Here is a 115,343-nt window from a genome sequence, read left to right as displayed (position 1 = left end):
CGAACAAGACGAATGGGCCGGAATCTCGCAAGTCCGCGCGGAAAGGGCGACGATCCAGGGAATTTTCTCCGAGGAAATGATTCCGGTTCAGACCAAAGGAAAGAAGTCGATTCTTCTCCAAAAAGACGAACAGATTCGGGGAGCGGAATGTGTGGACCAACTCAAAAACCTTCCCACCGCATTCTTAAAGGACGGAAGTATTACGGCGGGAAACGCCTCGGGTATCAACGACGGAGCCGCATCCGTTCTTCTTTCTTCCGATACTTGGGCGAAAAACGCGAAGTTAAAACCTTTGGCGCATATTCTTGGTTATGCGAACGTAGGTTGTGATCCGAAGATGATGGGACTCGGTCCGGTTTTCGCGGTTCCAAAAGCGCTCTCCAACGCGGGAATCAAAATCGAAGACGTGGACCTTTTCGAAATCAACGAAGCCTACGCTTCTCAAACGTTAGCCGTTATCCGAGAACTCAAACTGGATCCGGATAAAACCAACGTAAACGGAGGGGCGATCGCGATCGGACATCCGCTCGGAGCGAGCGGCGCGAGAGTTACCTTGGCTCTTGCTTACGAACTGAAAAGAAGAAACAAAAGAATCGGAGTGGCTTCGCTTTGTATCGGAGGAGGACAGGGCATCGCAATCGTTTTAGAAAATTCCGAGTTTAGAAATTAGAACTCCGATTTCGATTCAAACGTTCTCCGAAAACGATTGATAATTGAACGATATTTGTTCGACGTTCTTCCGGAAAGCCTCCGCCAAGGTCTCCGGAAGAATTTTTTGAATCGTATCCCTTGCCTCGATCAAAAAAGGAAACAAACCTTCCTGATTGGTGATCTTAAATCGAAAAGAATCCCTTTTGAATTCTTCATAAGGAATTTCCGAGATTCCGTTTCTTACCTTATAAGAAAACTCCGGATCGCAGACCAACTCGACTTCGATCGGGTCGTGAACCTGAAAGAGCGCGGGATGAAGCACCCAATCCTGGGAGATTTCTTTTTTGAGTCCTTGCGGTTGATAGAGAGAATTTTCGGCGATCGATTCTAATTTTGTCATCTTTGGAATGATAAATCTTCTTCTTTCTTTTTTCTTTCGATCGTAAGCTAAAAGATAATAATCTTCCGAATTCTTTCGAATCAATCGGATCGGATCGACTTCCACTCGATACGTTTCTTCGGGAAACGTTTTGTAATATAAGAATTGGATGGGAGATCTCGTCTTTAAAGATTCAAGAAGTTTTTTTAAGATCTCTTCCGAAGCGCTGGTTTCGTTTTGGCTGAGAGATTTTTGGGTTTTTAAGTCCATCTCCAACTCCGGATAAACGTCCAACTTTCCTTCGAAAAGTTTTTGAGAAAGGGAATAGAGTTCGAGCGAAGGTGATTCCTGATAGGATTTGAGAATCGTTTCCGCGAGGACCTGCAATTCTTCCTTTTCCAATTTTAATTCCCGATTGGAAACGTTTCGATCCAAGACGTAACCTTCCTGAGTGGAACGGACAAAAAAACCGAGTTCCCCCAATTCTTCCACGTCTCTGGAAAGTTTTTTCCGATCGGAATCGGGATTCTCCAAATTTTGGTAATGATCGGGAAGGAGAGAACGGATTTTTGTAAAACTCATAGGAGAATGATGATTGAGAAGATTGAATAAGAGAGCGGAAAGCCTGGATTCCGTCCTTCCGGCTTCCTTGACGGGGATTGGAAAGTCCTCTTCCTCGTCGTTCCAGTTTTCATTTTGAGACATAGCTGAAACTTTCCGAGAATCCGGATTCTAAGCAACCCGAAAACCACTTGAATCCCTTCGCTTTCTTTGCAAAATCTCCTCATTCTTAGTTTTTGAAAAAGGAAGCAAAATGAATACTATCTTTAATTACGTCATTCCTCACACAGTCGGAGTAATTCTCATCGCGATCGGATGGTATGTGAGTATCTTAAACGTCGGCTTGACTCGTTTTACCGAGAACGTTCTGATTTCGAAATGGACGGTCGGCGGTTTGGTTATGATTTTAGTCGGGGCCTACCTTCCTGAAATTTGGATCGGAACCAGAAATCTTTTTAAGAAAGACTAAAAACAATAAAGAAGCCGGGAGCAATTCCGGACTCGCTTTCACATTTTGTAATACCGAATTCACGTTTGTTTGGTTTTAAGAAGAATCAGAAGATCCTAATGTGATTTGAATCAACAAATCCATTCCTTTTTGTTTAAACCCAAATCGATACAAGTTTGTGAATTTCAGTTCAGATAAATGCCAATTCCTTGAACAGCCAAGGGGCGAGCGAACCTAAACGTTTATACGGGAAGCCTGGTCCCCGAACAAAGGCCGGACTTTTCTGTAAGTTTTGTTTTATAGGAGTTCCTACATTTTCCCGAACAAAGGCCGGTCTTTTCCGGAAGTTTCGTTCGATAGGAGTTCCTACTTTTTCCGAACAAAGGCCGGATCGTAAGAATTCCTCAAGAAATCCCAAGCTCGAAACTGACGACGGCACTTCACCCGGATCGCAGGAGTTCCTACATTTTTTTCCACAGCAAATCATTCATGAAAAAGAAAAAGTTCCGGCGGTTTCCCCAAATTTACGAGAAAATCTCCCCACCCACGATCTTTCCGAGGGAGTTCCCACAAAAATCCCCCGGGCGGGAAAGATTTTTCTTGTACTTTTTCCCGCATCTACGAATCTCCGTTTGCAGACCGCCAAAAAGGAATTTACGAGATTCTTCTTTTGCATAGAATGCGACATAATAAAATTATATGAGCTTGAGTTGGATATGAGTAGCACCGAAACTGAAATTCTGGAAAAAAATCCCAAGAAAAAGACGGAGATTGAATTTCACAAACCCACTCTTTCTAGAGAGGATCTAAAAACGGTCTTAGAATGCCTCGTGGAAGACCATCTCACAACAGGAAATGTAACGACTCGATTCGAAAAGGTCTTCGCTTCCACTTTTCGTTTCAAACAAGTTGTTTCCAGTAGCAATCTTACTTCCGCCTATCATCTGGCTCTTCTTGCCCTTGACGTCCAAGCCGGAGACAAGGTAGTCATCTCGACTTTCGCTCCCGTTTCCGCACTCGATGCCATTTTTCTTCTCAAAGCGATTCCTCTCGTTGTCGATTTAGATAAGAATTCTTTCCATATGAACGCGGAAGGTTTGAAAACGGCGCTGGAAGATTCTTCCGTAAAGGTGATCATCCTGGATCACGCTTTTGGTGCGGTCGCCGACGCAAAAAAATATGACTTCAAAGGAATCCCTGTCATTGAAGATATTTCCGAAGTTTTAGGAGCTCAGAGCGAAACCTTTACTCCCGGAAAACAAGGAAGCCTCGCGGTCTGCGGTCTTTCCGTCGACCAGATGATTACTACCGGAAACGGAGCGATGATCATCACCGACCAAGAACCTCTCGCAAAAAAAATGCGAGCGATGAAGGCGGGAAAAGAACCTTATCAGAGAAAAGAAGGACAGCCTAAATTAGATTATAACCTAATCGACTATCAAGCCGCTTTAGGAATCGAACAACTTTCCAAAATCGGAATCATCTTAGAAAGAAAAAGAAAGATCGCCCAAGTTTATCTCCAATCGATCTCCGGAACATCCGTCACAACTTGGTACGGGGATCCGAATCTGGATTCCTTCAATCGTTTCATCATCATCGCACCCGGCGCTTACGAACAAGTGGAACGCTATTTCCGTTCTCTTCAAATCGGAACTCAAAGAGCTTCCGAGGAACCGATCCATCATATCTTGGAACTTTCCAATTCGGATTTTCCAAACGGAGAAAGACTTTTCCAAAGAGGACATTGTATTCCGATTTATCCGAATCTTACAAAAGACAATATCCAAAGAATTTCTCAAGCGATTCGAAGAATTTATTAACTCAAAAGTTTCCTTGAAAAACCAAAGATAGGAGTTCCTACTTTCTAAAAAGTAGGAACTCCTATCTTTCCAAAGTCATCGGCAATACTTTTCTCCATAATCTCCTAAAACATTCTTCTTGAATTGTTTTTAATTTCAAACTATTCAGACTTATTTTTGACCAAGATTCTAAATTTTCTCCACGGAAAATTGATAGTGATTTCTTTTTTAAGAAGGAGGTCCGTATCTGGTAGATACACTGAGGTAATCCATGAACATCGCCCAGCTTTCGATCAAACGACCTATTTTTATTTCGAGCATCGTTCTTCTCATGCTTCTCACCGGCTGGGTTGCATTGGGAAGAATGGGAGTCGATCTTTTCCCCGATGTAAACATTCCTGTAGTTTCCGTGACTACCATCTATCCGGGAGCCGGCCCTGAGGAAATCGAGGAACTCGTCTCCAAACCGATGGAAGAAGAACTTTCTTCCATTTCCGGTCTTAAAAAAATCTCCTCCCGAAACCAAGAAGGGGTCTCCGTTGTTTTTGGAGAATTCACTCTGGATACGGATATCAAATACGCAGAACAACAATTCCGCGATAAGGTCGGTCTCGTAAAACCGAAACTTCCCACAGGAATCAGAGAACCGAAAGTGGTTCGTTTCGACCCCGCAGATCAACCCATCATTCGTCTTGCTGTCTTTGCGGAATTGGATCAAGCAAAACTCTACGACTTAGCAAAAGAAACCATCAAAGCCAGACTCGAACAAGTACAAGGTGTGGGATCGGTAAAACTTGTCGGTGGAACCAGAAGAGAAATTCAGATCGAACTCGATCGAAACAAACTCAGTTCTTATCAGATGCCGATGGTGGTCATCGCAAATCGATTGAAAAACGCGGGCTTAAACGTTCCCGTTGGAAAGTTTGAAACCGGTTCTAAAGAAACTTCCTACCGAACCTTGGGAAGATACGAATCTCTTTCTCAAATCGAAAACACGATCGTTTCCTTTGGCGGTGAAGTCGGAAACGCGGTTTTAATCAAACAATTGGGAACCGTTCGAGACGGAACCGAAGACGAAGAAACGATCGGTTATCTCTGGGCTTCCAAAAACGACGTAGAAGAAGAAAAGACTTCCTTTTTTGCAAAAATTGGAAACCTCTTCAAAGGAAAAAAAGCAGTCGGAGAAGTTCCCAAAGAAATCAAACCCGCGCTTTTTATCGACGTCTACAAACAATCCGGCGGTAACACCGTTGCAGTCGCAGACGAAGTCCTCAAAAGAATCGGGAAACTCAACGAGGGAATCAAGGATATGGAAGGAAAGCCGAAAATTCGGCTGATCCGCGACGGTTCCAAGTGGATTCGATACAACGTAGAGGACGTAACCGAAGCGATCGTAATCGGGATTCTTCTCGCGGTGATCACGGTTTACTTTTTCTTAGGAAACTTCCGCTCCACGGTGATCACTGGACTCGCACTTCCAAACTCGATGCTCGGTGCATTCGTTCTTATGTGGGTTATGGGTTTTACGATCAACGTTATGACACTCTTGGCCTTATCCCTGGCGGTGGGATTACTCGTCGACGACGCAATCGTAGTTCGTGAAAATATTTTTCGAAAACTCGAAGAAGGAATGGGGGTTTTAGAAGCCTCCGAAAAAGGAACCACCGAAGTAACGTTAGCCGTTATCGGAACCTCCCTCACTGTGATCGCGGTATTTTTACCCGTTGGATTTCTTTCCGGAATCGTGGGACAATTTTTCAAACAGTTCGGATTGACCGTCGTGTTTGCAATGCTTATCTCCCTCTTCGACGGTCTCGCAGTAGCGCCGATGCTTTCGGCTTATTTCGCGGGAAAAATCGACCACAACGCAAAGAAAAACAGAGCCGTAGTAGCCTTCGACAAGTTTCAAACCTGGTTGGAAAAACAATACGGAAGAGTGATGAGAGTCGCCCTGAAAAGACCGGGTCTTGTACTTTTAGGGACTCTTGGAATTTTTATTCTTTCCATTTTTTCTCTGAAGTTCGTAAAAAGTACATTCTTACCCGCAAACGACCAGGGAGAATTTTTAGTAACCTTAGATCTTCCTCCTGGAACCAGTCTTCAAGGAACCAAACAGGTCGCCGACCAGGTTTTGGACGTACTCAAAAAAATTCCTGAAATGGATATGATCGCCGTTACGATCGGAAAACCGGACGGAGGAGAACCGAATGCGGCGACTCTTGCCATCGCATTAGTAAATTCTAAACAACGAAAACGTACTACGACCCAAGTCAAAGACGATATTCGGGAAATTCTCAAAAAGTTCATGTTTGCGAGACCCGCGGTTTCCGATTATAGCGCGGTCGGAGGCGGAATTCAATATCCGTTCCAGCTCGTGATCAAGGGTGAGAATCTGGCGGAGATGGAAGTATATTCCAAAAAGGTAGTAGAACGATTGAAGTCCATCTCGGATCTCGCCGACTTGGATACGGATTACAGAGCGGGTAAACCGGAATACCAGATCCATTTGGATAACATGAGAATGCAGTTGGTCGGAGTTCTTCCCGGCGTCGCGGGATCCGAACTTCGTTATCAGATCGCCGGAGACGAGGTCAGCAAATACTACGACAAAGGGATCGAGTATGAAGTAAGAATGCGACTGCGTCCGGATCAGAGAAACTTGAGAATGGCCTACGGACAAACCAAGGTTCCGAACATTGCCAACAAACTGATTCCTCTTTCTGCGATCAGCACCGGAAAAGAAACCGCGGGCCCGTCTCGAATCAATCGTATCGACCGCGCGAGGACGATCGTAGTCAACGCGAACTTGGCTCCGGGAGGAGCGGTTCAGGACGCAACTCGGATGGCGGATGAAATTCTTAAAAAAGAACTCCCTCCTCCACCGGGCGTACGATACAACTTCCAAGGACAATCCGAAGACTTTAAGGAATTGTTGGCGAATATCGTTTTGGCGTTCGGATTGGCGCTGGTATTTATCTATCTCGTACTCGCGTCCTTGTATGAATCGTTTATCACACCGGTTACGATTCTATTCGCGATTCCTCCCGCGATTTCGGGGGCATTCTTCGCACTTGCTCTTACAAACGAGATGCTCAACCTTTTCTCGATGATCGGGTTGATTCTTCTCATGGGTCTCGTTGCGAAGAACTCGATTCTTCTTGTGGATTACGCAATGCAGGCGATGAGGGACGAAGGATTGTCGAGAAACGAAGCGATCTACCAAGCGGGACTGGTTCGACTCAGGCCGATCTTGATGACTTCTCTCGCGATGATTATGGGAACCGTTCCCATCGCATTGGGATTTGGAGAAGCCGCAAAATCTAGGACAGCGATGGGGATCGCGATCATCGGAGGCCTCATTCTTTCCACCGTGGTCACTCTCGTCGTCGTTCCTTCGATTTTCGGATTTATCGATCGTTTTAGAGAATGGATCGAATCCAAGTTCCGTCCGGACTACGACATGAACGCTTCTTTGGTCCATCCGTCTTCCCATCCTTCGAGCGGTCAGATGGCCTACGAAAAAGAATTAATGCTCGCACAGGAAGAGGAATCTTTTTCTAAAAAGGCAATCCCTAAAAAACCGAAAAAATAACATTCAAAAAATAGAATGGAGAATCCGATTAAAAACGGATTCTCCATCGTAATTCCCAACGACTTAGGCTGTTTCCGGGAAGACCGGCCTGTGGCAACATGGGAACGTTATTTTTCTCCGGAGAATCCGGAACGATCGGTGTTATTGGGTTTTGAGAAGAATCCGGAGTCACATTGATCTCGATGGATTCCTTCTTTTCTTCCGGAACCTTTGCGAAAAAATTCCAAGGTCTTCCGAACAACCAAGCGTCTATCAGATTGAAAGTATAGATTGTCAAAAAAAGCACAAGCGCTCCGGAAGCCTGAATCCCGGCTTGATACCTTCGGTTCCTGATTTCATTTGCATACAAAAAAGCGGACGAGATCAAACCTGCATCTCCGCTCGCGCCGGTCAAAAGAGAAAGCTGATTTGTGTCGTTCAAATCCCGGGTTTCTTTTTTATACTTTGAATCCGCTTGAAACCAGTAGAGAAAAGTAAGTCCTGCGGAGATCGAGAAAAAATATCCTCTTTCAAAATCGCCTCTGTAAAATTGTCCCCAGCCGGGCAGAATCGCACTTCTCCAAAGGGAAGATTTCGCAAGTCCTTGATTTTTTTGAACCTCCTCTTTCTTTAAGGATTCTTGGGATTCTTTTTCCGAAAGCGACTTTTTGAGAGAATCCATTTCGCTTATCATTCTTTCTTTTTCCCGCATTTGATTTCGAACGTAAATTTCTTCGTCTTCGTTAAACGAAATCCGAGAAATCTTTTTCTTTTCGATTTCCCAGGTTTCCCTCTCGTTGGAAACGCTGACCTTTTCCATATCCTGATTGAGCACTTTTACGAAAATGACCCGCCCGTCTTTTAAGTAGATAATATCCGCAAAAAGGGATACATTCAAAAATAAGAATGTTATAAAAATCCAAATAATTTTATTTTTCCACATCATAGTTTAAACGTTTCTAAAACGTTCTCCAGCGGAAGGAAATCAAAATTGATTTAAATTTCCGATCCGGTTGCATACAAAATCGAAGTAAAAAACGAATTCGGTCAATTTGATTTTAGGGATTCGTAATGATTTTAAGAGACAATCCGCTCTTTAAAAGTCTCAATGAGGATAGGATGAAGTTTTTAAAAAAAGGAATTTCCCCGCCCATTTTGAGGAAAAGCCTTCCTGGATTGAATTTTTCGAATCAACGTTTCACCTGCAAAACGCTCTATAATCGGCTTACCGGTAAAAACGACGTTTGACTAAACTGATAGACAATCAGATAAAACCTCATATAGAAATCGGAATCCGCAGAATCGGGAAAAGGTCTTGTTTGCCCAAAAGGGATTTGGATAGATTCGGAAAAAACGTTTTGCATCGATGAAATGCAAAGTTGGATTCCGTTTTCCTCATGCAAAACATCCTCGGATCCGATTCTAAAAACAAAGTGTCAAGTATGACAAAGACGATGAGATATATGTTATTTCTCGAAATCGTTTTTCGTGTTAGAATATAAATCGTAGATACGACTAAAACTTCTTCGTCCAATGAAAGAGGAATTTCAAGGGTAAGGGATTTAAAATTTGAATCCAAAAAATTCGACTATCGTAGGGAACATATTTTCTCCCGAATCATCGGAGATATTGGATCATCTTCCGATATTGATCTGTAAATTTCTTCCCGATACAACTTTGACTTACATCAACCAAAGCTGTTGCGATACTTTTGGGAAAACCAAACAGCAACTCTATGCGATTCAGTGGATCCATTTTCTTTCGGAACCCGCGAAAAATAAAATTTATGAAATTCTAAAGAACATAAAAAATACGTTAACTCCGGAATCTCATTCTTATAAAATCCGAAACGTTGCGGGAATCTTTTTGAACGTAGAATGGAAAGTTTATCCGGTGATCGACACACAAAATCAGTTTCAGGGATACCTGGCAACCGGGAGCGATAAAACCAAAGAAGTAAAGGCTGAATCCAACGTAAAAGAAAAAGAAGATCTTTTAAAAAAAGTATTGGGAACGATCGACGATCTGATCTGGTCCGCGGACGCAAAAAATAACATCCCGCTCTTTGTAAGCGAAGGCGCTCGAAAAATCTACGGAGTGGAGCCGGAAGAATTCGCAAACGATCACGAGCTCTGGGCCCGAATGGCCCATCCGGAAGATCAGCATATCATCCAGCACAAACTTCAAGAATTAAATTCCGGAAAACCGTTTGTAGAGGTGGAATATAGAGTCGTTAAGCGGAACGGCGAGATAATTCATCTCTGCGATCGATCTTGGGTCGTTTCGGACGACGAGGGAAAACCCGATCGGTATGAAGGAATCGCAAGAGACATCACTCGTGAAAAACAACTTCAAGCGGAGATGGAAAAAATTCGTTCCACAATCCATTCTATCATCGGGAATACGAACGATCCGATCTGGTCCGTTGATAAAAACCACCGTCTAACATACTTTAATGAAGCGATGAGAAAACGTTATGAAAAATTTTCAGGCATCGAAATTCAAAAGGGAATGACTTTAGAAGAAATCACTCCTAACGCCGGACTCAGCTCATTATTCGAAAAATTAATCGAAAGAGCCTTTAAAAACGAAAGGTTCGTCCACGACCACGAAATGGACGGAAGGATCCTTGAATTATCTTTCAATCCGATCTTAAAGGAAGAAGAGATCAACGGTGTCGCCATATTCTGCAAGGACGTAACGGAAAGAATGGCGATGGCCGAAAAACTGGCGCGATCGGAGGCCAATCTAAGAATTTTGATAGAAAATACGCAGGACTCCATTCTATCCATAGATAAGGATTATAAAATTCTCGTGATGAATCAGTCGTTCCAAAATTCGATTCAGAACCTATACGGCATCGATTTAAAAGTGGGGGCGAATATAGTCGAACAATTCGATCCGGAGATGAGCAAATATTGGAAAGAGATCTACGACGAAACCTTTAAGGGAAATTCCATCCGCAGAGAACTGGAGGTAAAATTTGATAATAAAACTTCAGTTTATTATGAAATTCTAACATATCCTATCCTAAGCCATTTTCAATCGGCAAATCGAAAATTTCAAAAAGATGAGGGTCCGCGGACTTCGGACTCGATTTACGACGGACGTTCTTTCCAGGAAGAGATCGTATCGGGAGCCACGGTCTATATCAGGGACATTACCGAAAGAAAAATATACGAACAAAAAACGATCGATAGTATCAAAAGTAAGGATCGACTTCTTGCAGCCGTGGCCCACGATCTGAAAAATCCGATCAGCGGAATTCTAAGTTTGACCGAATTCATGAAAGACCAGACGACCGATCAGAACAATATAGAATTACTCAATATGATGCTTCGGGCGGGGAGTAAATCTCTCAATATCATTCAGGAATTATTACAGATCGCAGAGATGGAAAACGAGCATTATCGATTGAAATTGGAAAAAGCCAATCTCAATCATCTCGTAGAAGCTCTGATCAAACAAAACGTAAACGAGGCGGAAAAAAACGGAATCAAGTTGTATGCAAACTTAGGGACCGATCCTATTCACGTTCAGATAGAAATACCCAAGTTTCAGAGAGTATTGGAAAATCTAATTTCAAATTCTTTAAAGTTCACAAAGGAAGGCGGAGAAATTCTTATACGTTCTTTTGCGGAAAACAAAAAGGCCGTCTTAGAGGTGGAAGATTCCGGAATCGGAATTCCGCTCGGTTTACAACCGATTCTTTTCGAACAGTTCACAAGGGCAAAACGTCAAGGATTGAAAGGAGAAGAAACAACCGGATTAGGAATGTCGATCGTAAAGGTGATCGTTGAACTTCACAAGGGGAAAATTCGAATGGAAAGCCAGGAAGGAGTCGGAACAAAATTCATCATTGAACTTCCGCTCGATCTATAAAGCGCCAAGATCCCAATCTACAAAAAATCGATTTCAAAGCCAATAGTTCCGTTTCCAAATCAATTAAATCCCCATCTTCAAAAATAAAGTTTGATCCAAAACTATCTAGAACAAATTTTGGAAAGAGATAGGACGAGAAAAAAATTTAGACTCAATCAAAGAGGACACTTATGAAATTAGCAAAAGAAATCATCTCAGCAAAGGATTCTAAAATCGGAGTTTTGAAATTAGTAGCCGATGGTCCAATGACCTTAACTCTTCCTCTGATGCAAGAATTGGGTTCCATTCTAAAAGAATTTACTCTGGATCAAGATATCAGAGCCGGAATTATCACGGGTCCGGACGGGGATTTTTGCGTGGGTTTGGATCCGGATGCGATTCTAAATTCCAATGAAGATGAGATCGGAAAAATCATGGCCGGAGTATTCGAAATGTTCGCGTCTCTGATCAGTTTTCCAAAACCTCTGATCTCCGAAGTCGGAGGGAACGCGGTAGGCGGAGGAGCCATCATCGCTTATACTTGCGATTACAGATACATGGTGGACGGAAAAGGAAGGATCGGATTCGCGGAACCGTTAGTCGGTCTTCCACTTTCATCCTCGCTGGTCATTCGTCTAAGACAAACGATGTTGCCTTCCGCAGCGGCGGAAGCGGCGTTGGAAGGCGCGCTCTACAAACCCGCAGAAGCGGTACAAAACGGATTGTTAACCGAAGTGGGAGCTTCCTTAGAAGAACTGAGAAAAAAATCATTGAGCAAGATAAACGTTCTCAACAGAGTTCCGGCATCCGCTACACAAGAAACCAAAAGATCTCTCAATCGAGAAGCGTACGAAGCGGCGAAGGCGGCTCCGAAACAACTCGCAAATCTTTTCAAAGAACAACCGAGTATGGTAAAAAATCTAATGGAAGCGATGAAGGCCAACAAAGAAAGAAGAAGACCCGTTTTGACCCACGAAACAAACTATCAATAAATTTCAGAAAATTGTTTGGGCGGCTCCGCGCTAAAACGCGCGGACCGGGCTCTCCGCTCCGGTCCTTCGGACCCCGCTCGATCCCTGCCGCTTCGATCCATAGAGCGCAGTGGCATTGAGTGAAACGAACCCAGTGAGTGGCCTGCAATCCGTAACCTTCAGAAATTGTCTAAATCCTCGGAAAAATCTGTCGTAACAACGACAGTCGTCTGTGAAACGAAAGCCCCACCCTGAATTCGGGTGGTGGAGGCGGGTTCGCGGGAAAACTCCGGGCGATTTTCCTATATCACAGAATCATAATTTTGCAAGGAATATTCTCTCTCAGATTTTTTGTAGGAACTCCGACAAAAATCCATACTGAGATATTGTTGATTCCTAATAGCTTCCAACCTGCAGGTAAGGTTATGACCTCGCCCGATCGAGTGACCTATAGGAGAATATTATGATTTTCTTCTATAGAATTTTAGACCGGACCAGATATCCGATACGGCGCAGACCTTAACGTCCACAATCCCCAATTTTAGGCCCATATCGCGAATTACGTTTTCATTCAAGTCCGTAGGAATTTTAGAAGAACCCTTCGGCCAGGAAATCCAAATCATTCCTTTTTCGGCGAGGTGATCTACGAATTTCGAAAATTGTTTCTGAAGTTCCTTGGATTCTTTTGTAAAAAGATGCAAATAATCCTGAGAACCCTTTAGAGCATTTGCAAGTTCAACTTCGGAAAGATAACTTTCAAGATCCTTATAAACGTCTTCCGGAAGACCTTTGAAATAAACCTTCATCCCCGGTTTTAAACCGAGCTTATCTCCCAGGGGTTTACCGGAATATCCGGCCATGACTATTTCTCCGTCCTCTGAATTTCTTTTTCCATAAATTCCAAATAAGTTCGTATGGTCGCGGTGTGACCGAAAACGTATTTCGAAAAGAACCGGAAAACGGGAGAAAAGACCTTTCCATTTTCCGTAATTTTGAGTTTGGTTCCGTTTGGCACGGAACTCAATTCGAAAGTCCAAGAACCGCCGAACGGTTTATCCTCGTCCATAATCTTGGATTCGACGAGTTCGTTTTTTCTTTCTTGAACAAAGGAATACGTGAGCGTTTCGTTGTGGGAGTCGGTTTCTTTCCAAGACGAAGAGGAGATTTCCTCGATCTTTTTTAGATTCGGTCTCCAAGACGGATATTCTTTAAAATTAAGAATCAAAGAATAGATACGATCCGACGGCGCGGAAAAAAACCGTTCCAAGGAAGAGGAATGTTCTATCGGAAGGCTCGCTCCTACGCCGTAGATTCCGGCAACCAACAAAACTAAAAAAACAAGGACATATATAAAAATCGTATAAATCATAAACAGTCTCCTCTCAATGTTAAATAAATAGAATATTCAATTTTTAAAATACAAATTTCACTTTTTTTTGGACCAGGCGCGGGAAAGACTTTTATTTTTCATCTCCAATTCTGCTGCAAAAGCGAGCAAACCCAAACCCTTCACCGCGGCCTCTTGTTCTTCCCTGCTCAATCGTTTGAGTAGATTTTTGACCAAAACGGGATCTAAAACCGACTTTTTGCTTTTAATCTTTTCACCGGATTTTGTTAAACGAATCAGAGTTCCTCTTCCATCCTTTGGATTTTTTTCCTTTATAAGATATCCCAGAATTTCCAAACGGGAAACCGTAATCGACATCGTGGAAGGAGTTACCCCCATGTGAAGTGCAAGATCAAAAAGACTTACGGGCTCGTCTCCGTCCAAATGATCGAGAACGCTTGCCTGGTTTGCGGTTAAGATCTGTTTTGTTTTCGGATCCTCGACATGTCTCGTATGACAGGCAAAAAATATTCTTGGATAAAATTCAAGAATCTGACTTACAAAATCCGCCGCCATAAACCAGGATAAGCACATTTAGTTTGATTAGTCAAATCAAATAATCAAGAATTTTAACCTAAAAAACAATTCGATACTTTATAGTCCGAAAATAAGGACTCGTTCCAAAACCTGAAAAGGAACCACTTTAATTACTTGATAAGCTCGTAAAAAAAGCTGGGGTTCCCACATATTAAGTCTCTTAAACGGATTTATGAACTTTCTAACAGACTTATCGTTCTTAAACTTTTATGGGAGTTCCTACATTTTTCTGAAGTATTGGGACAAACTCTAAATTAGAAAAAATGAAAAAGGGGAGTTCGGAAAGGATCGTAAGCGATGAGGTTTGCAAAAAAAAAAAAGATAAAGAAAGGTAAGCTTTAGTTCTAACCCTGCTTTTATAGTTTTCGTTACTTGCTTCAAATCCCTGTAAAGTTCACTGATGGATATAACCCCAGCTTTCTAAGATTTTGCGAACTTCTTGTCCCATCGCGGCTTCTTCCGCAGATTCTCTGCCGCCGGAAAACCCGGTGTGATAATACACAAAAGGGATTTTAGAAGAAGAATAACGATATGGAATTCTTCCTAAAGAAACGTTATCCGGTTCCGAAGCCAGAATTCCCGCAGCCACATCGGATCGAATCCCCCACTTTCCGACGCGAAAATTCTCATTCTTCCCATCCCTCAAAATTTGAAGTCGAAAGACCGGAGATACGTCCACGGTTTTGACGGAAAGGGTCTGTTCGGAGCGATTGGATTCTTTGGAAAAAAACAAGTTTAGATTTTTGGAATCTTCGTTGATGACTTTCGCCTCTCCCGTAAAATCGAAACGATAGATTCCACCTTTTGAAAAAAAACGGATTTCACGTTCACAGTCGTTTTCGCACTTGGGAAGCCTAAGTGTAAAAACATTCTTATCGAGTTGATTTTCTTTGAGAATGTTTCGAGCTTCGCTTAACAATTTCGGATTTTTTTCAACGATGTTTGAGAGTTCGTTAGGATCCGATTTTAAATCATACAACTCTTCCGGCATTTTATGCGGAATTCCTTCTCTGGTTCTTCGAACGGTATCGTAACCGGGATATCTTCTCAGATATTTGAAATTAGGGGTTTGAATCGATTCCGAATAACGTCCTTCCGAGTAAATGACCGGTTCAAACTCGGGTCCGTCTTTTCCAAAGATCGCTTTTGAATAGTCGTTTCCCTTAAGTTTTTTATTTTCCGATTCGATTCCGTTCAAACCGAGTAACGTAGGCATTAAGGATAATAGCGAAACCTGTCCTGAAAATTCTCTCTTTCGAATTCGGTCCTGAAAACTTTTCGGAGGATGAATGATCCACGGAACTCGGATTTCTTTTTCGTAGTGGGTTTCTCCGTGAGCATAAACCGTTTCCGTAATAAAATGATGATGATAATAATGCGACTTCTCTAACAGCTCTCCGTGATCGCTCGTAACGACGATCCAGGAGTTCTCAAACAACCCTTGTTTTTTCAGCTCTTCAAAAATTCTTCCTAAAAGCGCGTCCGTATAACGAACTTCTCCCAGATATTTTTGTTGGTATTCGTCTAAATTTTTCCACAACTGAGGATCGGCTTGATCCTTCAATTCTTGAAAGTAACGAGCGGGCGGGCGATAACCCCAATGTGGAGTGTTTAGATTCAAATGTAAAAAGAAAAGATCGTCCTTATGGTCTCGAAAAAAGTTCTCGGCCCTGGAAACCAATTCTTCCGTATCCAACGTGTCCTTCCCAACTTGTTGAATTTTATGAAAACCTAGATCGACTCCGACCGAAGTATAATCCATTAGAAAAACGTTATTCATGATACTTTCGGTAAAGTATCCGTTTTCTCGAAACACGTTCGGAAGCGTGGATGGTTTTTTCGAATAGAAAATCTTTCTCTGCTGACTTGAAGTATAAAACCAGGCATTCCCAAGACCTAAGTTAGACGCCACCTCGGACGTAAAAAAGGAAAGCATGGAAGGTTTTGTCCAATTTCCGTTTGCGATCGTATTCTGAAACACGATCGAATCTTTGGATAAAGAATCCAAAACCGGAGTTGTGGGAAACTGAGATCCTCCGGAAGACAAGGCATCCTGACGAAGCGCGTCGATCACGATCAAAATTACATTTTGCCTTTTGGTTTTTTCCTTCTCCAATAAAACCGGTGATCCCAAAAACAAACCGGATCCGTTTTTCGATTTCCATTTGATTCTAAAAACCGAATGTCCGTTTAAATTTTCCGCCTCCAAAGGAAGAGAAAACTTTTTCCATTCTTCTTTTTGAATCTTAAAATCGTAAGATAGAATTTCTTTGTCTTCCGAAAGAATCCGCAATTGTCCCGGAGCAAATTCTCCAAGCCCTTGCGACAAAATCGTCGCATAAAATTGAAATAGAATCGGATTCGAACCCGAAAAGGGTTCCTTCATCGTGAGAGAACATTCTTCGCCGGAAGGAATGAATAAAGAATCCTGAGACTCGTTGATAAAAAGCGTCTCATCGACGTAAAGTGTTAGCTGGACATTTTTCCAGCGATCGTTCGGATCGAGACCGGAATATCTTCCCGGATTTTTCTTCCAATGCGCACGAAATCTTTCGATCTCTTGATTTGCATCTCCGGAACAAACAAACTCCGAGTTTTTCAGAAGTCTGGTAAGATCTCCTTTGACCAGATTCCTTTCTTTCTCGGGGATTCGACCGCAATTCCATAAAATCAAAAACAGGATCGAGCAATTCCAAAATTCTTTGCTATGGGAGAATGTTCGGGATAAGAACATGAATCCAGGAAAATCGTTTCCTTCCTCTCGACAACTGAAAAGAACCCCGTTCGAACCGTGAATTTTTAACAAATGAAATTTTTTTCTCTTTCCAAAGGATCGTTTCCGTTTATAACACGTTTCGCTATGTCATGGAGTAATTCTTACAATCTACAGGATGATACCTTCGCAGGAAGCGGAGGATCAAAGATCTTTTATCGCACCTATCAGCCCAAGGAAGGGAGAAAGGGAAACCGGGTTCTTGTGGTTCAACACGGAATCGGAGAACACAGCGGCCGTTATGAATTTTTAGTGGAAGCCCTCGCAGGAACGGGAACCGCGCTTTACTTGATCGATTCTCGAGGGCATGGACGATCCGAAGGAAAACGAGGCGCCGTGGATTCCTTTTCGGACTTTCTTTCCGACTTGGACAAACTCATCGCGATTGCTAAGGAAAAAGAAAAAGTTCCGAAGATCACTCTTTTGGGACATTCCATGGGAGCGGCGATCGTTACCCTTTACGCAGAGGAAGGAACCAATCAGGGAAATCTCAACGCATTGGTTGTCTCGGCGCTTCCGATTCGTGCAAAAATGGATATGAGTCTGAAAATTAAAAAAGGAATCGCACCTTTTATTTCCGAAATTTTGCCGAATCTGACTTTGCCTACCGGCTTAGACGTAAATGCGCTCAGTCGCGATCGCGCCGTAGTCGAAGCCTATAAAAAAGATCCATTGGTGCACGGAATGGCTTCGAGTTATCTCGGCAATATGCTTCTCAATTCGGAAACGCCGATTCTTGGAAACGCCGGAAAAATCAAAGTCCCGATTTATATCTTCCATGGAAAAGAGGACGCGATCGCCATTTATACCGGGAGCGAAGCCTTTTTTGAAGTGGTAGGTTCTTCCGATAAAACTTTGAAAATCTACGACGGTCTTTATCACGAAACTATGAACGAACGTTTAGAAGATAGAACTAAGGTTCTTTCCGATCTCAAAAACTGGCTTGAAGCTCATAATAATTGACAGACAGAACGTTTGTTCTGTTTTTTCCTAAAAAAATCATCGACCGGATTCTTCTTTTCTGGTAACATTGAATCCGGTCGAAAGCCCTTTCTAAAAACAATTCTCAGGAACTTTATATGTCAGTAAAAGGAATATCCAAAGACCTGATCGGAACCAAGCTGGATCGCTACGAATTCGACGTAGAGAAAGGAAAGATCCGCGAATTCTGTCAGGCCATCGGGGAAACCAACCCGATCTATTTTGATTTAGAAGCCGCTAAAAAAGCGGGATACGAAGATATCCCCGCTCCTCCCACTTATGCAACGGTGATCCAGTTCTGGGGTTATCCAAAGATTTGGCAAGATATGGAAAACATGGGAGTGGATACGTCTCGGGTTCTTCACCTCAAAGAAAAATATACGTATCTCAAACCCATTTTTCCCGGAAGAATTTCCTCTCAAGGAGAATGTATAAACGTTACTGTCGGTAAGATGGATACGATGACTTTCAAAACTACGATTCGAAACGCGAAAGGCGAATCGCTCGTAGAAGCGGAAATGTCTATTTTCATCAGAAAACCGGAGGCTTGATATGAGTAAGATTGATTTTGATAAAATTGAAGTCGGATTCGAACTTCCTCCCCTAAAAACGGATGTGATCACACACGCGAATCTTGTGCGTTATGCGGGAGCTTCCGGAGATTTTAATCCGATTCACAACGATCCCGACTTCGCTCGTAAGACAGGACTCGACGGAACGATCGCACACGGGATGTATGTGATGGCTCAGCTCGGAAGACTCTGCACTTCTTGGGCGGATCAAAAACAAATCCGCGAGTTCGGTGTTACGTTTAAGAATATGACCAAACCGGGACAAAAGCTTACTTGTACGGGAAAGGTAAAACGGAAGAAGGAAGAAAACGGTGAAAAACTGATTACGGTTTCTTTAGAAGCCGCGGACGATTCCGGAGAAGTAAAATGCTCCGGCGAACTGGTGGTTGTCGCTTAACCTTTTTTTGTAGAATACGATTCCACGGCTATGACGGTGATATCGTCGTAGCGTGGATTGTCTCCTCTGGTCAATTCTTCGATCTTGATGATCTCCTGAATCAGAACGCTCAGAGCGTTTTCTTTTCCTTCGTGAAGACATTTCGTAATCAATTCCATATTGTATTGTTTCGTATTTAAGGAATCCTTCATGCGATTTTCGATCAATCCGTCCGAAAAAAGAAGAAGACGAGATCCCGTCGGAAACGGAATGGTATTGGACTCAATTTCCAGGGATTCAAAAAGCCCTAAGATCGGTCCCGTTTTATGGATCAAAGAAGGAAATTCGCCCGGTCTCTGAAGAATTTGGTCCGGATGTCCCGCCGAAGCATACGTGAATTCTTCTTTTTCGATCTCGATGTCTCCGATCAGACACGGAAAGATACTTTCCAAAGAATCGAATTTTTTCAAAAATCGAAAGTTCAATTCCTTTAAGATCTGGGCCGGATTCTCCAAATTCTTGAGTTCTTCGTATTCGGTCTTTAAGGCCATCGTCATCAAGGAAGCCTGAACTCCGTGACCGACGGCGTCCGCGATCATCACTCGAATTTTCCCCGGAAGAATTTCGGAAACGTCCAAAAAGTCTCCGCCCACTTTTTCGAGCGGCATGTATTCGTAAAAAAAACGAATCCCGGAGATGGTTCGATCCAACGGCGTTAGTATCTTTCTCTGAACGTTCTGGGCGATTTCCAATTCCCGATTGATCTGTATGATGTTGTCGTTGAGGACTCTGGTTCGATCTTCGATTTTTTGTACGAGTTGTTCCTTCATCTCGAATAATTCTAAGTTGGAGGTTCTTAGGTTGAGCGCCAATTCTCTTGTTTCCGCAAATTTGCGGGATCTTTCCGACGCCAACAAAAGCGACTGAAGAAAAACGAAAAACACGAGCGCGTAGTGCGAAGTCTGAATACTTCCCGTTTTTAAAACACGAGCGTAAAACAAATCCACTAAAACCGCGATGAATAAAATTCCGGAACCGTATAAGATATAAGTGTAATTTCTCTCTTTGTCGAAATCGATTTTCAAAATCGTATAAAACAGATAAAAAATCGTAAGAAAAATAAAGTAATGAAAGATGGAAATATTCTGATTATTGAACTGCATGTCTCCGAACAACGTTACGATCGAAAACAGGATCGAAAAGATGACTCCGGCGTTGATGTATTTTCGATTTACATAAGGAGCGAAAACGGAGCTAAAAAACAAAAGAAAAAAAGGAACGCTGACTGAAACCGTTAGGTGATTGATCTTGTTGATCCAAGACCAAGGAACCTCCGGAAAAAAGAGCATTATAATTTTTGAATTGATTAAGGACGTCCTGAGACAGATCACCAAACTGTACATTCCAAAATACAAAGGTGAGACGCTACTTCTCAGATAGAGATACTGGAAGATATGATAGATCCCCATGATCAAAAGACTGCTGAACGAAAAGATATCGAAAAAAAGTGTGATCGCTCTCGAGACACTCGCTGATTCTGCCGGACCGATCGACACGGGAAGTAAAACACCGGGAATCGTGGAAGTAAAATTGGAGATAAAAATTTCGATCTGAATTTCACCTTCCTCGGCGGCGAATAAAAAATCTCTGGGTTCGATCCTAGGAATGGTGGTCTCCGCGGTCAAACCGGGAGTTCCGGCTTCTCCTATGACTTGCCCGTTGACCTTAACACGGTATGCGGAGGAAACACCTCCTAAGGAAACCGAAAGGATCTTATGCTTCCATACCTCGGGAAGAAAAACTTTGAGTCGATACGTCGCATATCCGAATTGAGGGTAGGCTTGGTGGCTTTTGCCGACGTTTGTCCAAGAACCTGGAACGCTGATATAACCGATGGAGCGATTTTCAATCTGATCATCGGGTTCTTGAAGCCAATTGAATTCCCATTCTCCATTGAGTTTGGTCATTCCAAAATCGGGGTCTTGGATTCCTCTAAGATCTATCTTACCCTGGTATGCCCTCAGTCCGTCTCCGGCCTGCCAAGGAGAGGAAATCATTACCAAAATAATTAAGGCGAACGGACCAATTAGGAAAAAAAATATTTTTGAAAATTGCATCTCGAATTTAGATCCGTTCCGAATTAAAGTTGAAATTCAATTGATGGTCGTCAATTGCATATAACAACTGACGGAATATTAAAGGTAAAAAATTTCCATGTGACTGGATCTTTTTGATTTTTTCAAAGAATCTTAGATAAAAAAAGAGGGAAATCCATTGAAAAAGGACAAAAAAAGAATCGTGGGACTGGCATTAGGAAGCGGTTCGGCTCGCGGATGGTCGCATATCGGCGTTATTCGAGTTTTAGAATCCTACGGTTGGAAACCCGATATCATCTGCGGGACCTCGATCGGTTCGATCGTAGGAGCTTTTTATGCGGCGGGTAAACTAGATCGACTGGAAGAATGGGTTCAAACCTTAGAATGGAAAGACATTCTGGGATTTATGGACATTTCTTTCGGAGGCGGTTTGATCAGCGGAAAAAAACTCTTCGATTTTTTTGAAAAAGAATTTAAGGATCTCAACTTCGAACATCTCGAAAAAAAATTCGGCGCGATCGCGACCGACATAGACAACGGCGCCGAGATCTGGCTGCGAGAAGGTTCGGTTCCGGAAGCGGTAAGGGCATCCATCTCTCTTCCCGGAATTTTTTCTCCCGTAAAATTGGGGAATCGCTGGCTCGTGGACGGGGGTCTCGTCAATCCGGTTCCCGTTTCTCTCTGTAAGGCGATGGGCGCAGAATTCGTAATCGCAATCGATCTCAACCAAGATCTTTTGGATCGAAGGGATTCTCAGGAGGAAGAGAGCGAAAAGGAAAACAATCGAAAGTCTTTCATGTCCCGTTTTTGGGGAAAGGATTTGGATGAGAATCTCCAAAAAGAAAAAGATGAAAAGCCGGGAATGATCGAAGTAATGTCGAAGAGCGTCAACGTTATGCAGATACGAATCACACGGAGCAGAATGGCCGGAGACCCGCCGGATCTAATCATCGCACCAAGACTCAGAAACATAGGTCTTATGGAATTTCACAGGGCGAAAGAATGTATCGAGGAAGGGAAAAAGTCCGCCGAATTAGTCGCGAGTTTTTTGGAAAGTCAGCTCTGATTTCGTTTTAAAATAAGAATGAATCGAAGATTCTTTGAAAAAAGACGTTTTGTTCCGCTTTCCGGATTGCGTTTACCGAACGATCTTAGAATCTTTCTGTGTAAGCGAAAGAAAAATCGATATTTATTTTTGCAAAGATTAAGAAGAAAGTCCGTTCTCATTGTATAGGGGAAGCTATTTGGAATCAACACGACCGAATATGAATCGTTGTGGGAGTTCCGACGAAGGAAGACTTTTTATTTGCAAAATAATAATTTTATGATAGAGAAAAGTCGCCCGGAGTTTTCCACCACCCACCCCTCCACCCAAGTCAGGGCGGGGCGCGCGACTTGCACGGCGATTGTCGTTGTTACGACGGATTTTTCTGATTTATGGGTGAAGGATACGGTTCCTGAGAAAAAGGTTTTAATACAGATATGAAAAAAACAATTTCGAGCTTTAGAATTCTTCTTCGTTTTACGTTTATTACAATTTCGTTATTCTTCTTCTTTGTAAGCTGCAATAAAAAGGATTCGATTTCCATTTTGGAAATTCGAGATCTTACGGAAAAAGACAATCTTGTCGTAGCGCTTCAAAAAGCGGAAGAAAGTCTCAAACAAAAGGGCGATACTGCGGAGCTTTTGTATATTCGCGGTTGGATTCGTTATCTCCAAAAAAATCAGGACGCTGCGGAGAAAGATTTCAAAAAATGCCTCATCCTCGATCCAAAATCTTTGGATTGCAAAAGAGGTCTGGGACTTGTCTACGAATCCAGCAAAGACTACAAAGAAGCCGAAAAAATCTTTCAAGAAGCGCTCGACATCGCGAAAGAAAAAGGCCCGGACAACGAAGCCATTCTTCATGAAAATTTAGGAAGCCTCTATCTTCGTCAGAATTTGAGAAAACAAAGTCTGAGCGAATTTCAGAACTCGATTTCGCTTTCCGACAAAGGAGACGCTTATTACGGCTTTAGCTTGTGTTTGATCATGGAAGGAAATTCGGAAGGAGCGATCTCCTCTCTGGAAAAAGGAGTTACCAAAGTTTTTCGAGGAAGAGCTCTCAAGTCGGAATCCCATTTTTTGTTATCTAAATTTTATTTTGAAAAGAGAAAGGATCCGGTCAAAGCAGAAGAAGAAATTAAAAAAGCGATCGAGATTTTCCCGCTTCATAAAGAATATCTGAACGCTTTACAAACTTATACAAAGGAAAGAATCAAATCCAATCTTTGATTTCGATCATGATAAAAGCAGTTTATAGACTAATCCATCAACAAATCATCATTCCCTTCCAACAATCGCACGCACCGGTCAAAGAGGTTTGTTTAGGAACTTCGATAGGACTTTTCTGGTCTCTCACTCCGCTCATCGGAATTCAAATGTATCTCGGTTTGATCACTTGGGTCATTCTACGGGTTGTCGGAATTCGTTTTTATATGCCGATCGCAATCGCAATGATTTGGATTACAAATCCCGTGACACTTCCCTTTTTCTATTATATTTTTTATGTTACCGGAGCCGTAGCCTACAATCTTCTCGGATGGAGTATGTCTGTGATCAGTTTTGATCGTATTTTGGAAGTTATCAACCATTCCAGCTCTCTGGAATTATACGAAGGACTAAAATATTGGAGTTCGTTTTTGATAAACGACATGGGAGCTCCGATGTTTTTGGGAGGGTTTTTAATCGGGATTCCCGCCTCGATCGCGGGTTATCCGATAACCAAATCCTTGTTAAACGGATTTAGGGAAAAACAGGCGGCAAAGGAAGGACTGAGTTTGGAAGAATGGGAAGAAAAATACGTCCGAAAAGAAACCGACAAAACAAAATCAATTTGGAATATTCTAAAAAACTAATCCAACTTAATTTTCATCTTTTTAGCCAATTCTTCCGCGCTTAAATTCAAGAGGTTAGGATTGGTTTCGGCCTCTTTGATCAAACGAACGATTTCGCGATTGAGGGGCGCGGGATGCCCCATCACATCGGCGAGTTTAATCACTTCTCCGTTTAGGGAATCGATCTCAGTCGGCCTTTTATGGACCAGGTCCTCCCACATGGAAGAACGCGCCTGCGGATCGATTTTCACCATTCCGGAGGCGATTCTAAAAAAAAGAAAATCGGGAAGATTCAGAATATAAGGCGCCAAAGATGGAATCATTTTCCCGGAACGAACCGGACGAATTTCCGCGAGTCTTAGAATTTCCAGAGATTCTTTCATAAGTTTGGAAAGAATTCTTCGGTAACCCGGTTTTGAAATTTCGGTTTTTAGAGTCAGTCCCGAAAGTGCGTTTAAGGAATTATTCAAGTTAAAGATCAGTTTTCCCCAGAGAACCCCTCCGATATTCTTATGAGTATTTGCTGAAAGACCGGCCCGGTTTAAAATTGAAACGATGGAACGTCCGGATCGGGAATATTCCACAACTAGATTCCCGCTGGTTCCTTGGTGAAAGTGACCGTTTCCTTTGGAAACTACGTTAAAAGGAACCATTCCCGCTAAAACTTCCACGGGAAGATTTTTTAAACTTTCTCTCAGAACCTCGGCGTTTCTAACCCCGTTTTGAAAACTGATAACGAGCGGAAGTGCGCTGGAAACCGAGTGTTTCTTCTGTCTTTTTTCAAGAATTCCTCCCAGCTCTTGGGCGAGATCTTTTGTGTCCTTCGATTTTACGGTAACAAAAAAAACATCCGCGTCGGAAACTCCCTGAAGAGAGGTCGTATAGGAAATCGAATCCGCAGAAAGAATAATTTCACCGCCGTTAAAATCCGTGATTTTGGCTCCGAAAGTTTTCAATTCATTCTGAATTCTTTCCCTACCGTAGAGAGTCACTGAATTGCCTGCGGCTAACAATTTACATCCGAGATAGGTTCCTATACTTCCGGAACCTAAAATTGCAAACGAAGGTTTCATAGGGAATGGTATAAAATCGGATCTCTGATTTTTGTTCTACAACTATTGGTAGTTAGTCGATAAAAACGGAGAAAAAGTAAAAAAAAAAGGACTCCGCGTTTGAACGCGGAATCCTATCTTGTACGTTACTGGAATTTTAGGAAACTATTGATTCGCTTTAGCGTTAGAAGCCATTGCGAGGAAATACCCTTCTACGTCATACCAAGTCTGACCGGAAAGGAGAGTATTGGAAGCCTGGAGGTGATCCACACCTGTGGTGAAAATTCCGTAAGAAGGTCCACCTTTCCAAGTTCCCCATTTTTGAGAAGTCGCTGGAACGAGACCGTCGTTAGAACCGCCTTGTCCGTTAAAAACCCCGCCCGCCCAACAAGCCGGATAAAGAATCCCCATCAAAGGATGCTGAATTAGATCCGGAACGCTGATGGTTGAGCCGTAAGAATAGTATTTAACGCCTGATTTGTCGGGAGTATAACCGTTGAAAGCCGCCATTCCGCTGGTAGTCAAAGAATTCAACGCTTTGATTGCGTCCTGTTGTCCACCGCCATACACCAACTGAACGACAACACCAAGAACCGCAGAAACAAAAGGTTTTGCCCAGCTTGGAATCACGGCGCTCACGATATCTGCGATCGGACTTCCTCTGTGCGGAGAGTTTAGCGAAGTCAGAGTGGAAACTTTTCCGGACATTCCTAAATTGGAAACCATATAACGGCTATCCAGACCACCTTGCGAGTGACCAAGAATGTGAACTTTGCTAAAGCCGTTTGCGGCCATATAAACGTTGATCTTGTCTCTTAGCTCCGCGCCTCTTGTCTCATTGGACTGAGCCGCAGTTTTGGTAGGAGCATAAACGGTCGCACCTTGATTTCTCAAATAAGTGTCCATTCCACCCCAATAATTTACGATGTTGATAACTCCGCTGGAATCCGCTCCCCAACCGAATAATCCGTGGGAAAGAACGATCGGATACGAACCGGATAATGGTTTCGAAGAAGACCCACCGCCGGATGCCATTAAAGAACCTGTTAAAAGGAAACTCATAAGGATCAATAAGCTTAATTTGCGCATTTCAATTACCTCAATTCTCTTCACTATTTGTATTTTCTCTTTTTGTAGATTTCGCTTTGGTCTTCTTCGCTTATAGTGTTTGTTACACCGAAGTAAGAAATTAAACCCTGGCAAAAGTCTGTCAAGAGCATTCGTAGAAAAAATATAACTTTTATATAATGAACATTAGTTCATCCAATTTTTAACATTTGGGTCGTTTTATAATTTCGCATTATCTGAGAAATACATTAGAATGGCAGAAATCTGGATTCTGAGCAATTCTATCCATAACGATTGATATATTATTAATCATTATACTTAACTATAGAATTTCACAAAATTAAAATGTTTGACTAAAATCCGAGAACGCGTCCGATCCACAAAGAAAAGCGCACCTAACGTACGCAATTGAGGAGAGATTTTTCAAGAATGAAAGCCTACGACTGGATTATAAAAAACGGACTATTTTTCGACGGAACAGGAACCCCTCCGGCGGTTCGTCATCTCGGAATTGCCAAAGGAAAATTGTTGGAAATCAGCCCTTCTCCCTTGGATGAAAATTCCGCCGAAAACGTTTGGGACGCTCAAGGACGCTGGGTAACTCCGGGTTTTATCGATTTTCACACTCACTATGACGCCGAAATCGAAGCGGCTCCTTCCCTTTCCGAATCCCTTCGTCACGGAGTTACGACCGTAACGCTCGGAAGTTGTTCTCTGAGTCTGGCTTTGGGATCTCCGGAGGATTTGGCGGATATGTTCTCGAGAGTGGAAGCGATTCCGAGAGAACAAGTTCTTCCTCTTTTACAAAAGAAAAAAACCTGGAACACTCTCAAAGAATATACGGATCACTTAAACCAACTGCCCCTCGGACCCAACGTGACTTCTTTTGTCGGGCATTCTTCCATTCGCGCGTATGTGATGGGCCTGGAAAGATCTTTGAGTAAAAATGTAAAACCCACACAGGAAGAAATGACTCGTATGAAATCTCTTCTTCAAGAAGGAATCGACGCGGGTTATCTCGGTCTTTCGATCAACACTCTTCGCTGGGATAAGATGGACGGAACCCGCTTTCGAAGCAGACCCCTTCCTTCTACGTTTGCGTCCTGGTCCGAGTTTAGAAGTTTTAATCGGATTCTTAGGGAGAATGGTAAAATCTTTCAAGGAGTGCCTAACGTTTCCACGAAAATCAACGTCCTCTTATTTTTCTGGGAAAGTATCGGAGTCTTTCGTAAAAAATTAAAAACTACGATCATCTCCTTAATGGATCCGAGATCCAATCGTACTCTCTATCGACTTGTAGCGGGACTCGCCCGTTTGATCAATCGTTTCTTAGGTGCGGACTTCCGCTTCCAAGCGCTTCCGGAAATTTTCGATCTTTATGCGGACGGCGTAGACGTAGTCGTTTTTGAAGAATTCGGAGCCGGCACCGCGGCGATCCACCTCGCAGATCTCGTGGAAAGAAAAAAACTCCTTCTCGATAAAGGATATCGTAAGTGGTTTCGAAAACAATGGACCAATTTTTTTCTTCCTAGAGTTTTTCACCGGGACTTCAATCAAGCGACCGTTGTGGAATGTCCGGATTCTTCTTTGATCGGTAAAACGTTTTATCAAATCTCCAAAGAAAGAAAAGAACACGTCGTTGATACGTTTCTCAATCTTTGTGCGGAATACGGAAACGATATTCGATGGTACACCGTTATCGCAAACGATAGACCCGGACCTTTGAAATTTATCATCAGTCATCCCGACGTCCTGATCGGTTTTTCGGACGCAGGCGCACATCTTCGCGGAATGGCTCATTACAACTTTCCTCTTCGTATGTTACGGCTCGTCAACGATGGAATCAAAGAAGGCAAACCGTTCTTAACTTTGGAAAAAGCGATCTGGAGACTGACCGGTGAAATCGCTGATTGGTTTGGAATCGACGCGGGCCGTCTGGAAAAAGGTTCTCGAGCCGATATCGTAATTTTAAATCCGGAAGGCCTGGACAATTCAGTCGAAGAAATTCACGAGGCTCCTCTCAAAGAGCTCGGGGGAATCGTTCGTCTGGTCCGAAGAAACGATAAAGCCGTTGATGCGGTTTTCGTAAACGGAAATCTCTGCGTTCAAAACGGGAACGTCTTGGATGAAGTGGGCAAAAAAACCGGTCTTGGAAAATTCTTAGCGGCTCGATGATTTATATCAAGATTGGTTTAAGAATATTCTGATTGTTTTTTTTCTTTTCAGAACCGTCCCTTAAGAAATGAGTTCACCCGTTCAAATTCACTTCTTAGGCGCGTCCGGAACCGTAACCGGTTCCAAATATTTAATCGATACTGGTAAAACAAAAATTCTCGTGGACTGCGGGCTTTTCCAAGGCCTCAAAGAACTCAGACTTCTGAACTGGAGCACACTTCCGGTAAACGCTTCCGAAATCGATTGGGTATTGCTTACACACGGTCATCTCGATCATACGGGATACATTCCTCGACTCGTCAAACAAGGTTTTCGCGGTAAAATTCTCGGAACTCCTCCCACTCTTGAAATCGCGGAAATCATTTTGAAAGATTCGGGCAAAATTCAGGAGGAAGAAGCCGACCGCGCCAATCGAGGCGGTTACTCCAAACATAAACCGGCTGTTCCTCTTTACGATCTAAAAGAAGCGACCGCTTCTCTTACATATCTTTATTCTTGCGAATTGGATCACTGGAAGGATTTGGGAGAAGGTGTTCGCGCAAGATTTCAATACAACGGACATATCCTCGGCGCGACATTCATCGAAATGGAAATTTTCGGAAAACTTTTTGTCTTTTCCGGCGACGTAGGAAGGCCCGAAGACGCTCTTCTTTTCCCGCCGGAGAAACCGAAAAAGGCGGATTATCTTTTTATCGAAAGTACTTACGGAAATAGAATTCATCCTAAACATCCGGAAGAGCAATTAACAAAAATATTAAACGAAACTCTCGATAGAAAAGGAACCGTGATTCTACCGAGTTTTGCGGTGGAAAGAGCGCAGAGCCTCATGTATCTTCTCTGGAAATTAAAATCGGAATCTAAAATTCCCGACGTTCCGATGATCATGGACAGTCCTATGGGAAGAAACGTTTTTGAAGTTTTTCAGACTCACACCAAATGGCATCGACTTTCTCCGATCGAATGTGCACAAGTTTGGGATTGTTTTCAAAAGACGGAATCGATGAAGGAAACTTTGGAATTTGCGGAGAATCGTTCCCCTAAGATCGTAATCGCCGGAAGCGGAATGGCGACCGGAGGTAGAGTTCTTACTTATCTTCAAAATTATTTGGAAGATCCGAATTCGACGATTCTTTTGTGCGGCTTTCAAGCCGCCGGGACAAGAGGAAGACAATTGCAAGAAGGGAACCACGAAGTAAAAATCTATGGAAAATTTTACGAAGTAAAGGCCCAGGTCCAATTGATAGAGGGTTTGTCTTCTCACGCGGATCAAAAAGAAATCATAGATTGGTTGAGCGCGTTGGAAAACAAACCCGCCGAAACGTTTATCGTTCACGGTGAAAAGGGAGCTTCGGACTCTCTACGCGTTAAACTTACGGATCTTTTCAATTGGAAATGCACCGTACCGAACTTATTCGATATTATAGAATTGGAATTATAGAATGGAAGAAAGAACCGAGACTCTTTATCTCAAAAATTTAGGAATCGATACCAACCAGGAATACGTAATTTTTTTAAGAAGGGATTGCCCCGTTTGTAAATCGGAAGGTTTTGTTGCACTCAATCGAGTGGAAGTAACAGTCGGGGATAAAACGATCATCGCCTCTCTCAACATCATAGAGAATAAAATTCTTCACAAAGGCGAAGCCGGACTTTCAAATAGCGCTTGGAAAGCGGTAAACGCAAAAGAAGGAGATCGTGTTCGGCTTTCCCACTTACAACCCGTCCAGTCCATGCACGACGTCCGATCCAAGATGTATGAAAACCGTCTGGACGAAGCCGCCTTTCACAGGATCATAGAAGACATTAAGGATGAAAAATATTCTAATATTGAAATCGCTTCTTTTATCACGGCTTGTTCGGGTGATCACCTCAATTTAGAAGAAATCAAATCTCTCACAAAAGCTATGATTCACGCAGGTTCTATTTTGAAATGGAACAGCAAAGTAATCGTCGATAAACACTGTGTAGGCGGTCTCCCCGGCAACAGAACTACTCCTATCGTAGTTTCGATCATCGCAGCCGCAGGGCTTACGATTCCTAAAACTTCTTCGAGAGCGATTACTTCTCCAGCAGGAACCGCAGATACGATGGAAGCCGTCACGACGGTAAACTTGACTCTTGAAAAGATGAAATCGGTCGTGGAACAGGAAGGCGGTTGTATTGCATGGGGCGGCTCCATCGGTTTGAGTCCGGCAGACGATATTTTGATTCGGGTTGAACGGGCCTTGGAAGTGGACAGTCTCGGTCAGATGATCGCATCGGTTCTGTCCAAAAAGGCCGCCGCCGGTTCCACACACGTCGTAATCGATATCCCGGTAGGAAAAACGGCAAAAATTCGGACCGAAGAAGATGCAGAAAAGCTAAAATACTATTTTACGGTCGTAGGTAAGTCGGTCGGATTGAAAGTCAGAGTGATTATTTCGGACGGATCTCAACCGATCGGAAGAGGAATCGGCCCATCGTTGGAAATCAGAGATTGTATATCGGTCCTTAAAAACGAACCGGACGCCCCGAGCGACCTAAAAGAAAGGGCGCTTTTAATGGCTGCGGCCATATTAGAATTTTCTGATGTGTTTAAACGTCAAAACGGAATCCAAATCGCAAAGGAAATCTTAGAATCCGGAAAAGCGTGGAACAAGTTTGAAGCGATCTGTAAAGCTCAAGGCGGAATAAAGGAGCCCACCGTCGCGGAGTTTCATCTCAACGTTCTTTCCGAAAAAGCGGGTATCGTATCCGAAATCGACAACCGAAGAATCGCTAAAATCGCGAGACTCGCAGGCGCTCCCAGTTCTCCGTCTGCGGGAGTCCACTTTCTATCTCCGATCGGAAGGAAAATCGAAAAAGGAGAACTTCTTTATACGATCCACGCGGAATCCGTCGGCGAATTGGAATACGCATCCGACTATTTGAGAACTCAAATAGACATCATAACGATTCTTTAATAAACGATATGAAACGAATTTTATTTTCTTTTCCTGAAAACGATTCTTTGACAAAATCCATTTCCTTACTTTCCGGGTTCGAGATCGGCGAAGTAGAATTTGGAAATTATCCGGATGGCGAATCCCATTGCAGAATTCTTGAAAACATTAAAGAATCCGAAATTTACCTTGTCTGCTCTTTGAATCAGCCGGATTCTAAAATTCTTTCTCTGATATTTTTTTGCGAAACGGCCAAGTCCTTGGGAGCGGTAAAGATTCATCTCATTTCGCCTTATCTTTGTTATATGAGACAGGATAAGGTATTTCAAAGCGGCGAGGGAATTACCGCAAAATATTTCGCGACCTTATTATCCCGTTACACCGATTCATTGATTACGATTGATCCGCATCTTCATAGAATCAAGGACTTGAACGAGATCTACAAAATTCCGTGCAAATCCGTGCACGCAACCTCTTTGATTGCGGATTACATTCAAAGTGAAATTAAAAAACCTATCTTGATCGGGCCCGACTCGGAAAGCAGTCAATGGGTAAAAGAAGTTGCAGAGCTTTCCAAATCACCTTTTACCGTTTTGGAAAAAATAAGAAAGGGGGACCGAGAAGTGGAAGTCAGCATACCTCGTTTGGAAAAATTCAAAGACCACACACCGGTTTTAATAGACGACATCATTTCAACCGGGAAGACCTTACTCGAAACGATCGGACATCTGAAAGAAACGGGAATGAAACCCGCGATCTGCGTATGCGTTCACGGGATTTTTGCGGACGACGCATATCAAGAATTGGTCAATTCCGGCGTCGAACTAATCGCGACTACGAACACGATCGAACATATCAGCAATCAGATCGACGTCAGTAAATTGTTAAGCGAAAACCTATTTTAACCGTTTCTGTGATCCGGAAGGGGTTTTCCCATTTGAATTCTTATTCTTTTTGCGTGGGAATTGGTCGGGTCCAATTGATCCACTTTTTCCAAAAGTTGAATCGTCGTTTCGCGTTTATGAATAAAAAGATAAGATTCCGCGAGATGAGCTACGTTGTTCAAAAATTCAGGTTCTCTCAACAGAACCCTTTCCCCAAGCTCGACTGCTTGACGATACCGATTGAACCTCTTATAAATCAAGGAAGCAAGAAACATATTTTCAACGTCTTCCGGGAAGTTCGAAATCAGCTCTTCAAAAAGAACAAGGGCTTCTTCATACTTTCCGGTTTTATAATATACTTTCGCCATTTCCTTTTTAATACCCGCCGAAATCGGTCGGCCCGAAAGTTTATTTTTTAAATTTTCAAGATGGTAAACCGCCTCTTCCCAATTTTCGTTTTCCAAATACTTTAAATAGATCTCATCCGGGAAATTTTCAGAGTTCGAATCCGCGACGTTTTGAAAACGAATCGGCGTTTTCAAATAAGAGAATTTAATGATACTCAAATCGTCCGTGAGTTCTCCAAAATTACGAAGTGATTGTACGAGAAGGCCTAAGTCCCCTCTGGATTCCTCGATTCGTTTTAGAAATTGAGATTCGTCTTCGTTGATCAAACGGGTTCCGTCCGGGTCGATTCCCAATAACAAATCGTCCCTTCCGTCGGATCCGATAAAGATAGAATCCCCTTTTTCCAGAAAGAATGTTTTTACTTTCATCTTGCTTTCCAAACCGGTGATTCCTATTTTACGAAGTTCTAATTTATCTTCGATAAACGAGGCGACTCCGTCTCTATAAAGAACTGTCCAGGGATGTTCCGCGTTTAAAAAATAAAAAATCCCGGATTCTAAATCAACCAAACCGAGAACGACCGAAACCAACATAGAACCGTCAAAAGACTCAAAGATATTTTGAAGTTCGGAAAAACAATCCTTGAGCCAGACTTCGGGAGGTTTCGATTTATAAGAGGAAACCGTTTTAGTTCTCGAAAGGAAAGAACGAAACACAACTCCTAAGACCAAAGCACCGCCCGCTCCTTGTATGGATTTTCCCATCGCGTCTCCGTTTACAAAAACGAGATATCTTCGATCTTTTAAAACCATTTCGTCCGCGATGATGATGTCTCCGCCGATCTCCTTTTTCCATTGTTTAAACTCGAATTGTTTTTTCTGACGGCTAAAACCCTCCAGAAAAATGGATTCGTTTTGAAGATGATGTCGGTTTAGCGGATCCAATAAAAGGGAAGTAAGAAAATAGTCCCCGTCCTGTTGAACCTTCAGTTCCTGAATTTGACTTAGAGTTTCCTGCAATTGCCCTGTTCGTTCTTTTACCTTTTGATCCAGATCCAGGTTTAATTCTTCCACCTCGCTATGGACCCGAAGAAAACGATTCGCGAGAATGAAGACGATACCCAACTCAAAAGTGAAAAAACCGTATTTTAGAAGTCCATAATTTTCTAAAAAGGGAAACCATTGCATAGATCCGATCAAATCGGCAATCGCGGAAATTATCAAAATCGTAAAACCCGCAAAAAGACGGACCGAATCCTGATTCCTCCGGATCAGCGCTCTAAACATGATATATAAAGAATAAAATACGAATAAGAATATCGAAAACTGCCAAACCTGAAGTAAAAAGACGCAGATAATTCTGCTCGAAAACGGAATCAAAGAAGAAAGCGCGAGCGCAAAAAATTGATAAAAACGGGAAATCGAACTGATCTTGGATTCGAAAAAGGCGTCCAGGAATAACAGAAAGAAAGTCGGTATGTTGAATACGATCATATATTCGATTTTCATTTGCAAAAACGGATCCAAGTTTAACTCGTAAACGGAATTACTTCGAAAATAAATATATGCAGAAAGCAGAATGGAAAAAAGCCCGAAGAAAAGATTATATTTCTCCTCGGGACGTTTGAAATAAAAAAGGAGATGATAAAAACCGACGAAAAGATATAAAAACAAAAGCATCAAAGTGGAACGTTCCGAAAGAATCGACGCGTTTCTAGATTGAAGGTCTAAAAGCACCGGTGTAGAATCAAAACTTGCGTATGCATCAAGCTCTTCCCCTGGATCCGCCGAAAGAACCACTCTGATTTCATTCTTTCCGATTCTAACCTTATCCTCCGGAATCGTAAGAATGACGTGTCTCTTAAACCCGTTTTTGAGAATTCTTCCGCCGGAAATCAAACCTCCCTCTCCCACCTTCACTCCGTTAAAAAAGACTTCATAAACGTTCGTAAATAATGGAAAATGTAAGGAAAGCCCGTCCGAGTTGAGCTCATCGATCTCGGTTTTAGAAATTTCGATTTTTTTGAGTAGGGTGATCGTATACGGGGAATCTTCCGGAAGAGAAAGGTTTTTAATCCTCTCTTTTGGAATCGGAAGCGAATCCAATTTTTTCCAAGTCGAATCATCGACGGAAAGATCCGTGTTTCTGCCCGCAGAGAGCATCCAATCCTTAGTGAGAACGGTAGGAAAAGAGAAAAGTTGGGAGGATACGAATAACAAAATTGATAAGAGAAATCGATATCGAAAGGATTTCCAATTTCTTTTATGGCCGTTATTCACCTTTGCTTCCACCGAAGGGTCTTAGATAAACGACAAATCAGAATTTGCAAGAATTAATAGATCAAACCTGAAAGAAATTTCGATCGTTCAAATATGGATTAACTCGATAAATAATTTACAAAAGGAAAAGAATCGTATCCATTTTGTTAGTCGATACGATCGGAATCAAATTCCGAACATCCCTCTTAACGTTTGTATTCACGGCGAAAAAACCCAATTATTCCATTACGATAGTAATGTCCACCCGACGATTTTTCTGCCTGCCTTGGATCGTGGTATTGTCGGCGATCGGTTTATTCTTCCCATAACCTTCGTAAGACATTCTTTTTTCTTCAAGACCTTGTCTGTCTCGAAGTTCCTTTAGGACGGAAAGCGCTCTTTCTCTGGAAAGTTTTCGATTGTATTCTTCTCCGCCTGAATTGTCGGTATGACCGCTGATTCGAATTTCTCGATCTCCGTATTTTTTTAAAACGGAAGCGATCTTCTCCAGTTCTTGCTTTGCTTCCTCTTTTAGTTCGGAGCTATTGTAATCAAAAAGGACTGAGTTCAATGAGATCGCGATTCCCTCTTCCGTTCTTCGTATTTCAACCGAAGGTTCCGAAGTTTTTTCGTTTTGAGGGCGAGCGTGATTGTCCTCTTCTTCGGGCCAATTTAAACTTTCGCGACCCGGCTGACGTTTCGGATTCTTAAGCGTATTTTTTCCCGGCTCGATGCCGGTGGAAAGTTCGCCGCCGAGGATCTTTCTAATCTCTTCCGCAAACTTATCCTTATCGGTATCGGTTAACTTCACGTCTTTTCGATAAACGCCGTGTATATCGAAGGACATCTCTTGCGCTAATCCGTTTTGATAAACGAAGGTATAGACAAGTTGTACTCTTTTGTATTGAGGAAGTCCCAAGTTCCGATCAAAGTAAACCATTCCCCTTGCAAATCCGTATATCTTCAGAGGGACACCTTCCTGCCCCGTTTGAGAATCGTAATAAAGAGTATAATTATATTCGATTCTATCAGCGCTGCCGGAATGTTTTTGAAACTGCCATTGATCCGGACCGTGATACTTATATTTTGCAAGAACCGTAATCATCACTCTTCCGCCCGGAAATTGAAAACTTTCAATCGCGGGTTGTGTCCATTCTTCTCCGATTGCAACGGGTTTTTCCGAAAAACTCGGGAGTGAACGAAGGTTAGGCATAGCGTATTCTTGAGGAACCCTATACTGCCCTATCTCAGTGATTTGAAATTGACTCTTATAAGTTTTATCTTTTCTAAAAGCGGGATCCACTTCCGGAAAACGGCTGTATGTATCGAAGAATGCATCAAGGAGGCAGGATTGTTTTTCACAAGAAAGCGTTTCCAAAAGAATCCGATTCTTATCTTCTCTTCTGATCTTTCTTCCCTGACTTAACAACTGTACTCTATGATACTCGTTTAATTCTACTGTTTCACCCGGAATCAACTTCCAACGAAAAAGAAACTTCTCCGGCTCTTCGGAAAAAAGAGGTATCAGAGACATCAATGTAAAAAGAAAAAGGAACGTTCGCGGCTTATGAAGGAAACGTTTGCTGATGAGTTTTGTGTTCCGGATTCTAAGTAATTCCTTCATACTTATAGTTTCGTAAGAATTCTCTAAAACATGAGAAAAGACCAAAAAACTCTCGGAAAAAATCCGGAATTCTGTCGAAAAATAAAGAGGGATACTATGGAACCAAGACTCGTTTATATCACCGTAAAGAGCGAAAAAGAAGCTCTCAAAATTGGAAAAACTTTGGTCGAGGAAAGACTGGCGGCTTGTGCGAATATCCTCCCTAAGATGAAGTCAATCTATCACTGGGAAAAAAAAATAGTCGTCTCCTCTGAAGTTGTCCTTATCTTAAAAACCAAAAGTGAACTGATGACCGAACTCACACTGAGAGTGAAGTCTTTGCATAGTTATTCTATCCCTTGTATCGTCAGTCTTCCTTTGTTGGAAGGGAATCGGGATTATTTCAACTGGATATTCGAAGAAATTCTTCCTGAATAAACTACATTCCAAAAATAGAATATGATTGAAATACACGTTAGACAAAAATTTACGGCCCTTACTTTCAACTCGGCGTTTTTCGGATTTTATGCACACGCGGGTTTTGCAAAAGGATTATCGGAAATCGGATTCCATCCTTCTAAGATCACAGGATGTAGCTCGGGAGCTTTGATCGGCTCCTTGGTCGCGGCAGGCGTTCCCTCGGAAGAGATGACAAACTTGATTCTAAACTTAAAAAAAAAGGATTTCTGGGAAGGAAATCTAATCACAAATTTCGTAAAACCCATTCGAAAAGGTCTTAAAAATTACTCGGGAATTCTTTCCGGAAAAAAGATCAAAGAATTATTAAAACCCCATTTAGGTCATAAAAAAATCGAAGATCTTCCCATTCCAATGGGAGTTTCCGTTTCAAACATCACAAAACAAATCAGGGAACTCAAAACAAAAGGAGATCTAATCGATCAAATCCTTGCATCTATGACGTTTCCCTTCCTATTCGAAATACAGAAGTTAGGCGAAGAAGAATTCATCGACGGGGGCGTCGCCGACCAGGAACCGATCAAAGAATTGATCTTAGACAAATCGATCCGCAAAATTGTAGTTCACAGCGTCCGAACCAAAAAAGGTCATTCGGAAAAGGCGATGATCCGCGCGTTCCATTCTTCGGTTCAGATCATAGAAAATGAAACGAGAGAATTGAAGGAGATGCTGGCAAAACATTATAAAAAACAAATTTTAAGAATCGAAACCGTAACCCCCTATATCGACGCGAATCAACTCAAACACGGAAAGGAAGCCTTGGAAGAAGGAAGAAAAAGCGCACACCACTGGAAGAAAAAAATTCTCGCGCCGGCTTAATTATGAGTCCTGAAATTTCCGAGGTCGCAAAAAATTATACGGACTTGCACAGAGTTCTTTCTACCCTGATCGGGTCCCGGATTTTGGATCGTAAGAATTTTGTTTTTTATTCCAATGCGGATTCGGATTGGTTCACAAGAATCGTTTTGAAAGAAAGACTCTCTCCAATTTCTTTAAAAGAAGAGATTCTATCTCTTAGAGAAGAAGGTCTCCGATCGGACGTACTCGACTTCCTGGATTCTCGCTATCATGAGAATATTCTCGGAGAACTCGGATACAGGGACTGCAACGAACAGTGGGGAATGTATTTAGCCGGAAACCCCATTCTTTCCGATAGAAAATTTTCCGGTAGCGATTTGAATATTAGAAAAATCGAAAGTAAAGAAGAATTAAGAAGCTGGCTCAAAATCGTAAACGTTTCCTTTGAATCGAACGATCGCGAAAATCTTTATCTGAAATTATTGGATCAAAATTCCTTTCGAATTTTCGGAGGTTTTATAGATCAAACCTTGGTCACAACCGGTATGACGTTCTTTAACGAAAAATCTTTCGGATTATATTCGATCACGACCGATCCAGGACGAAGAGGTTTTGGATACGCTTCCGTTTTGGTGCAATATATCTTAGAGGAAATCAGGAAAGAATTTTCCGGAATTATAATTTTGCACGCAACAGAAATGGGAAAAGGAATCTACGAGAAATTAGGGTTTCAAAAGTCGATTCTTCTCCGTCATTGGAGCTAAGGTTTTCCGTTACTGAGAAAAAAAAGAAAAGGAAAAAGATCCGAAAAAAGTCCCGTCGTAACAACGACAGTCCACCGTGAAAGTCGCGGCCCCGCCCTGAATTTTTGGGTGGAGGGGAGCGGTGGCGGGAAAACTCCGGAGACTTTCCTCTATCAGAAAACTCGACTTTTGCAAGTAAAAAGTTCCTCTACTCAAATGTAGGAACTCCTATAAAAACTAAACGTTTCTAGTTTCTCTACGATCGAATCGAATTCCCCATAAAATAAACGGCTTCTATCGAACCGGGAAAGGTAAAGTTCTCAAACGGAGACCATCCCGATTTACTTTTGATTTCCTTTTTCTGAAACGTTTTCGTTTTTTTTAAGTTCAGCACCGTAAAGTTTGCGGCGTATCCGGCCTCGATTCTTCCAAAACCTTTCCCGTATTTTTCAGGAAGATATTCGTTTACAAAGTCTCCCGGATTTTTGGAGCAAATCTTTGCGATCGTTTTCAAATCGACCCCTTCGCTGAGAATCAACCATGTTACAAAAAGTGAATATGTATCCAACTGGGAAATTCCGCTGGTTCCTTTTTGTTTTTCCTCGATACTGTGAGGCGCGTGATCGGTGGCTAAATAATCGATCCAACCTTCTTTGACTCCTTCCAGCATTCTCTCACGATCTTCCTTTCCTCGAAGGGGAGGATTCATCTGAAACCAATTTCGATTTTCAGCGGTTAACATCGATTTGTCGAAAAACAAATGAGTCGGAGTCACTTCACAAGTAATCTTCAATCCTTTCTTTTTTGCGGCTTTGATTTTTTCCAAACCGTCCCCCGTCGAATAATGACAGAGTTTTCCTCTCAGTTTGTATTTTTCGATCAGATACAGAGCAAAATCCGTAGCCATTGTCTCCGCTTCCGCAGGACGGCGATCCTCGTGCAAAATTTCATCCTGATGTTTTTCCAAAATTTCAGGATCTTCACAGTGAAAGCTGATATTCTCGCCTTCGTAATTGCGAATCGTCTCCTCGAGTGCTTGGTTGTTATGAAAAAACAATTCTCCGATACTCGGTCCCATAAAAACCTTATAAGGAACGGATTGTTTCAGAGGTTTCGTATTCGGCCCGATCCCCGCGTACAACGTTATGTGAATCGGCGACTTATCCGCCAGTTTTCTTTTTTTGAAATAACTTTCAGCGTCCACGGGAGGAATCGGATTGTTCGGCATATCCGCAACGTGAATCACTCCTCCATTGATCGCTGCCGCGCTCGCAGAAAGAAAATCTTCCTTATAAGTGTGTTTACCGCTCTCGTCTTCCCTTGCGTGAATATGTATATCCCCGAAGCCGGGAAAGATCACAGTCTCATTCGGATCAAACCAAACCTCGTCCTTTGTCTTTTCTTCGGGAACATCCAACTCCAATCCGACCAGAACCGAATGAATCAATCCGGTGGAAGAATCCCATTCCACAGTCCCATGAAAATCTTTTTCGTGTGTTACGATTCTTCCGGAAATTTTTTTGATCATGAGGAGTTCCTATTTCTCTGGATTCTTTTTTTGAAACGTTTTTATTAGGAGAAGAATTTTTTGAAGTCGAAAAAGTCGAATGGAGCGGGGATTTTTTTTCCGGAAGAGAAAATTTTACATTCTTCTTCCCTTCCGGATTCTTTCGATTATTTTTACTTTACGCAGATCACGTTATACTTCATCGTTCCAAGACTACTCGTTTCAATTCCATCTTTGAAATTTACGGAATAGTAATAACCGGAATCCCCTTCCGGACTGGACGACCAAAATACTCCGGCGTTTCTCAACTTAGAATCCGCTCTTTTGCTGAAATTCTTGAGTTGATCCTTTCCCGGTAGACGTTTTGATCTTTCGTCGCAGATTTCTTTTGCTTCAGCCCAGGTGACCGATTTTTGGAACGAATCATCCCAACCTCGTTTTCCGTAGACGGGAGTTTTTGTGTGATAGTTCTCACAAATGAAATAACTAAAGATTCCTAAAAGTACAATGCTTCCGGTTAGGATCGCACCCGCTAAGTATCGGCTTCCTTCTCTCGGAGCTCTTACTTTCGGAGGATTTTTTTCCATCGCCAATTCTTGGCTTTTACGATGGAACTCCTGGTTTCTCTGAAAATTCTTTCCTTGTTGCTGGCGTTGCTGATGAGAATGTCTTCGATTCCCTTCTCTGGACTCATTACCGCCCCGGTTGGAATCGGCGTTTTCCCGATTCTTCTCATTTCCCCCCGAACCTTTTGGATTTGAATTATGTTTCTTTCTGGGAGGCCTTCTTTTGTTTGCCATTTGGACCTGTGTTTTTGAATTTAAAAACTTATCTTTGATTCGTACCAGAGAAATGAAATGTTGTAAATTAAAATTTCAATCCTTCCCGGAACGAAGCCTTTTCCAATGAAAATTGAGTGAATCCTCCCTGCAAATTTCGAAGATGGTAATCCATGGAACGCATTCGAATCGGATTGATTGGAGCTGGAACCGTTGGATCTGGGGTTCTCGAGATTCTCAAAAAAGAAAGTGCCGCATATCGCGAGAAATACGGTTTGGATCTGATTCTCTCCTCCGTCTCGACCCGAACTCCCGATAAAATCAAAAAAGAATTACAGAACTTTCCCGATTGCAAATTAGAATCCGATTTTAAAAAAATCATCTCCGATCCGGAAATCGATATGATCTTAGAACTCGTCGGAGGGACTGACGTCGCTTATACGATCGTAAGCGAATCCTTAAAAAATGGAAAAACCGTAATCACCGCAAACAAAGCTCTCCTTTCTCAAAGAGGAGAGGAACTCTTCTCACTTGCTCACGAAAGAGGATTGGAAATCGGAATGGAAGCTTCCGTCGCAGGAGCCATTCCGGTGATTCGTTCCATCAAGACGGGGCTTGGTTCCGATTCTTTTCTATCTCTTTACGGAATCTTAAACGGAACTACGAATTTTATTCTTTCCAAAATGGAATTGGAACACCTAGACTACTCGGAAGCCCTTCATCTCGCGCAAGAACTCGGCTTTGCTGAAAAGGATCCGACCTTCGATGTGGAAGGAATCGATACCGCGCATAAAATTAGCATATTAGGAAGTTTAGCTTTCTCTCAAAAAATTCCTTTACAGAGCGTTCAAATCGAAGGTATAACAAAGATTAGCGGGTTGGACATTCAATTCGCGGGCGAACTCGGTTATAGAATCAAACTTCTCGGATTGGTTCGAAAAATTTCAGATCAGTTGGAAGCAAGGGTACAACCTGTTATGATCCCGGTCAAACATCCGTTCGCGAATATCATGAACGAGATGAATGCGATCTACTACCAGACCGCTTACGCCGGTCCGGGAATGTTCGTAGGAAAAGGAGCCGGGTCATTACCCACGGCTTCCTCCGTCGTTTCGGATATTCTCTATTATGGAGCGAGAAGAAACAAAGGTCTGACTCCGGAGAAAAATTTGTTTCCGCCGGCGAGCGTTTCGGAAGCTAACGGTTCTTTGGTCCGTTATTATCTCCGATTTACAACGGTCGATCTTCCGGGGGTTCTTTCCGAAATTTCGAAGGTTTTGGGAGATCACGGAATTTCCATCTCTTCGGTAAGACAAAACGAAGCGGAAAAAGAACCGGTCGAAGTGGTTGTGATAACACATCCGGCGACCGAAGAGAATATAAAGAAATCATTGAAGATCATAGACGGCCTATCTCTGATCCGCCATACTTCCGTTGCGATTCGATTAGAGGATAAACTCTAAAAATTCCGGGGATGTGTTGGAAAGATTTCACTTTGTCTTTGCATTTTGAGGAGAATGGGGGACATCTGGACTTATTCCTGGATCCCGGCGAAGAACTGGAACTTCATACTTTCGATTCTTCTCAGAAGAATCTGGATGATTTTCTAAAAGGCCGCGTTGTAGAATTTGAAAAAAAACGTTCTCATAGAAGGGAGTATCTGAAATACGAAGGTCCGATTCCCCAAAGAGGAAAAATCGAAGTTGTGTTGAGAGGGAAGTATCGAGTCGATGAGCTTCAAATAAGCGAGAAAGTCCGACTGAAATATAGAGAAGGGAAACTTTATCCGGAGAGATAAAATAGGAATTTTCATGGCGAGAGTAGAATTCGATTCATTGTATATAGAGACGACCAAATCCAGTCTTCCAAATAAGGAAGTCCTGCTTGTTGTATTCAACGGCAAGGTGACTAACTCCAATTCTTTTGAGATTTCCCGTAAGATACATTTTATCTTTGAGGAAGAGGTCTATAACATCATCTTAGATCTTTCCGGTTTGGAATATATCAACAGCGTGGGAGTTGCAACGATTCTTACGTTGATCAAAACCGTGGACCAACATTCCGGCAAGATCGTAATCGGCGGACTCAACCACTTTTTGGAAAACGTAATTCGTCTGATGGAACTTCCGAAAAAAGTGGAAATTTACAACTCCGTAGAAGAAGCCAAAAAAGCTTTTTCGTAGATCCTTTCTTCCAAAAGATCCAAAAGAGTTTTTAATCCCCACCCTTGATAAGCGGATACCAAAATGGTGTCCGCGTGAGAATCGATCCCTAAATCTTCTTTTAAATCCGCAATCGCTTCCAAACCGGGTCCGTGATTCAAAGAATTTTTCGTTGTTTTTTTGAACTCACTGGAATATCCCTCCTGCAAGGCGAGAGTCTTAAACTTTTCCAGATTATCGATCTTATTAAAAACCTGGATCATAGGTATATGAGAAAGATCTAATTCTTCTAAAATCTTTTCTACGGCTTCCATTTGCAGTTTGTAATCCGGATTGGAAACGTCCACGACGTGCACTAAAAGATCGGAATCTCCCAATTCTTCCAATGTGGCTTTGAAGGCATTCGATAACTCGGGAGGAAGATCGTGTATAAATCCCACCGTATCGGAGATAATGATTTCTCTTTCTTCGGGAAACCGGATTCTTCTCGTAGTAGGATCGAGAGTCGCAAACAATTTGTTTTCGGAGAGAACCTCGCTGTTCGTAAGCGCGTTGAGCAACGTGGACTTTCCCGCATTCGTATAACCCACGATGCCGACAACGGGAAGTTCGTTTTTCTTTCTCTGACGTCGATTGATCTCCCGTCTTTTTTTGAGGGACTTGAGTTCGACTTCGAGTCTTGTGATTCTCTCTTCCACTCTTCGTTTTCCGATTTCGAGTTTGGTTTCTCCGGGTCCTCTTCCTCCGATTCCTCCCGTGAGCCTCGACATATTGTCGTCGAGTTCGGTCAGTCTTCCCTTGAGATATTTCAACTGCGCGAGTTCGACTTGTAACTTACCATCCCTGCTTTTAGCGTTTCTAGCAAAGATATCGAGAATGAGTTGGGTTCGATCGATCACTTTGATATCGGCGATATCGGAAATTTTTTTCGCCTGAGAAGGAGTGAGTTCGAGATCAAAAACGAGAAGTTCCACGTGTTTCTGAATCGCTTTTAAGATGATCTCTTCGAGTTTTCCTTTTCCCAAAACGGTCGAAGGATCCAGACGATTCTTTCTCTGAACAAAGGTATCGACTACGTGAACTTCCGCCGTTCTACAAAGTTCCTTCAGTTCTTCCATCGAAAGAGAAGGATGTCTCCCGATGTTTCTTTCGGGATAAACCCCGACGAGAAAGGCGCGGTTTTCTTTTTGTGCGTCTTTGAGATTTTTTCGGGAACGGGAAAGCTGAGATTCTATCTCTAAAATTTCCTCGTGAATCCCTTCCTTGAGTTGTCCGGGATATTGTTTCGGAAGAACGGTCCAGAGTTCTTCTTCCGATTCCGGATTAAAATGCGCGGAGAAATAGGCATTCGGATTTCCGGAAGAATCCATCGTCACTGCGGTAATATAATCCAAACGTAAAAGCGCCAAGTCGGTTAAATCTTCCTGGTTGAGCGATTCTCCCTTCAAATGGGTATGAACCAGTCTAAGCCCTCTCAACCTCGCTTCGGAAGTCCGAAGCCGGTCTAAAAAAGGAATTTCGATCGAAGTATCGGATCCGACTAACACGTGTGTAACGTAGCCGGAACGATCGATAAGAATCCCGATTTGTTTGCCGATTTCTAAGGATAATTCGCAGAGAGTGCGTGAAATTTCTTGACTAATGAGTACATCTTCCCGGATTCTTTTCTCGGAAATTTTTTTCAGTCTTTGGATTTGGTTGGATTTGAGGCCGTTGAGGTTACCGCTGAGCTTGCTAATAAAGAAATTCTCCTGATAGCCAAAACTTAGCAGGTTTCCAGCCTTCCGTCAAGCATTCCGGTTCTCGGAAATCATGCTTGTCACGGAAAAAAACAGGAAAAAGCTGAAAAATCGGACGAACTTATAAATAGCATCTTAGCAAAAATTTTACCATTCAAAGGTACCCGATGTCCTTATATTCAAAACTTCAAAAGTATTTTCTCTGCGTAATCGTATTCGGTATTTTGAGTTCCGTATTAAATGCAGAATCCGGAAACCGACTTCATGAAAAATCGAAACTTCCGCAAACGGTAGACGCGCCCGATGATTCCGGAGCCGAACCGAATACGGGAGATTCTCCGGGAAATTCCGCGTCGGAAGGTTTGAACGTGGACGATCCGAGAAATCTTACGGAAGAATCGGACGGAGTTTCCTCTTACGAACGTAGAAAACGGAAAGATCTGACTCCGAAAGAGAGACAGGAAATCGACTATGACCTTTCTCTCAAAAAAGGGATTCTTATCGTATTCCGGGCAGAAACGGAAAAACGTTATAAAACTTTAGACCGTATGGCGCTCACACATCCGATTCCAAGGGTTCGGGCTGCGGCGGTTTTAGCGTTAGGAAGAATGGGACGAGGCGGAGTAAAAACCCTTCATCACGTAATCGAAAGGGACGGAGAAGCAGTCCGACAAGCCGCCTACAAAGCGTTAGCCGATATCGGTTCGCCTTCTTCTTTGGATTATTTTTTCAGAGGGATCAAGTCCAACGATCCGGATGTGCAATTCTCGTCCTGGAGAGGAATGGGAAAAACCAAGGATCCTTCCGCAAGGGACATTCTAATCCGCCAAGGAATCCGTTCCACCAGGACCGAAATCGTGAAGGCTTCCCTTTTGGGTCTTGCTGCCTTTCAAGTAAACGAAGACCTCAAGTTATTCAAAACGTATTTGGATTCGGAAGATCCCGAGTTGCAAAAGACGGCGATCGAGGCGTTGGGAATTCATAAAACAAGGGCTTCTCTGAGAATTTTGGAACAAACCCTGGAAACAAAACCGGAATACGTAAAAAACATCATAGAAGCGATCGGTCAAAACACGAGTCTCTATGGAACGTTTTCCTTTATTCGGATTTTGGAAAGTTCTCCTTCCGAAGAATTGACTCAAAGAATCCTGGCCCAACTCAATTTAAGAAAAGCGTTCTATCAATTCGGAACCGTTCAGGTGGAAGGCGGTTACGCGCAAGAGAATCCGTATCCTACTTCACGCAAACTTCGTAATCTTACGTTAGGCGAAGTTGGAAAGATCCTAAAAAAAAGCGATCGTAGATTTATCCAAAAGACCGGCGACAAATTCGTGGAGGATCATTATTACTTGCTTCTTTTAGAATCGAAGAATCCGGAAAGTTATTCTGAGACGGTTCAATCCTGGGTGTTCGGTCCTTTTCTCAAAATCAGAACCATCGTCGCTCCTCCGAAAGAGAAAAAGGGAAAAAGATACAAGAGAAAACCGGTAACGTTTACTCCGGCTTCCGATATGGAAGAAACCGACCCGGCCAATCCGTCTAACACGGAACAAACGCCGGAAAACGGCCCTCCGTTAGAGAACTGATTCGTAAGGAATTTTTTTCTTCAAAGACGTGGGAAGGAAAACTACATTTCCTTCCTTCAGAGGAACTTTCGGAACCATCCAACCGATTCCCGCAAAACTCGGGAGAATGGAACTGGAAAAAAACATCACACCCGGAAAATCGAAACCGGTTGTAGCGATGATCTTATTTCCCTGATATCCGTCCCTGTGAATTTTCCGAATCATCCAAAGACCGGAAGTCTGGGTTTCCATCGTGATATCCGTGACGATCGTATGAAATCGATTCTTATCCTGGGAATAGATCTGCCAGCCTTGAGCCGCGTCCACGGCCCTCACCGTTTCAAATCCGTTTTTTTCAAACCAAACCTTGAGGTTGTTCGCATAGCGGTCGTTATCGTCTACGATCAAAACGATCTTTTTCATGCTAATACTCCGTTATTTGCCGCAAATTGATTGTCCGAAAGTTTTCGATAGATTCCGTTTTGCTCATAGAGAGAATTGTGATCCCCCTCTTCCACGATCTTTCCGTTGTCCATCACGATGATTCTTGGAATATCCTTGATCGTGGAAAGTCTATGAGCGATCACAAACGTGGTACGATTCGCATACAAACGCCGAAGCGCGTCGCTCACAAGACGTTCCGATTCTACGTCCAACGCGGAGGTCGCCTCGTCCAGGATCATAATCTCCGGATCTCGCAAAAGCGCTCTGGCGATCACGAGTCTTTGTCTCTGACCACCGGAAAGATTGAGACCGCGTACCCCGAGAATACTATCGTATCCGTTGTCCATCTTTTTGATAAAGTCGTGCGCGTGTGCGAGTCTTGCCGCGCGGATAACGTCCTTACGAGTCGCCCCCGGTTTTCCGTAGGCGATATTGTCGGCCACCGAACCGTGAAACAAAAAGATATCCTGGGTTACGATCCCGATCTTTTTACGAAGATCTCCGAGACTGATATCGCAGACGTTAGTTCCGTCGAATTCGATCGAACCCGAAGTCGGATCAAAAAATCTTGGAAGTAAGTCCATGAGTGTAGACTTTCCGCAACCGCTCGCACCTATCAATGCGATCGTTTCTCCCTTCTTAACTTTGAGATTGATGTCTTTGAGAACCGCGGCGTTTGTTCCAGGATAAGAGAAGAATAGATTCTTAAATTCGATGCTTTTTTCCAGAGGAGGCGCAGAGATCTTACTTTCCTCGCTGTGATCTTCCGTTTCCAAATCGACGATTTCAAAAATTCTTTTTCCGGAAGCGATCGCCTGTGTGATCTTTCCGACCATCTGAGAAAGTTGAGTCAAGGGTCTTAAGAGAAAAAGTAACGTTAGGAGAAACGCCATAAATTCTCCCTGAGTAAATCTTCCGTTGTAGATCAGGCTTGCACCCGCCGCAAAAAAACCGAGAACCACGATGGAAGAAGTCAACTCCACTAAGGAAGGAGCGATCTGAAGATAAAACTGGCCTTTGAAGTTCCTACGATAGACGTTGTGGTTGATCTTCCCGAATTTTCCCTGCTCGTATTTTTCCGTGTTAAAAACGCGGATCACCTTGATTCCGGAAATCATCTCTTGGATGTTCGCGTTTAGATCCGCCATCTTTTCCTGGGAACGCATCGTGGACTTCGTAATCTTTCTCGTAAACAAAGTCACGGGAAGAATGATCACCGGCACCGTGAGACAGGCGACAACGAGCAATTCCGTATTTAAATACAATAAAACCATCAAGTGGGTGATCACGTAAAAGAAGTTGATCGTAGCGTCTCTGAAATTGCTCGAGATCACCGCGGCCACAACCTCCACGTCGTTGATGATTCTACTCATCATCATCCCGGTTTTTTCTTTGAAAAAGTATGTAAGAGGAAGAAGCTGATTCTTCTCGAACAATTCCTGCCGAATATCCCTGACGGCCTTGTATCCGGCGGTGGCGATGCAGAATACTGATAAAAGATAGGTGATCAACTTTAGAAGATAAAGCGGCATCACGATGATGCAGATCGCCCAAACGACTTCCTTAGGTTCGAGTCCTTTGGTTCTTCCGTTGATCCATTCCTTTACGTCGATCAAAAGAAGTTTGGTTCTTTCGAGCCCATCGAGGGATTCGTCTCCGAAAACCTTTTCTTTGAGAAGAATCCTTTGTTCCGGCAACGTTAGCTGCAACTGAAACCGAGTTTGTTTGTCGTTACCCAGGGAATCAAAAAGAGGAATGAATGCGGTGAGAGAGACTGCGTTGAGAATCGCGGTCAAAAGGGCAAATACGATCCCCAAAAAGAATCGGTACTTGTAGTGTACGGAGTAAGACAAAAGCCTGAAAAAAAGCTTCATAACTCCTGGACAATCGAGGAAAAATTTCTGACCAGATCCAATCCCGCGCTGGTCATGATGGATTCCGGATGAAACTGAACTCCGTAGAGATGTTTTTTTGTTTTGTGACGAACTCCCATGATCACTCCATCCGGAGTTTTGGAAGCCACTTCCAATTCCGCGGGCATACTTTCCGGCTGAATCACAAGAGAATGATAACGAGTAGCGACAAAAGGAGAAGGAATTCCTTTGTAGATATCCCTTCCGTCGTGTTCGATCAGCGAAACCTTTCCGTGCATGATCGAAGGAGCGGAGACGATCTTTCCTCCGTGAACAAGACCGATCGCCTGATGTCCGAGACAAACTCCGAAAATAGGAACCTTCCCTCCGAGTTCCCGAATCACGTCCAGACAAACCTTGGAATCTTCGGGACGACCCGGACCGGGAGAAAGAATAATTCCTTTCGGAGCAAGTTCGTTGATTTCGTTTAACGAAATTCTATCGTTGCGAAACACTTCTACGTTGTTTCCGATCTGGCAAAAATACTGATAGAGATTGTATGTGAAAGAATCGTAATTATCGATAAGGAGAAGCATTATTTCCATTCTCCTTTGAGTCCGTTTCTCGCAAACTCAACTGCCTTTAAGAGAGCGGCCATTTTGTTTTTGGTTTCTTCCAATTCCAACTCGGCAACCGAATCGAAGACGACCCCGCCGCCGGCTTGTAAGAATGCGGTATCTCCGTAAAATACGATCGTACGAATGATGATCGCGAGATCGCTTTCTCCGGAAAAAGAAATATAACCGAGCGCTCCAGAATAGATCGCTCGTCTTGTCGTTTCGAGTTCGTCTATGATTTCCATCGCGCGGATCTTCGGAGCTCCCGAAACCGTTCCCGCAGGAAGTGTGGCGCGGATCAGATCGTAGACCGTTTTTTCCTCGTCCAATTCTCCGGAACATTGGCTCACGATGTGCATAACGTGGGAATATTTTTCGATCACCTTAAAATCGCTGACACGAACGCTTCCGGGTTTGCAAACACGGCCAAGATCGTTTCGGCCGAGATCCACTAGCATGATGTGTTCGGCGATTTCTTTCGGATCGGAAAGAAGATTGTCTTCTAAGAATTTATCCTCGTTCGCATTCTTTCCCCGAGGACGAGTTCCGGCGATCGGACGAAGAAAGGTCTGATTTCCGGCATATCGAACCATGATCTCGGGAGAACTTCCCACGATCGTGATTTCTCCGAGCCGGAGATAATACATATAAGGACTAGGGTTTACGGTTCTTAAACCGCGATAGATTTGAAACGGGGAAACTTCCGGTTTGAATTGAACTTTTCTTGAAGGAACGACCTGGAAGATATCGCCCGCCTTGATGTATCCCTTAGCGCGTTCCACGTTTTTCTTATATTCCTCATCCGGAATATTCGGATGAAATTGAAGAGTCCCGGAAACGGTTTTCGGATTTTTGATTTCGTCGGGAACGATTCCGTTTCTGATTTCGTCCTCAATCGAATCGATTTTTTTAAGAACCGTTTCGTAACATTCTTTGAGATTGGAATGTTCGCCGATTCTTGCGTTGACTACGATCCTTAAAACGTGATCGATATGATCGACTACGAGAAGTTCGTCGTAGATTGCAAAATAACAATCGGGAGCGTTTTCATCATCCGGCTTCGTATCCGGAATCGATTCGTAGTAACGGACCGCGGAAAAGGATAAGAATCCGACGGCTCCGCCCGCAAAAGGAGGAAGGCGATAGTCTTGTACATAGACGTCGTCTCCGAGTAGATTCTCCAGAAGAACCAGAGGATCATAAGTGATGATTTCAGTTTCGGGATCGTTTCCGATGGCAACGTAAAAGAGTCCATTCTTCCCTTGCAGAAGACGGGAAGGAGCTTTTCCTAAAAAGGAATTTCTCCCGAGTTTTTCTCCGCCTTCGACCGATTCGAGGAGAAAAGAATTTTTCGAAGATTCACAACCCCATTTTGCAAATAGAGAAACCGGGGTCTCCATATCCAGAAAAATCTGTTTGAAGACCGGGATCAGGTTTCCCCGTTCTGCGAGTTTGGAAAACTCCTCGAATGTAAGAGAGAATTCTTTCAGAAATTCGGTCCCTCGATTCCCTTTCCATCCGCGAGGAAACGGGAAACGATCATTCTTTGAATTTGAGAAGTTCCTTCGTAAATTTGAAAGATCTTTGCGTCGCGCATTAATTTTTCGACGGGATATTCCGTATTAAAACCGTACCCGCCGAGAACCTGAACCGCGTCGGTGCAAATTCTCATACACATATCCGCGCAGAACATCTTTGCAATCGAAGCCTGGTATGTATTTCTAAATTTGTTGTCGATCATCCAAGCGGCTTGGTAACAAAGAAGACGACCCGCTTCGATATCGCGCGCCATCTCGGCAATCATAAAGGAAATTCCTTGGTTGTCCATGATCGGACGTCCAAAAGTATTGCGAGTGTTTGCGTACTGAATCGCGTGTTCCATAGCGGCGCGTGCGACTCCTACGGCTCCGATCGCAACACCAGGACGAGTGTGGTCAAACGCTCCCATCGCAATCTTGAAACCTTCGCCTTCGCGACCTACCATCTGCCAAGCGGGAACTTTCACGTCTTCGAAAGTAATTCCACGGGTATCGGAGCATTTCTGACCCATGTTGATTTCTTTTTTTCCCATGATGATTCCGGGAGATTTTGCATCTACGATAAAGCCGGTGATTCCTTTGTGTCCCGCGGCCGGATCCGTCTTGGTAAGAACAAAAAACCAATCCGCGTAACCGGCGTTGGTGATCCACATTTTAGAACCGTTGATGATGTATTCGTCTCCGACTTTTTTTGCGGAAGTACGAATCGCCGCGACGTCCGATCCGGCTCCGGGTTCTGTGACTGCATAAGCTGCGAGTTTGAATTCTTCCGTCATAGGTTGAACGAATTCTTTTTTGATCTTATCACTCGCGCCTAAGAGAACTGGTGCGAGGGCGAGGTTGTTTGCGAGAATGGCGGTCGCCATTGCGGAACATCCCCAGAATAATTCTTCTCCAATGATAACGTCGTCTAATTCCGCCATTCCGGAACCGTTGAACTGAGGTTCAATGTGGATGTTCATGAGACCGATTTCCCAGGCCTTTTTGAGGACTTCCATGGGATATTCTCCCGTATGGTCGTGATGCTCCGCGCGAGGACGCATTTCTTCTTTTGCGAATTTTCTCGCGAGATCGCGTAATTCTTTTTGTTCGCTGGAAAGGGCAAATTCCATTTAATAGCACACCTTGTCGAATTTGAACTCGTCCGATGGTTCCTGGCATCCCGCCTGAATCGCCGATAGCCGGAAAATCCGGTACAGCCTCGAAATCGGTATTGGAACCTGGAATTAAGAGCTCTGTAATGCAGGATTCGAAGAGAATCCTTTACCGTCAAGAAGGTACGAAAGACCAAAGCGACCGGAATGGCCTTCCAGACCAATCAGACCCGATTTCCGGCTAAGTCATGGATTCAAATGGAGAGGATAAAACTTCTCTTTTGGATCCGATTCTTTGTAGGAACTCTAACATTTTTCAACGGGAGAATCCATTTGTTTTTCAAGGAAGGGGAAAAAAGGAATATTAAGAATGGAAAAAAGATCCAAATCCGAATGAGAAAGTTCCACCACCTTCGGTTATTTTGTAAGACTAAAAAGCCCGGCTTCACCGGGCTTTTTATAAAAACGGATTTCTCGAATCCGACTACGCTTCGGGATTCTCCAAAACGAGCGCGATCCCTTGACCGCCGCCGATACAAAGAGAAGCCACTCCGTATTTTGCCTTTCTTCTTCTGAGTTCGTAGGCTAGAGTGATCGTAACTCTTGCGCCCGAAGCTCCGAGCGGATGTCCGATCGCAACGGCTCCGCCGTTTACATTTGTGATTTCAGGATTGAGTCCGAGTTCTTTTTGAACCGCGAGATATTGAGCCGCAAACGCTTCGTTGACTTCCACAAGACTCATGTCAGAAAGTTTTAGGCCGGCTTTTTTCAGAGCCGCTGGAATTGCAAGTGCCGGACCGATTCCCATCTTTGCAGGATCACAACCGGCGTGACCGTAACCACGAATGATCGCGAGAGGTTTTTTACCGATCTTTTGTGCGTAAGAAGCGGAAGTGATGATCGTAGCCGCGCCACCGTCGTTGAGACCGGATGCGTTTCCTGCGGTCACGGTTCCACCTTCGCGGAAAACGGCTTTCAGACTTCCGAGTTTTTCAGCGCCGGACGCACCTTTGATAAATTCATCTTTATCCAATGTGATCGGTTTTTTGCCGCCGACGGTAACCGGAAGAATTTCGTCTTTCAGTCTTCCTTCCGCAGTCGCTTTCTCGGCGCGAGTTTGCGAGATCGCAGCCCATTCGTCTTGTTCTTGTCTGGAAATTTTATATTGGTCCGCGAGATTTTCCGCAGTCTGGCCCATGATCAATCCCACATACTGATCGGTAAGACCTTGTTCGAGAGTATCTTCAAATTCCGCAGAACCGTAACGAACTCCCCAGCGAGCGTTGCGCACAACGTAAGGAGCGTTGCTCATCGATTCCACACCACCCGCGAGAACCGCGTCCGCATCTCCGAGATAAATCTTTTTAGCGGCTTGGATGATCGCCTCCATACCGGAACCGCAGAGACGATTTAAAGTCAATGCGGGAACTCCCAGAGGAAGACCGGTTTTTAGACCGATATGACGCGCGAGATAGATCGCTTCTTTTCCGGTCGGAATTACGTTTCCAAAAATGGATTCTCCGATTACGTCCGGAGAAACTCCCGTTTTTTCGAGAATTGCCTTCGAAGCCAAAACTCCCAAATCCACCGCGCTGAGGTCCTTAAGGGTTCCTCCAAAATTACCGAACGGGGTTCTGATCCCGTCCAGGATGACTGCTTCTTCCATGATTACTCCTAATAACTCTAATATTCTAATGATTGAATGTTTTTTCGAATTCCAAAAATACGTTAGTCGACTTTGTCCGCAACAGGGAAGACCAACTCGAACGGATCGGAATGAATTCCCGTTTTAAAAATCCCACCTTTGATCGCGTCCGGAAATACCGCCTCGTCGCACCAGATTTCCCGAATCGTCGCGATTCTTCCTTTTCCTTTCCCGACGAATTGAGTACTCAAATAACCTTCCGGACCCTTTTGTAAAAGTGTATAAGGAAGAATTTTTGTGGAAACCGGGAAGGAAAATCCTTTTGTTGCAATCGTCACTCGGAAGAATTCCTTTCCGTTTCGGAACGCGGAAATTTTCGTGAGAATTCCCTCGCGGATCCAAGTAAAGTCCGCTCTTTCTTTTGGAATCGCCCAATTGAGAATTCCTTCTTCCACCGATTTCTGACTCGAGACGAAGATTCTCGTAATCCTTTTATAAGATTGGTCCTTGTAGGTAAAGTTACCGGGAATATAAAGAAGTTCGTAATAAGGCCCTACATCACTCGTTTCATAGTTCACGAGCATCAAGGAACCCAGACCACCCGTATATTGTTTGGAATCTTCTCCTGAAAAAAATCCCATTTCGCGGTTATAATCTTTTTTTGCCCAAAGAGGAAAAAGAAAACCTTCTCCTTTCAAATCCCAAGGCGCTGGAAAGTGTTTTCCCTTCGAGGAGGTAATCAAAGCAGCTTTCTGAGAACTTATGGAGGATTTTTTTTTCCCATTAGAGCCGGAAGCTTTAACGGAGTTCCGACCCGGCGAGCGATCCATAGAGAGCGATCCATAGAGAGCGATCCATAGAGAGCGATCCATAGAGAGCGATCCATAGAGAGCGAGCCATAGAGAGCGAGCCGCTGAGTTTAGGGAGCGTTTCATTGAGTTTAACACGATTTAAAGAGCTCTTTCCGGACGTGGAAACCCCTTTTTTCCCGGACTTAGAAGTTGGAGTTCCTACCGATTTCTTTTGAACCGCTTTCTTTGCTACCACCGATGCCACCTAAAAAGAATAGAAAAAAGCCCCGAAATCAGGTGATTTACTCATTTTTACTCTTTTTTATCCAAATCCCCAAAAAAACCCATTTTTGGAAAGTAGGAATTCATTTCGTTTTTCTCTTTACATAATTAACAACGTTCGTTTATTCTGACCATAATGAACATTGTTCGTTGAAGAGAAAAAAACAAAGGAGCCCACAATGGTCCCCATTTTAATTTTATTTTTTGCACACTGGTTCGGTTCGGTTTTTGTCCAAACGTTCTTCTTACACAGATACGCGGCCCACGCGATGTTTACGATGAATCCTTTCTGGGAAAAAATCTTTCATCTTTTGACGATGGTTCTCCAAGGCCCTTCTTATCTAAACCCGTACGGATACGCGGTTCTGCATAGAATGCACCATTCTTACAGCGATACCGAAGAAGATCCGCATTCTCCACATCATTCTAAAAATCCCTTCGAGATGATGATCAAAACTAAACATATCTATGATGATTTCGCTTATGATCGAGTTTCTCCAAAGCCGGAATTCACACGGGACTTCATTCCTCGTTGGAAGGCGATCGATATGCTCGGACAAAACTGGTGGTTTCGGATCGGTTTCGGTTCTCTCTATGCGTTCTACTATATGGCTTTTGTTCCGGATGGACAATGGGGCTGGTATTTACTTCTCCCGATCCACTGGCTCATGGGACCGATTCACGGCGCGATCGTAAACTGGGGAGGACATAAATACGGATATAAGAATCATTTTAAAACCCGGGACGAGTCTAAGAATATGCTTCCGATCGACTTTTTGACGATGGGAGAATTGTATCAGAACAATCACCACGGGCATCCGACTTCTCCGAACTTTGCATATAAATGGTGGGAAGTCGATTTTTGCTTTCAGATCATGAAGGGGTTGCATAAAGTTGGGATCATCCATATCAAACGAGACGTTTGGACGACTCAGGGAAGGGTTCCGGTTTCCAAGGCGGCTTGATAGAGTTAGAATCTAAAATGACAATTGCAGTTCGACACAAGAGAAGATCCAGAAACAGCCTCAATCGAGAAAACATCGTCCAGGTGGCGATGGAGATTCTCTTGGAAGAAGGAATCGACGGTCTTTCGATGAGAAAGATCGCCGAAAAATTGGACTGTAGCGTCGCGAGTCCTTATTCTCATTTTAAAAGCCAAGAAGAAATCATTCAGGTTCTGATCGCAAAAGGTGAAACCGAACTTACGCAGCTTCTAAGAAACGCGCAGAGAAACGGAAAAAATTCCTTTGAAAAACTCGCGGGAATCGCTCGCGCGTATTGGGACTTTTCTTTGAACAACAAGGAACTTCACAAGGTGATGTTCAACACGGTTCACGGGCATATGCACAGAAAGGCGTTCCCGAGTTTGCCGACGAGTTATCGTGTGTTTTTAGAAACCATCCGTAACGGCTGCGTGAGTCACGAATTTAAACTTTCCAAAAAAGAATACCCCGCGCTCGCGAGAATGATGTGGGCTTGGATGTACGGCTTGATGGTGTTGGATCTTACGAATATGCTCAAAAGAAGACGCGGAGGAAAGGACGATCCTCTGGCCGAAGGTTTTCTTTACTTCCGAAAAATTCTCTTAGGCGAATGATCTAAGAATTTTTTTCGTAAAACGAATCGATTCCGAATAGAACGAATTCTTTGGGCGGATCCTGAAGTCGCTCCGTTCTACAAACCCTTGCGGAAATGCAGGACCGCGCTTTCCGCTCCAGTCAATAAATTGCAAATTTTCCAAGAGCCGGATCGTTTCTAATTCCAATTTATTGACTCCGCGTCAATCGCTTCCGCTTGAAAACAGACGTCTTCGAATATGGACTCTTTTAATTATTCAAAATGATTGAAAACGAAAAGTTGATTTTTACAAATACATATTGGAAACAGAAGGTTTCACTTTTTCTTTCCAAGGAATTTTAGACATTAGATCATCAACTTCAAAAGAAGGGGATTTCTCAAGTCTCATTAACGAACGATACAATCGTTCTAAAATTTTGCGAATATATAGATCATGAGGTTCATTCGTATTGTGTTCCCCTAAATATGTTCTTCCAAACTCAGAGAAAAAACACCCAGTACCATCCGGTCGCGTCTGATATTCTGGCTTCCAAAAAAGTAACGTTCTACGACCACCCGTACTAATACGCTGCGACTGATAAGACAATTCTATAGGCAAAAACTCTGAGAGAAATATAGAAGCTTCACAGTATTTGATATTTGGCATTCAAGCGATTTGTTCGATACGAACATTCTCAGAGGTAAGTTTAAGTTTAATTTGCTTCGTGATTTCATAAATTTGCGGTCCTTTTTTAACCGCAGGAAATACATGCGTATTTTCTGCATTTAAATGACGTTCCGCAATCAACACTAGAAGTCGAGAGTCTCGGGTTGTTTTCAATGTTTCAATAGCATTAGAATACTCTTCTTCAAGTGGGTTTAGAAATAATTCTTGGATCCGACCTTCACGATGAAGTGCAACAAAGTTAACGCTGATCGCATCTACCAAATTATCTTCAGCTGATTTTATATCATTACCATAAGCAAAAATGCCAATTTTAGGACAATATATATAGAAGTAAGCATCATCTTCAATTGTATAAAGGGTAGGAATTGTTACTTCAATTTCACTGGCAGCGATTACCACCTCACCAAACGCTATACATTTATCTAACAACTTTTTCATCTTAATATCCTATGTACAAGGTATCGGTAAGTCACGTCCCTGGCAAAGTCATTTTCAAATATGCAACCCAAATAATACGACATAATACCCATATGAATTGCTTAGTCAATCGAATTCTCATTTGAATACAATGGCATTACTAACATTCAATTTTAGTATTCAATACTAAAGGCGGTTTTCAATTCCCTAGAAAAGAAACGTTATGGATAGAAATTTCTGCGCCGAACCGCGAGAATAACGACCGACGCATTCTTTCATTTTGGTTTAAATCTCAATACTTGGCGAGGGAAGAATCCACGTCGTCGGAATAAAGAAGAATTCCACCTTCCACGTTATGCAGCTTTGCAAAACCGGATTGATTTAGAATTCCACAAGCCATAGCCGAACGTCCGCCGGAACGACAATAGACGATCACTTCCTTTCCGGATTCTTTCCAAGGAACGATTTCGGACAATCGACCGGAAAGTTCTCCTACCGGAATCAGAAGATCCGTTCCTTCGATCGTGCAAATTTCCACTTCGTTCGGATTTCTTACGTCGAGGAGATAGAAGGAATCTTTTCCTTCTTTTCTAAGATCCAATCTTTTTTTTAATTCTTTCGGTGTCATAAAAAACGTTTCCTTACTATACAAGAATCGAATCGAAAATGAATGACTTTCTTTTCAAAATCTTTTGATATTAAATCGCAAGTATCGATTAGGCCGATCCGGAAAGTTCTTCCAACTCTAATTGAAGAGATTCCCAGTCCTGCGTCAAACGTGAGATCTCATTTTTTGTTTCGTTTAAATTATCCAATTCCAACTGATAACTTCGATTTTTAAAAAAACCGGGATCGGCCAGAACTTCTTCCAAATTCTTTTTAGACTTTTCTAAAAGTTCTATTTTGGCTTCGATCTGTTCCAGATCTTTTTGGATTTTTTTGATACGATTCTTATCCGCATTCTTCTTGGAACGAGTTTGAGAAGGTTCTTCTTTTTTGAGGGAAGAAGAATTTCCATTCCGAGAATCGGAGGTGGCGGTTTCTTTCAGATTGTATTTTAGATAATCCGAGAATGTACAGTTGAAATCTCGAATCTGTCCCTTATCCACCGAGATGGTTCTGTTACAAAGATCTTTTAAAAATTCAGGATCGTGAGAAATGATCAGAAGAGAACCTTCGTAGTCCATCAGCGCACGTCTGAGGTTGTCCCGGACGACCAGATCCAAGTGGTTGGTAGGCTCGTCCAAAAAGATCGAATTGGCCGGATGTCTTACGAGAAGCGCGAGACGAAGACGACTCTGTTCTCCCCCGGAAAGAAGACCGGTTTGTTTGTAAACGCTGTCTTCCGAAAAAGAAAAATATCCGAGCAAACTTCGGGCCTGTTGTTCTGAAAGATCGGGATAAGTGCTCATCACGGTCTGAAGAAGATTTTTGGAAGAATCCAGTTCCTCGTGATGATTCTGCGAAAAATATCCGATCTTCGTTTTCGGTCCGTAATAAATTTTACCGGAAGTTAGTTTATGAATTTCTAATAGACAGCGGAGGAACGTGGACTTCCCCGCTCCGTTCGGTCCGACCACTGCAATCTTATCACCCGCCGAAATTTCAAGATTGGCGTCGCTGAATATAAAAGGAGGTTTTCCCGAATAAGAAAACGCACCGTCCTCGATTCTTGCGGTGATTCTTCCGGAAGAGATAAAATTGAATTTATAATCCGATTTGGAATTCCAAAAAGATTCTTGAGGAGCTTCGATCCGATCCCGTTTTTCGAGTTTTTTGAGCGCGGATTGAACCTGTCTCGCTTTTGTGGCTTGAGCGCGAAAACGATCGATCCATTCCATTCTTTTTTTGAGATAGGATTCTTCTTTTTCGAACTGGGTTTGAAGTTTTTCCTGAAGTTCGTTCTTGTGTTCGAAATATTCTTCTAAGGTTCCTCTAAATTCGATAACTCCGGAAGGGGAAAGTTCCGCGATCGTATCACAGGTGGAATTTAGGAATTCGGGATCGTGAGTGACTAATACAAAGGATTGTCCGGTTGAGTTGAGATAATCCGCGAGCCATTCTTTCGACTCGTTATCCAAGTGGTTGGTCGGTTCGTCTAACAAGAGTAAGTTGCCCGGATTGAGAAGAGTGATCGAAAGTCCCAGACGGTGCTGATATCCCGGAGAAAATTCTCTCACCTTCATCGCCATTTGTTCATTGGAGAATCCAAGTCCGCCCAAAACTTTACGGGCCTTTGACTCCAACTCGTGAACTCCAAAGGTGAAAGCGTATTCTTCCAGAGAACTCTGTTCGTCGAGAAGAGACACGAACTCGGAAGAATCATGAGGAATGATCTCGAACTTATGATTGATCCCTTTGAGACGTTCGGAATATTCCCTATAGTGTTTATGTTTTCCTAATGCGGTATCGATCACAGAAGCTTCCGGATCGAAATCGGGAAGCTGTTGGAACACTGAAATTTCAGTATTTTTAGATTTGGAAACGGTTCCGTCGTCCGGAACAAATTTCCCTTCTGCGATTCTAAAAAGAGTGGATTTGCCCGAACCGTTCGGACCGACAAGACAGACACGAGCTCCCGGTTTGATATGCCAAGAGAATCCCTCGAAAAGAACCGAGGATGCGTACTGGTGTTTTATGTCGATGAATTGGAGCAAGGATCGAGAGATTTAGAAAGGTAGAAAAAAGGACGCAGAGCCGGAATCCGTCGCTCTTCGACGGACCGGAAAAAGGAATAAAATTATTTCTTACCTTTCACTGCGAGTTCTTCCAGTCTTGCATTCAAGTGCAGGATGTATTTGCTAGAATTTCCGTTCATCTTCTCTTTGGAAGTTTGGATTGCAGCATTGATCTCGGCTACAGTCATCTTATTGATCTTTTTGTTTTTCTTTTCTTGTGTTTCTTCAGACATAGGTTTCCCGCCAAATAATCTTATGCCAGATTTTTCGGATTAGGGTGTTTCGACAACCGATTTTAGATTGGAATCTTCAGATTTCAAAGAAAGAAGGTCGGAACTCCGGAGGAGAAAACCTCGAATCCGAGATCGGAAAATACAGATGCTTTGAGTATTTGTGTCATAGAAAACAAGTACCGCTTCGAAAGGAAAAAGTAGGAACTCCTTTTTTTTCGGAGAAAGATCTCCTCATTTGTATGAGACATAGTATAAGGGAAATTCGACCTTGGAAGGAGACAAGAAGGAAAGAAATTCTATAGGAGTTCCTACAAAAAAAAATAAAAATCCAGGGAAGAAAGATTCAAATGGATGGAAAACGGAATTTTACTCCGAAAAAGAAAGAATGTAGGAACTCCCAAAAAATAAAAAATCGCTCTGATCGGCTTAAAACCAACGAAATCCTCATCGGTTTCAAAACATGGTCGGAACTCCGCAAGAAATTCTCACAAAAAAGGATCCATTTCAACGAATCTCGAATCCAATCGAAAACCGGCAGTTTTGATTCTTAATTTTTGATTTCCTTTCTCATTCCCCAGCTCAAAAAGGATGGAATTCGGGGATTCTATGATACAAAGTTTTTTTTCTACTCGCGATTCTTTATCTCCGCTTTTTCTCCGAATCGGTCTCGCGATTTGTATCTTTCCTCACGGAGCGCAAAAACTCTTAGGATGGTTTGGCGGAGTCGGTATGGAAGCGTCGATGGATTATTTCGTAAATACGGCGGAATTCCCGGCGGTCCTCGCTCTTTTAGCGATCGTCTCGGAATTCTTCGGTTCTATCGCATTGGTTCTTGGACTCTTTACCCGTCTTGCGGCTTTTGGAATCACCTGCACTTTAGCGGTGGCGGGCTGGACTCATCGAGACATCGGTTTTTTTATGAACTGGTTTGGGAATCAAGGAGGAGAAGGATTCGAATATCATATTCTTGCGGTTTGTATGGGAATCGCCTTGATTCTTTTCGGAGGAGGTTCCTGGTCGATCGATTCTTGGCTTTCGGATCATCTCGATTTTTAATAAGAATTTTAGAATATTTTAATATACTCGAGCCCGCGCCTAAAAAATCACAGAATGAGCCCGGTTCTTCCTTTACTTCTTTCTTATTAATTCGTTCCAAAATAAAAAAACCGGCGGAAGGCAAACCCTTCGACCGGTTTCTTGAAAGAATTCTTTTTAGAATTCGATCAGTATTTAATCTTATCTACCGCTTCTTCATCCAAGATGTAAGAGCCTTTCAGAGTTTGAACGACCAGCTTTCCTCTTTTTTGAGAAACCACAACCCCTCTCAACTCCCTTCCGTCTTTCATGATGATATGTTCGATACTCAGGTCGTAAATTTTGCTCAATTCTTCTTCAGTCTTAGCGGTTTTTAGATTTTGAACATCGGAAAGAAGTTCTCTATCCAGAGTTCCAAGATTCTTCTTCATATCCTTGTATTCAGGACGAGTGGAATTCAACTTGGAAAGGTCAATCGATTCCACTTCTCCGTCTTTGTTTACGGTAACAAGTTTGCTCGCATCCAGGATAAAAACTTTTTTAGAAGTATTTAGAGAAGTTACTTCTACAGAACCTTCCGCCACAAAAACTACCGATTCGCTTTCAGAAGCGTTTACTTCAAAGGAAGTTCCTCTGACCGCCGCGACTGCAGACGGCGTTTCTACGTAATAGTTGCTTCCTTTGCTCTCTTTCTCGACTACGTTTAACAATCTACCCGCCGCTAAATTCATACGAATCTGCGATCCGTTATTGTCTCTCAGTTCTTTTAGAATCAACTTGCTCTTTTCTTTTACACGAATTACGCTGGAATCTGTTAAACCGATATCCACGGCGCCGCCGGCTTTTGTAAGAATGATATCCGATTCGTTCAATAGGTCGCCTTGATGTAATTTGGTTTCTACTTCTCTGACTACGGAAGCCTCTCCTTTTACAAAAACGACTGCGGCTTTCAAAGGAGTTCCCTGCACGATTGTTTCGGTTTCCGCTTTTGGAGTTCGAAGGCTAAACCAAGCGCCTCCAACGGTTAGTAATAAAACTGCTGCTGCAGCGAGCCAGGCTGTCTTTGGAAATTGAAGAATTTTCGTTTCAGTCGGAACACTCATTATTTTGTCCTCCACGATAAAGCGAGGCTTCTTTCCGATCCAGTTGGGATCGAAAGCCGGGAGTTGAGATACGGATTCCTTGTCTCTAAGAAGTCGCGCGTATCCTTCAAATTCGGGAGTGTGTGTCTTATTTTCCATATTCATTCTGCCCGGGTCTGCGATTCATTTCCGTCCCGCTTCCTGTTTGTTAAACAAACTAAGAGGGGCTATTTGAGCTATTTTTTCCATTTCCGATTTTTTTTTATCACCATTGAAGAGAATTCTAATTATTTCAAACTATAAGACGGAAGGATTTCTATATACTATATATAGTTTCCAGCTTGGAAACCCCTTTTTTTCCCTTCCTGGGCGAGGGCTTTCTCGGCTCTCTCGATAAGTCTCGAGACCCCGGAAATACTCATTCCCAGGATTTTAGAAATTTCATCTAATTTTAGATCTTGTTGATATCGAAGAAGTAATGCCTCTTTGTATTCCGGAGATATCGCTTCCAAAAGAGAATCCATTGTATTTTTCACATCAGATTGATCAATTTTCTCCATAACGGAAAATTCCGGACTTGGGGATTTTGAAGCAAAATTATTGCCTGTGTCTTCACCGACCAGGGATACATTTCTCTGATAGTAAGATTTTGCATGATTGATGATCAGGTTTCTCGCAATCCGGAAAAGGATCATCCTACAGGAAGTCGGATCAGGAATGTCTTTATTCTCATAATATCGAAAAAAGTTTAAGAACGAATCGTGCAAAATATCTTGCGCAGAATTTTCGTCATAAAACGATTTTTTTATATAATGAAATAAATCATCTTTGTTGTGGTTGTAGAGCTTTTCTAACTCGGATGTATGTGCCACAGTTATATAAGATCCCCGATTACTACTTGTTTTTTCAAGCAAAAAGATAATTTCTTGTAGAAAAGATGATGACTAAAATTTGATGAATAACAACCGGAATTATAACTCTATGTCTCGAACATTTAAAAAGATACTAATCTTTGCTGTATTTCTCGTATTTACAATTTCTTTACCAATTTCAGCGAGTACGGTCATACTTAAAAATGGAAAAACGATTCAGGGAAAGATTGTAAATCAAACTCGGACCGAAGTTCAGATAGAGGTAAATGGAAAAATACAAACAATTTCCAAAGCCGAAATTTCAGAAATCAATTTAAAAGATCCGAAAAAAGACGATATAAAAAAAGTCACAACCACAAAACAACCTGAGACAAAAACAGAAGTAACTCCTACCGCATCAACGTGGAAGGACAACAAATGGACAATTACAGCGAGATCGGCGGCGCTTCCTGGTTGGGGACAATGGAGAACCGGTCAGAAAAAATGGGCTGTCATCAGCTTTGCGCTGTTTGCTGGGGCTGCAATTTACGCTAATAATTGCAGACAAAACGCCGTATCCGAAGAAGCAAATTATAAATCGAATTCCGTCGCGATTACGGTGGCCGCATTCTTAGATCCAACCTTAAATCCGGTTACTTCCGATGAAACCGTTCGAGCCACTGCACTCGTAACTCGAGTGCTGATCACCGCAACTGCAACAAATCCTTACTTCAGCTCTTACAGCCAGGCAACCACACAATTCAATCAAGCACAATGGCTTTTAGGAGCGGTCTACGGTTTACAGCTGATTCACACATTCTTATTTGCAAAAGACTACGAAAAGATGCAGGCCTTATTATCCGATCCAAATCCGGAAGGATGGAAGTTTAGCGCGTCCGTAGTAAAAAGTCCGATCACAGGAGCGACCGAGATAACTCCTACGGCGGCTTACACAGTCAAATTCTAATTCTCTTTATTGCCGGACGCAGAAGAATGCGGAAGGTGTGGAACAAGTTAGACTTCCTCCCGAGATTGCGGTTCCTGTAGTAGAATTCAAATCTCCGTAAGAAGAGTTTCCGGAAAAATAAGTCCAAGAACCGAATGTCGCGAGACAGGAAGTTCCGGATGAAGTCCAATCCGAAGAAAGTCCCGTCCAAATTTTTCCAGTCGTTCCGGCGATCGAATTCGTAAAAGACTGAGTAATAAAGTTAAACGCCGGAACACTCGTGTGTGTAGTAAAAATCAAAGTTGTCGCATCGACTCTATAATATCTCGTCTTTGCCTTTAAGACCCAGTTCGTCGTGCTCGTACATCCCGGAGTACTCGACATATTACAATTGGAAACCAAAGTCGCCTGTCTTTGATAGACGACGGAAGCGACGGTCGTACTTCCTGAAATCATGGCCTTGTATTCCGCGGAACTTCCGGGAAGCGAAGCCGGTTTTTCCGCCGCACAATGTGAGTCCGCATTCTGAAATCCGTTAAAATCTCCCGTGTATGAGGAACTGGTCACGAAAGTACATTTATCCGCTTCAATCACCGAAAACGTAAATCGATACACTTGATTATCGCTCGCGCGAGTCGCCTTCAATGTCATAGTATCTTCTAAACAATTATTATCGATCGGAAGTAAACTGACGGAAACGCTCGAATTCGAGCCGGAAAATGAAAACGAAGAAGGCGTCGCTGTGGGCGAAGCGGTGGTATCCGCCCAAACAAATTGATAACTTGTGGAATCGCTCGGCGGATTTGTCAAAGCAAACGTGACCGAAGTGGGAACTCCTTCGTTTAACGAAGTCGGAAGCAAAGTAGAATTGAAAGGAGTTACGTTTGTATTTAGGATCGTAGGCAAAAGATTGATAACCAACCCGCTTCCCTTACTTGCATCAAAACTGATTCTTTCCGCTTGAGTACAGTGAAATAAAAGAATACACAAGCATACGGTCTGAAACAAAGACTTCATATCGCCAACCTCCGCATGTTCCCCTTTCAGAAAGATAGGGTTCACTTTATCATAAGGAGATTGGGTTGGAAAGATTTATAAATCGCCACAACGAAGAGAACTGAATTTTATTCTCATTCGAGAAAGCCCGGTTCCGGATTCTTCGAATGCGATTATTGCCGGACGCAGATCAAACGGGCCAAGTTGGAACAATCATAGTAGTAACTGGAAATCGCCGAAGCGCTTGTAGCCCCTCTCAGACCGTCATAACCAAAGCCGGTAGTTCCGTTCGTATAAGAAGCACAATCGTAAGTTCCGCCGACCGGATCAAAACTACTCCCCAATCCCGTCCAAAAATTCAACATAGAGGGATCGGAAGAATGATCGATGCTTGACTCGAGAGGAAAAGAAAAAACTCCGCTTCCCGACCCGATTCCATTGCTGACACCGGTTCCGATCAGCGCTCCTTCGGGAGCCGAAGCGCTGTAGGAAAAATAACGAACTCCGATTTTCAAAGGCCAATCGTTTGCGGCGGTGGAAGGAGCCTGTGTTGGATTTCTTACGCCTGTAATTCCTAAAAGCGCCTTGTATTCGGAAGCGTTTCCAGGGAGTTCCGTCGGTTTCTCGGCCTGACACTTCGCATCCGCGCCTGCGATTCCTCCCAAATTTCCCGTAAAACCCGGACCGCTTACTCCGGGAACGGTAGAATTGCTCGCCAGAAAAATACATTTGTCCATATCGATGATCTTAAAACTCAAAGCAAAAACTTTAGAATCGGAAACCCGAGTTGCGTTCAAGGTCATCGTGTCTTCTAAACAATCGTTATCGATCGGATTCACTGTAAGATTGGTAGAATTCACACCGCTCTTATAAATAAAACTCGCAGGTGAAACGACGGGGTTTCCCGCAGTCTCGGCCCAAACAAATCGATATTCTTCTTCGTTTTCTTTTTTTGTTTTTAAGGTAAGCGTAATTGAAACGGATTGGCCTTCGTTCAAACTCTGGGGTAAAATCGTAAGGTCGAAAGGATTTTCGGAAACCGGAAATATCACGGGAAGAATATTCACAAACATTCCCACACCGCCTTTTGATAGATCCATTTCCACTTTTTCAGCTTTGCTACAAAAAAGCAAACCGCAGAAAATTCCCAAAAAACAAAACCCGACAGAATTACGCATAATTGAATATTCTCGATTTTGAGACTATTCTGTAAACAAACCTTTAGTCCGTAAGAATGAGAATCTGGAAAGAATTTTTTCGGGAACTAAAGCCTGCGAGAATCCGGTTTCTTATTATAAAATCCAAATTATATGATTAAATTGGAATATACCTTCAAGCTGATATTTTTTCCTTTCCTTTGGCTTTGGTAATCTCTCTCCGAAACGTTTCATAAGGGTCGTCGATTTCATCCGAGGCCGATACTTTCAAACCTTTTGTGGAAGAGTTCGTTTGCTCCGGCTTCGACGCAAACCAAGAATCGATATATTTGACCACCTTAGATATCTTTTCATAAACGAGATCGTCTTCCTTGTTTTTCATTTTGTGTTCGAGAAGCCTTTTTCGCTCGGCCATGATTTTGTGGATTTCTCTTGCACGCGATCGAAAGGATTCGTCCCCCGGATAAATGAGAATGGAATCAGTTTTATCGCCCGCAGGGTCCGGAATGAGAACAAATTTTTCTCGATCTACGATCTGCTGAATCAATTCCGGAGAATATCCCTGAATCTCATAGAGTATGTCTTTTAAAACCGGCGGAATATTTTTCTCAAAGTAGAATCGATTGAGAGCCTCCGAAAGTTTCGATCTCTGCTCCAGCAATCGAATCCTTTCTTCGTTTTTTAATTTGTCCTGAATTGCTGCTTGTTCCAATTTCATAGCGGCGTCCCGATTTTTGGTTCGCAACAAAGATTGTTCCGATCGGATCTTATCCTTCGCGGTATGAAAAAAAACGTCCTGGAACAACTTCGCGATTCCGAATAAGTCCAAAATCGGAAAATACCAGGGGAAATATTCCACATATCCTTTTCTAAGAACTTTCCCGTAACTCTTAACGAATTCTTCATCCTTGAATATGATTCTGATCGAATCTTCGTTTTGTTCGATGAGATTTCGAATGCTTAGAATTTTCCACGCTTCTACGGAAGTCACGAGCGCCAAACTTTTGATGATCGATTTGACGGTCTCGGGTTCTCTTCTTAAAAAGGAATGCATCGTGATTCCTTTAGTTTCCCAGGGAGAATAAGCGATCTGGATGTCTTCCGTAAGAAGTCTCTTGAGTTCCGCCGGGAAAGATCTAAACTCCTCGTCGGGTATGAATAAAACAAGTTTATCCCATCTTCCGCTCTGTTTGGAGAGATGGTCGCTCATCTCATGAAAACGGGTCCGGATATGATCGTGATAGGAATGATTCAAAGAAGCCTCGATCTCTTCGCTCAAACCGTGAATCAGCTCCACTCCCATAAAGTTTTGTTTTTGTTTTTTTTCTGGATCCGCTTTTAACGCCCTGTCGATCGCTTCGGCTCTTCTTTTTCCAAAGGAGGCGGTCGGAGCCAAGGACGGATCGTTTTTATGAATTCGTTCTTCGTGTGCAATCGTCGTAAATTCATCCGCGATCGCCCATTTGTATTTTGGAAAAACTTTCTTTTGATGATATTCGTCCACAAGTTCGAATAAACTTTGAAGTTCTTTTACCTTCACGATCAAATTGCCGTATTCCGGAATTTCCCGGATTCTTCCCTTTTTGATCAATCCGTCGGTTATCTCGGATATCATATCTTTTGAATATTCAGGATTTAGAGGAATGTTTAGATACGGAGGTTTGAAATAGGCTTCGGGATTAAAGAAAAGTTTGAGCTTTTGAACATTCTCACCCTTTGCGTCGGCTTCCAAATCCTCCCAAAGAATTTCCTTACTCAGAGGCGGTCTACTTTCCAAATAACTGAGTATGGAATTGATGGAAAGATCGATCAGAGAAAGATATAGACGAGTTAGATCCCCGAGCTCCGCATCGGGATAGGCAACGTAACACGGCTTTAATTTTAATTCCGACGTAGCAGGATCGATACAAAAATATGCGAACTGAAGCGCAACCCCGTCTTCCAATAATCTTTTGATATGAAACACAACTTCCGCAGAAGTGAGCTCCGCCGCTTCGGGAACTTTCGAGTCTACTTGAAAGAGATTTTGCGATCTCGCATTCTTATAACTAGTTTGAGAAACGACAGCTTTGTATACGGAATGAGTCAGTCTATCGTTGAGATAATAACTGACAACTTCGTTGATTTTTTTAACTTTTAAAAAAGTCAACTGCGTTGAGTTTGCGGCGACCAACGCCTGATTTAAAACCGGTTTCGACATCGCCTCTCCAGTGTTAGACTATTGAAATAGGTTTGAGAATTTTCGGAAGGCTTTTCGATTGTTCAACTTCATTTTTTCTTTGGAACTACCGAAGGGAAGCAAATTTCCAAGTTTTTTTCAGATTTGATTCTCTTGACTTCTTTGATAGCCGGCTGGTTCCATGAATCTAACATGAAGCTTTCCAAGAAATACACCTTTCGGCCTAGAAAGGCTCTGCTCGTTATCTTAGACGGGGTCGGTTACTCGCCTCGCGGCGCTGAATTCGGAAACGCAATTGCCGGCGCCAATCTCCCTTTTTTAAATCGTGTCTGGAATCAATTTCCGACTCTCCATATCCAAGCCCATGGTAAGGCGGTAGGAATGCCTTCCGACGAGGATATGGGAAATTCCGAAGTCGGTCACAACGTTTTAGGTTCCGGAAGAATTTTCGATCAAGGCGCCAAACTCGTTTCCAATTCGATTTCGGACGGATCCATCTTTCAAGGTCAAGCCTGGAAAGAAGTGATCGAAAACGTAAATAAGAATCATTCCACCTTACACTTGTTAGGTCTCTTTTCGGACGGAAACGTTCATTCGCATATCGATCATACCAAAGCTTTGATTTCACGAGCGATTGCGGAGAATGTCTCTAAAATCCGTCTTCATATTCTTTTGGACGGCAGAGACGTTCCTGAAAAATCTGCATTAGATTATTTGAATCCTTTTGAGGAATGGTTGGATTCTTTTAGAAAGAATGGAACGGATATCAAAATCGCGTCCGGCGGAGGCCGTATGACGATTACGATGGATCGTTACGAAGCGGATTGGTCCATGGTCGAAAGAGGCTGGGCGGTCCACGTAAAAGGAGAAGGTAGAAAATTCTCCTCCGCAAAAGATGCGATCGAAACCTTTCGAACCGAAGATCCGAAAGTGATCGATCAGTATCTCCCGTCCTTTGTAATTGCGGAAAACGGAAATCCGGTCGGAAAGATTTTAGACGGAGATTCCGTCGTATTCACAAATTTCAGAGGAGATCGAGCGATCGAAATCTCGCTCGCCTTTACCCAAAAGGATCTGACAAAGTTCGATCGCGGACCGCTTCCGAATATCGTCTACGCTGGAATTATGCAGTATGACGGAGACTTAAAACTCCCGGAACGATTTTTGGTGGCACCGCCCGCGATCGATCGAACCTTGGGGGAGTATATGGCCAACTCTGGAATCGCACAATACGCGTTATCCGAAACACAAAAATACGGTCACGTGACTTATTTCTGGAACGGAAATAAAAGCGGCTACTTTGATCAAAAAACGGAAGAATACAAGGAGATTCCTTCCGACGTGATTCCTTTTGACCAGAGTCCGGAAATGAAAGCCCTTTTGATCACGGAGGCTCTCGAAAAAGCTCTTACCGAAAACAAACAGGACTTCTATCGAGTCAACTTTGCCAACGGAGACATGGTAGGACATACCGGGAACTACCATGCGACGGTAAAGGCGATGGAATTTTTGGACGGTTGTGTGGAAAGGCTCTGGAGAATATGTGAAAAACAGAATATAGTCTTGATGATCACCGCCGATCACGGAAACGCCGACGAAATGTATCAACTCGATAAAAAAGGAAACGTGGAGAGAGACGCGAGCGGTCACCCCGTTCCAAAAACGAGCCACACCCTCAACTCGGTTCCTTTTTCAGTTTTAGATCCTGAAAACAAACTCAATTTGAATTCCAAAATCAAGGATCCCGGTTTGGCGAACGTAGCCGCGACGATCCTCGATATCATGGGATATGAAACTCCGGAAGGATACCATTCTTCTTTGATCGAAAATTAATACGAAGTCGCGTCTTTCCTTTACCGAAAGGCGCGTAGTTTTGCAAACGAAACCGCGCAGAAAACGGCGCAAACGAGGATAAACCCTCCCGAAAATCCGATAGACCAAGATTGACCGTATGTATCCGCGAGTTTCCCCGTTATTAATCCGGAAAGCGCGGGTGTTGCCTGAAATACGAGACTATAAAAACTCATGACCCTCCCGCGCACGTTATCCGGCGTAATGATCTGTAAGGTGGAAGGAATCAGTGCGCTTAACAATCCTCCTAAAACTCCCACAATAAGCAGAAGAAACGCGGAGACGATCGTGTAAGGAAAATTTGCGACGGCTAATACCGTGATCCCCGAAAGAAAGGTCGCTCCGAGCATCGTATATCCCCTGTGAAAACGATCGTGCAAAAGTCTGGCCCCGATTCCTCCGATCAACAATCCAAGACCTAACATTCCCATATAGAGACCTCGGCCTCTTTCACTTAAGAATAGTATGTTTTTCGCAAATTGCGGAAGAACCACCTGCATCGGTCCGACCATGAAGATGGCAAACATCGTAAGAATGAGTAATTCTATGGAGAGGGATTCCGAACGCAAAAAGACAAATCCTCTCTTAAGTCCGAACCAGATCGTTTCCTTGTCTACGTGAATCGTTTCTTTTATTTTTACAAACGTCAAAAACAGATATCCTAAAAAATACAAACCGGAAATGGAAAAGAACAAAACATACCAATCGTATTTTTGTTTGATCAATCCGACAAACATAGGCGCCAAGCCGAAACCTATGATGATAAGAATGTTGAGCATCATCGTCGCCTTCGCGGTGTCCTTTGCATCCACCAAGTTACCGAGCAAGGTCAATCTGCCGGGAATGATAAACGTAAGCGCAAGTCCGTTGTATGCTGAAAGTAGAATCAGAATATATCGCAGATCGTAGCTCATTTTACCCGATAGAACGAGAAATCCCAAAACAATTCCCGAAAGAATAAAATTTGTTTGAAAGAGATAAAGTATTTTCAATCGAGAGTATCGATCCAAAATGGCGCCCACAAAAAAACTGAACAAAATTGTGGGAGATACGTTCGCAAAAAAGATGGAACCTGCGAAAGTCTGAGACTGAGTGACGTCCAAGGAATAAATGATCAAGGTATAATTGAACATATTCCCTGCGAGAAGGGTAATCGCGGTATTGATATAAAAATAGATCAGACTTTTTTTCGAAAAGAGTCCCCCGCTCAAAGACGGAGATTCGAGTTTTGTCATTTTATTTTTTCCTTAGTCCATTCTAAGATTCTTACGGAAACGAGATTCGCGTTTTTCATCCAACCGAGATGGCCGATCGAAGAAACTCCTTCGTCTTCCGGATCCACATGATGTCTTGTGATATCCGAAGCGCCGATTCGTCCTAACAAAGCCTCTACCGGTTTTTTAGGCGCATATGTATCATCGGAAAAGGAAATGCAAAGTACGGGACAAACGATCGAAGCGAATACTCCCTCCAAACTTTTACCTTCCGAATCTCGAAACGTTCCGGTCATTCCGACTTTCGACCAATCCTTCATAAGCTGTCTGGCATTGCGACCCATCACTTTCAATTTGTCTCCCGGAAAATAACCGAGCCAAGAAGATAGGAGCCAACTAAATCCGTAAAAGGAAAGAAAAATGAATTTATGGAGAATCGGAAAGTGTTTGAAAAACGGAGTTCCCGTCGCGACTAAAATCAACCCTTGTATCTCCGTCGGAAACAAACCCGCATAGATAGAACTCAACTGTCCGCCTAAACTGTGTCCGATGACAATCGGTTTCTTATTCGGATGTTTGGATCGAATCGTTTCCAGGACGGAAGGCCAATCCTTATATATCAAATCGCTATAACCGAAATCGTTTTTTTTTGAAGGAACCGGACCACTTTCGCCGGAACCTCTTAGATCGACTACGTAGACAAAATTTCCGGCCTTTGCCAACTCGAGCGCGACCTTAACGTAAAACTTACCGGGAATACCCATTGCCGGAAATAAGACGAGCGGACTTTTCGACTCATTTCCGTTTAAAAAGTAAGAGTTTACCGCGATGTTTTGAGAGCCGTCGCTCTTGACGAAAAAATTATTTTTTTCAACTTTCATTTCCCATACCTCGGCCGAGTATATCATTCTTCAACGAGGCGCGTCGCCTCAGATCATGATTTGAGACTCAATGTGAACGACTTTTTAATAACAGGAATTTTTTTCGGCGGTTTTCTCGCTCTTACCGCGGCGGCGGGACAACTTGTCACCGAAGGAAAAGATCGAAGAAAGTATCTTCTTTCTTCTCTTATGTTTTGTATCGGCGTATGGCAAATCTATCTCGGTTTCTTATACTACGGGATCTTAGAAGGCCCGACTGCCTTTTTTAGAATGTCGCATATTCCCGTCGCATTTTGTACCGGGCCCTTGTTGTATCTTTTTCTTAAAGATATCGTGGATCCCGATTTTCAAATCACTAAGAATTTATTCCTTCACTTTATTCCCGCCCTTCTTGTTTTCATTTATATGGTTCCTCTTTATTTTATAGATCCGCAAACAAAGATCGAAATAGAATCTTTTTCGCATAATCTTCTGCAATCCTCTCATTCCCAACTAACAACTAACGCAGTTTTGCGGTTTTATTTTTATTCCATCGCTTGGATCGCTTCCTTTCCGAAGATATCGATGCTGTTCTATTCAGGATCTCTTCTCTACTTCATTCTTAAATTCTGGAGTCGTAAGGATTCGATTTGGTTGAGAATGCGTATTGCCCTTTTACTCTCGATCGTTTTGATATCGATTGCGTCTTTTTCGGCGTGGAGCGATCATTTTTTAGAAGGTGAGAATTTTTTAAGAATGGGGGGTTTTGTAGCCAGCGTATGCGTATTCGTAATCTATCTTTTGGATCGAAGATATTTCGAACCCTTGAGAATCAGAAACAAAACGAGAGAATACAAAAACTCTCGAATCAAAGGTCTAAACAAGGATTCCCTAAGAGAGATGATTCTTACTTTGATGGATTCGGAAAAAGTTTTTTTAACCGAAGATCTAAGTCTTCAAATGCTTTCCAAAGAATTGAATGAAAACGGTTTCGAGATAAACTCCTCTCAACTTTCGGAATTTATCAACGGTGAATTCGGAAAAAATTACAATCAGTTTTTAAACGAATACAGAATCGAAGAAGCTTGCGTTATGCTCCAATCGGAACCGGAACGTTCGATTCTTTCGATCGCGCTCGCCGCGGGTTTTAATTCGAAGTCCACGTTCAACCGGGTATTCAAACAAATTCGAAAGATCACTCCTTTGGAACATCGGGAAAAAAACAGAGTCAAAACGGTCTCCTAATTTTGGTCTTACGCCGCTTACATGCAACCCCACCGAAGTTTCAGTTCGAATTCCGAAAGTTGGATTTCTTTTTATCATCGGTTTTAAAAGTAGAAATCGACTGTTTCTTGTAAGGTGGTAAATTTCGAAATCCGTTTTTACATTTACCTTAGAATTCTTTTTTATCGGAATTTTATTTTTAAGATTTTCGCCCTTCGGTCCATTCTTCTTCGTAATCTTTTTTTTCGAAAGTGATTCTGGATTTTAAGTTACGAATCCCTTTGTATCTGCGTTCTTCCGGATGATTTTCCCACCAGAGATTCGCTCTTTCGGAAAATTTTTCCCTTCTCAGATCCATATGCGGATGGGATTGGAAATACTCGCTGAACAATTTCGCTTTTTTTGAACCGGTTTCAGGAGAATATTTTTCCAGCCTCAAAAAAGCGAGACCGACTCCGTTCGGATCGTAAGTGGTATTTAAAATCAAATCGTAAGCGTATTCGTCGGCTTCGTCTTCCTGAGTTTTGTTATACGCGTGTCTTGTCATCGTCTGGAATGCGAAGTCTGCAAGTTTGCCTAACGTATCGGTTCCTATTTTTTTCGCCAAAAGTTCGAATCGAATTCCGTCCATACAATGCGATTTTTCGATATGTCCGATTTCATGCGAAAGGACGGAAATCAACTCGTGTTCCGATTTTAGAGTTTCCAACAAACCTCTTGTGACAAAAATAACTCCTCCTGGAAGCGCGAACGCATTCGGAGACTCCTCTTCCATGATGTAAACGGTGTAATCGAACGGCTTTTGTTTGTAAACCGTAAGTGAACCGATCAATTGATTGAGATAGTCGTAGTCTTTGTCGCCGACGTTTTTGAGTTCCGAAAAACGTTCCCGTATCGCGTCTCCGTATTCTTTTTCATCGAGAGAATCCACCGACAACACTTTGGTCAACGCCCGATTCATGGTACGAATCGGCTTTCCAAGAATCTGATAAAAGGGAGCTAACGTAGAAGTTCGCTCGGTTTGAATCTGTTCCCGATACAACAGGACCATAAGCGCGCCGCCAAAACCCATAATTCCAATAAAAAAAATCAATCTTTTCATTTAAAACCGATCCCGGTATTTATTATAAATCGTATTCATTAAAAGCAATATACTTCCTACTCCCAAAAAGACCACCGCCTTAAGAATCGTTCCGGCGGAGGATAAGTCGTGGATCACCAATCGTCCCACACAAAACAACAATAACCCAAGGGAAAGATATCGAAACCAGGATTCTTTCAAAAACAATCCGAGAAGGAAAATCAGAAACGCTAGAGTCGCCCATAAAAGAGTAAGAACCGCGCTTGAAAAAGACCAATACAAGAAGAGAAAAATACCTATAAAGAAAGGATAATATACTACTCCGTTTAAATAGGCTCCCGTTTTCTCCGAGATTCCCTTTAAAAAACCGAGCCCTTGCGGAAATGAAATCGTTTCTTTTCCGTAACCCCGATAAGCCCGATAGACAAATAAGAATAAAAGAAAAATCGTGAATAATCCCGGAATCCATTTTGCCTGATACCATTGAGCGATCGGATTATCCTCGGTAGATACGATAAACGTAAGATAGAAGCAGGCAAAAAGATGAAACAAAATCCCGTACCAGCGAAATCGGGAAAGAGCCTCCGACTTTCTAATTCCGATTTCCAAAACCGAAAGCGAGGCGATCGCAAAGGCCACGCTCACCCAAGATTCGTTTATGGTGGAATAAGAGATCAATCCTAAAAAGAAAAGACATCCTTCGGCTAACAAAGGTGTTACGACCTTCCAGAAAGGAATTGATTCAGTTTCTTGAATATTCGAAGTCGCCCAATAGATCCAGCTCAATAGTCCGAGCAATCCTATCCAGTGAGCCGCCGATAAAAATCCGATAAAAAGATAGGATGATTGTAAGTCCACATAGACATAGTGACCTGAAAAAGCGATCAGACCAAACCAGGACGCACGTTTGAAAAAATCCGAAAGAATCCCGCCCGATAAAGAACCACCCTTTCTACTGAAAAATCGGCCCAATTCTAAAAATAAAACGGATAAAAGCGCCCAAGCCGGCCCCACAATCAGGCCGGAAATCGGAGAAAGAATATCTTTTGTGTAAACGTAGACTCCGAATACGACTCCGAAAATTCCTAAATATCCAGGCAATAAATTATAGAATTTCTGAAAGAATCGAAGTGGAACCTTCCAAATTCGAGTCCATCCGATAAACTGAGATTCCAATCCTTCTAAACTCAGTTTTGGAAATATAAAAAAGATCGTTCCAAGCTGAACAAAAATCGACACGATCTGAAACCCCCTTTGTTCCCAAGGAAATTCATTCCGAGCCGCGAAGACGGTCGTTTCTCCTCCTAAAAAAATTTCCAGGTTGGTCCATATAAAAAAAAGATAAACATACAATGTAAACCTTTCCGTCTTGAAAGATTTGATCCTGGAAAGAAAAAATAAAATCAAAGTTGTAAGAGCCATTGCGAACGAAAGAATTCGTCCCGGTGTTTCGGTATAAATTCCGATCACAACGACGGCAATCAGCAGTTCCCAAAAAAGCGGTTGTGCGGATCTCAGCCAGGATAAGGACGAAAACTCTTCCTCGGGAAATAAAACCCAGTAGAGAAATAAGGAGGCCGCGAGGATTTCGATCCAGAAACGGGCGGGAATTCCGAATAGAATCGAGGAGGCCTGAAACTCGACTGAGAAATGTCTCAATAAAAATAAACCTGCTAATACGAATGCGAGAATATAAAAAGAGTGGAAGAGTTTTTCTTGATCGGCGGTTTTTTCTTTTTCATTTTTATGTGACCATTTCCCCAATTCAAGATACAGAAGCGAAAGAAGAATCGCAAACGATCCGAAAAGAAGCGAACTTTTCAGATTGAGATAAAAATAAGAAGTGAAAATCAAATGAGAAGTAAAACCGAAAATTCCCGGCCAAAAAATTTGCCGATTCCCTTCTCCGATCCTACAATTTTTTAGATAAATTAAAAACGGAAGGAGCCAAGGAAGGGACACGATCAAAATTCTTTCCGGATTTTCTTCCGTGATTGTGGCGATCGATTTCCATAACGTCAATGTGACCAAAGGTGTTAGAATCCAAATCGTAAAAAGAAGCCTTTTCGAAAAAAGCCTTTCTCTCAAGATCAGAATGACGCCTAACAAAATGGAAGGAATCCAGATTCCGTAAGTTTCCTTGGAGAAAAAAAGATAGAGCGAAAACAATCCGCCACCGGCTAACAATCCCATGACGGTCACGAGCAAAGATGTTAAAGACAATTCTTCCTTAACGATCGGAAACTTTCTTTCTAAAATTCCGATAAATCCGACCAGAGCAATGATCAACAAACCGTAACCGATCTGAGAAACAAGGGCTTCTTGAACTACGAGACCGGGAGACGGTGAGTCAAAAAATTCTTTATAAGAAAAGAAAATCAAAATTCCGAAAACGAGAGTTGTGAGAGAAAGAGAAACTCTTTCCAAAAATCGATTGTCTTCTTTAAAACAAATCCAAGAGAAAATCAGGATTTCAAGCGCCAAGATCGCGAGGATCGAAAGATTTCCCAAACTCCACAGATGGAGCGAAAAGATCGCAAATACGATCAGAGACTGGGAAACCAAACGATCGGTCAGAAATAACCAGGAAATATCCTTTCGTTTTGCAGTTGAGGAAAGAACCCAAACGACTCCCGCGGCAAAAAACAAAAGAATAGTACTGTATTTGGATTTTTGAGAATACTGAATCAGACTGATTCCTAGATAAGACCAGTTGAGAAGATGGCTGACCAAAGGAAACAATTCGAACTCTTTTTTGCCGTAAAGCGTTTCCCTATAATGAACGAGTAACGCGCCGCAAAATACCGGAAGAATACAGACGATCGGAAATACGACTTCTAAACCTGCGGGCCTGGATGTTGAATAAATCTGATGATTCCAAAACAAATGAGCGGCAAAAAAACCCGTACTCACGATCAGTAAATGAAGCTGTCTTCTTTCGGAATAATTCCAGATCACTCCGGGTAAACAGATCAGCGCCGTTACGCCTAACGTAAATCCGGAAGCCTGAGGAATCGAAATCGAAACCAGCCCTAAAATCGTATGCAAAGAAGCGAATGTTTCATTTTTAGATCGATAACCCGTAAAAAGATTGAGCAAAATTCCAGATGTCAGAACCGCCAAAGCCAAATAGGAATTTTCCAACCACTTCAAGGTTTCGATATAACCGCTTCCCAAAGAGACAAATAGAAAGACCGCGGCCGCGCTACTTTTCAAAGCGAGGGAAATCGTTCTGAATTCCGATTTTTTTCCAAGCCACAAAGAAAGTCCAAAAAGAACTCCTGCGAAACTCAAAACAAGAAGACAACGGAAAAAGGCAGAAAGGATGAATAACGCGTAAATTCCGAGAAAACTGATTCCTGCCACAAGAATGACCGCACCCAAAATCCCGGTCCAATTTTCAGAAAGCGGTTTTTCGATTTTTTTCCAGAACTGAACGATCAATCCCGGTTCTTGCGGCGCCGTCGGCGCAATCGGCTCTTGTGTTTTTACAACCGGAGTTGAGGATTTTATTTCAGTTGGAATCGTTTTGGTCGGCGTGAGAACCTTCGCCGTCGTCTTAACTACGATTTTTTCGGAAGGAATTTCCTTCGGTGGCACGGGAGCGTCTAACGTTTGAGGAACGATCGTTTCTGCTTTTGGGGCTTCTTCTTTCGTAAGAGCATTCGCCGTATCGGGTTTTTTGTCTTTTTTGAGAGAGAATTCTAAGATACGAATTCTGGATTCTAATTCTTCAACTTCTCTTTTTAAACCCTTCGATTGAAAAAAAGTATAAAGGCCGAATAAAAATAATACGAATATGAGAAATGGTTCCAAACGAATGCTCCGGAAGGAATCCTTTAGTTTGTTCCTTTTTAGTCAAACCAAACTAAAATAAAAAATAAATTATCAACCGATCGAAACGTTAAAACGGCAACAAGGCCTTCAGTGGAATCGTGGCGTTCGGTAACCACATCAGGATTCCAACTCCAAAAATAAGAATCAACCAAACGAGCTTTCGTTTTGAAACCGGCGATCCGTTCTTCTTCTCGGCTTGAACATACCAAAAGATACAACCGAGGCTAAAAACGAATTCTATGAGAATCGCAACGTGCGGAAAATAAAGATAAGAATTCAGAGAAACAACCATAGAATCCGGAGTCAAAAGCTGGTGCTCGAAGCCGACTATCAAATCGCATAACACGTGAAATACGGTCAAGAATCCGCACCAGAGCGAAAAAGCCCCATTCTTAAAAACTAAAAAAACGATCGCAAAAACGATCCCTCCCTGAATAAAAGCCGGAACCAAGTTGTGGCTGTATGTCATCTGCACTTGGAGATTCTGAAAGGTCGCGTCCAACAGGGAAGCGGGAATCGTAGGTTCGATTCCGGCCAAAGCCAGAAACAACCAGAGAAACTCCGGGATATTGGCGCAAAGGAGAAGAATCCAGAACGGATACTTTTTAAATTTGCTATAGGGAATGAGCGCGGATGCGTAGTGACCTAAAATCATATTTCTTTCTTTGTTACTACGTAATTGATCAAATACATTCCGAGAAAATAGAATAACACGAGTGTGACGATGAGAGAAGACATATTGGTCGCTCCATTCTAAAATAAAACCGGCGAACTGAATTGAGGACGAAAGAATTTCTCTGTCAAGAAATAATTCTCGATTCCTTATCTAAGAATCGTTTAAAACCGAAGCTTGAATGAAAACAAGACGTCCTCATTGGCGACGACAAAACTGCGAAGATCGTTTTTAGTCAGATCTTAATCAGAAAATCGTATCCGATTTCAATTTCTTCCTTGGCTTTCAAAAAAAGAAGAGAAGGTCTTTCCAGTTTAAAATCGGAAAACTTGATATTCACCTTTCCCAAAATTCGGATTTGTCCCGAGTCTTTCGTTTCTACTCTCGCAGCCGAATCAAAAGATTGTGTGATTCCTCTGATCGTAAGTTTGCCTTTGATCGAATACGATTCACCGGATTGAGAAACCGACTCGATGACGGCCGAAATCTCCGGAGTTTCCGGATAACCTAAGATTTCCATAATATGCGAATCTCGATTCTCGTCTCCGGAATGAAGTTTCAAAACGGGGACCTTGATCTGAAAGGGCTCGGAGAGTTTATAACCGCCCCCGGCTGCCTGGATTTTTGGAGAATCGATTTGAACTTCCTTACAGACTCCGTGCACTTCTTTCATAGGATGAATTGCAAAAAACGTAATGTCTTTTTTTAATACTTCGGACGCGAAGTTAGGAATGGAAAATAAAATCAGAGCCAAAAGTAGAATACGATTGAGAAGTTTCATCTTGATTTGTTTCCTTAAAAAGTAATGACGAGTAAAGAAATGGAAAGCGCTCCGAACCCGACCCAACCGACTTGTTGCATCTCCCTCGCAGCGTCCGGACCGTTCTTCCCGATTTTTTCCCCCAAGGACGGCATAAGCAACAACGCGGCCAAATGAATCGGTATAAGGGCCTTGTGCGCAAAAATCGGGCTGTAAATATTTACGTCGGAATCTTCGGAGTCTACGATCCTCTTAGGAGCAAAATAGGCCAATCCCGCAGTCAAAGCATACATTCCAAATGTTGCATATGCTAATTGTTTATGAAAGGAACCCGAACTTTTAGCTTCCCATTCCTCTTCGGACTTTAGGGCCAAGTAAAGAGGAAGATTATTTGCCGGATCTTTGAGTAAAAAATAATCCGCAGCTATACTATTCTGATTTAACCCCTGAAACAATGCGACCGCGTAGAGAGGATCGTTTGTAGCGTATTCGGGGTGGACGAGAAGCATCGCTTGCGCGAACTCATCCGATTTTCGATATAAGCTATCCTTCGCCTTTTCCCCTTCCAGGTTTGTAGCCAACCAAAGACCTAAGGTGATAAAACCGGAGATTTGATGCCATTCGAGCATGTTCCTCCTCGTTGTAAGATCTTGTTTCGTTGGCTGGTTTGTTTTGGCGGTTTTGATTTCGGGCGGGGCTGGGACCTGAGCGTTCAAAGCGGAGACGCCTAACAGCGTAAATAGGATAAACATACCAATCCATTTTCGAGACATGAAACTATTCCTTGACGGGTTGAGAATTCCAACACAGTATATTAGTAGAATTTAGTTTTACAACAAGATTCTATTTTGAATTTAAAATTGTATATTTTACGATTTTAAATTCTCAAGATAAAAATATCCATAAGGAATGTCTAACAAAGATGACGTCATTAGGAACACAAGGTTTGAAAACTTCGAGGCTCGGCTTAGGTTGTATGGGTATGAGCGAATTTTACGGAACAAGAGACGATTCCGAATCATTAAAGACGCTGAGAAGAGCTTACGAACTCGGTATTACTTTTTGGGATACGGCGGACATGTACGGTCCTTATATCAACGAAGAATTACTGAGTCTCGCTCTCAAAGGAATTCGTTCGGAAATTACTTTAGCGACAAAGTTCGGAATCGTAAGGGACCCGTCCGATCCCTCGGTCCGCGGTTACAACGGAACTCCTAAGTATGTTCAATCCTCCTGCGAAGCGAGTTTGAAACGTCTGAAAGTCGAAACGATCGATCTCTATTATATGCACCGTCTTGACCCAAATACTCCGATCGAAGAAACGGTAGGAGCCATGGGTCGTTTGGTCGAACAAGGGAAAATTCGTTATGTGGGAATTTCGGAAGTCAACTCCGATACATTAAGAAAAGCGAATGCAGTTTATCCTATTTCAGCGATACAAAACGAATATTCGCTTTGGAGTCGGGAACCCGAGGACGACATACTCGACACCTGCAAAGAACTTGGAGTCGGCTTTGTCGCCTATAGCCCTTTGGGAAGGGGGTTTTTAACCGGACAAATCAAGAGGTTTGAGGACTTTGCTCCGGATGACTATCGTAGAATGTCTCCTCGTTTTCAAGGAGAGAACTTTACGAAGAATTTAGAACTCGTTCAAAAAATAGAAAGTCTTGCAAGACAAAAAGAATGTAAACCTTCTCAACTTGCGTTGGCTTGGGTTTTGACACAAGGAGACAATATCGTACCGATTCCGGGAACAAAAAGAATTCCGTATCTCGAAGAAAACTTCGGAGCGTTGAAAGTGAAACTAACCGAAAACGATTTAAAAGAAATCGATTCGATCGCTCCAAAGGGAATCGCAAAGGGCGCACGTTATCCGGAATGGAAAAAGAATACGGTTGGTTAACTTTTTCGTTTCATCGAAATCATCGCTATATCGTCGGAAAGTTCCGAAAATCCGGAACTTCCGATACTTTTCCCCGTATAGGAATCCAAATCGTCCACAATCGCCTGGATGACTTGGGTCGGCGCGTTATTCGCGTTTGCAATGATCATCTGAAAAATTCGATCTTTTCCATACATGACGCCTTTCGAATTTCTTGCCTCGTCAAGACCGTCGGTATATTGAAAGAAAATGTCCCCCGGATCCATCTGAAACGCCTTCGGTTCGATGGTTGTTTCAAAAAAAGAATTTTCATCCATCCCGATCGGAAGACCGCCTCCGGGAAGTTCCCTTAATTTTTTCTCGGATGCGTCGTATAACAACGGTTTTACGTGTCCGGCCGAGATATAACGCATCTTAGCCGAGCTCTGATCGTAAATTGCGATAAAAAAAGTGACAAAAATATGATCCGGAGTATCCGAATAAAGATATTCGTTTAGTTCGAGAAGAATTTTTCGAAGATCCCTTTCTCCTTTTCTAAGAATCGAACGAACCTGCGCTCGAAACAAGGACATGACGATCGCAGGTCCGACTCCGTGATTGGAAACGTCGCCCACACAAAGTGCAACCTCGGTTCTACCGAGTTCTATAAAATCATAATAGTCCCCGCCCACTCCGGCCATCGCCTTGTAAAACGCCCCGAACTCGACGGCGTTTCCAAGATTACTAGGAAGTCTATCGGGAAGAAGGCGTTTCTGAATCTCCTCTGCGGCGAGAAGTTCCCCTTTCATCTCTTCCCTCTCTTTTAGGCCGTGGATCATTTGATTGAGAGATTCGCCCAAAATTCCGATTTCGTCGTACCCTGACGGAGGAAACTCTACGTTGAGATTTCCTTTTCCGACTTCTTCCGTTTTATCGATGATTACCTTGATTCGTTTCGCGGCAACCCATGCGAGGAGATAGGCGAGTAAAACCGCAAAACATCCGATCAAAGACGTATAACGTAGAAGTGCTTCCCGATTCCGACGGATTTTTCTCAAACCTTCGGTTCGATCCAAAAGAACGATATTATACCCTAAATGATTTTTGAGAAGAAGATCGTAACCGAGTCCTTTTGTTTCACCTTCGATGTCGCTTAACAAAGGAGTGGAATCGAGGGCCCACATCCATTCTTCGGCTTCACTCCTGCTTCGAATCAAAATTCCAGAATCTAAAATCGGAAGTTTGGACTTAGGAAGTTCGGTTTCCGAATTCCCGCTCAAAATCCATTCCCTCAGAAGAGCCCATTTCTTTTTTGTAAGTTTTCTTTCTTCTTCGTCCTTCCAGTATCGTCTCATAGAATTGGAATCGGAACGATACGGAAGAAACGCAAACTCGTCCAAAGCCGCTTCTCTCAATCCGGAAAAAGTATCCGGTACTTGAAAGATTTTAGTTTCAGTCCAATCTCCTTTGCCCGTCTCGAGACGTTCCAAAACCTCCCGCACTTCTTCGGCCTTGGCTTCCAAAGAACGAATCTTTTCCTGAATTTCTTCCGTCGAAATTTTGTTTTCGTCGGACTTGATCGGCATCACTTCCTTTTTCCGCCAGAAAAGAAGTTCTTCGTTTAACGATTTCGATACGTTCGTCAGGGATTTTTTTTCAGAATTCCAATCCTCTTCCCATTTTTTTCGATCTTTTTTATACGGATTCAATTCTTCTAATATATCTTCCCTGCTTTTTAGAATTTTCCTATATTGGGAATATAAATTCTTAAACTCCAAATCGGAGGACGGCTTAACCTTTCCTTTTTTTTTCAATTCCGAAAGTCGGGTTTTTAATTTTTGAGAAAGTTCACCGAGGCCTAAGGAGAATTTTTTATCCTCTTCGAAATATTCTTTCCATCCGTTCCCATTTTCGGAAATTTCGTCGGCTAAAATTTTGGATCTCTCCGCCGTTCCCGGATTTCTAAAAACTGAACGGTACGAAACTTCGTATTGTCTTCCGCCGACTTCGTAATTTTCCGGTTCTCCGTATTCTTGAATCGCCTTGAATATGTCCTGATTTTGAAACAAACCCGCTCGACTTTCCTCGAATTCTTTTAGGCTCAATAACTTTTTTCCAGTTCCGGAAGACTGAGGAAATAACAGACCCGTATCGAGGGTTTGTTTTCCGGAAGTGTCGTAAGCGAGAATTCGAACCTTATCGGGAAGAAGTCCCAAAGAAGCGATCTTGTCCTTATAAGCGCCTTTAAAAAAATTCTGCAACGTTTTTGTAAGAGCAGTTTCACCTAACGCTGATTTTTTTTCCAATGTCGGAACGTCCCTTTGTAGAATTTTAATTTCCTTTGAAAGTTTTTCCTTTTCCGAAATTAGAATATTCTTCTTTTTGAAATCGGTTTCGGAGGCGTAAATCGAAGTCTCCAATTCTTTGATAGTTTCGTCGACCTCCTCGATCCGGGCGTTTGCGGATTCTGCGGCGATTTTCGCGGACGCGGTCTCTTTTGCCAGACTCAACATCCTTTGATAAAGTTTGGAATCGATAGGCGCTCCGTTTTCCTTTCTTAATTCTCCCTTTACCTTGGTTTCAAACTCTTGAATTTCTTTTTCGGAAAGATATCGGGTAAAGTAGGTATCGATTGATTTTTGATAATAGTTATACTTTACTTTTAAACCGATGGACGCCCCGAAAGATTTAAGCGCTCCAAAAAGTCCTCCTTCTTTCCGAAGGACCCTTCTTTTAAATTTACTGAGTTGTTGTTTTTTTTCTTTGACGCGAATTTTAAATTCTTCGATCAAAATCAGACTGTGACTCAAGTTTTCGAGTTCCAGAACCGCGCCGTTCACATACTCAAGAGGCGCCTTGAGTTCCGAATTCATCTTCTCTTCCAAGGCGCTCTTCTGCTGATTGTAATTGACGAAGGAGGTTATCGCGAGAATGGATACTACAAGGATCGCCGTAAAAAAGGATAACTTCGCACGTATGCCCGGAAGGAATTTCCGAAGGAGTTTACTTCGAATCATTGTCGTTCCTCGAATGGATTAAGGTAAGTCGGTTGCGTGCAGGTTTTTTAAGACGGGAATAACGGACCGTCATGATTTTTTTTAGAGAACGAAGACCGAACCCTCCGTCGGCTCCGGTTTCAAAAAGTTCTTTCCAAGTATCACTTTTTTTTAACGTAGGGTCGAACGGAATTCCTTCATCGGTGATAGTAAACCGCCAGGATTTTCGATTTTTTTGCATCCTAAGTTCTACGTTAGACGCGTTTTGATCTGGAAACCCGTGTTCGATTACGTTAGTAATCGCTTCGTCCAAGGCAAACACGAGTCTCCCCCGAATCAGATCCCCGCATTCGTTTCCCAGAAAGTTTCGAACCTCTTCACGCACCTTGGCTAATTCGGAAAGATCGTTTGGGAAAGTATGAATTTTTTCTTTTTTCGCATCCATTGCGCGGTTCAAAATCCGGCTAACGCGTCCTTTACGGTCTCGAAAGTCCTGATTTTTTTTGTAAAATACATAAGATCCATCGTATCCCTAACTTCTTTTTTTATATTCGAAAAAACCAATTCTCCGGATTTTTCTTTTAAGAATTTAAGAATCGAATTGAGAACTCCTATGCCCGCCGAAGCGATATAAGAAACCCCGGAAAAGTCGCAGACGATTCGTGTGGATCCGTTTCCTATGGAAGATTCCAGTTTGAGCTTGAGATCCGGCGCCGTCTTTGCGTCGATCTCGCCTTGAATCTGAAGAATCAAAAGATTCCCTTCTTTCTTTTCCTGAATGGTAAGTGTCGCCATTTTAAATTCCCTTTTTAATATCTTTCATAATATCTTTTTCACGTATGATGCCGTAGAGTTTTCGTTCCAACCCGTCGATTTCGTAATAATATTTCGCGTTCGGATCACCTTCAAAAATATGAGCGTATTTTCGAATTCCTTGAATCGCCTTTTTGGGATTTCCTTCCAAAATTCCTTTCGTAATCAGATAGTAGAGTTCGATCGCCAACGAATCCCTGAGATTCTCCTTAAAAAATGGATCTCGTTTTTCCAGAGCGCCGATCAGATTCTCCACTTCCTGGAGGTTATAATCTTCCGAATCGCTGAATTTTATAATATACGAAGATAATAATTTTTTACATTTGGGGAGGTCGTTCGACTTAGTCGCCGTAAGAATCATATTGTAGAGACGATGAACCTCTCTATCTAAGTATACTTTTTGTCTGTGTGTATCGAGTTTGACGGGTTCCAAAACGTTCTTCAATTCTTCCGGAGAAAAATTCTTGATCGAATCCTCGAAGAGTTTTTCGCTTTTGGAACGATTGAGTTCTCTGAATTCCGAGAGCGGTTTTTCAATGACCGAAAAAAATTCCAAGGCTTCTTTGCTTTCAGCGACCGTTTCCTGTTCCTGAATTTTTTCTAAAAAGAAAATACAACTGTCTCCGACCGCGGACAAATTCTCACCAAGCGCGTGTGAAACCAAACGTTTACAGTGTAATCCGATGGCGTGCACATAAGCCGAATCTTGAGAATCCGCTTGGATCTTATCGATGATCTTTCCCGAAGTTTGAGCGGAGTGAGACTTTTCCCGCTCCCAACCCGCGTACAGCAAGGGATCGATCAGATAATTTCGAAAATTCTTTTTTCCGGAAAGGGCCAGAAGGCGAATGGTTTTTATAAATTCGAAAGCAAGAGGGGCTGGGATTGAGTTTCTTTGATTCGGCATGGGAAGATGGACGTTGGATGAATCGACGAAATTTTTCCTCTCTTTCCTTTATACCGTTCCACGGTGGAGATACTACGGAAGAATGCCGACTGATTTAAGGGAGTTCCGCAAATTGTAAAGTAAAAAGAAAGCTCGATCAGAAAATCAAACGATAGAGTGAAAAGACATATTTCCGAGCGATTGTTTTTCTCGAAAATATGCCGGAGGTCATCCACACAATAGTTCCACAAGATATCCGTCGGGATCCTTAAAGTATATCGAACGAACCAAACCGTGGTCCACAACTTCGGAGACTTCCATTTCTAAACGACGAAGTTCGTCTTTTGCGCGATCAAAGGAATCCGAATCCACTCGAAATGCGATATGATCCAAAAGATGCCTCGAAGTATTCTCCTCCCCTTTTTGTAAGTTCGAAATCACCAAATGAATATTATCTAATCTTAATGTTTGAATATTCTGATTACCCCGTTCGTCCAAACTCATTCCGAAAAGCGTCCTATAAAAACCGACGCTTTTCTCCGGATTTTCGGAGGAGATCCCGATATGATCCAAATATTGCAACTTCAGCATCTTATCTCTCCTCTTTGGATCCTTTTTCTTGCATACGACGTCGAACCCTTTGTTTCCAACGTCTGCCCCTTCCGGGCCCTCCCCCCCTATGCCATCCGAACCCGGGTTTGATCAATAGGTGAGACAAAACAAGAAGTCCGCAGGCTTGCCAATAGTCGATCGTCGTCAAACCGAAGATCGTAGGCATCAACCAGTTCCAAAGTTGCCAAACAAGAGCTCCGATTCCGAAAATGATGATCGGTATAAAAAGTAATCTTCCAAAAAAGAATCCCCTTCTACAACCATGGTGTTTCATTTCTGATTCCATATTTAATTCTATCCTTTAAAAGTTTTCGAGGAATAAAGATTTCAAATCCTTGAGTCTTCGGGTTAAGAATTCCTTTGCATAAGTCTTCCTCGCCGAGAGAGTTCCTTCCGCAATTCCTGTTTCCAGAGAAAGTTCTTGGAACGTCTTTCCTTCAAAAGAATTCTGGACGAAGGCGAACTTTTGATCCGAAGGAAGTTCGTCAATCGCGATCGATAATTCTTCCAAGAGAAGCGTTCTGTAAAATTCCTTCTCGGGATTGGGGGCAGTATCGGGAAGATAAGAATCGAGAGAGAATTCTTCGCCTAACGCAGAATGACGATACTGTCCGGATTTTCGTTTTCGATACCAATCCTTGACCTTGTTTCGTAAAACGGCGTATGTATAGGCGATTACGTTTTCGATTTCACCGGCAGCGTTCATCTCACCGAGAGCGGATACGAAGGATTCCTGAAGCAAATCTTCCGCTTCTTCCGGATCCGCAACTCGGTATCGGATCCAAGCGAGGATCTTTCTTCTTTCTCGGCGGTAGAATTGTTCCAATGAAGCCAAAGTTTTTCTTGATTCCTCGAAATCGAAGTCGTTTGAAACGAGAAATCCCTGGATTTTTTTTATCGGAAATCGGAATTTTTAAAAAAATCGATTTTGCGAAGTTCAATCTAAGATCAACCCAGGAGGGTAAAATCAAGTCGATTTGGAAGTTTTTGGACGGAACTCCGGATTTTGGAGGAGAGTTTTTTTGAAAAAAAATCTCCTCGATGCCTCAAATCGAACTTTAGGTCCGTTGCAAGAAGAATTTCGGAAAAAACCACTTTGTCGAAACAACGATAAAAAAAAGAATCCTAACGTTTTTAAAAAGACTCGTAACTTTTTATCGGAGTAAAATTCAAACTTCCAAAACCGGCATTTCCGCGAGACCTTGGCGAACGGTAAGAAGAGGTTTGTAACCGAGATCCTTTTTTGCGTTGTCGATTTTGATTGTACAATCCCTCGACATGATACTCGCGCTAAAACGTGTAAGAGGAGGTTCGTTTTGAATTCTCAAAAGTTTCCAAACTCCTTCTATGATTCCCGCGAGAAAACGGGCAAGCCAACCCGGGATCGAACGATTCGGCGCGGTGACCTTCTGAGTCAAAAGAAGGCTGGTTAGAAAATTACGAAATTTGAATGTTTCATCGTCGGTGACAAAATAAGCTTTTCCACCTTGTCCTTTTGAAAGAGAAAGTTCGATCGCGTGAACCAAGTTGTAAATATGAGTAGTATTGGTAAGCGCGTTCCCTTGATCAATCCAGGAAAAACTTCCGTCGTCGATCATCTTCAAAAGAACCGGAAGCACCGTCTTATCTCCCGGACCCCAGATCAAACGAGGGCGAAGAGAAAGAGTCTGCATCTCCGAAGAATTCGCTTTGAGAACAAGCTTTTCCGCCTCGGCCTTTGTGCGGGAATAAGGAAAAGGAGAATTTTCCGGATACGGATAAGATTCGTCGATATCGACCATCGGTTGACCGTAAAAAAGAGCAGCTTCGGTTCCGATAAAAATAAACCTTTTGACTCCGGCTTTTTTCGCCGCTTCGAGAAGTTGAGCCGTTCCTTCGACGTTGACCTTCCAAAAATCTTCGAAGGGACCCCATTGTTCCACATAAGCCGCGCTGTGAATTACGACGTCGATTCCTTTCAGAGAATCCGATTGTACCGAATTTAACTCGGATCGAACCGGTTCTCCCCCCGCCTTTCGAATTACCGCATCCGTTTTTTCGGAACGAGACATCGCCTTTATTGAATGCTTTTTTGAAAGAATGCGAGTAGCCGCCTCTCCTACAAAACCGGAAGCGCCTGTGATAAATAGGTTCATTTCGTTTTCTCCAAAGCGACTAGATAGATCGTTCTACCAAATCAATACAAAAGCTCAAAACGGTCAAGAACTTTCTTTTAGATTGGGATAAGCGGATTTAGGACGTTCTCCAATTGTTTTCGAACGGCGTGTAAGGGTGAAATGCTCCTGTGGGCTCTACAAAGCACAAAGGCGCCTTCTACGGCGGCTAAAACGAGGATTGCCACGGATTCTATCCTGGATTCTTCCATTCCGGATTTGAGAAGAAGATTTTGAAGAAGATTTTGCCATCTGGAATATGTCTCTGAACAAACCTTCTGAATTCGATCGTTGTCCGCAGCGACTTCGAGGACGACCGTCGCAATCGGACAACCTTTTTGAAATCCGGATTCCTCCAGTTCTTGAGCGAGGTGATCCGTAAATTCTTTTAGAACACCGAAAAGGTTCGTATGGTTTGCAACCGCGGTTTCAATCTGTTTTTCCAGCCGTTCTCCCGCATTCGAAATCGCGACGGCGGTCAATTCTTCTTTGCCGTTCGGAAAATGGTGATACAAGGAGCCGCTCGGTGTTTCGCTTAACTTTAGAATATCTTTCAACCCCGTACCGTGATATCCCTTCTCTTGCAAAAGTTGCGCCGTCGTTTGGATCAATCTCTCTCGGGAGCTAAGTGGTTCCATTTGTTCACGATGGGAGTTGGTTGATTTTTCTGTCAAGGGGAGTTCTTTTTTTTGAGTCGCTCGGGAATGAAGCGATGGATTCGATTCCTGAAAAAAAAAATGAAAGTCTCTCTGGTAAAGATCCGGATTCTTTCCGAATGTGCGGTTCAGAAAATGGGATTCTGAATTTCGATGATTAGGGAGAGACGCCGTATCTTCCAGTATCGTCAGTATAGTTTCGCTTGAAAAAAAGTTTGCGGGTTTACGAGGTTTTTTAATGCGAAATTAGATTTTTGGAATATTCCTTTCCTGATATACACTTCGGCGAGCTTTGGATTTTTCCTCTAAAGCTGAAGTCCTTATTGTTAAATTTTCTTAAATTCAAAAAATTTAGAATTAGAAATTATACCAGTCGCGGGGGTCCAGAACGTAAAAAGTGTGCTCCGGTTGGCATTCCAGTCTTCGAACGATGCTATTGTTTAAGATATCGAGGTGGAGTATATATCTGTAATTCATATGAAAGGTAGGACCTCCCTCGTTCATAGTTCTCAAGATAGAACTTCCAACTCCGACTTCATCCAACCACAAAAGATAATTGAACAAAAAACAGCGAGACACTCCATGAGCCTGCGCCAAGGTTCCGAGCAAAGCCCAGCTTCCGGTACTCAACCGAACATTGATCCTCACCATGTTCCCCCGCCCAACGCTCTTTTGATAAGAAGTTTTTCCTGCTCTCTTACCCAAACGTTTTGCGGAAGTTAAATACTTTCCATAGATCCTCAGAAGATTAGGAATTCTCTTCGGCAACGTTTTACGATCTTTCTCGTTATATTGAGACAACTTCTCTCTTGAAACGAGAAGAGTAACGACTTCGCTTTGCGACTCCTGAAGCCTGGACCTAAGTTCCTGATCGGAATTTAACAATAAGATTCCCATACCGAAAACGGTTCCGAGAAGATCCGAAACCGAAGCAAAAAAGGTCAAAATTCTAAAAGATATTTCGGTTTTTTACGGTCCGAAAAGAACGAAAACTTTGCAAAATTCAAAATCACTTTTGTGTAGATCGAATTTTTTAAGAATGATCGGGAAAAATTATAAAAGGCTCGCAAACCGACGCGTCCTTTCTCTTTTCTTTAAGAATTCTTCCGACTCACATTCTCCCGCATCCAACGGCCGATAATTTTCGAATTATCGTCCGGCATTTGTTCGAGTTTGTCCGCCACCCGCTCCTGAATCTCGACCGATTTATTCTGACTTAATTTGAACTTTCCTTCCAATTTTGTAATTTCGATTTGAAACGCGACAAGACCTTTGATCGTTCTCTGAAAGTAAGAATCGTCGAAGTCCAATTTCCATTCTGGGGAAGGTTTGATTTCGTAAGAAGCCACAAGCTGAGTAATTCTTTCTTGCGTTTGTTTCTCGTCCAAAAAACTCAGATTACCGGCCGCATGGACTGCCGCATAATTCCAAGTGGGAACGGAATGCGCTTCCCCGACCCAGGTCGGAGAAATATAACAATGAGCTCCCGGAAAAACTACCAAAACCGGTCCTTTGATTTTTTTCCAGTGATCGTTGGCGCGTGCGAAGTGCCCGAAAAGAAAAAGTTTTCCGGTTTCATTCTTTTCCGGATGAAATACGAGATGACTTGCTTCCAGGGAAGTTTCCGAACCGGAAGTAATAATTCCAAACGGGTTTTCTCGGATAAAGGAGATCAATTTGGTTTCGTCCGTTTCTTCAAAGGCTTTTGGGATATACACGATGCAGGCCTTCCTATATGCAAAAATTTGAATTGAATTCCACGTTTCAAAAGAATAAGAATAAATTCTATTTCTATTTGAATCTTTTTCAAATCCAATTTAATCGATTCATAAGATGATAAGAATCGTCTTCGGAAAAAGCAAACCTCTTACGGGAAAAAGAAATTTCCTTTGAAAGAATTCGATTCTCAAAAAAAGCTCAACTCAAAGTGAGAAAAGAATCTCGATCCGACTCAAAAATCAAAAAGAGGGGAGAAAAAATCGAAGAGAAAATTCCTTGTACGAAATCGGAGTTTTGGAGAAAAAAGGCTTTAGAGAAGGTTCGAATCCCCACACCTTGGGTCTAAACTGCAACCTGAAAGAAAACCTTCCCGGATTCTTCTTTTATCCTTGAAAAAGCGGCGAGAAACTTTCGAATTTTCGTCTACGATCCATAAAATAGAATCTTACAAATACGGTATTGAATGGAATTTGAAATCAGCACTCTCGTCCTATCCGGTCTGATCATTCTCAGCATCGGCCTTCTTCGCATTTCTTCCAAATTCGGGCTCCCCTCTCTTCTACTCTTTCTCATGATCGGAATGGCCGCAGGATCGGACGGCCCCGGAGGAATCGATTTTGATAACCCGCTTCTCGCGAGACAAGTCGGTTCCATAGCGCTCGCCTATATCCTCTTTTCCGGAGGACTGGAAACGGAATGGCAAAAAATCAAACCGGTTCTCTGGAAAGGAATTCTTCTCGGAAATTTGGGAGTATTGATCACTGCGGCGGCAATGGGGTTTTTCTCGGTTTATGTTCTTGGATTTTCACCGATCATCGGATTCCTGTTAGGCGCTGTGGTTTCTTCTACGGATGCGGCGGCGGTATTTAACGTTCTAAGAACCAGAAACACGGGAATGAAAAAAGGACTGACTTCCCTTTTAGAACTGGAATCGGGAAGCAACGATCCTTTAGCCGTACTTTTGACCGTAAGCATTTTGAGTCTTTTAGGACCGAATCCTCCTAAAGCCGGAGAACTGGCGCTTCACATCTTTATGCAATTTTCGATCGGAACCGGAGCCGGTCTTTTGTTCGGATATCTCATCTTCAAAGGACTCAATCGAATCAAACTCGAATACGAAGGATTGTATCCGGTTTTGATATCTGCCTCGGTTCTTTTTGTCTATTCCGCGACGGAATTGATCGGAGGAAACCCTTTCTTAGCCGTTTATATCGCGGGACTCGTACTCGGGAACCAATCCTTTGTTCACAAACGGAGTAATCTTAGATTTTTAGATGGAATCGCGTGGCTCATGCAGATCATCATGTTCTTAACGTTAGGCTTGCTTGTCTATCCGAGTAGAATCCCTCCTTTGTTCGGAACCGGGATCCTATTCTCGCTTTTTCTCGTGTTCTTCGCAAGACCGATGGCCGTATTCATTTCGCTCTTTCGATCGGGATACAGTATAAGAGAAAAGTTACTCGTTTCTTGGATCGGACTCAGAGGCGCTGCGCCGATTATTTTAGCGACGTTTCCATTCGCGCAAGGTGTGGAAGGATCGGAGAAAATCTTTCATCTAGTCTTCTTTACCGTTTTAATCTCGCTACTATTTCAGGGAACGAGCGTACCTCAGGTCGTGAGATGGCTCGGACTCGACGCGCCCCTCGAACAAAGGGCCTCGTATCCGTTTGAATTTGAAAATCGGGAACAGAGCGATTCCAATCTCTTGGAATTTATAGTTCCTTATGGATCGAGCGTAGTGGGAAAGTTCGTCTATTCCTTGAACTTCCCGGAAAATTCTTTGATCACATTGATCTATCGGGGAGACGGACATATAGTTCCAACAGGAAAAACTAAATTAGAGGAAGGTGATGTTCTTCTGATTCTAACTCCGAAAGGAAGCGAAGACAAGATTCGGGAAATTCTTTCCAAGATCGAACCTACCGCATAATTTTTTTTTCGGGCGGCTCCTGCTCGAATCCGTCGAAAAAATTCGATGCGATCTTCCAATCGCAGGAACGAGCTTGTTCCGCGCTTCGGCTAACGCCTACGGTCGTCTCAAACGAGACGACTGCTTCGCACGCTCCACATCTCTGCCGCATGAAAAAATCACTTTTCCAGATGATCTTTTAGGATCTTCAGAGAATGATCCCAGCCAGAATTTGAATGTTCATAAGAAGTTTGCGTAGGAAAATTTTCCTGTGTCAAAGAAAGAGATGTCGAAGTTCCGTCCACGCTCAATTCCATCGTGATAACGGAGTAGTTTTCGGGAATATCGGGAATTCCTGAAAACGTGCTCCAATAGTTATACTGAAAAACTTTTTCTTTTTCAAACTTCAGAATCGTTCCATGATCTCTGTAGGATTGATTTTCCCAAATTCCCGTAAAAACGATCGGACTTCCGACCTTCCAATCGGAAATGGTCTGAGTTCCGTAGAGATAGAGTTTGATCACTTCGGGATCGATCATCGCGCTCCAGACCTTGGAGATAGGGGCTTGGATGGAAATATTTTTTTTGAGCGTTAATTTTGGATGCATCTTTTCCTCTGAACAAATGGAAACGTGTTTTAAAAAAATTCTAACAAGGAGAATTTCGATTCAAACCTCGAAGTTTTTTACAAAACTTTTCCACACATGAGAATTCTATATAACATAAAACCGATGGAAAGGATTGTAAAAACGCGACTCGCCAAAAATTATCGAGAACCTCGCTAACGGAAAAACAAAACTCGTTTTCAGAACGTTCTTTCCTATCTTGACGGATCCAATCCTTCCTCGATTCTTGGAAAGAATCCGATTGAGTTTTTATGTGTAACAAATTTGCGCAATCCTCCCGATGGTCAAAGGCAAACGTATTTCGTTTTGCAAAATCGATAAACGAAGCGCCGAATCGTTACAATGTTTCTTTTACCGAAGGGGCAATGATCATTTTAAAACCAGGAATCGATTATACGGTAGAAGACGCAATGTTCTGGCTGGTTCCTTCTTGGTCTCCGAGTCTAAAGGCGGCATTTGAATTTACGACGTTCAACGCAAAATCCGAGACCATCTTCGAACTCAAATCTTTTAAAGAACCGATCCTTCACAGTCGTTGTATCATACCCTGCGACGCGATTTACGAATCAAAGGGTCCATCCGGAAACAAACAACCCTACGCGATCCGAATGAAAGACGACGAACCTTTCGGAATGGCCGGAATCTATTCTCGCTGGACCGATCCACAAACCCAAGAGTCTCTTCAAACGTTTTCGATCATCACAACTCCGGCAAACGACCTCTTCGCATACTATCACGATAAAAAAAGAATGCCGGTCCTTCTTCCTCCTGAAAGCTACGAGGTTTGGCTTGACGAAAAAATAAATTCGAAAGAATCCATATCCCAATTCTTTCAAACCTTTCCCTCCGAAAAGATGAGGGCTTACCCGGTTCCAAAACAAATTCTTTCCCGCAACAATCGCCTTCAAGGAGAACGTTGTCTCGAAGACATTTCCTCCTTGGAAAAGTCGGAAAGTCTTTTTTGAAAAAAGGCATTCGACACAAAATAAGAATCGGCTAATGAACAGATACTTTCGCAAGAATAAAACGCAGGAAGGGCAATCTCTTGACTACGAGAATTAATTTTTGCCACCCTTTGGATTTTTCGGGTTTCGCAAAGTTTCCATCCTGATCGCCGCCTAGACTATCTAAGTAACCTCTTCCGTGCCCACACTGTGGATCACAAGGAGGAATGTAAAAATTACCGTTCATAAAATAAAATCGCTTTAAACAACATTCTTCGTTTAAATCCATCATTACCAACCTTAGAATATAGCGACCAGAGAAACCGTGAAATTTCACTTGGACTCGATAAACCTAAAGACGTTCGAGATTAGAAATGATGCATTTTTCAGTTACAACCTATCTCAAAACAATATTTTATTCTATCAAAATGATCGAAGCGCAAGAAAGGAGCTGGTCATAGAACGAATTCTTATTCGTATCGAAATCGATCGATTTCACAACGGTAAAGGTTTTCACCCGATTGGTTTTTCTTTTGTGTAATCGTTAATATGTTTCCAATTCGATCGGATTCAACTTTACAACAATCTACGAGCATCTTTTTTAATTTCATACGACCTCTTTGAATTTTGGATCTGAGAGAAGAATAAGGAATTCCATATCGCAAAGAGATTTCCCGTTGTTTCACTTTTTCGATTTCGGATTCCTTCAATATTTTCCTATCTTCGTCCGGCAAAAGATCGATAAAATTATCCAGACAAATACTCAAAGCCTTCATGGTTCCTTCGAAGGGTTCCTCTTCGATTTTTTGGGAAAAATTCTCCGATATCGAAGAACTAAAATCGCATTTTCCCTTTTTTCGGTAATAGTCGATTATCGAGTTTTTGGTAATTACAAAAACCCAATCTTTCAGTCTTATCTTTTCCGAAATATGTAATTCACTTTTTTGTAATATCTTTAAAAATACTTCCTGAAGAATATCCTCGGCATCTTCGTAAGAATTAACCTTGCTGCGAATATAATTAAAAAGTTTTCCATTAAATTCATTGTATAAACTTGACATTGTCTCCATAAACGATCCTTCTGTTTTTTATTTTTTGTAAGATTAAAATAAGAATAATACTTAGACTTAAAATTATCGGAACCCAAAACGTAACAATTTCAGAGTAGAGAAAAAGACTTCCGAAAAGTGTACCGAGAGCCGTGCCTATGTCGGACCAAAAGGAATTCCTAGAGGCCGCGAAAGAACGATCCTCTTCCTCCATAGCAGCCCTTCCCGGTCCGATCGCGGCATGAACTCCGTTAAAAATAAAAACGACGATTAATCCTATCAAAAGCGAATACAAGGGTAAAATCAAAACTCCAATACACGTAAAGAATAATGAAAATTGAAAAACTCTTTCGAATCCGAATCTTTCGGTAAACCTCCCGGCTATAGGAGAAAATAAAATCGAAAATATCCGTTTTACTCCCAGCCAGATCGAAACGGATATTCCATAGATTGGAAGAAACAAAACGGTTTCCGAAGAATTCGATAGAAGATATGCGAGCGAAACAACGAGCACTCCGTCCACCGTAAATGCTGAAATAAATGAAAGTAAATTTACGGTTTTTAATTTTCCGAATCTAAATCTAACTTTTATAGAAGTTTCTTTAAGTCTGATTTGATCTTGAATTTTCCAGGAAAAAAAGATCGATGGAAGCGAGATGATAGCCATTAGAAAAAAAGTTGACTGAGCTCCTAAGATTTCTAAGCACAAGGAACCGAAGAGTAAGGAAAAAATCGGGCCGGATTCATGAATACCTTTACCTAAACCGAGAGAAACGCCGGGGCGAGAACTCAACAGTGAATGCGATAAGTAGGAAAGCCGAAGTATTGAGAAAGAAAAACCCCAAAAAATCCTCGAGACGAGTAATAATATCGGATGAATATTTAACCCGTAAGACGCGGTGGTAATAACCGCAACCGCAGCCGCAAATAATGATACATTACGAAAACCGAATTTACTAACAAAGGTATCGATTAAAGGGAACAAAAAGATTCTTACAAATCGGTTAGCTGACAACAGGATTCCCACCCAAAAAAAAGGAAAACCTAACTGTTCGGCGTTTACTGGAAGATAAGAATAAAGAAGTGCATCGCCCAGACATGAAAATCCTAATGCCAAAGACGCAAAAAGAGGAAGCCTATCATTCGGCCTTCCTCTTAATTCTAAAGAATGATTGTAAGATTCAATCATTCAAAATCTAAGAAACATTGCAGCACGCTGCTGCTGCGGAACTTCTATCGGTGCTACATACTCCGGTTTCCGGCAAATCCAACTCAACTCTATTAGCGGCTTCTCTATCACCAACCAAAGCCGCGACAATCGAACGAACTTGTTCATAACCCGTTGCCAAAAGAAACGTAGGGGCCCTGCCATAACTTTTAGAACCGGCGATATAAAAATTTTTCTCCGGATGCGCTAATTCATTCGCGCCATGAGGACGAACCGTACCGCAGCTGTGAATATTCGGATCGATCAAAATCCCAATCTTCTCGGCGCTTTCAACGGCAATATCAAGATCCAAACGAATTTCTCGTAAAAAAGAAAAGTCAGGTCGAGAACCGGTTGCTGCAATAATTTCGTCGATTTCAGACAAAACGATCTCTTGACCATTTTGAAATCCTATGAGAAAAAGTTTTCCTTTTTCAGGAAAAACGCCGTGTATTAGAAAAGGAGAATGTGATAAAACTTCACCATGATTCAACATGGTTTCGATTCTAATTCCAAGTAAACCTCTCGCCGGTAATCCGTCTTTTTCTTTTCCGCCAAGTGAGCTTTCGATCTCCGCCTTTCGGGAAACCCAGTGAATCTTCGTTTCAGGATATTCTTTTTTCAAATCTCCTAAATCTAAGATCACATTCATCGCGGAATGGCCGCCTCCAACTACGACGACGTTTTTATTTTTATACTTTTCTTTCAAAGAACCCTTCACATCCGGAATTCCGTAAAAGATTTTCTTATGATTTTCCTTTTCTCCAATCGCGTAATTTCCGCCGGAACCAAGCGGATTCGGAGAATTCCAAGTCCCCGTTGTATCGATGACGGCCCTCACTTCATGATGTTCGCGCGATTTATCTTCATTCTCGACCTCGATCACAAATGGAACTGAATCGCGATCTTTCGTCTTCACCTTATCAAAATTTTTACGTCCTACCGATACAACTTTGCGATTCAGATAAAGGTTGGAATCGATCTCCTGTAGTAACGAAAGAGGTTTTAGATATTTATTATATAGATCCGATCCGGTCGGCAACTCATCCTCATTCGGAGCAATCCAGCCGGCAGATTCGAGCAAACTTTTTGCAACCTTGTCCACATTGTATTTCCAAGGCGAAAAGAGACGAACGTGTTCCCAGGTGCGAATGTTATTTCCAACATCTTCCCCCATTTCCAATAGGATGAATTTTTGCTTTCGTGCAGCTAAATGTGCTGCGGCGGCAAGCCCTACGGGGCCTGCTCCAAGCACTGCTACGGGTAAATTTTCCATTTCAATCTCCTTTTCTTTTTAAAGACGAAGATGAAATAAAAATGATGCTTTTTTTTAACGTAGATTCTTAGGATCTCGTTCCCTTAGCTAAAAGCGATGCCGAATTAAGAGGGAAAATTACCGGGCTATTCAATAAAAATCCTAATTCTTATCCCTTGAAATTGGAAAGCCGATTCTTTCGATAAAGCGCCGGAGAGAAACCGGTAGCTTTTAAAAATTGAGAATTAAACGCCGACTTCGAATTAAAACCAACTTCAAAGCCGATATCCAAAACTCCCTTTTGACGTTCCTCTCTCAAAAGTTTACAGGCTTCCTGAACGCGATAATGATTTACAAGTTCGTAAAAACTCATCCGATGAACCTCGTTGGGATAACGAAAAGTCTGGTGTAAACCTAAACCGACCCAACCGCTTTACGATCAAGTAAAGAATGGCCCGAACACGATGGATGGAATGATCTGGAAACAAAAGGCCTCTTCGGATAAGGGATCCTATTCCAAAAGAAAACTACGGCAGGTTACTCCAAACTTTTTGTTGGTCGACGCAAACGAATGATAAAATCGTTTCTATCATTCGTTTGATAAAAAAAAAACGGCAAAAGCCGTATAGGTTTTTGTTTTCCGTTTTTTTATTTTAAAATTTAGAATAAGGAGACAAGGAGCATAACGGTTCCGATCAGAACCGCAAGTCCTCCCAACATAAAGTAAAAAACGCCCAGAATCCGAGCAAAAAATTCCGGAATTTCGGATTCTAAGATTCCGGGAATCAAGGACTGTTTTGCTTTTCCGGTAATTATAACGTAAAGACCTAACTTAGTCATAAGAAAAGTCCCGGCCGTTAAAAAGAAAGGGGAAACCACCCAGATAAAAAGATTCGGATTTCGATCCGCGATCTCCTTCAAAAAAGGTACGAATAAAAAGGCCAATAAAAAACCGAGGCTTACAAACGCGGGAGCAACGGATAAATTCCCGATTTTTACAATGACGTCTAACTTTCTTTTTAAAAATGAAATCATGGTCTTTGAACGATTCTTACAACAAACGGCTTAGAAACCCTTGCGTGTTTTTCCCATTCGAGAGAGGCGCCTCTTCTCTCGAATATAAAAGAATTTATTAACACTTACAAATCGGAAACAAAAATTGTTTGATCAAGGATCCGGAAGGATAAGCTTCCGGCTTGAATAAACCCACGGATTGAGGATTCATTTTCTTACTAGGAAGAAAGTAGGATCCGAAAATATGATCCCAAATCGCAAAAGCTCCCGCGCTGTAATTATTATTTCCTTCGGATGGAATTTCGGAATGATGCCAGCGATGTAGTTCGTTCATATTAAAAATCTTATTTAAAAATCCTAAACGGAAATCGATATTCATATGATTAAAAATCGATACGAAGTTATTCAACAAACCGACTATCAAAACCGCATCCGTGTGCATACCGAGAATTACGGAAGGCAACAATAAACCCGCGGTATTCCAAATCGTGTTGAAAGGATGAGAACGAAATGCGTTCATCCAATATAATTTCTTGGGAGAATGATGAATCGAGTGCGCTCTCCACAAAAAACCGTCTCCGACGTGTGCAAATCGGTGAAGCCAATAAGGAATCAATCCCGATAAAGTCATACCCAGAATAACTTGAAAGATTAAGGACGTATCCTGTAAATCGGGAGAAGAAATCTCAAAGTATTTCATAAATTGAATCGTAGCAAGTGCGACCAAACTTCCCGTCAGAGGCGCTAAGATCGGTTGAATCAAAAAGAAAACAAAATCCGATTTTCGATCGTAATCTTTTTTGTTCCATTCTTTCTCAAACGGAAGAAATCGTTCCAAAAGAATCCCCAAAAAAACCAAAAAGGAAACGAATCCGTATCCGATCCAAACATTGCCTGGATATCGAAATAAAATCCAGACCAAAGAAAAAAATAAAATCGGAAATCCAAGCCGTTTAACTGAATTTTTTAAAAACGACATAAATCTACACTCCTAAATATCTAAATTTAACGATTTGATAAATAAAAAAAATCAACAACATCCGCGAAGATATCCCGACAATTTGGATAAATGTTCCAAAATTTTCTCCCGGTTCGGTTTATAATAGACTTCCTTTCCCAATTTTCTTCTAATCAGAATTCCGCCTTTTTTCAGCTGATTCAGATGAGTGGAAATTGTGGATTGTCCTAAACCGGAAATTTCAACGAGTTCTCCGACGGTTTTCTCTTTTCCATCCGTAAAAGATAAGAGAAGGGTTTGCCGGGTTTCACTCGCTAAAGCCGATAAAAATTCTTGAACTTCCGCATCCAATCCTTGATTTTTTTTCATATTTACATATCTAAAATTAACGATATATCCAATTCCGTCAATTCTAAAATTCCAAAAATTTTCAAAAAGGGCAGTTTCGACTGAAGCCGGCTTTTTTCTTAAACCTTGCGAGTTAGAAAAAAAGATCTGAATCCTCGGCAACAAGAACCGGTTAAAAAATCGAAATTTCAGGACATAAAAAAAATGGCAAAACGGCGGCCAAAAAGGAAATTCGATTTTTTAAAACTGAAAACAAAGTTCTAAAATCTTGTCGATTCTATCTTCCTTTTGTATCGATTCTTTTAGAAACTCTAAAACTCTCCCGCCATCGTTTATTTTTGAAATAATATATTTCTTTTTTAAGAAGCTCTTCCACAAATGAATTTGTGGAACTGATACTTTTGGAATTTGCGAAGTTTGTAAGCATTCTTTCCATTTGGATTGGATCGATCCAACTTCTTAAGTTTAGAATTCGGGAATCCATCTACACTTCTTTGCTCTATCTTTGTTTTGGATTCTCTCAACTCTACCTCATTCTTCTCATTCAGGGAGTTTTCAAAAATGAAATCGGAGTTTTTACTGCAGTCCACGTTCCTCTCCTGTTCTTTCTCGGACCTTTGCTCTATCTTTATATTCAAGGTATTTTAGACCCTCGTCCACTACCGCGTTTTTCGCCGAAAGTTTTTTGGAACTTCATTCCGGGATTTTTTTATTTTTTGATTCTCCTTGTATATCAAACTGAATTCTTTCCGAAGGAAAATTTTTACGGTATCGTCTCCCTTCAAAATCGGGGAAATTTTAGGATTGTCCTGTCTCTGAGCAATATTTCGATTATCATCTATATCCTATTTTCTTTTTTTCAAATCCTAATTCGATTCAAGATCGGATCCCTATTGGAAAAAAGAAAAATTTTCGCTCTTTCTATATTAGGAATCTCGCTTATTTCGGTAATTCTATCATTACTATCGATCTTGGAAATTTATCGGACATTACAATATTCTTCTCTCATCGCATCCTTCGTCGTTTTTATCGTACATTCGACCGGACAACTCTATCCGAAACTGACCGAGTATCTTAGATCGGAGGCTCAGAATCCGGAGCACAGAAGAACTTATCTTCACGGAAAAGATCCTAAAGAGATAGCAAAAATTCTGGATAGAATTATGGAAATCGATCGTGTCTATAGAAACGAAAATTTAAGAATCGCGGACGTCGCGAAAATTTCAGGACTTTCCACACATCAGCTATCCGAATATCTGAACGATACGCTGAAAAATTCTTTCAATCGATGGATAAATCTATTCCGTATCCGGGAAGCAAAACAAATTCTAATCCAAGATCCAAAACGTACCGTCCTTACGATCGCACTCGAAGTGGGATTCAACTCCCTTACAACCTTCCATAGAGTTTTTTTAGAGGAAGAAAAAGTAACTCCGAACCAATTTAGAAAATCGATTCTCAAGGAAAAAACTTAAAACCATTCCCATGTTAGAACACGATAGGAACAACCTCTAAAAATGAGATACATTTCTATCGAGGTATTCGTATGGAAGAATTTAAAATCAGCACTGCAATCGCAGACATCCCGGTAGGCCTCTCGGCGGCATACGGCTTTTGGACTCTAATTGGATCGGCAAAATGGAGATTGGTCAGTTTCGGTTTTTTTACGATTTCGCTCACCGCTTTTTTATACGGATTGATTGCCTTTTCCCCTTCTTATACGGAAGGAATTCATTCTGTGTTAAAACACGCCGCGCAGGAAATCGCATTCCCCCTTTTGTGCTTACCCTTTTTTTCGATTTCCACAGGCTTTCAATTTGATAATAAGATAAACTCAATACTATTACTGACGCTTATCACATTGTCGATTTTATCCCATGTTCTCGGTTTAAGCGGAATTTATAAACTCGCGATAGGAGTCGCGACCTCGGCAGTTTTGATCGTTTCTTCCGCGAATATTTTAAAACGAAGTCCTTTGGAAAAGGATCTAAAAAACTCGGCGATGTTCATTTTAGCAGGAGCGTTGCTCTTTATCGTAGACGGAATTTGGATCGGAAAAACCGGGAATCTTCTTGGAATGCCAAGATTCGATCTTTTTCTTTATATTTCGGCAATCGGAATCTTTTTCATCGCGTTTGCGACTAAACTTGTAACAAAGGAACGTCAATCATGAATCTTTTTTACCAGACTCTTCTTCTTTTTATGAGCATTACAATTCTATCATTTCTGACTTCGCCTGTAAAAAATCGAAATCACTCTCCGCTGAAATGGATTCTTTTGATTCTTATCCTTCTTTCCATTTCGATCGGAACCGTCTACGCCTATTCGATCGCGATACCTAAAGCCGTAAACGGGAACGAATTTTTTTCAATGGATATGTTCAGTATTTTTGCCGCGATAATATTCATTTTTTCTCAAGTTCGTTCCTTCTTTCTTTTAGCGGATGGGAAAATGAATTTTTTCGTCTGGCTCGTTCCTTTCTGTTTTTACCTTCTTATCATCGGATTGTATCAGTGGATTTTTTTCGGAACGTTATATCCTTTGTTTCTGGATTCCCTGAGAGGGCTCATTCTTTTCTTTCTGGGATATAAGGTGAAACAGGAATCCTCTTTTCAAACAAATTGAACGGTATTCGGAAAAAAGCGAAAATTTCCATCGAGGCTTTCGATGAAGCCTCTTCGTTCGCTCGGTAGAATTTTTCAACGTTAGACCGAGTTTTCACGCTAAAAGCAAGAATCGGGTTTTCGAAAACCGCTCAGTGAAATATAATTTTCGAATGAAAAATCGTTCACAGGTTTTCGTATCCGATTCCGGGATTTCAATCCATTCTAAGATCAAAAAAATAGATTGGTCTTATGTAACAAAAGAGCTGCATGAAAAAGGATTTGTAACCGTTCCGAAGTTCATTTCCGTTTCCGAATGCAAAAGTTGTATTCAACTCTATGATCAATCTAGATTGTATCGTAAAACGGTTACGATGGAAAGATTTAGATTCGGATTGGGAGAATATAAGTATTTTGATGATCCGTTGCCCGATTGGATACAAATCCTAAGAGAAAATATTTATCCGTATTTATCCCCGATTGCAAACTCCTGGATGAACTTATTGAGTATCGGAAAGAAATTTCCGGACCAATGTTCAGAACTCAGAAAAATCTGTCACGATAACGAACAAACAAAACCTACCTGTTTGATTTTAAAATACGGAACCGGCGGATTCAATACCTTACATCAGGATCTTTATGGAGAAGTTTATTTTCCGATACAAGCTGCCATCTTTTTAAATCAACCGGATCAAGACTACTGCGGCGGCGAGTTTGTGATAACTCAATCGATTCCGAGAGCTCAATCCAAAGCGATCGTGTTAAAACCGGAGCAAGGAGATATGATTTTTTTCGCGACGAATTTCAGACCTGCTAAAGGGAAGAAAGGATATTATCGCGCTCATATGAAACACGGTGTAAGCGAAATTCATCGCGGAGAACGACACACGTTAGGCATCATTTTCCATGATGCTAAAAGTTGAACTAATGATTCGCCATACCGAAATAGATGAAATCCGTTTGAGAAAAGAAATCCGAAATTTGAATATACGTTTCGGAGGAAATCTTCGTCTGAGGATTTACGGGAAACTGAATTGTAGCTCCGGTAAAAGAATGAAAAAAGTGAATCGTGTGTTCTTCTCTTCAAAGACAAGTGCGGAAAAAAACGGATTCAGGCCTTGTGGAAATTGTCTGAAAGAGGATTATAGAATTTGGAAAAATCAATCCTTTCCTAATGGGAAAGAGAGATAACGTCCCTCAAAGGGCTTTCTACAATCTGTTATCTTCCGTTTCATAAAGCGATCTTAAAATTCGGAAACGGAAAGAATGAAAAGTAACGCTCCGCGGTGGGACCGATTAAGCGATCGGGAATTGTCGGGGTCGTTGCAATAAGAATCGACCCCGATTCAAAATTACTTCTTTCGATTATTTTTTTAACACTTGCGCGTTCGCTAAATCCTGCAGAAGTCTCCAGCCGGATTCCGTTTTGACCCACTGCTGATTGACAACGAAACTCATTTCACTGGATTTCATTACCAACGTCGCATAAGCAAGATTTCCTTCGTTTTTCAAGGAAGTTATGCTCAACGTCCTCGGCTTCCCTCCGATTTTTCCTTCTTTCAAAGCACCCAGATAACCTTCCCGATTCATTTCCCAAGGCTGATTTGAATTGCCTACGAACGCATAGAGGCGAAAATCCTTATGCAGAACGTTCTCCAATTTATCCGTGTTTCTTTCATCACCCGCCTTTACGAATTCATGGATTTGCTTTTTTAAAGAAGCCTCCTCGTTATTGGCGAAAATTGCCGTCGTCATAAAAATGGTCGTTAAAAACTGAATTAGTTTCATACCTACTCCTATAAAATTTTCCTCTTAATACGTTGCTATGGCAACTATTTAACGCTTTCCATCTTAGGAATCGTATAGTTTCCATGGCAACTATTTTTAATAAAAAATCAACGGATCGAAGCCGTCGCTTGAATTTCAATTAAAAGACCTTCTCTCGAAAGCGCTTCGACCCCGATCACTGTAGAAGCAGGCTTATGTCCCGAATTAAAAAATTGCGCAGAGATCTTTGAATACTCCTTTAGTTTGTTCGTATCGATTCCTACGATAAAAACTTCAAGACGCAGAACATCGTCCAGAGTCGCATTTTCCGATTTCAATAGGAGTTTTAGATTTTCGAAAATCTGGATTGTCTGTGTTTCGAAACGATTCGGATCCGGAAGTCCTCTCTTTTTGTTCCAGCCTACGATGCCTGATAGATAAATTGTTTTAGGTGAATCCGTGATGATTCCCTGAGAAAATCCGTATTCCGCCGTATTGTAGACCTCGGCCGAACGAATCGCTCGGTGTTGTTTATGAGAAACAAAACCGCAATCGAGAATCAACGTCCAGAACGGTATCATCCACAAGGTAATCGCATGATTGATTATCTTTTTCATTTTTATTAGAATCGCAAGTGCACTCCTATAAATTCTCCAAAAGGTTCTTCTCTAAGATTCCGATGATTCTTTCGAATTCTTTGAAGTCTTTCGAACTTAAACCTGAATAGATTTTACTTCGTTCTTCCCCGACTATGTTTGTCATCTTTTCATGAGTCGCATTTCCTTTTTTGGTAAGATGAAGGCGCAAGATTCGATGGTCTTCCGGATCGTTTACTCTTTTTATCCAACCTTTTTGTTCCATCTTCTCAACCATACGAGAAATGTTCGGCTTATCTCCGAATAAATCATCCGTCAAATCACCTTGAGTCAATCCCTCGCTCTGCGCGATCTTATTCAACAAAAACCATTGTTCTTGACTGATATCGATATCGTTACGTTGACAGAATCTTTGGAAGTGCAATCGAAACAGGCGATTGGATCTTACGATTAAGAATCCGTACGCGTCCTTTACTGAAACCATTTTGCGAATATAACATTATTAGTTACCAAGGCAACTATATTTTGGTTCGATTTTTTTCTATTCTATAAAACTTTTATGCGGGATTTAATTCGAGAAGCTCTGAGTAAATTTCCGGAACATTGAGATTCCTTTTATCGAATCAATTCTTCAGAACTAATTTCGCGCTCTCTTTCGAAACTCCGATCGTCGCGACCGTTCCCGAATTAAATTTCAAATAATCCGATTCGATCCCGTCGCTGAAGATCACTCCTCCTGAAGGCATCAGAGATTCAACGGTCAGCGGAAACTTGTTAGTAAGAACTCCGGCGGTGATTCCGATTTGTGTTCGAACGCTCTGGAACGGTTCTCGGACCGCGAACAAAAGCTGATCTTCTTGGAGCGCCGGGCGTTTGAGTTTTAATTCCTTTTCAAAAAGGCCGGTAACTCCGTAAGCCATATTGAATATGGAACTGAGCCAGCCCGTACTTCCCGCCGGAGTGGAAACGATGATCCCGCTGGAAGACTGTTCTTCAGAATTCTGATCGTATGAAATTTTATAACGAGCGGAAGTATGAGAGGAAGGTCCGATAAAAAGATCGTTGAATGCGAGCAATCTTTGTCCGTCGTTCAGCTTTGCTTCCGCAAAACGAACCGTCTTGGAAGAATAACGACCGCCGATCACGTTCTCGACTCCGAAAATAAAATTGTGAGGATCAAAAGGAAGTAACACTCCGTCGTATCTTTCCGCGTCCGGATTGACCGCAACGATCGGGACCCCTTTCGAATACTTAGCCGTATTCGCGACGAGTCCGTCTTGCCCGATCGTAACTATAAGATTTTTTTCGGAAAAAAGAAAGGAAGGAAGAAAGATTCTTTCTACGATTTTATATTTTATGGTTTTCGAAAGTTTCTTTTGAATCGTATCCAGAGATTCGTGAAAGATTTCGTGTTCGATTTCATATTCCTCAAACTTTCCACCCAATCTTTCTATATAAAACTTTGCCTGTTGTTTCGTATTGAATCTTTCAACAAGGGCTTCAAGCCGAGTTTTGTTCTTTACAACGATCGCATACTCGACGCTCATTTTTTAAAATCTTTTTTCTCCTGAAGAAGATTCTCTAAAAGATCGGGGCTGATGTTGAGGTTTCCGATTTTTTCGGCGTTTTCGGCCAGTTGTCTAAAGGCAAGAGCGATGTTAAATCTCGGATCCGGATTGTTATTCAATGCGACTAACGTTCTCCAATCTATATCGCGGAAAGGTTTCAAGGTAGTTTCCGTGACAAACCCTTGAGCCTCGGCTTCCTTTCTTTGGTTGGCGGTTTTTGTATCGATGAATTTTTTTCTTTGTTCTTCGACTGCGATATCGGCTTGAACCTGCATCTCTCGGAGTTTTCTTTTGTTGTCCGCTTCCATGATCTTCGCTTCCATTTGCTTTTCGGAGATTTGTTTTTTCTTCTCTTCTACGGCAATCTCCGTATTCAATTCGCTTTCCTTGATTTTACGTTCTTGTTCCACCGCGAAATTTCTTCTTTCGTAGATCGCCTGATCCGCTTCTTGCTGTAGCTTTTCTCGGGTTTCGGTTTCAAGGGCGCGCTCCATTTCAGGATTGGGGCGAATCGCGAGAATATTCACGTTTAGAATTTCGATCCCCAGAGTGGAAATCGCGGAAGAAGATTGGAGTCCTTGAAGAATTTGGGTTTCGATCGTTTTTGCGGAACGAATCGAATCTTTCAAACCGATTCCATGAATGTAAGAAGAAGTGGATGTCTGGGCGTAATTGATGATTCTCTGATTGAGTTTTTCGATTTCATTCTTCTTATAAGTTCCCTTTGCATCGACCGTAAAATCCAAAAGTTCGGATAAGGCCTTCGGGTTGGAAATCTTATAAGTGATTTGTCCTTGAATCGAAACCGTCTGATAATCGTTTGTCGATTCGTTAAAAATAAACGGTAAATCGTTACTCCCCAGCGGAATAGCGGAAATCGAACTCGTGGGCGCAAAGTAAAAAAAGGAAAGTCCTCTTCCTTCTTTCGAAACTTTACCGTTCTTATAAAGAATGACATGCGTCATCGAATCGAATTGTATATAGTTCATTCCAAACATAATTTTCGGAGCTCCTTCCGGATAATGACCTTCGTTTCTTTCGAAAACCGGGCAGGCCTTGGCATCATTCATAGAGCGAAATACTTATCAAATCATTTTATAGAAAACAAACGGTGGAATTTAGGAATTTCATATCGAATTCTTTCCACCGATAGAAATTTCGAAGTAGCCTATTTTTTTCTGAATAATTTATTGACTTTTTTAAAATTCTAAACAGACTATTCTACTCTTTTATCTTTAAGGAGAAAACGAAAATGTTTCGAATCGTTTCAAGGCTTTTCATCGTTGCTTTTGTGTTCGGTTTTATCTCAACTGCGAGCGCGCAGATCGGTCAAATCAACCCTTCTTCTATCAGCGGCAAATACAAAGTGGCCGGAACCAACCCTGACGGTTCCTCGTACGGCGGATCGGTGACGATCACTCAATCCAACGGGGAATATCTTTTTACTTGGACCGTAGCCGGACAAACTTTTACGGGAACGGGGTCTTTGGACGGAAGTACTCTTACAGTCGATTGGGGACAAGCCGACCCCGTGATCTACGAAGTGAAGAATGGCGGACGTCTCCTGGAAGGGACTTGGGCCGCGGGAAGCGCCACGGAGACTTTAAGAAAATAATAATATACGAATATATCTAGTTATGGAGAAAATTTATCCAGTTTCGATTTTCTCCATAACGTCGTTTTTTCTTTTTTGGAACAAAACTCTTCCTTTAAACAGATCCTTTTCTAAACTTTAAATTTTTCGTAACTACTTGATTATCGCTATAAAAATCGTTTTTTCGTCTCGTTGACTTTTGATCGAAGATTCACTTTCCAAAACCCAAAATAACGAATCGGTCGAGATGAGAATTTAAGGACCATAGCTCCGAAAAGAACGGAGGCCGTAAAAATTTTATATAAAACTATTTCTCTCGGATAAATTATTTGATTTTCTATTTTTCTTTTTCATTCTGAGTTTCCATGGGAAAAGAAGTAAAACCGAAAGATCCTAATTATAAGGACCGTGTTCGAAATATATTCCAAAAAGCCAACTTCATCCGACTTCTGGAAATCCAGATCGATTCTATAGAATTAGGCGAGTTGCGCACTTTTGTGGACATCCAAGATAAACATCTACAACAAAACGGATATGTTCATGCAGGAGTAATCTCCACTCTTGCGGATCATTCCGCGGGAGGTGCGGCTGGCACGTTAGTCGGCGCCAAACAAGTCGTTTTAACTTTGGAATTTAAAGTGAATCTTTTGAGACCAGGAATCGGAAATCGCCTTCGTTGTGAATCGAAAGTTTTCTATCACGGAGCCACTGTGATCGTAGTCAATTCGGACGTTTATGCACTTCATAAAAATCGTGAAAAACATATCGCTAAAGCTACCGTCACTTTAGCCGTGGTGGGAAGTCAATACAGCGGAGATTGATTTTATTCTTTAAGGAACGCCTCCGCCGATTCGAATCCGACGGAAGCGTTTTGTGTTAGGCCGGTACGGCTTGTTTCGAAGCTCTTTCCAATTTGAACAGATTCGCGTTGGCAGTTGCGAGACTGTCCAAGTTATAAGCTTGGGAAATCGCTTTTCTCTTATCGAGTTCTTTTCCGCTCAACGCTTTTAAAGATCTTTCCAAAAGCATTCCGCAGATAAATCTCGCAGCGACTTCGACAACTTCAAACGCCAAAGAATCTTTTACGTTTCCGTCTTGAATCGATTTGTATGCTGCAACCGCATTCTCCAAATCGTTCCAGACTTTTTTGAGATCTTCCGATGCTGAGAATTTCGCCAGTTCGGATTCTCCATATTGTCTGAGATGTCCGGTCGGAGACATTCCAGATACAACTCCTCCGATCGCTGCGACAACTTGAAGTTGTGTGGTGCCTTCGTAGATCGTCGTGATTCTACTGTCTCTGTAGATTCTTGCTACGTCGTAGTCTTCGGTGTAACCGCTTCCACCATGAATCTGAAGCGCGTCGGATGCGATCGACACACATCCTTCCGATGCATAGTATTTGCTGAGCGGAGTAAAAAGATCCGCGAGTTTTTCCCAACGACGAATCGTCTCGTCCTGATTCGCGTCTCTTTCCGTTTTACCGTCGATTTTGATCATGTGTTCCTTCGGCCAGTGATAGAGATCGATCGCCTTCCCTGTTTCCGCGATGAGAACTCTCGTCGCCAACACTTCTCTTTCCATACGATCCAACATTTTTTTCACGGCCGGAATTTGTTCGATCGGCTTTCCGAATTGAATTCTTTCGGAGGCGTATTTTTTGGCTTCGAAATAGGCAGCGCTCGCAATTCCTAAAGACTGAGTCGCGATCGTAAGTCTCGCCGCGTTCATCATTCCCATAGAATATTTCACGAGACCGTATCCGGTTTTTCCGATCAATTCTCCGGGAGAATTTTCGAATACAACTTCGCAAGTCGGAGAACAATGAAGCCCCATCTTGTGTTCTACGCCTGCAACGTGCACATCGCTTCCTTTTACCAAAAAGAAAGAAAGTCCTCTCGCGCCGCTTTCCGGAGTTCCGGTTCTCGCTAACGTAAGAATCACGGAAGGTGCGTTGACGTATCCGCAGGCGTGTGTGATAAAACGTTTGGCTCCGGTGATTCTCCAAACTCCGTTTGTGTCTTGAACCGCTTTAGTCTGGACGTTCGGAAGATCGGATCCGTAGTTCGGTTCGGTCAATGCCATGGCCGCGCTGTATTTTCCAGCGGCGATTTCCGGAATCCATTTCTCGCACATTTCCGGTGTCGCATAACGTTCCATAATTTCCACGATGTTGATGTTTCCATAAGCGAGACAGAAAGCCGCATCGGCGCGGGCTGAAATCTCACACATAAAGGATTGAACCGTCGCCGGAAGTCCCATTCCACCGTATCTCCTGCTGAGGGATATCGGCATCAAACCCGCGTCTCTCAGAGTGTTATAACATTCTTCCTGCGCCTTCGGGAATGTCACTTTGCCGTTCTCGTATTTGAGACCGATCTGATCCATTTCCTTACTTCTGGGAGCCACAAATTCTCCCATGATTTCGCCTAAGGAGTCCAATACGGACTTATAATATTCCTTGGCTTCCTCGATGTTGGATGGAGCGTATGCTAATCGTTCGTTTCCGGTCTTTTTGTATTCTTCTGCGTCTTCGAACTTGTGCTCGAATGCGTGGACAATTTCATCCCAGTCGATCAACTCATCAAATACGAGTTTGAGATCTTCGTTGTCCTGAAAGTAATTACTGATGATCATGGGGATTCTTACCTCTCAAGTATGCTGAATAGTTAAAACCTTTGAGAGGAGATGTCAAGCGTACAAAAGAAACTAACCCCCGGTCTTATCCTCTTCCCTCGATTTTTTTAATTTCGGGAGTTCTCCGATCGCGACTCCGTACCAAATCGTATTCAGCGAATGTTGATAGTAGGCCTTTCTGTATGCGATTTCAGAATCCAAAAAAGAAGTTTCCGAAACGAGCAACTCGAGACGAGAAGTCGATTTGAAACTAAAGCCCCTCCTATGACTGCTCAGATTCGCTTCCGCGGAATTTCGAGCCTTAGAATATAAACCCAACAAACGTGCAGAATTCAAAGAACTTTCATAGGCTTTTCTAATTTCATCCGTGGCGATTCTTTTCGCCTGGGACAATTGCAGTTCAGCCTGTCTGACCGCCGACTCGGCTTGTTTGACCCCTGCGGTGATCGTTCCCGCCGACAAAAGCGGGACGTTGATCGAAAGCTGCATCGTTATGTCCTTATTCGGAGTCGTATTGTGTTCGGGGATCGTATAATAGTTGTTTAACGTTACGGAAGGAAGATGCCCGCCCCAGGCTTTTTTAAGATTCAGTTCCGCCATCTTCAGATTTTCTTTAGCCGCGACGACGTCGTATCGTCTTGCGATTCTTTCTTCCGGAAGAAGAGTTTGAGGAAGCGAAATCGTCTCCTTCGGGATCGCAAGCCGCATCCCTCCTTCTCCGGCGCCGATAAGACTTTCCAAAGCCATTTCGCTTTGTTTGAGTTGATATCGAAAGTCTTCCAGAGAAGCTTCCGATCTCGAAAAATCCGCTTCTGCCCCGCTCAAATCTCCTCTTGTGATTCTTCCCAAAGAAAAAAGTCTTTTTCTTTCCTGAATCGTCTTTCTGACAAGATCCGTTTTCTTTTCCTCCAGAAGAATGATTTCCTTTAACTGAAGAACATTATAATATGCTTGTGCAATTTCCAGATAAAGCCGTCCGGATTCGTAACGAGCTTCGTTCATTCTTACCTTTGTGAGCGCCCCCGCCGCCTTGTAGGTCGTATACTGACTTACGCCGTTTAAGATCGGAATCGAAAGTAGAAGTCTAGTTCCAGGTCCGACCGTCGGCGGCAGACTGCTGGAAGAAGTACCGCTGTAAGGGCTTGGTTCCGCGTAAAACGGATTGAATTGAGAATTCGGCCCCGGAACTCTGTAGAATTTATTGTAAACCAAGGACAAGGACGGGAAAAAAGACGCGAATGCCGCCATCTTTTGGGAATCGGCCTGTTGAATCGCTTCTTCTTTTAACGCGATTCGCTCCGTTCTTTCGACGGCAAACGCATACAAGTCATCAATGCTCAGTTCCTGTTCCGGCGTTATCCTTCGGATCGTTTCCGTTGTGATCCCGGTCACTTCTTCCAATCGAGGTTCCACAATTCCGTCGTTTGTTCGAATCGCGGAGTCGTCGGTACAATTTGCGATCAAAGACAGAATACAAATTGCAAAAGGAAGAAAATATTTTTTTCTAATTTCTTTTCGATTCATCTTTTTGTTTTTTTATTCTTCAGGGTCGGTTCCGGAAAAAGAAGGATATTCTTCTCGGATTCTTTTTCTTTCTCGCCCAAGTAGTAGGCGGCGGGAACGACGAGTAACGTTACGAGAGTGGAAAGAGTCATTCCTCCCAAAATCGTAATCGCCATCGGAATCCGGGTTTCCGCGCCCGGACCAAGCGCCAACGCCGGTGGAATTGCGGCGGCGATCGAGCTGAAAGAAGTCATGAGCACCGGTCGCAAACGGATCGGACAACCTTCTTGAATCGCTTCTTTGATACTTTTTCCCTCCGAACGAACTTGATTTACAAACTCGACGAGAAGAATAGAATTCTTCTTCACCAAACCCAGAAGAAGAATGAGTCCGATAAAACTGTACATATTAAAAGACTGGCCGAATACATAAAGAGCGACTAACGCACCGGTAAAACTAAAAGGCATCGCAAGAAGAATATAAAGCGGTTGTTTTAAGCTGTTAAACTGACTCGCAAGAATCATATACGAAAGTAGAATTCCGAATAAAAGCGCGAGTGTAAGACTGTTTCCGGATTCTTTTGCGGTTTTCGCGGAACCCGTCACGGAAACTGAATATCCGTCGGGAAGAATCTCCCTTGCGATCTCGAGAGCTTTTTCAGTGGACGCGTTTTGTCCAAGCGCAGGCGCTGGATTTCCAAAAACTCGAATCGCCCTTTCTCTGTTGATACGAGTGATCGTCTTTAACGCCTCTTTCTCTTGAATGCTCAAAACCTCTTTCAGTTTTACGAATTCTCCGTAAGTGTTTCTAACTCCGATATCGGAAATGGCTGAAACCGATTCACCTTTGTCTTTTTGAATTTTTACCCTTACGTCGTAACTTCTTCCGTTTTCGGTAAACCGGCTTACGTTTTTTCCGCCCATCAAAGTTCCTACGGTGTTTCCTACGTTAGCCATGCTTACCCCTCGAAGGGCCGCGGCTTCTCGATTGGTGACAAGCCTGAGTTCTTTTTGACCGGCTACGTAATCAGTATCCACGTCCAGGACGGTTTTACTTTCTTTCAAACGATCCAAAATCTGAACTGAATATCCGGACAACTTTTTCCAGTCCGGCCCGGTTAACACGAGTTCGACGGGATAACCTCTTCCGGCGGAGAATCCCCTCTGTGAAAGATCTTGAACCGAAAACGTCGCTTCGGGTACGAGTTCTTTCAAATCTTTGCGAAGAATTCCGAACAAAGCGGACTGAGCGATTTCCCTTCCCGTTTTTGAATTTTTGGGTCGATGCCCCATCTCTTTCATCGTCACAAAAAACATTCCGGTATTGGATTCAGTTCCGCCGAAACCGCCGATATTGGACATATACTTTTCGATCTCTTTGCGACCGATCAGATATTGTTCCACTTTTCTCATCGTATCGTCGGTTCTCTGCAAAGAAGAACCCAAAGGCAAACGAGCCCTGATGATAAAACGACCCATGTCTTGAGGAGGAATGAATTCTTTTTTCAAAAGAAAGAACAAACCGAGGGACGCTAAAAACAAAACCGTCGATCCGTAGACCACCGTCTTTGGATGTTTTAATACGAAGTCGATGGATCTCGCGTAAACCCTAACGCTGTAATCTAAGAATTTTTCGATCTGCGGATCCATCTTCTTAAAAAAAGAAATTCGATCGATCCATAGATTCCATTTTTCTTTTGAGTTTACGGAAAAAAGATTATAACTAAAAGGTTTCGATTCCCGATTCTTCTTATCTTCGGAATACAGGGAAGAACGCATCGGCGTAAAACTCAACGCTTCGAAAAGAGAAAGAAGAACGGCCACTGAAATCGTGACGCCGAATTCCAAAAAGTATCTTCCTATAATTCCCTTCATAAATGCGACCGGAAGAAAAATAGCAACGACGGCTAACGTCGCGGCCAGGGCGGCAAAACGGATTTCCGACGCCCCTTCCAATGACGCGACAAACCAGGATTTTCCCATTTCACGATGTCGCGTAATATTTTCCAAAACCATAATCGCGTCGTCGACGACGATCCCGGTGGCCAAGGAAAGACCGAGCATCGTAAACGTGTTGATAGTAAAACCGGCGAAGTATAAGAATAAAAAAGTTCCGATCACGGACGTTGGAATGGCGAGAAGAACGTTTCCTGTACTCTTCCAATTTCCTAAAAAAAGACGGCAGACAAATCCGGTAAGAATCGCCGAAAAAAGAAGCGTAAATTCCAGCTCGTTTACGCTGTCCCGAATATAACCGGTGTTATCGTTTGAAATCGTTAGATCATAACCTTTCGGAAGTTTCGGTTTTAATTCTTTGACCTTTGCCTTGACGAGGTCGCCGACTTGAACCGCGTTGGCGCCTTTGAGTTTTTTGATTCCGATACCGACTGCGGAAATTCCATTAAATCTCGAAATTCTTCTTACTTCGCCTAACCCGTCTTCTACGATCGCGATGTCTTTGAGACGAATCGATCGAAACAAAGGTGATCCGCTTCTCGAGTTCAACAGGATCGTGCCGAACTGATCCGCAGTCGGAACCTCTCCCACCGCCCGAAGACTGATTTCACTG

At 42.5% G+C, this 115,343-nt stretch carries 103 protein-coding genes and 3 pseudogenes (2 of these 106 cut by a window edge); 40 read left to right on the top strand and 66 right to left on the bottom strand.

The window, feature by feature from the left end; all coding sequences use genetic code 11:
• Positions 1-670, top strand: partial view of a thiolase family protein gene (locus JWG44_RS12190; RefSeq protein WP_205275228.1) — the 3' portion only. 512 nt of this gene lie to the left of the window's left edge; 670 of the gene's 1,182 nt are visible here — the last part of the coding sequence; its start codon lies beyond the left edge, outside the window; the stop codon is at positions 668-670.
• A gap of 15 nt (positions 671-685) precedes the next feature.
• On the opposite strand, the gene JWG44_RS12185 is transcribed toward JWG44_RS12190, so the two are convergent.
• Positions 686-1,735, bottom strand: coding sequence for a helix-turn-helix transcriptional regulator (locus JWG44_RS12185; protein ID WP_205275227.1), 1,050 nt, complete (start codon positions 1,733-1,735; stop codon positions 686-688).
• Between the two features lie 109 nt (positions 1,736-1,844).
• On the opposite strand from JWG44_RS12185, the gene JWG44_RS12180 reads away from it, so the two are divergent.
• The 3 genes from JWG44_RS12180 to JWG44_RS12170 all read left to right on the top strand — a co-directional run bounded on the left by JWG44_RS12180 (position 1,845) and on the right by JWG44_RS12170 (position 7,430).
• Complete coding sequence (locus JWG44_RS12180) at positions 1,845-2,060, top strand: hypothetical protein (protein ID WP_205275226.1); 216 nt, start codon at positions 1,845-1,847, stop codon at positions 2,058-2,060.
• Positions 2,061-2,755: 695 nt separating this feature from the next.
• Entirely contained in the window at positions 2,756-3,859 is a 1,104-nt protein-coding gene (locus tag JWG44_RS12175; RefSeq protein ID WP_205275225.1) for a DegT/DnrJ/EryC1/StrS family aminotransferase, read from the top strand.
• Between the two features lie 250 nt (positions 3,860-4,109).
• Positions 4,110-7,430, top strand: a complete 3,321-nt coding sequence (locus JWG44_RS12170; protein ID WP_205275224.1) for an efflux RND transporter permease subunit — start codon at positions 4,110-4,112, stop codon at positions 7,428-7,430.
• A 28-nt stretch (positions 7,431-7,458) separates the two neighbouring features.
• Here JWG44_RS12170 and JWG44_RS12165 read toward each other — a convergent pair whose 3' ends face one another.
• Entirely contained in the window at positions 7,459-8,355 is an 897-nt protein-coding gene (locus tag JWG44_RS12165; RefSeq protein WP_205275223.1) for an LA_0442/LA_0875 N-terminal domain-containing protein, read from the bottom strand.
• Between the two features lie 623 nt (positions 8,356-8,978).
• On the opposite strand from JWG44_RS12165, the pseudogene JWG44_RS22560 reads away from it, so the two are divergent.
• From JWG44_RS22560 to JWG44_RS12155, 3 genes and pseudogenes are all read left to right on the top strand, one after another.
• A pseudogene (locus JWG44_RS22560) lies at positions 8,979-10,127 on the top strand (PAS domain-containing protein); the annotation flags it as partial.
• 42 nt (positions 10,128-10,169) lie between these two features.
• Complete coding sequence (locus JWG44_RS22555; RefSeq protein ID WP_332460791.1) at positions 10,170-11,291, top strand: PAS domain-containing sensor histidine kinase; 1,122 nt, start codon at positions 10,170-10,172, stop codon at positions 11,289-11,291.
• Between the two features lie 170 nt (positions 11,292-11,461).
• Positions 11,462-12,262: an enoyl-CoA hydratase-related protein gene (locus JWG44_RS12155; RefSeq protein ID WP_205275221.1), complete on the top strand. Its 801-nt coding sequence runs from the start codon at positions 11,462-11,464 to the stop codon at positions 12,260-12,262.
• A gap of 440 nt (positions 12,263-12,702) precedes the next feature.
• Here the strand turns inward: JWG44_RS12155 and JWG44_RS12150 are convergent, their stop codons facing one another.
• From JWG44_RS12150 to JWG44_RS12135, 4 genes are all read right to left on the bottom strand, one after another.
• Positions 12,703-13,101, bottom strand: a complete 399-nt coding sequence (locus JWG44_RS12150; protein ID WP_205275220.1) for a DUF3052 family protein — start codon at positions 13,099-13,101, stop codon at positions 12,703-12,705.
• 2 nt (positions 13,102-13,103) lie between these two features.
• Entirely contained in the window at positions 13,104-13,610 is a 507-nt protein-coding gene (locus JWG44_RS12145; RefSeq protein WP_205275219.1) for an LIC10604 family protein, read from the bottom strand.
• 57 nt (positions 13,611-13,667) lie between these two features.
• Complete coding sequence (locus JWG44_RS12140) at positions 13,668-14,162, bottom strand: MarR family winged helix-turn-helix transcriptional regulator (RefSeq protein WP_205275218.1); 495 nt, start codon at positions 14,160-14,162, stop codon at positions 13,668-13,670.
• 397 nt (positions 14,163-14,559) lie between these two features.
• Complete coding sequence (locus tag JWG44_RS12135) at positions 14,560-16,899, bottom strand: sulfatase (RefSeq protein ID WP_205275217.1); 2,340 nt, start codon at positions 16,897-16,899, stop codon at positions 14,560-14,562.
• A 126-nt stretch (positions 16,900-17,025) separates the two neighbouring features.
• Here JWG44_RS12135 and JWG44_RS12130 point away from each other — a divergent pair, with 126 nt between their 5' ends.
• The 3 genes from JWG44_RS12130 to JWG44_RS12120 all read left to right on the top strand — a co-directional run bounded on the left by JWG44_RS12130 (position 17,026) and on the right by JWG44_RS12120 (position 18,888).
• Positions 17,026-17,901: an alpha/beta hydrolase gene (locus tag JWG44_RS12130; RefSeq protein WP_232371622.1), complete on the top strand. Its 876-nt coding sequence runs from the start codon at positions 17,026-17,028 to the stop codon at positions 17,899-17,901.
• A gap of 116 nt (positions 17,902-18,017) precedes the next feature.
• Complete coding sequence (locus JWG44_RS12125; protein WP_205275215.1) at positions 18,018-18,470, top strand: FAS1-like dehydratase domain-containing protein; 453 nt, start codon at positions 18,018-18,020, stop codon at positions 18,468-18,470.
• 1 nt (position 18,471) lies between these two features.
• The gene (locus JWG44_RS12120) at positions 18,472-18,888 is read left to right on the top strand and encodes a MaoC family dehydratase (RefSeq protein ID WP_205275214.1); all 417 of its coding nucleotides are present in this window, start codon (positions 18,472-18,474) and stop codon (positions 18,886-18,888) included.
• On the opposite strand, the gene JWG44_RS12115 is transcribed toward JWG44_RS12120, so the two are convergent.
• Positions 18,885-20,984: a SpoIIE family protein phosphatase gene (locus JWG44_RS12115; RefSeq protein ID WP_205275213.1), complete on the bottom strand. Its 2,100-nt coding sequence runs from the start codon at positions 20,982-20,984 to the stop codon at positions 18,885-18,887. The two genes, JWG44_RS12120 and JWG44_RS12115, sit on opposite strands and share 4 nt — an antisense overlap.
• A gap of 157 nt (positions 20,985-21,141) precedes the next feature.
• On the opposite strand from JWG44_RS12115, the gene rssA reads away from it, so the two are divergent.
• The 3 genes from rssA (at position 21,142) to JWG44_RS12100 (ending at position 23,860) form a co-directional block, all read left to right on the top strand.
• Positions 21,142-22,029, top strand: a complete 888-nt coding sequence (gene rssA, locus JWG44_RS12110) for a patatin-like phospholipase RssA (RefSeq protein WP_205275212.1) — start codon at positions 21,142-21,144, stop codon at positions 22,027-22,029.
• 416 nt (positions 22,030-22,445) lie between these two features.
• Positions 22,446-23,237 (top strand): tetratricopeptide repeat protein, encoded by a 792-nt coding sequence (locus tag JWG44_RS12105; RefSeq protein ID WP_205275211.1) that lies wholly within the window; start codon positions 22,446-22,448, stop codon positions 23,235-23,237.
• A gap of 8 nt (positions 23,238-23,245) precedes the next feature.
• Positions 23,246-23,860 (top strand): DUF2062 domain-containing protein, encoded by a 615-nt coding sequence (locus JWG44_RS12100; RefSeq protein WP_205275210.1) that lies wholly within the window; start codon positions 23,246-23,248, stop codon positions 23,858-23,860.
• On the opposite strand, the gene JWG44_RS12095 is transcribed toward JWG44_RS12100, so the two are convergent.
• Complete coding sequence (locus JWG44_RS12095; protein ID WP_205275209.1) at positions 23,857-24,912, bottom strand: 2-dehydropantoate 2-reductase; 1,056 nt, start codon at positions 24,910-24,912, stop codon at positions 23,857-23,859. The two genes, JWG44_RS12100 and JWG44_RS12095, sit on opposite strands and share 4 nt — an antisense overlap.
• A gap of 144 nt (positions 24,913-25,056) precedes the next feature.
• Positions 25,057-25,980 carry an esterase/lipase family protein gene (locus tag JWG44_RS12090; protein ID WP_205275208.1) on the bottom strand — a complete coding sequence of 308 codons (924 nt, stop codon included), beginning with the start codon at positions 25,978-25,980 and terminating at the stop codon, positions 25,057-25,059.
• Between the two features lie 408 nt (positions 25,981-26,388).
• Between JWG44_RS12090 and JWG44_RS12085 the strand changes: the two genes are divergently transcribed.
• The 4 genes from JWG44_RS12085 (at position 26,389) to JWG44_RS12070 (ending at position 31,960) form a co-directional block, all read left to right on the top strand.
• The gene (locus tag JWG44_RS12085; protein ID WP_205275207.1) at positions 26,389-28,134 is read left to right on the top strand and encodes an N-acyl-D-amino-acid deacylase family protein; all 1,746 of its coding nucleotides are present in this window, start codon (positions 26,389-26,391) and stop codon (positions 28,132-28,134) included.
• Between the two features lie 67 nt (positions 28,135-28,201).
• Positions 28,202-29,572: an MBL fold metallo-hydrolase RNA specificity domain-containing protein gene (locus JWG44_RS12080; RefSeq protein WP_205275206.1), complete on the top strand. Its 1,371-nt coding sequence runs from the start codon at positions 28,202-28,204 to the stop codon at positions 29,570-29,572.
• Between the two features lies 1 nt (position 29,573).
• Positions 29,574-31,076 (top strand): thymidine phosphorylase family protein, encoded by a 1,503-nt coding sequence (locus JWG44_RS12075; protein ID WP_205275205.1) that lies wholly within the window; start codon positions 29,574-29,576, stop codon positions 31,074-31,076.
• Positions 31,077-31,084: 8 nt separating this feature from the next.
• Positions 31,085-31,960: a ribose-phosphate diphosphokinase gene (locus JWG44_RS12070; protein ID WP_205275204.1), complete on the top strand. Its 876-nt coding sequence runs from the start codon at positions 31,085-31,087 to the stop codon at positions 31,958-31,960.
• On the opposite strand, the gene JWG44_RS12065 is transcribed toward JWG44_RS12070, so the two are convergent.
• Both JWG44_RS12065 and JWG44_RS12060 read right to left on the bottom strand, forming a co-directional pair.
• Positions 31,957-34,449, bottom strand: coding sequence for a SpoIIE family protein phosphatase (locus JWG44_RS12065; protein WP_205275203.1), 2,493 nt, complete (start codon positions 34,447-34,449; stop codon positions 31,957-31,959). The two genes, JWG44_RS12070 and JWG44_RS12065, sit on opposite strands and share 4 nt — an antisense overlap.
• Before the next feature lie 334 nt (positions 34,450-34,783).
• Entirely contained in the window at positions 34,784-36,169 is a 1,386-nt protein-coding gene (locus JWG44_RS12060; RefSeq protein ID WP_205275202.1) for an OmpA family protein, read from the bottom strand.
• A 96-nt stretch (positions 36,170-36,265) separates the two neighbouring features.
• Here JWG44_RS12060 and cutA point away from each other — a divergent pair, with 96 nt between their 5' ends.
• The 3 genes from cutA to JWG44_RS12045 are packed head-to-tail and all read left to right on the top strand — an operon-like array spanning position 36,266 to position 38,187.
• Positions 36,266-36,586: a divalent-cation tolerance protein CutA gene (gene cutA, locus JWG44_RS12055; RefSeq protein WP_205275201.1), complete on the top strand. Its 321-nt coding sequence runs from the start codon at positions 36,266-36,268 to the stop codon at positions 36,584-36,586.
• Between the two features lie 24 nt (positions 36,587-36,610).
• Complete coding sequence (locus tag JWG44_RS12050; RefSeq protein ID WP_205275291.1) at positions 36,611-37,444, top strand: patatin-like phospholipase family protein; 834 nt, start codon at positions 36,611-36,613, stop codon at positions 37,442-37,444.
• A gap of 2 nt (positions 37,445-37,446) precedes the next feature.
• Positions 37,447-38,187 (top strand): GNAT family N-acetyltransferase, encoded by a 741-nt coding sequence (locus tag JWG44_RS12045; RefSeq protein ID WP_205275200.1) that lies wholly within the window; start codon positions 37,447-37,449, stop codon positions 38,185-38,187.
• Between the two features lie 235 nt (positions 38,188-38,422).
• Here the strand turns inward: JWG44_RS12045 and JWG44_RS12040 are convergent, their stop codons facing one another.
• Entirely contained in the window at positions 38,423-39,694 is a 1,272-nt protein-coding gene (locus JWG44_RS12040) for an amidohydrolase family protein (protein WP_205275199.1), read from the bottom strand.
• 152 nt (positions 39,695-39,846) lie between these two features.
• The gene (locus tag JWG44_RS12035) at positions 39,847-40,473 is read right to left on the bottom strand and encodes an LIC_10572 family protein (RefSeq protein ID WP_205275198.1); all 627 of its coding nucleotides are present in this window, start codon (positions 40,471-40,473) and stop codon (positions 39,847-39,849) included.
• Positions 40,474-40,625: 152 nt separating this feature from the next.
• Here JWG44_RS12035 and JWG44_RS12030 point away from each other — a divergent pair, with 152 nt between their 5' ends.
• Genes JWG44_RS12030 through JWG44_RS12020 form a run of 3 tightly spaced genes read left to right on the top strand, consistent with a single transcriptional unit; the run spans position 40,626 to position 42,635 of the window.
• Positions 40,626-41,915 (top strand): homoserine dehydrogenase, encoded by a 1,290-nt coding sequence (locus JWG44_RS12030; protein WP_205275197.1) that lies wholly within the window; start codon positions 40,626-40,628, stop codon positions 41,913-41,915.
• A 32-nt stretch (positions 41,916-41,947) separates the two neighbouring features.
• Entirely contained in the window at positions 41,948-42,250 is a 303-nt protein-coding gene (locus JWG44_RS12025; RefSeq protein WP_205275196.1) for a hypothetical protein, read from the top strand.
• A 13-nt stretch (positions 42,251-42,263) separates the two neighbouring features.
• Positions 42,264-42,635 carry an STAS domain-containing protein gene (locus tag JWG44_RS12020; protein WP_069608659.1) on the top strand — a complete coding sequence of 124 codons (372 nt, stop codon included), beginning with the start codon at positions 42,264-42,266 and terminating at the stop codon, positions 42,633-42,635.
• Here the strand turns inward: JWG44_RS12020 and hflX are convergent.
• Positions 42,596-44,405 (bottom strand): annotated as a pseudogene (gene hflX / locus JWG44_RS12015) (GTPase HflX). The gene JWG44_RS12020 and the pseudogene hflX sit on opposite strands and share 40 nt — an antisense overlap.
• Before the next feature lie 115 nt (positions 44,406-44,520).
• Between hflX and JWG44_RS12010 the strand changes: the two are divergent.
• Positions 44,521-45,939 (top strand): HEAT repeat domain-containing protein, encoded by a 1,419-nt coding sequence (locus tag JWG44_RS12010; RefSeq protein WP_205275195.1) that lies wholly within the window; start codon positions 44,521-44,523, stop codon positions 45,937-45,939.
• Here JWG44_RS12010 and JWG44_RS12005 read toward each other — a convergent pair.
• From JWG44_RS12005 to JWG44_RS11970, 8 genes are all read right to left on the bottom strand, one after another.
• Positions 45,928-46,341, bottom strand: coding sequence for a response regulator (locus tag JWG44_RS12005; RefSeq protein WP_205275194.1), 414 nt, complete (start codon positions 46,339-46,341; stop codon positions 45,928-45,930). The two genes, JWG44_RS12010 and JWG44_RS12005, sit on opposite strands and share 12 nt — an antisense overlap.
• Entirely contained in the window at positions 46,338-48,236 is a 1,899-nt protein-coding gene (locus JWG44_RS12000; protein WP_205275193.1) for an ABC transporter ATP-binding protein, read from the bottom strand. Before JWG44_RS12000 ends, JWG44_RS12005 begins: the two co-directional genes overlap by 4 nt.
• Positions 48,233-48,811 (bottom strand): anthranilate synthase component II, encoded by a 579-nt coding sequence (locus JWG44_RS11995; RefSeq protein ID WP_100786800.1) that lies wholly within the window; start codon positions 48,809-48,811, stop codon positions 48,233-48,235. Before JWG44_RS11995 ends, JWG44_RS12000 begins: the two co-directional genes overlap by 4 nt.
• Positions 48,811-50,232, bottom strand: a complete 1,422-nt coding sequence (trpE, locus tag JWG44_RS11990) for an anthranilate synthase component I (protein WP_205275192.1) — start codon at positions 50,230-50,232, stop codon at positions 48,811-48,813. The genes JWG44_RS11995 and trpE overlap by 1 nt, the downstream gene beginning before the upstream one ends.
• Before the next feature lie 86 nt (positions 50,233-50,318).
• The gene (locus tag JWG44_RS11985) at positions 50,319-51,482 is read right to left on the bottom strand and encodes an acyl-CoA dehydrogenase family protein (protein WP_205275191.1); all 1,164 of its coding nucleotides are present in this window, start codon (positions 51,480-51,482) and stop codon (positions 50,319-50,321) included.
• 466 nt (positions 51,483-51,948) lie between these two features.
• On the bottom strand, positions 51,949-53,130 hold the full coding sequence (locus JWG44_RS11980; protein WP_205275190.1) for an acetyl-CoA C-acetyltransferase: 1,182 nt from the start codon (positions 53,128-53,130) through the stop codon (positions 51,949-51,951).
• A gap of 62 nt (positions 53,131-53,192) precedes the next feature.
• A complete protein-coding gene (locus JWG44_RS11975; protein ID WP_205275189.1) occupies positions 53,193-53,852 on the bottom strand; it encodes an acetoacetate decarboxylase family protein in 660 nt (219 codons plus the stop codon).
• Positions 53,853-53,907: 55 nt separating this feature from the next.
• The gene (locus JWG44_RS11970) at positions 53,908-54,156 is read right to left on the bottom strand and encodes a hypothetical protein (protein ID WP_205275188.1); all 249 of its coding nucleotides are present in this window, start codon (positions 54,154-54,156) and stop codon (positions 53,908-53,910) included.
• A 205-nt stretch (positions 54,157-54,361) separates the two neighbouring features.
• On the opposite strand from JWG44_RS11970, the gene JWG44_RS11965 reads away from it, so the two are divergent.
• On the top strand, positions 54,362-55,147 hold the full coding sequence (locus JWG44_RS11965) for an acyl-CoA desaturase (RefSeq protein WP_205275187.1): 786 nt from the start codon (positions 54,362-54,364) through the stop codon (positions 55,145-55,147).
• A 17-nt stretch (positions 55,148-55,164) separates the two neighbouring features.
• On the top strand, positions 55,165-55,779 hold the full coding sequence (locus JWG44_RS11960; protein ID WP_069608670.1) for a TetR/AcrR family transcriptional regulator: 615 nt from the start codon (positions 55,165-55,167) through the stop codon (positions 55,777-55,779).
• A gap of 267 nt (positions 55,780-56,046) precedes the next feature.
• Here the strand turns inward: JWG44_RS11960 and JWG44_RS11955 are convergent, their stop codons facing one another.
• The 5 genes from JWG44_RS11955 to JWG44_RS11935 all read right to left on the bottom strand — a co-directional run bounded on the left by JWG44_RS11955 (position 56,047) and on the right by JWG44_RS11935 (position 59,755).
• Entirely contained in the window at positions 56,047-56,406 is a 360-nt protein-coding gene (locus JWG44_RS11955) for a hypothetical protein (protein ID WP_205275186.1), read from the bottom strand.
• Positions 56,407-56,865 (bottom strand): hypothetical protein, encoded by a 459-nt coding sequence (locus JWG44_RS11950; protein WP_205275185.1) that lies wholly within the window; start codon positions 56,863-56,865, stop codon positions 56,407-56,409.
• Between the two features lie 271 nt (positions 56,866-57,136).
• Positions 57,137-57,472 carry a rhodanese-like domain-containing protein gene (locus JWG44_RS11945; RefSeq protein ID WP_205275184.1) on the bottom strand — a complete coding sequence of 112 codons (336 nt, stop codon included), beginning with the start codon at positions 57,470-57,472 and terminating at the stop codon, positions 57,137-57,139.
• A gap of 88 nt (positions 57,473-57,560) precedes the next feature.
• Positions 57,561-59,501 carry an ABC-F family ATP-binding cassette domain-containing protein gene (locus tag JWG44_RS11940; protein WP_205275183.1) on the bottom strand — a complete coding sequence of 647 codons (1,941 nt, stop codon included), beginning with the start codon at positions 59,499-59,501 and terminating at the stop codon, positions 57,561-57,563.
• A gap of 83 nt (positions 59,502-59,584) precedes the next feature.
• Positions 59,585-59,755: a hypothetical protein gene (locus JWG44_RS11935; protein WP_118967347.1), complete on the bottom strand. Its 171-nt coding sequence runs from the start codon at positions 59,753-59,755 to the stop codon at positions 59,585-59,587.
• Between the two features lie 606 nt (positions 59,756-60,361).
• Here JWG44_RS11935 and JWG44_RS11930 point away from each other — a divergent pair.
• The gene (locus JWG44_RS11930; RefSeq protein ID WP_205275182.1) at positions 60,362-60,811 is read left to right on the top strand and encodes a DoxX family protein; all 450 of its coding nucleotides are present in this window, start codon (positions 60,362-60,364) and stop codon (positions 60,809-60,811) included.
• 167 nt (positions 60,812-60,978) lie between these two features.
• Here JWG44_RS11930 and JWG44_RS11925 read toward each other — a convergent pair whose 3' ends face one another.
• On the bottom strand, positions 60,979-62,031 hold the full coding sequence (locus tag JWG44_RS11925) for a FecR family protein (RefSeq protein ID WP_205275181.1): 1,053 nt from the start codon (positions 62,029-62,031) through the stop codon (positions 60,979-60,981).
• A gap of 164 nt (positions 62,032-62,195) precedes the next feature.
• The gene (locus JWG44_RS11920) at positions 62,196-62,744 is read right to left on the bottom strand and encodes an RNA polymerase sigma factor (protein ID WP_100786809.1); all 549 of its coding nucleotides are present in this window, start codon (positions 62,742-62,744) and stop codon (positions 62,196-62,198) included.
• Positions 62,745-62,853: 109 nt separating this feature from the next.
• Here JWG44_RS11920 and JWG44_RS11915 point away from each other — a divergent pair, with 109 nt between their 5' ends.
• A complete protein-coding gene (locus JWG44_RS11915; RefSeq protein ID WP_205275180.1) occupies positions 62,854-63,690 on the top strand; it encodes an LA_0442/LA_0875 N-terminal domain-containing protein in 837 nt (278 codons plus the stop codon).
• Between the two features lie 6 nt (positions 63,691-63,696).
• Here JWG44_RS11915 and JWG44_RS11910 read toward each other — a convergent pair whose 3' ends face one another.
• The 3 genes from JWG44_RS11910 to JWG44_RS11900 form a co-directional block, all read right to left on the bottom strand.
• Positions 63,697-64,686, bottom strand: coding sequence for a DUF1554 domain-containing protein (locus tag JWG44_RS11910; RefSeq protein WP_205275179.1), 990 nt, complete (start codon positions 64,684-64,686; stop codon positions 63,697-63,699).
• Positions 64,687-64,838: 152 nt separating this feature from the next.
• Entirely contained in the window at positions 64,839-65,843 is a 1,005-nt protein-coding gene (locus JWG44_RS11905; protein WP_205275178.1) for a DUF1554 domain-containing protein, read from the bottom strand.
• A gap of 154 nt (positions 65,844-65,997) precedes the next feature.
• A complete protein-coding gene (locus tag JWG44_RS11900; RefSeq protein ID WP_205275176.1) occupies positions 65,998-68,022 on the bottom strand; it encodes a hypothetical protein in 2,025 nt (674 codons plus the stop codon).
• Positions 68,023-68,193: 171 nt separating this feature from the next.
• On the opposite strand from JWG44_RS11900, the gene gpmI reads away from it, so the two are divergent.
• Positions 68,194-69,834 carry a 2,3-bisphosphoglycerate-independent phosphoglycerate mutase gene (gene gpmI, locus JWG44_RS11895; RefSeq protein WP_205275175.1) on the top strand — a complete coding sequence of 547 codons (1,641 nt, stop codon included), beginning with the start codon at positions 68,194-68,196 and terminating at the stop codon, positions 69,832-69,834.
• 20 nt (positions 69,835-69,854) lie between these two features.
• On the opposite strand, the gene JWG44_RS11890 is transcribed toward gpmI, so the two are convergent.
• The gene (locus JWG44_RS11890) at positions 69,855-71,087 is read right to left on the bottom strand and encodes an MFS transporter (RefSeq protein ID WP_205275173.1); all 1,233 of its coding nucleotides are present in this window, start codon (positions 71,085-71,087) and stop codon (positions 69,855-69,857) included.
• On the bottom strand, positions 71,084-71,947 hold the full coding sequence (locus tag JWG44_RS11885; RefSeq protein ID WP_205275172.1) for an alpha/beta hydrolase family protein: 864 nt from the start codon (positions 71,945-71,947) through the stop codon (positions 71,084-71,086). Before JWG44_RS11885 ends, JWG44_RS11890 begins: the two co-directional genes overlap by 4 nt.
• Before the next feature lie 72 nt (positions 71,948-72,019).
• Here JWG44_RS11885 and JWG44_RS22550 point away from each other — a divergent pair, with 72 nt between their 5' ends.
• Positions 72,020-73,171: a helix-turn-helix domain-containing protein gene (locus JWG44_RS22550; RefSeq protein WP_205275171.1), complete on the top strand. Its 1,152-nt coding sequence runs from the start codon at positions 72,020-72,022 to the stop codon at positions 73,169-73,171.
• Between the two features lie 178 nt (positions 73,172-73,349).
• Here JWG44_RS22550 and JWG44_RS11875 read toward each other — a convergent pair whose 3' ends face one another.
• The 5 genes from JWG44_RS11875 to JWG44_RS11855 all read right to left on the bottom strand — a co-directional run bounded on the left by JWG44_RS11875 (position 73,350) and on the right by JWG44_RS11855 (position 80,274).
• Complete coding sequence (locus tag JWG44_RS11875; protein WP_205275169.1) at positions 73,350-74,252, bottom strand: M48 family metallopeptidase; 903 nt, start codon at positions 74,250-74,252, stop codon at positions 73,350-73,352.
• Positions 74,253-78,047 carry a DUF2339 domain-containing protein gene (locus tag JWG44_RS11870; protein ID WP_205275168.1) on the bottom strand — a complete coding sequence of 1,265 codons (3,795 nt, stop codon included), beginning with the start codon at positions 78,045-78,047 and terminating at the stop codon, positions 74,253-74,255.
• Between the two features lie 88 nt (positions 78,048-78,135).
• Entirely contained in the window at positions 78,136-78,723 is a 588-nt protein-coding gene (locus JWG44_RS11865) for a hypothetical protein (protein WP_205275166.1), read from the bottom strand.
• Positions 78,724-78,976: 253 nt separating this feature from the next.
• The gene (locus JWG44_RS11860) at positions 78,977-79,522 is read right to left on the bottom strand and encodes a YceI family protein (protein WP_205275165.1); all 546 of its coding nucleotides are present in this window, start codon (positions 79,520-79,522) and stop codon (positions 78,977-78,979) included.
• Between the two features lie 14 nt (positions 79,523-79,536).
• Complete coding sequence (locus JWG44_RS11855) at positions 79,537-80,274, bottom strand: hypothetical protein (RefSeq protein ID WP_205275163.1); 738 nt, start codon at positions 80,272-80,274, stop codon at positions 79,537-79,539.
• A 149-nt stretch (positions 80,275-80,423) separates the two neighbouring features.
• Between JWG44_RS11855 and JWG44_RS11850 the strand changes: the two genes are divergently transcribed.
• The gene (locus tag JWG44_RS11850) at positions 80,424-81,404 is read left to right on the top strand and encodes an aldo/keto reductase (RefSeq protein WP_205275162.1); all 981 of its coding nucleotides are present in this window, start codon (positions 80,424-80,426) and stop codon (positions 81,402-81,404) included.
• Here JWG44_RS11850 and JWG44_RS11845 read toward each other — a convergent pair.
• The 11 genes from JWG44_RS11845 to JWG44_RS11795 form a co-directional block, all read right to left on the bottom strand.
• Complete coding sequence (locus JWG44_RS11845) at positions 81,401-84,379, bottom strand: SpoIIE family protein phosphatase (protein WP_205275161.1); 2,979 nt, start codon at positions 84,377-84,379, stop codon at positions 81,401-81,403. The two genes, JWG44_RS11850 and JWG44_RS11845, sit on opposite strands and share 4 nt — an antisense overlap.
• Positions 84,366-84,803, bottom strand: coding sequence for an ATP-binding protein (locus JWG44_RS11840; RefSeq protein ID WP_205275159.1), 438 nt, complete (start codon positions 84,801-84,803; stop codon positions 84,366-84,368). The genes JWG44_RS11845 and JWG44_RS11840 overlap by 14 nt, the downstream gene beginning before the upstream one ends.
• A gap of 8 nt (positions 84,804-84,811) precedes the next feature.
• Positions 84,812-85,153: an STAS domain-containing protein gene (locus JWG44_RS11835; protein WP_205275158.1), complete on the bottom strand. Its 342-nt coding sequence runs from the start codon at positions 85,151-85,153 to the stop codon at positions 84,812-84,814.
• 1 nt (position 85,154) lies between these two features.
• A complete protein-coding gene (locus JWG44_RS11830) occupies positions 85,155-86,078 on the bottom strand; it encodes a hypothetical protein (protein ID WP_205275156.1) in 924 nt (307 codons plus the stop codon).
• Positions 86,079-86,285: 207 nt separating this feature from the next.
• Entirely contained in the window at positions 86,286-86,648 is a 363-nt protein-coding gene (locus JWG44_RS11825) for a VOC family protein (protein WP_205275154.1), read from the bottom strand.
• A 1-nt stretch (position 86,649) separates the two neighbouring features.
• The gene (locus tag JWG44_RS11820) at positions 86,650-86,955 is read right to left on the bottom strand and encodes a hypothetical protein (RefSeq protein ID WP_232371612.1); all 306 of its coding nucleotides are present in this window, start codon (positions 86,953-86,955) and stop codon (positions 86,650-86,652) included.
• A 15-nt stretch (positions 86,956-86,970) separates the two neighbouring features.
• Positions 86,971-87,504: an RNA polymerase sigma factor gene (locus JWG44_RS11815; RefSeq protein ID WP_205275152.1), complete on the bottom strand. Its 534-nt coding sequence runs from the start codon at positions 87,502-87,504 to the stop codon at positions 86,971-86,973.
• A gap of 334 nt (positions 87,505-87,838) precedes the next feature.
• Positions 87,839-88,804, bottom strand: coding sequence for an NAD-dependent epimerase/dehydratase family protein (locus JWG44_RS11810; RefSeq protein ID WP_205275151.1), 966 nt, complete (start codon positions 88,802-88,804; stop codon positions 87,839-87,841).
• A 77-nt stretch (positions 88,805-88,881) separates the two neighbouring features.
• Entirely contained in the window at positions 88,882-89,460 is a 579-nt protein-coding gene (locus JWG44_RS11805; RefSeq protein WP_205275150.1) for a TetR/AcrR family transcriptional regulator, read from the bottom strand.
• 375 nt (positions 89,461-89,835) lie between these two features.
• Positions 89,836-90,375, bottom strand: coding sequence for a DUF1564 domain-containing protein (locus JWG44_RS11800; protein WP_205275288.1), 540 nt, complete (start codon positions 90,373-90,375; stop codon positions 89,836-89,838).
• A 197-nt stretch (positions 90,376-90,572) separates the two neighbouring features.
• On the bottom strand, positions 90,573-91,196 hold the full coding sequence (locus tag JWG44_RS11795; protein ID WP_205275149.1) for an FMN-binding negative transcriptional regulator: 624 nt from the start codon (positions 91,194-91,196) through the stop codon (positions 90,573-90,575).
• Positions 91,197-91,660: 464 nt separating this feature from the next.
• Here JWG44_RS11795 and JWG44_RS11790 point away from each other — a divergent pair, with 464 nt between their 5' ends.
• Positions 91,661-93,127, top strand: a complete 1,467-nt coding sequence (locus JWG44_RS11790) for a potassium/proton antiporter (RefSeq protein ID WP_205275147.1) — start codon at positions 91,661-91,663, stop codon at positions 93,125-93,127.
• Between the two features lie 158 nt (positions 93,128-93,285).
• On the opposite strand, the gene JWG44_RS11785 is transcribed toward JWG44_RS11790, so the two are convergent.
• Positions 93,286-93,714, bottom strand: a complete 429-nt coding sequence (locus JWG44_RS11785) for an SRPBCC family protein (RefSeq protein WP_205275146.1) — start codon at positions 93,712-93,714, stop codon at positions 93,286-93,288.
• Positions 93,715-93,983: 269 nt separating this feature from the next.
• Here JWG44_RS11785 and JWG44_RS11780 point away from each other — a divergent pair, with 269 nt between their 5' ends.
• Complete coding sequence (locus JWG44_RS11780; protein ID WP_205275145.1) at positions 93,984-94,697, top strand: SOS response-associated peptidase; 714 nt, start codon at positions 93,984-93,986, stop codon at positions 94,695-94,697.
• A gap of 449 nt (positions 94,698-95,146) precedes the next feature.
• On the opposite strand, the gene JWG44_RS11775 is transcribed toward JWG44_RS11780, so the two are convergent.
• The 7 genes and pseudogenes from JWG44_RS11775 to JWG44_RS11745 form a co-directional block, all read right to left on the bottom strand.
• On the bottom strand, positions 95,147-95,737 hold the full coding sequence (locus JWG44_RS11775; RefSeq protein ID WP_205275144.1) for a sigma-70 family RNA polymerase sigma factor: 591 nt from the start codon (positions 95,735-95,737) through the stop codon (positions 95,147-95,149).
• Entirely contained in the window at positions 95,718-96,914 is a 1,197-nt protein-coding gene (locus JWG44_RS11770; RefSeq protein WP_332460789.1) for an MFS transporter, read from the bottom strand. Before JWG44_RS11770 ends, JWG44_RS11775 begins: the two co-directional genes overlap by 20 nt.
• A 7-nt stretch (positions 96,915-96,921) precedes the next feature.
• Complete coding sequence (locus JWG44_RS11765) at positions 96,922-98,208, bottom strand: NAD(P)-binding domain-containing protein (RefSeq protein WP_205275142.1); 1,287 nt, start codon at positions 98,206-98,208, stop codon at positions 96,922-96,924.
• Positions 98,209-98,356: 148 nt separating this feature from the next.
• A pseudogene (locus JWG44_RS11760) lies at positions 98,357-98,572 on the bottom strand (helix-turn-helix domain-containing protein); the annotation flags it as partial.
• A 275-nt stretch (positions 98,573-98,847) separates the two neighbouring features.
• On the bottom strand, positions 98,848-99,222 hold the full coding sequence (locus tag JWG44_RS11755) for a hypothetical protein (protein ID WP_205275140.1): 375 nt from the start codon (positions 99,220-99,222) through the stop codon (positions 98,848-98,850).
• Positions 99,223-99,319: 97 nt separating this feature from the next.
• The gene (locus JWG44_RS11750; protein ID WP_205275139.1) at positions 99,320-100,180 is read right to left on the bottom strand and encodes a sterol desaturase family protein; all 861 of its coding nucleotides are present in this window, start codon (positions 100,178-100,180) and stop codon (positions 99,320-99,322) included.
• A gap of 51 nt (positions 100,181-100,231) precedes the next feature.
• A complete protein-coding gene (locus tag JWG44_RS11745) occupies positions 100,232-100,528 on the bottom strand; it encodes an ArsR/SmtB family transcription factor (RefSeq protein WP_205275138.1) in 297 nt (98 codons plus the stop codon).
• A gap of 365 nt (positions 100,529-100,893) precedes the next feature.
• Between JWG44_RS11745 and JWG44_RS11740 the strand changes: the two genes are divergently transcribed.
• The 5 genes from JWG44_RS11740 (at position 100,894) to JWG44_RS22680 (ending at position 104,301) form a co-directional block, all read left to right on the top strand.
• Positions 100,894-101,982, top strand: coding sequence for an AraC family transcriptional regulator (locus JWG44_RS11740; protein ID WP_205275137.1), 1,089 nt, complete (start codon positions 100,894-100,896; stop codon positions 101,980-101,982).
• 71 nt (positions 101,983-102,053) lie between these two features.
• Complete coding sequence (locus tag JWG44_RS11735) at positions 102,054-102,680, top strand: hypothetical protein (RefSeq protein ID WP_205275136.1); 627 nt, start codon at positions 102,054-102,056, stop codon at positions 102,678-102,680.
• Positions 102,677-103,132, top strand: a complete 456-nt coding sequence (locus JWG44_RS11730) for a hypothetical protein (RefSeq protein WP_205275135.1) — start codon at positions 102,677-102,679, stop codon at positions 103,130-103,132. The genes JWG44_RS11735 and JWG44_RS11730 overlap by 4 nt, the downstream gene beginning before the upstream one ends.
• A 151-nt stretch (positions 103,133-103,283) precedes the next feature.
• Positions 103,284-104,033: a 2OG-Fe(II) oxygenase gene (locus tag JWG44_RS11725; RefSeq protein WP_205275134.1), complete on the top strand. Its 750-nt coding sequence runs from the start codon at positions 103,284-103,286 to the stop codon at positions 104,031-104,033.
• Positions 104,017-104,301 carry an Ada metal-binding domain-containing protein gene (locus tag JWG44_RS22680; protein ID WP_408611959.1) on the top strand — a complete coding sequence of 95 codons (285 nt, stop codon included), beginning with the start codon at positions 104,017-104,019 and terminating at the stop codon, positions 104,299-104,301. The genes JWG44_RS11725 and JWG44_RS22680 overlap by 17 nt, the downstream gene beginning before the upstream one ends.
• 174 nt (positions 104,302-104,475) lie before the next feature.
• Here JWG44_RS22680 and JWG44_RS11715 read toward each other — a convergent pair whose 3' ends face one another.
• The 5 genes from JWG44_RS11715 to JWG44_RS11695 all read right to left on the bottom strand — a co-directional run bounded on the left by JWG44_RS11715 (position 104,476) and on the right by JWG44_RS11695 (position 108,111).
• Positions 104,476-104,898, bottom strand: coding sequence for a nuclear transport factor 2 family protein (locus JWG44_RS11715; protein WP_205275132.1), 423 nt, complete (start codon positions 104,896-104,898; stop codon positions 104,476-104,478).
• A gap of 107 nt (positions 104,899-105,005) precedes the next feature.
• Entirely contained in the window at positions 105,006-105,494 is a 489-nt protein-coding gene (locus JWG44_RS11710; protein WP_205275131.1) for a RidA family protein, read from the bottom strand.
• Positions 105,495-105,519: 25 nt separating this feature from the next.
• Complete coding sequence (locus JWG44_RS11705; protein WP_205275130.1) at positions 105,520-105,957, bottom strand: MarR family winged helix-turn-helix transcriptional regulator; 438 nt, start codon at positions 105,955-105,957, stop codon at positions 105,520-105,522.
• A gap of 139 nt (positions 105,958-106,096) precedes the next feature.
• Complete coding sequence (locus tag JWG44_RS11700; RefSeq protein WP_205275129.1) at positions 106,097-107,020, bottom strand: NAD(+)/NADH kinase; 924 nt, start codon at positions 107,018-107,020, stop codon at positions 106,097-106,099.
• Positions 107,017-108,111 (bottom strand): SPFH domain-containing protein, encoded by a 1,095-nt coding sequence (locus JWG44_RS11695; protein WP_232371611.1) that lies wholly within the window; start codon positions 108,109-108,111, stop codon positions 107,017-107,019. The genes JWG44_RS11700 and JWG44_RS11695 overlap by 4 nt, the downstream gene beginning before the upstream one ends.
• A 182-nt stretch (positions 108,112-108,293) precedes the next feature.
• On the opposite strand from JWG44_RS11695, the gene lfb1 reads away from it, so the two are divergent.
• Together lfb1 and JWG44_RS11685 are read left to right on the top strand one after the other, a co-directional pair.
• Positions 108,294-108,656, top strand: coding sequence for an LIC10280 family protein (lfb1, locus tag JWG44_RS11690; protein ID WP_205275128.1), 363 nt, complete (start codon positions 108,294-108,296; stop codon positions 108,654-108,656).
• Positions 108,657-109,000: 344 nt separating this feature from the next.
• The gene (locus JWG44_RS11685; protein WP_205275127.1) at positions 109,001-109,456 is read left to right on the top strand and encodes a PaaI family thioesterase; all 456 of its coding nucleotides are present in this window, start codon (positions 109,001-109,003) and stop codon (positions 109,454-109,456) included.
• 55 nt (positions 109,457-109,511) lie between these two features.
• On the opposite strand, the gene JWG44_RS11680 is transcribed toward JWG44_RS11685, so the two are convergent.
• The 3 genes from JWG44_RS11680 to JWG44_RS11670 form a co-directional block, all read right to left on the bottom strand.
• Positions 109,512-111,272: an acyl-CoA dehydrogenase family protein gene (locus JWG44_RS11680; protein ID WP_205275126.1), complete on the bottom strand. Its 1,761-nt coding sequence runs from the start codon at positions 111,270-111,272 to the stop codon at positions 109,512-109,514.
• A 72-nt stretch (positions 111,273-111,344) separates the two neighbouring features.
• Positions 111,345-112,796: a TolC family protein gene (locus JWG44_RS11675; protein ID WP_205275125.1), complete on the bottom strand. Its 1,452-nt coding sequence runs from the start codon at positions 112,794-112,796 to the stop codon at positions 111,345-111,347.
• Positions 112,793-115,343 carry the 3' portion of an efflux RND transporter permease subunit gene (locus tag JWG44_RS11670; RefSeq protein WP_205275124.1) on the bottom strand. The gene runs 665 nt beyond the window's last position, so only the last 2,551 of its 3,216 coding nucleotides appear in the window; its start codon lies off the right edge, out of view; it ends in the stop codon at positions 112,793-112,795. The genes JWG44_RS11675 and JWG44_RS11670 overlap by 4 nt, the downstream gene beginning before the upstream one ends.

This window comes from Leptospira ainazelensis (assembly GCF_016918785.1).
Lineage (GTDB): Bacteria > Spirochaetota > Leptospiria > Leptospirales > Leptospiraceae > Leptospira > Leptospira ainazelensis.
Note: the sequence above shows the minus strand (reverse complement) of the source record. Positions and strands in the feature narration are given on the sequence as shown.

Excerpts from the sequence above, each read along its gene's own strand:
- JWG44_RS12185 (WP_205275227.1), bottom strand. The coding sequence starts at position 1,735 with ATGTCTCAAAATGAAAACTGGAACGACGAGGAAGAGGACTTTCCAATC.
- JWG44_RS12180 (WP_205275226.1), top strand. The coding sequence starts at position 1,845 with ATGAATACTATCTTTAATTACGTCATTCCTCACACAGTCGGAGTAATT.
- JWG44_RS12175 (WP_205275225.1), top strand. The coding sequence starts at position 2,756 with ATGAGTAGCACCGAAACTGAAATTCTGGAAAAAAATCCCAAGAAAAAG.
- JWG44_RS12170 (WP_205275224.1), top strand. The coding sequence starts at position 4,110 with ATGAACATCGCCCAGCTTTCGATCAAACGACCTATTTTTATTTCGAGC.
- JWG44_RS12165 (WP_205275223.1), bottom strand. The coding sequence starts at position 8,355 with ATGATGTGGAAAAATAAAATTATTTGGATTTTTATAACATTCTTATTT.
- JWG44_RS12155 (WP_205275221.1), top strand. The coding sequence starts at position 11,462 with ATGAAATTAGCAAAAGAAATCATCTCAGCAAAGGATTCTAAAATCGGA.
- JWG44_RS12150 (WP_205275220.1), bottom strand. The coding sequence starts at position 13,101 with ATGGCCGGATATTCCGGTAAACCCCTGGGAGATAAGCTCGGTTTAAAA.
- JWG44_RS12145 (WP_205275219.1), bottom strand. The coding sequence starts at position 13,610 with ATGATTTATACGATTTTTATATATGTCCTTGTTTTTTTAGTTTTGTTG.
- JWG44_RS12140 (WP_205275218.1), bottom strand. The coding sequence starts at position 14,162 with ATGTGCTTATCCTGGTTTATGGCGGCGGATTTTGTAAGTCAGATTCTT.
- JWG44_RS12135 (WP_205275217.1), bottom strand. The coding sequence starts at position 16,899 with ATGTTCTTATCCCGAACATTCTCCCATAGCAAAGAATTTTGGAATTGC.
- JWG44_RS12130 (WP_232371622.1), top strand. The coding sequence starts at position 17,026 with ATGTCATGGAGTAATTCTTACAATCTACAGGATGATACCTTCGCAGGA.
- JWG44_RS12125 (WP_205275215.1), top strand. The coding sequence starts at position 18,018 with ATGTCAGTAAAAGGAATATCCAAAGACCTGATCGGAACCAAGCTGGAT.
- JWG44_RS12120 (WP_205275214.1), top strand. The coding sequence starts at position 18,472 with ATGAGTAAGATTGATTTTGATAAAATTGAAGTCGGATTCGAACTTCCT.
- JWG44_RS12115 (WP_205275213.1), bottom strand. The coding sequence starts at position 20,984 with ATGCAATTTTCAAAAATATTTTTTTTCCTAATTGGTCCGTTCGCCTTA.
- JWG44_RS12105 (WP_205275211.1), top strand. The coding sequence starts at position 22,446 with ATGAAAAAAACAATTTCGAGCTTTAGAATTCTTCTTCGTTTTACGTTT.
- JWG44_RS12100 (WP_205275210.1), top strand. The coding sequence starts at position 23,246 with ATGATAAAAGCAGTTTATAGACTAATCCATCAACAAATCATCATTCCC.
- JWG44_RS12095 (WP_205275209.1), bottom strand. The coding sequence starts at position 24,912 with ATGAAACCTTCGTTTGCAATTTTAGGTTCCGGAAGTATAGGAACCTAT.
- JWG44_RS12090 (WP_205275208.1), bottom strand. The coding sequence starts at position 25,980 with ATGCGCAAATTAAGCTTATTGATCCTTATGAGTTTCCTTTTAACAGGT.
- JWG44_RS12085 (WP_205275207.1), top strand. The coding sequence starts at position 26,389 with ATGAAAGCCTACGACTGGATTATAAAAAACGGACTATTTTTCGACGGA.
- JWG44_RS12080 (WP_205275206.1), top strand. The coding sequence starts at position 28,202 with ATGAGTTCACCCGTTCAAATTCACTTCTTAGGCGCGTCCGGAACCGTA.
- JWG44_RS12075 (WP_205275205.1), top strand. The coding sequence starts at position 29,574 with ATGGAAGAAAGAACCGAGACTCTTTATCTCAAAAATTTAGGAATCGAT.
- JWG44_RS12070 (WP_205275204.1), top strand. The coding sequence starts at position 31,085 with ATGAAACGAATTTTATTTTCTTTTCCTGAAAACGATTCTTTGACAAAA.
- JWG44_RS12065 (WP_205275203.1), bottom strand. The coding sequence starts at position 34,449 with ATGCTCTCTGCGGGCAGAAACACGGATCTTTCCGTCGATGATTCGACT.
- JWG44_RS12060 (WP_205275202.1), bottom strand. The coding sequence starts at position 36,169 with ATGAAGGAATTACTTAGAATCCGGAACACAAAACTCATCAGCAAACGT.
- cutA (WP_205275201.1), top strand. The coding sequence starts at position 36,266 with ATGGAACCAAGACTCGTTTATATCACCGTAAAGAGCGAAAAAGAAGCT.
- JWG44_RS12045 (WP_205275200.1), top strand. The coding sequence starts at position 37,447 with ATGAGTCCTGAAATTTCCGAGGTCGCAAAAAATTATACGGACTTGCAC.
- JWG44_RS12040 (WP_205275199.1), bottom strand. The coding sequence starts at position 39,694 with ATGATCAAAAAAATTTCCGGAAGAATCGTAACACACGAAAAAGATTTT.
- JWG44_RS12035 (WP_205275198.1), bottom strand. The coding sequence starts at position 40,473 with ATGGCAAACAAAAGAAGGCCTCCCAGAAAGAAACATAATTCAAATCCA.
- JWG44_RS12030 (WP_205275197.1), top strand. The coding sequence starts at position 40,626 with ATGGAACGCATTCGAATCGGATTGATTGGAGCTGGAACCGTTGGATCT.
- JWG44_RS12020 (WP_069608659.1), top strand. The coding sequence starts at position 42,264 with ATGGCGAGAGTAGAATTCGATTCATTGTATATAGAGACGACCAAATCC.
- JWG44_RS12010 (WP_205275195.1), top strand. The coding sequence starts at position 44,521 with ATGTCCTTATATTCAAAACTTCAAAAGTATTTTCTCTGCGTAATCGTA.
- JWG44_RS12005 (WP_205275194.1), bottom strand. The coding sequence starts at position 46,341 with ATGAAAAAGATCGTTTTGATCGTAGACGATAACGACCGCTATGCGAAC.
- JWG44_RS12000 (WP_205275193.1), bottom strand. The coding sequence starts at position 48,236 with ATGAAGCTTTTTTTCAGGCTTTTGTCTTACTCCGTACACTACAAGTAC.
- JWG44_RS11995 (WP_100786800.1), bottom strand. The coding sequence starts at position 48,811 with ATGCTTCTCCTTATCGATAATTACGATTCTTTCACATACAATCTCTAT.
- trpE (WP_205275192.1), bottom strand. The coding sequence starts at position 50,232 with ATGGAGACCCCGGTTTCTCTATTTGCAAAATGGGGTTGTGAATCTTCG.
- JWG44_RS11985 (WP_205275191.1), bottom strand. The coding sequence starts at position 51,482 with ATGGAATTTGCCCTTTCCAGCGAACAAAAAGAATTACGCGATCTCGCG.
- JWG44_RS11980 (WP_205275190.1), bottom strand. The coding sequence starts at position 53,130 with ATGGAAGAAGCAGTCATCCTGGACGGGATCAGAACCCCGTTCGGTAAT.
- JWG44_RS11965 (WP_205275187.1), top strand. The coding sequence starts at position 54,362 with ATGGTCCCCATTTTAATTTTATTTTTTGCACACTGGTTCGGTTCGGTT.
- JWG44_RS11960 (WP_069608670.1), top strand. The coding sequence starts at position 55,165 with ATGACAATTGCAGTTCGACACAAGAGAAGATCCAGAAACAGCCTCAAT.
- JWG44_RS11955 (WP_205275186.1), bottom strand. The coding sequence starts at position 56,406 with ATGCCAAATATCAAATACTGTGAAGCTTCTATATTTCTCTCAGAGTTT.
- JWG44_RS11950 (WP_205275185.1), bottom strand. The coding sequence starts at position 56,865 with ATGAAAAAGTTGTTAGATAAATGTATAGCGTTTGGTGAGGTGGTAATC.
- JWG44_RS11945 (WP_205275184.1), bottom strand. The coding sequence starts at position 57,472 with ATGACACCGAAAGAATTAAAAAAAAGATTGGATCTTAGAAAAGAAGGA.
- JWG44_RS11935 (WP_118967347.1), bottom strand. The coding sequence starts at position 59,755 with ATGTCTGAAGAAACACAAGAAAAGAAAAACAAAAAGATCAATAAGATG.
- JWG44_RS11930 (WP_205275182.1), top strand. The coding sequence starts at position 60,362 with ATGATACAAAGTTTTTTTTCTACTCGCGATTCTTTATCTCCGCTTTTT.
- JWG44_RS11925 (WP_205275181.1), bottom strand. The coding sequence starts at position 62,031 with ATGGAAAATAAGACACACACTCCCGAATTTGAAGGATACGCGCGACTT.
- JWG44_RS11915 (WP_205275180.1), top strand. The coding sequence starts at position 62,854 with ATGTCTCGAACATTTAAAAAGATACTAATCTTTGCTGTATTTCTCGTA.
- JWG44_RS11910 (WP_205275179.1), bottom strand. The coding sequence starts at position 64,686 with ATGAAGTCTTTGTTTCAGACCGTATGCTTGTGTATTCTTTTATTTCAC.
- JWG44_RS11905 (WP_205275178.1), bottom strand. The coding sequence starts at position 65,843 with ATGCGTAATTCTGTCGGGTTTTGTTTTTTGGGAATTTTCTGCGGTTTG.
- JWG44_RS11900 (WP_205275176.1), bottom strand. The coding sequence starts at position 68,022 with ATGTCGAAACCGGTTTTAAATCAGGCGTTGGTCGCCGCAAACTCAACG.
- gpmI (WP_205275175.1), top strand. The coding sequence starts at position 68,194 with ATGAAGCTTTCCAAGAAATACACCTTTCGGCCTAGAAAGGCTCTGCTC.
- JWG44_RS11890 (WP_205275173.1), bottom strand. The coding sequence starts at position 71,087 with ATGACAAAACTCGAATCTCCGTCTTTGAGCGGGGGACTCTTTTCGAAA.
- JWG44_RS11885 (WP_205275172.1), bottom strand. The coding sequence starts at position 71,947 with ATGAAAGTTGAAAAAAATAATTTTTTCGTCAAGAGCGACGGCTCTCAA.
- JWG44_RS11875 (WP_205275169.1), bottom strand. The coding sequence starts at position 74,252 with ATGAAAAGATTGATTTTTTTTATTGGAATTATGGGTTTTGGCGGCGCG.
- JWG44_RS11865 (WP_205275166.1), bottom strand. The coding sequence starts at position 78,723 with ATGATTTTAGGTCACTACGCATCCGCGCTCATTCCCTATAGCAAATTT.
- JWG44_RS11860 (WP_205275165.1), bottom strand. The coding sequence starts at position 79,522 with ATGAAACTTCTCAATCGTATTCTACTTTTGGCTCTGATTTTATTTTCC.
- JWG44_RS11855 (WP_205275163.1), bottom strand. The coding sequence starts at position 80,274 with ATGTCTCGAAAATGGATTGGTATGTTTATCCTATTTACGCTGTTAGGC.
- JWG44_RS11850 (WP_205275162.1), top strand. The coding sequence starts at position 80,424 with ATGACGTCATTAGGAACACAAGGTTTGAAAACTTCGAGGCTCGGCTTA.
- JWG44_RS11845 (WP_205275161.1), bottom strand. The coding sequence starts at position 84,379 with ATGATTCGAAGTAAACTCCTTCGGAAATTCCTTCCGGGCATACGTGCG.
- JWG44_RS11840 (WP_205275159.1), bottom strand. The coding sequence starts at position 84,803 with ATGGATGCGAAAAAAGAAAAAATTCATACTTTCCCAAACGATCTTTCC.
- JWG44_RS11835 (WP_205275158.1), bottom strand. The coding sequence starts at position 85,153 with ATGGCGACACTTACCATTCAGGAAAAGAAAGAAGGGAATCTTTTGATT.
- JWG44_RS11830 (WP_205275156.1), bottom strand. The coding sequence starts at position 86,078 with ATGCCGAATCAAAGAAACTCAATCCCAGCCCCTCTTGCTTTCGAATTT.
- JWG44_RS11825 (WP_205275154.1), bottom strand. The coding sequence starts at position 86,648 with ATGCTGAAGTTGCAATATTTGGATCATATCGGGATCTCCTCCGAAAAT.
- JWG44_RS11820 (WP_232371612.1), bottom strand. The coding sequence starts at position 86,955 with ATGGAATCAGAAATGAAACACCATGGTTGTAGAAGGGGATTCTTTTTT.
- JWG44_RS11810 (WP_205275151.1), bottom strand. The coding sequence starts at position 88,804 with ATGAACCTATTTATCACAGGCGCTTCCGGTTTTGTAGGAGAGGCGGCT.
- JWG44_RS11805 (WP_205275150.1), bottom strand. The coding sequence starts at position 89,460 with ATGGAACCACTTAGCTCCCGAGAGAGATTGATCCAAACGACGGCGCAA.
- JWG44_RS11800 (WP_205275288.1), bottom strand. The coding sequence starts at position 90,375 with ATGGGAATCTTATTGTTAAATTCCGATCAGGAACTTAGGTCCAGGCTT.
- JWG44_RS11790 (WP_205275147.1), top strand. The coding sequence starts at position 91,661 with ATGGAATTTGAAATCAGCACTCTCGTCCTATCCGGTCTGATCATTCTC.
- JWG44_RS11785 (WP_205275146.1), bottom strand. The coding sequence starts at position 93,714 with ATGCATCCAAAATTAACGCTCAAAAAAAATATTTCCATCCAAGCCCCT.
- JWG44_RS11780 (WP_205275145.1), top strand. The coding sequence starts at position 93,984 with ATGTGTAACAAATTTGCGCAATCCTCCCGATGGTCAAAGGCAAACGTA.
- JWG44_RS11775 (WP_205275144.1), bottom strand. The coding sequence starts at position 95,737 with ATGTCAAGTTTATACAATGAATTTAATGGAAAACTTTTTAATTATATT.
- JWG44_RS11770 (WP_332460789.1), bottom strand. The coding sequence starts at position 96,914 with ATGATTGAATCTTACAATCATTCTTTAGAATTAAGAGGAAGGCCGAAT.
- JWG44_RS11765 (WP_205275142.1), bottom strand. The coding sequence starts at position 98,208 with ATGGAAAATTTACCCGTAGCAGTGCTTGGAGCAGGCCCCGTAGGGCTT.
- JWG44_RS11755 (WP_205275140.1), bottom strand. The coding sequence starts at position 99,222 with ATGATTTCATTTTTAAAAAGAAAGTTAGACGTCATTGTAAAAATCGGG.
- JWG44_RS11750 (WP_205275139.1), bottom strand. The coding sequence starts at position 100,180 with ATGTCGTTTTTAAAAAATTCAGTTAAACGGCTTGGATTTCCGATTTTA.
- JWG44_RS11745 (WP_205275138.1), bottom strand. The coding sequence starts at position 100,528 with ATGAAAAAAAATCAAGGATTGGATGCGGAAGTTCAAGAATTTTTATCG.
- JWG44_RS11735 (WP_205275136.1), top strand. The coding sequence starts at position 102,054 with ATGGAAGAATTTAAAATCAGCACTGCAATCGCAGACATCCCGGTAGGC.
- JWG44_RS11730 (WP_205275135.1), top strand. The coding sequence starts at position 102,677 with ATGAATCTTTTTTACCAGACTCTTCTTCTTTTTATGAGCATTACAATT.
- JWG44_RS11725 (WP_205275134.1), top strand. The coding sequence starts at position 103,284 with ATGAAAAATCGTTCACAGGTTTTCGTATCCGATTCCGGGATTTCAATC.
- JWG44_RS22680 (WP_408611959.1), top strand. The coding sequence starts at position 104,017 with ATGATGCTAAAAGTTGAACTAATGATTCGCCATACCGAAATAGATGAA.
- JWG44_RS11715 (WP_205275132.1), bottom strand. The coding sequence starts at position 104,898 with ATGAAACTAATTCAGTTTTTAACGACCATTTTTATGACGACGGCAATT.
- JWG44_RS11710 (WP_205275131.1), bottom strand. The coding sequence starts at position 105,494 with ATGAAAAAGATAATCAATCATGCGATTACCTTGTGGATGATACCGTTC.
- JWG44_RS11705 (WP_205275130.1), bottom strand. The coding sequence starts at position 105,957 with ATGGTTTCAGTAAAGGACGCGTACGGATTCTTAATCGTAAGATCCAAT.
- JWG44_RS11700 (WP_205275129.1), bottom strand. The coding sequence starts at position 107,020 with ATGAGCGTCGAGTATGCGATCGTTGTAAAGAACAAAACTCGGCTTGAA.
- JWG44_RS11695 (WP_232371611.1), bottom strand. The coding sequence starts at position 108,111 with ATGAATGATGCCAAGGCCTGCCCGGTTTTCGAAAGAAACGAAGGTCAT.
- lfb1 (WP_205275128.1), top strand. The coding sequence starts at position 108,294 with ATGTTTCGAATCGTTTCAAGGCTTTTCATCGTTGCTTTTGTGTTCGGT.
- JWG44_RS11685 (WP_205275127.1), top strand. The coding sequence starts at position 109,001 with ATGGGAAAAGAAGTAAAACCGAAAGATCCTAATTATAAGGACCGTGTT.
- JWG44_RS11680 (WP_205275126.1), bottom strand. The coding sequence starts at position 111,272 with ATGATCATCAGTAATTACTTTCAGGACAACGAAGATCTCAAACTCGTA.
- JWG44_RS11675 (WP_205275125.1), bottom strand. The coding sequence starts at position 112,796 with ATGAATCGAAAAGAAATTAGAAAAAAATATTTTCTTCCTTTTGCAATT.